This is a genomic window from Butyricicoccus sp. AM27-36 (assembly GCF_003480945.1).
Taxonomy (GTDB): Bacteria; Bacillota; Clostridia; order Oscillospirales; family Butyricicoccaceae; genus Agathobaculum; species Agathobaculum butyriciproducens.
In genome coordinates, this window is sequence record NZ_QUJR01000003.1 from 171,316 (window position 1) to 273,151 (window position 101,836).

A 101,836-nucleotide genomic window follows, 5' to 3' on the forward strand; every position below is an offset into this window, starting at 1 on the left:
TGAATTTGACAAAGGAGTTGGAAGTATGAAAAGAATAGGTACAGCATTGACTATCGTGTTCATCATCGCTGGATTTGCAATTTCCTTTTTTATTGGACACTATGTGAGCGACAAGTCACATACAGAAAGTCGAGCAGCACAATTTGATAAATATATTTCTCGTGCGATTGATACAATCAAAGATAAAGGTCTGTCCATTGATGGCGCCCCAGAAGCGATAGCCAGCAATATTTGGGTGGCACACGAATTTTGTGATAGCCCTGAAATTTCCGCAGAACTCAGCAATCTGTGGAATACCATTGTATATGAAAAAGATGTGCTTCTCGGTCAAGAAGATGTGTTGACTGCTCAACTGAAAGATATTTTGGAAAAATGTCAATAGTCTTTGCAAATTTTCTATTTATCATTCACTCATCGGGTCAACTTGTCCCGAACTTTTACAACTAAATACCCGCCGCCCACACAGCGGCACATCGAGCAGGAAATCTGAAAAAAGGTCTCCTGCTTTTTTTCTGCCCAAAATGAGGTGGTAAAACGCCACCCCATCCACCAATTAGCGAAAGGAGGAACACGAAATGCCCTGTCCACACAACGAAATCACGATTGTGCAGCGCAGCCAGCGGCAGTCTGCTGTTGCCGCCGCTGCTTACCAGAGCGGCGAAAAGCTGTTCTGTGAATACGACCAGCAAGTGAAGCACTACCCGGAAAAGCGTGGTATCGTCCACAATGAAATCCTGCTCCCGGCAAATGCCCCACAGGAATATGCAGACCGCAATACCTTGTGGAACGCCGCCGAAGCGGTGGAAAAACAATGGAACTCCCAGCTTGCAAGGCGGTGGGTGCTTACCATCCCCAGAGAGATACCGCCCGACCAGTATGCTGTCCTTGTCCGGGAGTTTTGCCAGAAGCAGTTTGTTTCCAAAGGCATGATTGCTGACTTTGCCATCCATGACCCTCATCCGCCGGGACACAATCCCCACGCCCATGTCCTGCTGACTATGAGGGCAATGGACGAACATGGGAAATGGCTTCCCAAGAGCCGCAAGGTTTATGACCTTGACGAGAATGGGGAACGGATAAAGCTGCCATCTGGCAGGTGGAAAAGCCACAAGGAGGATACGGTGGACTGGAACGACCAGAAATATTGTGAAATCTGGCGGCATGAATGGGAGGTCATCCAGAACCGCTATCTGGAAGCCAATGACCGCCCGGAGCGTGTGGACTTGCGTTCCTATGCCAGACAGGGGCTTGATATAGTCCCTACTGTCCATGAGGGAGCTGCTGTCCGGCAGATGGAAAAGCGGGGTATCCAGACGAATATCGGAAACCTGAACCGGGAAATCAGAGCTGCCAACAATCTGATGAAGTCCATCCGGCAGCTTATCCAAAACCTCAAAGGCTGGATTACCGAGCTGGGCGAAAAACGGAAAGAGCTGCTTGCACAAAAGGCGGCGGAGGAAGCAACACTTCTTCCCAATCTGCTGATGAAGTACATGGAGATACGAAAGGAAGAACGGAAGGACTGGACGAGGGCTGGACAGAACCGGGGGACTTCACAGGACTTAAAGGCAGTCAGCGAAGCCCTGTCCTATCTCCGGCAAAAGGGGCTTTCCACTGTGGAGGACTTAGAAGCATTTCTGGAATCTTCCGGGAAATCAGCCGCAGATTACCGCAATCAGATGAAGCCAAAGGAAGCCCGAAGCAAAGTGATTGACGGGATTCTTGCCAGCCGGACAGACTGCAAGGAATGTAAGCCTGTCTATGAGAAGTACCAGAAGATATTTTTCAAGAAAACAAAGGAAGCGTTCAAGCAGGAACACCTGGAGGTTGCCCGGTATGAGAAAGCCGCCGCCTACCTTGCCAAGCACCCGGACGATAAGGATAAAACGAAAAAGGAGCTGCAACAGGAGCAGGAAACGCTTCTCAGCGAAATCGCAGACCTGAAAGTACCGCTGACCGAGGTACAGGAGGACTTGAAGAAACTGCGGGACATCCGCTACTGGGTACGGAAAGCCACACCCGGCACAGAGGAAAGCAAAGAGCCGCCCAAGAAGCAGCCTATCAAAGAAGTCTTGCTGGATAAGGCAGACGAGAAAAAAGCACAAAGAACTGCCCCGGTGCAGACAAAACACAAACAACAGGATATGGAACTTTAACAGGCACTTGCCATTTTCAGATTGAGAATGTCAGGTGCTTTTCTTTTTTTCAAGGAGGGATAGATTTGAATGTATTTGAAGCTGTGAAGCAGTCCGTCACAACAAGACAGGCTGCGGAGCATTATGGAATCCGTGTAGGCCGGAACGGGATGGCTTGCTGCCCGTTCCATAACGATAAAACCCCAAGCATGAAGCTGGATCGGCGTTACCACTGCTTCGGCTGCGGTGCGGATGGGGATGTGATTGATTTTGCCGCCGCCCTGTATGGGCTGGGAAAGAAAGAAGCTGCCGTACAGCTGGCACAGGACTTCGGGCTTTCCTATGAGGACTGGAAACCGCCGGGGAAGGTAAAAAAGCCCAAGCCCCGGCAGAAATCCCCGGAGGAACAGTTTCAGGAAGCAAAAAACCGTTGCTTCCGTATTCTTACTGATTATCTTCACTTGCTTATGGCATGGAGAACGGACTACGCCCCGCACTCCCCGGAGGAAGCCTTTCATCCCCGGTTTGTGGAAGCCTTACAGAAGCAAGACCAAGTGGAATATCTGCTGGATGTGCTGCTGTTCGGGGAGACAGAGGAAAAAGCGGCTTTGATTACGGACTACGGAAAGGATGTGATACAGCTTGAACAGCGAATGGCAGAGCTTGCAGCCGCAGACGCAGCAGGAACTAAAAAACACCATGAACGCCATGCAGCCGCCCCAGAGCATTGAGGAAATCAAGGCGGGGCTGGAAACCACCGAGAAAGGCGGTGTCCGTCAGAGCATCCGGAACTGCCTGACCGTATTCCAGCGTGACCCTCTGCTTTCCGGGGCTATCGCATACAACATTCTAACTGACCGCAAGGACATCATAAAGCCCATCGGCTTCCACAGAGAAAGCACCGCCCTGAACGATACGGACATGAAGTATCTGCTTCTCTATCTGGAAGAAACCTACGGGCTTACCAATGAGAAAAAGATTGATAACGCCATCGGGATTGTGGCGAATGAAAACAAGTACCATCCCATCCGGGACTACCTAAGTGCCCTTGTGTGGGACGGGACAGAACGAATCCGTTTCTGTCTGCGGCACTTTCTGGGGGCTGACGCAGACGATTACACCTATGAAGCGTTGAAGCTGTTCCTGCTGGGTGCAATCTCACGAGCCTTTCAGCCGGGGTGTAAGTTTGAAATCATGCTCTGTCTGGTAGGCGGTCAGGGGGCTGGCAAGTCCACCTTCTTCCGTCTGCTGGCAGTCCGGGACGAGTGGTTCTCCGATGATTTGCGAAAGCTGGACGATGACAATGTGTATCGCAAGCTGCAAGGTCACTGGATTATCGAAATGTCGGAAATGATGGCAACCGCAAACGCCAAGAGCATTGAGGAAATCAAGTCATTTTTAAGCCGGCAGAAAGAGGTTTACAAGATACCCTATGAAACCCACCCGGCAGACCGCCCCCGTCAGTGCGTGTTTGGCGGCACTTCCAATGCCCTTGACTTCCTGCCCCTTGACCGTTCCGGCAACCGCCGCTTTATCCCCGTCATGGTGTACCCGGAGCAAGCCGAGGTTCACATTTTGGAGGACGAAGCTGCTTCCAGAGCCTATATTGAGCAGATGTGGGCGGAAGCGATGGAGATTTACCGAAGCGGCAGGTTCAAGCTGGCTTTCAGCCCCGCCATGCAGCGGTATCTCAAAGAACACCAGCGGGATTTTATGCCGGAGGACACCAAAGCCGGGATGATACAGGCGTATCTTGATAAGTACACCGGGAGCATGGTCTGTTCCAAGCAGCTCTACAAGGAAGCCTTAAACCATGCCTTTGACGAGCCGAAGCAATGGGAAATCCGGGAAATCAACGAGATTATGAACCAGTGCATTGACCGCTGGCGGTACTTCCCGAACCCAAGAATGTTTTTAGAATATGGCAGACAAAAGGGCTGGGAGCGTGAAAACCCGGCAACGGACTCCGGCAATCCGTCTGAAAAAACAATGGACGGTTTTGTGGAGGTCACAGAACAGATGGAGCTTCCATTCTGAAAATGACAGCCCGTTGCACCCCCTGTTGCTATCCCGTTGCCGAGCCGGTTGCCGGGGAAAAACCCTTATTTCCGGGCTTTTCTCCCTTATAACAACCAAAACAACAGAAAAATAAAAGAAAAGTATAAATAGTAACCATCGCCAGATTGAGATTGTTTGCAAGGTCTTTTGAAGCCCGTTGCCGGACTTCGTTGCCGACACCCTCTGTCTGGCTATTTTCATGTATGGAGGATAACTGCCTATGGCAAAAAACAAAACAGAGATTCATGTGACTACTGTGTTTGACGGGGAGCTTGACGCAACCGATGTGTTCGTCAGCCTGATTTCCCAGAAATACGGTAAGACAAATACGAAAGAATATCTTGCTAAAAAGAAAGATATGAAGTATAATGAAGATGAGGTTCAAAAGAGCCAGATACCGTCTGGATTGTGTGGGTAAATGGCTATGATGAACGAAATGGAATACAGAACAATCGGAAAGGCACTTGCCGGGAGCTATCGTGCAGCGGTCTATTGCAGGCTGTCAAAGGACGATGACCTGCAAGGCGAAAGTGCCAGTATCGCAAACCAGCGTGATATGCTGGAAAAATACTGCGAAAAGCAGGGATGGGAGGTTGTGGCGGTCTATCAGGACGATGGCTTCACAGGTCTTAATATGGAGCGTCCTGATTTACAGAGAATGTTGAGAGCCATTGAGCGCAGGCAGATCAACCTTGTCATCACGAAAGACCTCAGCCGTCTGGGGCGTAACTATCTGCAAACCGGGCATTTGATTGAGGACTTTTTCCCAAGAAACGGTGTCCGCTATATCGCCATGAATGACGGTATCGACACCCTGCGGGATAACAACGATATTGCCCCGTTCAAGAATATCCTGAACGAGATGTACAGCAAGGATATTTCCAAGAAAGTCCATTCCTCTTATCTTCTGAAAGCGCAGAAAGGACAGTTTACCGGGTGTCTTGCCCCGTTTGGGTATCGGAAAGACCCGGAGGACAAAAACCATCTGCTCATTGACGAGGAAACCGCCCCGATTGTGCGGCTGATTTTCGGATATGCCCTAAACGGTCATGGTCCGAACTATATCCGCAGACGGCTGGAGGAAGAAAAAATCCCCTGCCCCACATGGTGGAACCGGGAACGGGGGCTTCGCAATACCCGCACCAAATGGGAAAAGAAAGACCCGGAAAACGGGCGGTATATGTGGGACTTCTCAGTTATCAAAGACCTTTTGATGAATCCCGTCTACACCGGGGCGATTGCTTCCCAGAAAAAGGACTACCGTTTCAAAATCGGCACGATTGGGGAAAAGAAGCCGGAGGACTGGATTGTGGTGGAGGGACAGCATGAACCGCTGATTGACCGCATGAGCTTTGACATTGTGCAGAACAAGCTGAAATCCCGCCAGCGTCCGGGGCAGACCAATGAAATCAGCCTGTTTGCCGGACTGATAAAATGCGGTGAGTGTGGGAAGTCACTGACGATACGCTACACAAACGCAAAACATCCCCAGCAGATTTACTCCTGCAAAACCTACAATGCCTTTGGAAAGAACCACTGCACCCAGCACCGAATTGATTATGACACCCTTTACAGCCATGTGCTGCGGAAAATCCGGGAATGTGCCAGAGCCGCCCTGATGGACGGGGAAGCGGTTGCCGACCGCTTGACCAATACCTGTGAAGCCGAGCAGCGGGAACAGCGGGAAGCAATGGAACGCTCCCTCACAAGGGACGAGGAACGGATTGAGGTTCTGGACAAAATGGTAATGCGGCTTTATGAGGATATGATTGCAGGGCGTATCAGTGAACAGAATTTCAACACCATGCTGGAAAAGACACAGACCGAGCAAGCGGAGCTTAAAGCAAAAGTGTCCGAGGGCAGAAAGCGGCTGTCCGATGAAGTCCAGCTTGCCAATGACGCAAAACAATGGGTGGAAGCCATTCAGGAATACGCCAATATCACAGAGCTGGACGCAGCCACCCTCAACCGCTTAATCAAAGAAATCGTCGTGCATGAGCGCATTGACGAAGATAAAACAAGACACATTTCTATCGAAATTCATTTTAATCTCAAACCCATCCCAGAGGTGGAACAGGTCACTGCCTGACCTGTCCCGCCGGGACGGTTCTCTTAAAAACACCATATAGATTTTTTGTACGCCGCCGCCCGCCATCGAGCAGAGTTTTACACCTAGTTGGGGATAAAACAGTTGATGGCTGGCGGCGGTGTCGCCCTCATCGGCATCACTCTTGTACCTCTGCTCTCCGGCCTGTTCGGTTGATCGTCCGGCGGTGATCGCTTATGGGCGGCATACTCGACAAACTCGATGAATGGCTCCGAGGGCTGCTCATCGAGGGAATCACGGGAAACCTGTCGGGCATGTTCGATACGGTCAATACCAAAGTAGGCGAGATCGCCGGTGAAGTGGGACAGACGCCGCTGGCATGGAACAGCGGCGTCTTTTCTATGATCCGAAACCTCTCTGAAACGGTGATCGTTCCAATCGCCGGGGTTATCCTGACATTCGTAATGTGTTATGAGCTGATCCAGCTTGTGACAGAGAAAAATAATCTGCACGATGTAGACACCTGGATGTTCTTCAAGTGGATTTTCAAGACCTTCTGTGCCGTTCTCATTGTGACGAACACATGGAATATCGTCATGGGTATCTTCGATGTCGGGCAAAGCGTTGTGAACAGCAGCGCAGGCGTCATCATCGGGAATACCTCCATTGATATCAGCAGCGTCATCACGGATATGGAGGCGCAGCTTGAAGCCCTGGGTACGGGAGAACTGTTCGGGCTGTGGTTCCAGTCCCTTTTCGTGGGGCTTACCATGAATGCCCTTTCCATCTGTATCATGCTTGTCATCTATGGTCGCATGATTGAGGTGTATTTGACGACTTCCGTTGGACCGATCCCGCTTGCCACTATGACGAACCGGGATTGGAGCCATACAGGACAGAACTACTTGAAATCCCTGTTTGCATTGGCGTTCCAGGCATTTCTAATCATGGTGTGCGTGGGAATCTACTCTGTTTTGGTACAGAGTATCGCCACGGACGGAAATATCTCAGGCGCGATATGGGCCTGCATGGGCTACACGGTCCTGCTGTGCTTCGCCTTGTTCAAGACCGGCAGCCTCTCTAAGAGCCTGTTCGGAGCGCATTAAGGAGGCTTGATAAATTGGCGTATGTAACCATTCCAAAGGATTTGACGAAAGTAAAATCCAAAGTGCTGTTTGGGCTTACCAAACGGCAGCTTATATGTTTCGGAGCGGCGGCACTCATCGGAGTACCGCTTTTCTTTTTGCTCAGACGCACGGCCAGCAACAGTGCCGCCGCGTTCTGCATGATTATCGTCATGCTCCCGTTCTTTCTGCTTGCCATGTATGAGCGGCATGGTCAACCCCTGGAGGTGGTGGCCGGACAGGTCATCCGCTGTATGTTCCTGCGGACGAAAGAGCGGCCTTACCAGACAAACAATTTCTACGCAGCCCTGGAGCGGCAGGCCCAGGCGGAAAAGGAGGTGAAAGCCATTGTTCAGAAAGCGAAAGCCAGAGCCGCAGGCACGGCAGGCGGCAAAACCCACGGTAAAGCTAACCGCTGCGGAAAAGCGTGAGATCAGCCGTATTCTGGAAACCGCCAGAGGCGACGGCAAGGTACATTCCGCACAGGACACTTTACCGTTCCGCCAGATGTACCCGGACGGCCTGTGCAAGCTGGATGACCACACCTGGTCGAAGTGTATCGAGTTCGAGGATGTGAATTATCAGCTTGCAAAGCCTGACGACCAGACGGCGATCTTTGAAGCCCTCTGCGATATGTATAACGCCCATGACGCTTCTATCGGGATGCAGCTCTCCCTTGTGAGCCGCCGCATGAACCGGGAGGATTTTGTGAAGCGTATCGAGATCGCGGCGCAGGGAGATCACTTCGACCATATCCGTGAGCTTTACACGCAGATGCTCCGCAAGCAGCTTGAACGGGGCAACAACGGTCTTATCAAAACAAAGTATCTGACCCTCACCATCGAGGCACGGGACAGCAAAACCGCACGGGCACGATTTTCCCGGATTGTCATGGACGCCCTTAACCATTTCAAGGTCATGGGTGCTTTGGCAAAGGAGCTTGGCGGCAAGGAGTGGCTGGAAATGCTCCACGGCATCCTGCACCCGGACGGGGAACGGTTTGCCTTTGAATGGAGCTGGCTTGCCCCTTCCGGCCTGTCGGTCCAGGATTTTATTGCACCTTCTTCTTTCCGCTTCGGTGAAGCAAGGAAGTTCACGATGGCGGATAAATTCTGTGCCGTGTCCTTTCTGCAGATCAGCGCACCGGAAATGGATGACCGTATGCTCACCGAACTGCTGGATACGGACAGCGGGCTGCTTGTCAGCCTCCATATCCGCAGCATGGACCAGAACGAGGCAATCAAAACGGTCAAGCGAAAGATCACCGACATTGACAGTATGAAGATTGACGCGCAGAAAAAGGCTGTGCGTGAGGGTTTCGATATGGATATCATCCCCACCGACCTTGCCACCTACGCAGGCGAGGCAAAGAACATCCTCCGTGATCTGCAAAGCCGGAATGAGCGAATGTTTTTGATGACCTTTCTGGTGGTGAATTTTTCGGACAGCAAGCAAAAACTGGAGAATGACCTTCTCCGTGCGGCAAGCGTGGCGCAGAAATATAACTGCTCCCTGGTTCGGCTGGACTTCCAGCAGGAGGACGGCTTCGTATCGGCTCTGCCCCTGGGTGTCAACCGCATTAAGATACAGCGCGGACTTACCACTTCGGCGGTGGCGGTGTTCGTTCCCTTCACCACACAGGAGATTTTCCACGGCGGCGAAGCTCTCTACTACGGGCTTAATGCTACTTCCGGCAACATGATCCTTGCTGACCGCAAAAAGCTGAAAACGCCCAACGGCATGATCTTAGGCACACCCGGCAGCGGCAAGAGCTTTTCCGCAAAGCGCTCTATCGTGGGTGTGTTCCTGAACACAAAGGACGATATCCTGATCTGCGACCCGGAGGCGGAATATTTTCCGCTGGTGAACCGTCTGGAAGGACAGGTCATCAAAATCTCTCCAACCAGCACGCAGTATGTGAACCCTATGGATATCAACCTCAATTACAGCGAGGATGATAACCCGCTGGCGCTGAAATCTGACTTTATCTTGTCGTTCTGTGAACTGGCGGCAGGCGGCCGGAACGGTCTGGAGCCAGTGGAAAAAACGGTCATTGACCGTGCCGTGCGGATCGTGTACCGCCCCTATATCGCAGACCCCCGCCCGGAGAATATGCCGCTGCTGGAAGATTTGTATGACGAGATCAAGCGGCAGCCGGAGCCGGAGGCGCAGCGGATCGCGGCGGCACTGGAACTGTATGTGCATGGCAGTTTGAATGTTTTTAACCACCGTACCAATGTGGATATCAACAACCGCATTGTCTGCTTCGATATCAAGGAGCTGGGAAAGCAGCTCAAAAGCCTGGGTATGCTGGTGATCCAGGATCAGGTATGGAACCGTGTTTCCCAAAACCGGGATCAGGGCAAATCCACCTGGTACTTCGTGGACGAGTTCCACCTTCTGCTGCGTGGCGAGGTTGGTTCCTGGAGCGTGGAGATTTGGAAACGCTTTCGCAAATGGGGCGGTATCCCCACCGGGATCACCCAGAACATCAAGGACCTTCTTGCCTCCCCGGAGATCGAGAACATTTTTGAAAACAGCGACTTCATCTATCTTCTCAATCAGGCCAGCGGGGATCGGAAAATCCTCTGTGAACGACTGAATATCTCCACCCAGCAAGCGGCACATATCAGCAACGCAGGCCCCGGCGAGGGGTTGATCTTCTTCGGCAATGTGATCTTGCCATTTGTGGATCACTTTCCGCAGGATAATGAGCTTTACAGCATTATGACGACAAAACTTGGTGAAACCGGGAAAGGAGGCACGGCGCATGAATGATGAAAAATATGTGATCGGCAGCGGAAGTTTTCGGCTTCTGATCGGTGATTTGTATGATCTCTATTGTTATCATTTCAGTTTGACCCGCAGACTGGCGGAGGCTGCGGACGAAAAGGCACTTTTGAAAATCCAGAAAAGCGTGTCCGGCTATGAGCGCAGGATGAAACGCCTTTGCAGGCGCTGGGGGCTACCCACGGATGATACACCCTGGGCCTACGATACAATGGAGAAATCCATCCGGGAGCGGATGCTCCATGAATAACCTGACCCATGTGAGCCTGTTTTCCGGCATTGGCGGTCTGGACCTGGCAGCGGAGGCTGCCGGGTTTGAAACCGTCTGCCAGTGTGAGTGGGCGGATTTTCCGCACTCCGTCCTCTCCGCACGATGGCCGGATGTTCCCAGGTTCCGGGATATCACTACTTTCACGAAGGAGGCGTTTTTTGAAAAAACAGGACTTGAAACAGTTACCGTTATCTCAGGCGGCTTTCCCTGTCAGCCCTTCTCCACCGCAGGAAAACGGAAGGGCTTTGCGGATGAACGCTACCTGTGGCCGGAAATGTGCCGCGTTATTACCGAGCTGCGGCCCCGTTGGGTGCTTGGGGAAAATGTTGCTGGCTTCATCAATATGGGGCTCGACAAAACGATCTTTGACCTGGCAAAAGCGGGATACGCTGTTCTCCCATTCGTATTTCCGGCTTGCGGTGTCGGCGCATGGCATGAGCGCCAGCGAACTTTTATCGTCGCGGCTGATGTTTCCCACACCCCTTGCCTCCGACAACAACACCGCCAGGGACGCGGCAAGCCTGGATGTGTTCCTGTCGGACAATGGGATATTCCGCAAGAGGAACCGAAACGGGGCGATCTGGAGCCTCAGCCTGTCGGCGGCGGTATTCTATCTGACCCCGGTGGCGTCGGACGGTTTCCGCTCAACCTTGAAGCCATCAGCCTTCGATCCGGCGAAGAAGGACGGGAACCTGTCGGCGCAGATCATCTCTCAGGAACAGCCGGTGTCCGAAACGGCAGCACTGAACCCGGATTGGGTGGAATGGCTCATGGGCTTCCCGAAAGGATGGACGGACGTATCCTCTGGGCCGTCGAGCCCGAAGGAATCCCCCGCATGACCGAGCGCATGGATGACAGGGCGCTGCGGCTGAAAACTTTGGGAAATGCGGTCTGCCCGCCCCAGGCCTATCCCATTTTCCGCTATATCGCCATGATCGAAAATGGCACCTGCGGTAACTTCTGCCCCTATGGAAAGGAAGGTGACTGCCTATGAGGGAACTGAAAGCGACCGATAAGATCACGCAGAAAATGACCCGTGACGGCGCGGTATCGGAAAACCTTGCCACAGGCGAGGTGGAACATATCAGCAGCCGGGAGCCGGAAACGGAGCTGTCCGCTTCTTCGGAAGAATCCGCTGGCGCTGCGGCTGACCTTGCCCTGCGTGCGGCGGAACGCCATGAGAGGAAAGCCGCACGAAAAGCGGAAAAGGCTGATACCCAGGCAGTGCGGGATGGTTCTGCCGCAAGGCAGCACCCGTCCTCCCGTCTGCAATTCACCGAGGAAGAATATGCCGATCCCGCACTTGGGAAGTACATCGACCGTTCCGACCGTGCGGCGGACCGGCTGGACGCGGCGAAGGCCGCTATCCCCAAAAAGAAAGTTCTCCGTACCGAGCGTGTTTTTGACGAGACAGCCGGAAAAGGCAAGATGCAGCTTCACTTTGAAGAAGTGGAGAAACGCCCCAACGGACGCCTGCGGCACAATCCACTTTCCCGACCGGTCCATGAGATCGCCCACGCCGCCCATGCGAAGGTGCATGAGGTGGAACAGGAAAATGTGGGTGTAGAGGCCGGACACAAAGGCGAGGTGTTGACAGAGCGTGGGATTGCCTACGGAAAAGGTAAAGTCCGTGCCGCCGTTCACCATCACCGCACAAAGCCCTGGCGTGACGCGGCGAAGGCAGAGCAGGCTCCTTTTAAGGCAAACGCCGACTACCTTTACCAAAAGGCACTGCATGATGATCCTGCATTGGCAGCTTCTAACCCGGTATCCCGCTTTCTGCAGAAACAGCGGATCAAGCGGAACTATGCAAAGGAGCTGCGACAGGCAGAGAAAACCGCAAAGAACACAGCGGCCACGGCGAAAAGTGCGGCGCAGAAAGCAAAGAACGCCTTCAAGGAAACATTCCTCTACATCAAGCACCATAGCCGGACGGTGCTGCTGGTGATCGGCATTGGCGCCTGTGTTGCTCTGCTGTTTGGCGGGGTATCTTCCTGTTCCATGATGGCGGGCTCCGGCGTGGGCGGTGTATTCACTTCTTCTTATCTCTCTGAGGATGCGGATATGCTGGCTGCGGAGGCGGCCTACTGCGAATTGGAGCAGGAGCTTCAATATGAGCTGGAGCACTATGAGGCTCTGCACCCCGGATATGACGAATACCGTTTTGACCTGGACGAGATCAAGCATGACCCCTATGTGCTGATTTCCATTCTCACGGCGTTCCATGAAGGGGTGTTTACCATCGACGAGGTTCAGGCGGAGCTGCAAATGCTCTTTGAAAAACAGTACATCCTGACGCAGACCGTGGAAGTGGAAGTGCGCTATCGGACGGAAACACGGACAGACAGCGAGGGAAATGACTATGACGTGGAAGTACCGTATAACTACTATATCTGCAATGTGAAGCTGGAAAACTTCGATCTTTCCCATGTGCCGGTCTACATCATGGACGAAGAAACACTTTCCTTGTATGCGGTCTATATGGCAACGCTGGGAAACCGGGAAGATTTGTTCCCCGGCTCCGGCTATGTAGACAAGTACACCAAACCACCCACCACCTATGATATTCCGCCTTCCGCACTGGAAGATGAAACCTTTGCAGCGCTCATTACCGAGGCGGAGAAGTACATCGGCTATCCTTATGTCTGGGGTGGCAGCAATCCAAACACTTCTTTTGATTGCAGCGGTTTCGTGTCCTGGGTGCTGACAGAAAGCGGCGTCTGCAATACGGGCAGGCTGGGAGCCCAGGGGCTCTACAATATTTCCACCCCGGTATCCTCTGCCAACGCAAGACCCGGCGACCTGATCTTTTTCGTCGGTACTTACGATACGCCGGGCGTCTCCCATGTGGGTATCTATGTGGGCGGTGGAAAAATGCTACACTGCGGCGACCCCATCCAGTATGCGGATATCAACACAAGCTACTGGCAATCCCACTTTTACGCTTTTGGGCGACCGCCCTACAACTAAAAAACGATATGGAGGTAATTTGATTTATGGCAACGACACAGAAGATCCGCAACGATATTGCGAAAACCAAAGAAAAGATCGCGGAACAGCAGAAACGCCTTCGTGCGCTGGAGGCCCAGCTTGCGGAGGAAGAAAATCTGGAAATCGTCCGCATGGTGAAAGCCGTGAAAATGGACAACAAGGAGCTGACCGCCTTCCTGAAAGCCTATGCCAGCGGTATGATCTCTCTGCCGGAAGGCATGCTGCAGGAGGGCAACACCGAGAATGAGGAAACGGAGGGATACGAGGATGAAGCATAACTTTATGACAAAAATGGTATCGGCTCTTTTGGCGGTGGTGCTCAGCACTGCCGCTTTTTCTGTCACCGCCTTTGCCAGCGGCGGTGAGGAAAGCACGGAGTCCATGGCTGAACAGGAAACGGCCGGTGATGTTTCTGATCTGCTTTCCACTCTGGCAGGCAGCCAGGTCACGGTATCCGTCACCGATGATGGTATCCAGTTCAGTTCCGGCGAAAATGACCCCGGGCAGACCGGTACTGTCACCACGGGCGGCGGCAATTTGAATGTCCGCACGGGTGCGGGAATGGACTACACCGCCTTCACCCAGCTTCCAAACGGAACGACCGTGAAGGTGATCGGCACGGACGGAGACTGGCTGAAGGTCATCCTGCCGGAGAAAGTCGGCTATGTCTATTCCGGCTACATGACGGTAAGTGACGGCGAGGCTGGTTCCGGGGAAGGTCCTTTCTCTCTGGATGCGGAAACTCTGGAAAATCTGCTGGGTATGCTGGGCGGCGGTTTGAATGGCGGTGCCGCCCTGACGCCGGATGGGAACCTGTCACTGATTGACGATATCGGCAGCCCTGCCACCAGTGGCAAGCAGTTTATTACAGTAGAAACGAAGAACGGCAATGTGTTCTATCTCATTATCGACCGTGACGACGAGGGCGAGGAAACCGTGCATTTTCTGAACCAGGTGGATGAAGCCGACCTCATGGCACTTACGGAGGATGGGGAAAAGGCGGAAACACCTATTGTCTGCACCTGTACGGAAAAGTGCCAGGCCGGAGCGGTCAATACCGCTTGCCCGGTCTGCGTAAAGAACCTTAGTGAATGTGTTGGCGCGGAACAGAAAGCTGCGGAGCCCACCGAGCCGGAGAATCCGGAACCCGAAAAGAAAAGCAATGCCGGGGCGATCCTGGCGGTGCTGTTGATCCTTGCAGCCGGAGGCGGCGCGGCGGTCTATTTCCTGGTGCTGAAACCGAAACAGGGTAAGAAAGTCCCTTCTGACCTGGATGATTTCGACCTGGAGGATGAAGAAGAATATCTGACCGAGGACGAGGAAATGGAGGAAAAGAATGAGTAAACTGATTATCGCAGAAAAACCGAGCGTGGCAAAATCTATCGCGTCGGCTCTGGGTGCTTCATCCAGAGCCGACGGCTTTTATGAGGGCAACGGCCTTCTCGTATCCTGGTGCGTGGGACACTTGGTATCCCCGATGGATGCGGCGGGCTATGACGAGCGTTTCAAGAAATGGCGCTATGATGATCTTCCCATTCTGCCGGAGCCTTTCCGCTATGTGTTGGCGCCGGGCAAGGAGGACGCTTTTGAAAATCTCTCCGCCCTGATGGACCGCCCCGATGTGGATACCATCGTCAATGCCTGTGATGCCGGGCGTGAAGGGGAACTGATCTTCCGTCTGGTGTATGAAATGACCGGCTGCCGCAAGCCGGTCCTTCGCCTCTGGATTTCTTCGATGGAGGACAGCGCTATCCGAGAGGGCTTTTCTGACCTGCGCCCCGGCGCCGATTATGAAGCCCTGTATCAATCTGCCCTCTGCCGCCAGAAAGCGGATTGGCTGGTGGGGATCAATGCCACGCGCCTTTTCTCCGTTCTCTATCACCGCACCTTGAATGTGGGCCGTGTTCAGACATCCACACTGGCAATGCTGGCGGAGCGTGACGCGAAGATCACGCTGTTTCACAAGGAAAAATATCATCTGCTGCGCTTGGTGCTGGATGGGGCCGAGGCGGTGTCGGAGAAATTCACCGATCTGGCAGAGGCGGAACAGGCAGCGGCTATGTGCAAGGGTGCGGCCGTCACCTGTACCTCTGTCACGAAGGAGCAGAAGAAGGAACAGCCGCCGAAGCTCTATGACCTTACCACCTTGCAGCGTGAGGCAAACCGCCTGTTTGGATACACAGCGAAGCAGACCCTTGACTACGCACAAAGCCTCTACGAAAAGAAGCTGCTGACCTATCCCCGTACGGACAGCCGGTATCTGACCTCCGACATGGCAGAAACGGCCTCCTGCGTGATCCACCTGGCGGCAAAGCTGCCGCCCTTTGATGGCTGCTCCAACTTCTTCCCGTTGGTAGAGGCCATGATCTCCGACAAGGATGTATCTGACCACCACGCCATTATCCCCACGATGGAGGTTGAGAAAGCAGATATCAAGGGTCTGCCTCTGGGCGAGCGCAATTTGTTCCTCCTTGTCTGCTGCAAGCTGCTGTGTGCATCGGCGGAGCCGTATGTGTATGAGGCAGTCACGGTAACTTTCGGCTGCGGCGGCTATTCCTTCACTGCAAAGGGCAAGTGCATCCTCTCCGAAGGCTGGCGGGAAATCGACCGCATTTTCCGTGCCTCCCTGAAAGAAAAGCCTGTGGATGGGGACGGCGGCACGCTCCCGGACTTCACCGAAGGGCAGACTTTTGATGGTGCGGAGGTTGCTGTTACCGAGCATTTCACCCAGCCGCCGAAGCCCTACACCGAAGATACCCTCCTGTCCGCTATGGAGAACACAGGCAAGGATGATATTCCCGATGAAGCGGAGCGAAAAGGCCTTGGCACGCCTGCGACCAGGGCGGCAATCATCGAAAAGCTGGTGGCAGCCGGATTTGTGGAACGCAAGGGCAAGAGCCTGATCCCCACAAAAGCCGGTATCAACCTTGTCACGGTCCTGCCGGAGCCGCTGACCTCTCCCATGCTGACCGCAGAATGGGAACAGAAATTGACGGAGATCGCAAAGGGCGGCGCTGACCCGGATACCTTCATGGACGGTATCCGCACAATGATCCGGGAGATTGTATCCACCTATTCCTGCATTTCCGAGGATGGCAAAAAGCTGTTTGCCCCGGAGAAGGAAGTGATCGGCACCTGCCCCCGCTGCGGCCAGCCGGTCTATGAGGGCAAGAAAAACTTTGCTTGTTCGGATCGGTCCTGTGGTTTTGTTCTCTGGAAAAATGACCGCTTCTGGACGAGCCGCAAAAAGGAACTGACAAAGAAGATGGCGGCGGACCTTCTGAAAAAGGGCCGTACCAATGTCAAGGGGATGTGGTCTAAAAAGAAAGAATCGACCTATGACGCTGCGGTGATCCTGGATGACACAGGCGGCAAGTATATCAATTTCAAGCTGGAATTTCCGAAAAGAAAGGTTGGTGCTGATGGCAGAAAATAAGGCTTTGGAACATTTACCCGAAGTGAGGGCGGCGGTGGCTGCCCTCTCCCCGGAGGACCGGGAGCTGCTGGCGGCGGTGCAGGCATCGCCCTTCAAGCTGACAGCGCCGGAGCAGTTCAAGGAGTTTGCGGCCAACATCGACTATTTCGTATTTGAGCCCAATATCCGTGATCTGAACGATCTTGGCTGGCGGTATCTGGCACAGCACATGGATATGCTGCTGCCCCCGGAGCTTCTGAGTGCAATCGACCCCGTTCCTTTTGGCAAGTATGCCATGCAGGAGGAACAGGGTTATTTTACGGAACACGGATATATTTCTCTCTCCGGCGACGAGTGGAACCATGAACACCCTGCGGAGCCGGAGAAAAAGCCCTCCATCCGGGAACGGCTGGAACAGGGCAAGAAGGAATGTGCGGAGAAAAACAAGGCGCAGCCCCATAAGGAAAAGTCTGCGCCGGAACTGTAAGGAGGTGCTGATATGCCATATTACGATCACAACAAGGATTATCCCTTTGCCGCCTTTATCACCAATCTTGGGAAGTACAATGAGGGCGAGCTTGTGGGCGAGTGGGTGAAGTTTCCCACCACCGCCGAAGAATTGAAGGAAGTGTTTAAGCGGATCGGGATCGGCCAGAGGGATGACTTCGGCCAGCCCTATGAGGAATGGTTCATCACGGACTATGACTGCTATGTGGACGGCCTTTACAGTAAGCTGGGCGAATACGAAAATCTGGACGAGCTGAATTATCTGGCATCGAAGCTGGATGAAATGAGCGAAAGCGAATACGCACAGTTTCAGGCCGGTATGGAAATGGGCGACCATTGCGGCAGCCTGCAGGAGATCATCAACCTCACCGAGAATCTGGATTGCTATGAGGTTTACCCCGATATCCATGACTATGACGATCTGGGCCGCTATTACATCGAAGAACTGGACGTTATGCAGGTGCCAGAGCATTTGCAGAATTACATCGACTATGAGGCCTACGGCCGGGACGTTGCGTTGGAGGAAAACGGCACCTTCACGGATCAGGGCTATGTGCGTGATACGGGTGACAGTTTCCATGAGTATTACGACGGTGAGCGCGGCAGTATCCCCGACGAGTACCGGGTGATGACCTTTCAGGATGATCTTCCCGAAGAAGAAAAATCCGAGTGGGCTATGGATATTGCCTTTGACATGGACGAGTTTTTCCGTCAGAACGATCCGCAGTATGCGGCGGAGCACCCGGAGGCACACGCCGCAAAGGAAGAACTTTACGAAAATCTGATGGCCGGACGCATTTCCGCTTTGGATGAAAAGCTGGCGGCGCTGGGACAGACGCAGGAAGACTATCTTCCTTCGGAGATTGAAAAATTCAAGGATGCCACGGGCTATGAGGAATTTCTTGATTTTGATCCGGCGGAGGTCAAGGCCGCTCTGGATGACCCGGAGAAGTCCCATGCGGATGAAATGCTGTCCGCTGCGGAGAAGGTTGCCTCGGAAAAGATGACTGTGCTTGTAGTGGAACCTATGAAGGAACCCTATGTGAAGGAGATCGACCCCGACCTTCATTCCCTGCAGGCAGAGGTTGGCGGTGATATTGGGGCAACCTATCCCTATTCTGACCCGGTGGCGCTGGTCTGCAATGATGAAGGAAAGCTCATCGGGCTTGATCTGAACCGTGGGCTGCGGGATGAAAATGGAGAAATTTATGATATCGTAGCAGGGACTTTTTTGGTGGTTGGACTTGGTGAGGAAGATTTTGCCTCCCTGTCCCCGGAACTGATTCAGAAATACACGGAACAGTTCAAAACGCCGGAACGATTTATGCAGATCAATGGCAATATCGTTGTTCTTCCTGTCCCAGCAGAGAAGCAAGACCTCGCTTATCTGCCAGACCGTTTTGAAACTGGCGAGCGTGTGCAGACACCGAGGGGCAGCTTTCAGGTGACGGCTATGAGCCGGGAACAGATGGAGGCGGCCGGTTACGGTGTCCACCATATTTCCGATGATGGAAAGTATCTTATCATGGGAAATGGTACACGGGCCTTTGCCGTGGCAGCGGAGCAGCCGGAGAAGGACAATCCTCTCCGCACCGCTGAAATGACGCTGGAGGATGACTACGGCATGATCGACGGCGTTATCAACAACGGCAGACGCGGCGAAGAATTGGAAAAAGCCCAGGAGTATGCAGAGCGGACAACGCCGGAGAAGCCTTCCATCCGTGAGAGGTTGGAGGACGCAAAACGGGAGTGTGCCGAGCACAAGCCCCCGGAGGGCAAGAAGCCCGGCCGTGATGTGCCGGAGCATGACTGCCTATGAGTCGAAGCAAGAAATGGCGGCTGGAATGGGCGTTCTTCCTGGGTGAGAACGGCAGGCGGCAGTATAACCATATCTGTAAAAAATGTGTTCACGGCTGCAAGCAGAGTTTCCGGGCGTGTCTGGTCGCTTGTCCGCATTACAGTTCCAAACGATCTAAAATTTGTGAGGATAAGGGTAGAAAAACCGCAGAATAATTCCCTGTATCCGTACTTTCAAAGAGAGCCTTTATGATTTCTCATGTGTCGGTCTGCTTGCTGGCACATAGAGAAAATGGCTCGATTCCAAACACTTTCTGATACACAAAACGGGAGTACAGCTTTTCGGTTCATCCGATTGGCTGTACTCCCGCTTTTTCTTTTTGCTATCATCAAATTACTTTAACACGGTTCTGTTGTTTGAACAGGGGTACAAATTGTACCTCCGTTGAAAAGGAATTTCCATAGTATTTTCTCATTAGGATTGGATAGGAAAGGATGGATAGCCGCCGCAGTAGGCGTTGTGGGAATGTGCGTAAACTGCTAGGATTGTGAGGCTGTGGGAAAGCTGTTTGCAGACCTGTGGGAAAAGGCTTGTCTTTTTCCATCAGGTTGTGAATGGCTTTTCCATCGGCACGAGCGGCAGTTTTCCATATTTCCATAACGCAAAAAATCATCCAACGATCAGCCGGTACACCGTCAGCGGCACATACCATACCGCCACAATCAACCGCCATGCCAGAACGAAACCGCCTATCACGCCGCCGATAATAAAGTTCAATGCAAACAGGGCGATCCCTCCACCCAGGGAGCCGCCGCCCGGCACGATCCAGAGGCACATCCGATGGAGGCCAAACGGCAGCCCGCAGAGTATCCAGAGCCATACATAGTCAAGCTCTCCGTTCTTCATGCAGGCGGATTTGAAAATACAATACAGGATCAGCGCCACGATTACGGGCAGTACACTTTTGAAGAAAAATGCTTTGATTGCTTCGCTTCTTGTCATCGGTAAAACCTCCTTCCGCAGTTCCATTATACAGGATGCCGGGAGCTGCGCCCAGTGTCTTTCAGAGAAAATTATTCCAGCTCATGCCGCCGCTGTTGTTCCTGTTCCTTTGGAACGGCCAGCAGCGCATCCACATTCTGCTTGATGGTATCGTATTCCTGGGCTTCGGTTCTTGCGGTTTTGTACTCCGTAAGGAGCCGTTCCTTTTCTGCGTTGAGATTAGCAAGCTCCGTTTTCATGCTTTCCGTTGTCGGCAGCGGCACAGCCCCCAGCCGTTTCAATTCTCTGGCGGCTGCTTCAAAAAGGATGATCTCGCTCTCATGCCCCCGCAGAAACTTTTCTTTGTCATTTGATTTGCGGTATCGGTCATAGAGCGGTTTTAGCTGACGGTAAGTTCCGGCGTGCTTCATCACAAGGGCAAGTTCGGTGCTTCTGCTTTCTACCCGCTTGATCTCTGCATGAGCGGTATCCCTGCGTGCGGATATTGCGGTCAATTTGCTTTCCAGTTCTCCATAACTGCTTATCCCGTGTTCGGTCAGGAAATTCATGGTCTTGGCGGCCTGTTTCAGATTGTTCAGCTTCGCCCAATGGGTGAAACCTGCACTCTGCTGCGCCTTGATGTTGTTCTGAATATCAATGAACAGGCTGATCTTTCCGTCCTGCTGTTTCGGCTGGCGGGAAGGTCTGGCGTGTCTGGCGATCCGGGCAGCAAGGGCTTCTTCGGTGTAGTCCGCACCCAGGGTTTTCAGACGGGTGAATCGTTCCTGATCTGGCGCTCTGGCGGAGATATACTTGCCGCGCTTGATCTCATAACCTTCCCTCTGCAGGCGGCGAAGCAGTTCTTCCAGGTTGGAACAGGCTGGCAGGAGCCGGTCGATGGCCGCTTTCAGCTTTGCCTTATAGCTGGTGCCGTTCTGCGCAGCCTGATGTTCAATATAGCTCTTGCCCTTGTCCTGTCCGGGGATGATGACAGACAGACCGTGTTCCTTGCAAAGCCGGTCGGAAGTGCGGCGGATATAGTGATAACTCCGCTTGTTGGAATGATAGTGCTTGTGATCCGCAAAGCTGACCGCATTGAAAATCAGGTGGTTATGAACATGATCTTTGTCTATATGGGTAGTAAGTACAAATTCATACTTGCCGCCCAGGATTTCTTTTGCAAGCTCCATGCCGATCTCATGGGCCTGTTCCGGCGTAACCTCCCCAGGCTGAAAGGCTTGGATCAGGTGACGGCCCAGGTTCGTTCCCTTGTCGATGGCATGGCGGCGGGTCCAGGAAAATTCGATATCCGCAGTTTCGGCGGCACAGCCATAGGAAGAAACAAGCAGCTTTCCGTCCGTCTTTTCCGGGTTACAGATATAGTCAATGGCGGCTTTCAGCGTTGACTTGATAGGATGTGTCTTTGTAACTGCCATATCTCATCCAGCCTTTCCCGTATCTCGTCCATGTCGGCCTGATACGCAGGACCTCCGGCGTTGATCCGCTTGGCAATCTGGTTGATATTCCGACCAATGGCGGAAAGCTCTTTGGTAAATGCCTTGATATCTGCGGTGTCCGTATAGATGATATATCCGTCAATCGCCATCTTGCGGAGGTAAGCGCCATATCTGCGTGTGGGTAACTGGCTCATTTTTTCGTCTATGAGCCGTTTTTCGTCCTCCGTGACATAGAATTTTATTTGAATATTTCGCTTTCGGTTTGCCATGCGCCGCCTCCGTTCCTCATAAGGGTTTGGGACTATCCCAACAAGCAATTTTGAATTTTCGGGTAAGGGACCTGAAAATCTCAAAATTCGCAAGCGGGTACTCGCTTGCTGTGCTTGCTATCGTATCTTATCCCTACTTATAAAGCGTTTCGGAAACCTCAAAATGCCCGCAAAATAAGAAAAACAGAGGATGTTCAGACACCCTCCGTTTCTTCATTCGGCTTTTCAATTTTTAAGGCCCCGTCAATGGCACCTTCCACGATAGGCAAATACTGTTCCGGGCAGAGCTTTAACTTCTGTCCGACCCGCTGGCGCAGCTCGCTTTCCTCTCGCATGACCTCTGGATTGAAATATCTCTCCATTGGCAGACCGCAGATTTTTACAAGCTGTATGATGACCGGCAGGCTGGGGATCGTGCCCTCGTTTTCAATGTTGGCAAGATACCTGGTATCAATGTTCACCTTTTCGGCTAAATCTTTTCGTGCAAGGTTCTTCGCCTTCCGTGCTTCTTTTACATCTGCACCGAAGGTTTCAAAGCCAGGGCAGTCTTTAACTTTTGCCATTCAACATCACCCACATACATTCTATATTTCATAGTTTGCACATGGAATGATTTGATATGTACCACACATACATTTTATAATTCTTTGTTATGTCCTGCCCTCCTTAACTGACTACCAAATATGAAGTATTATATACTTAGTTTCAACTAACTCAAAAAAGAGGGCACACAATGACAAATCAATACATGACGAAGCTGTACCACGATCTGCTCTCCAACTCTCCGCAGACAGTGACAATAGATATTCCGGCTGATATGGGAACAGGCCAGATTTCACAGGTTGTTACAAAGCAAGGTGCTGTTGTATCCGACTGGAAAATGAACTATTTTTCAGATATGAATGTGCAGGGTGTAAGCTGCGAAGATTATATTCAACCTTTATTTTGCTTCAATGCGGCTTCATCGGATGCTTTCAGGCAAGGATTAAGGATAGAGAATCAACACGCATACTTCAAAATTCAAAAAATATCTATGGACTGCGGCCATGAAAAGATGCTATACTAACCGTGGTTTGCCTATGCTAACCCCAGGAGGAAATACAAATGAGCGAACAGCAATTTACAGACTTTTTTGACCCGGAAATTCAAAAAATTGTCAGCGAAGATGGCTGCTCCATTTACAGAATGAAAAATGTAACTGGAGAGGGTGTTATCACTCGCTATGAAATTCTTCCGGGTATTGAATTATTCTATAATGATTTTCACATGAGCAATGGACAGAATCAAAACAAGCTTCCGCACTCTGATGTACTTGAAATCAATCATTGCCGGGAGGGACGTTTTGAATGCGAATTTGCTAATGGAGATTATCAGTATGTCGGTGCTGGCGATCTTGCAATTAACCGCCTGACAAACGAAACTACATCAACTTACTTTCCGTTGTCGCATTATCACGGCATTTCTATTACCATTGATCTGCCTACGGCAGATCAAACTATGAAGCGGATAGAAAGTGTGATTGGAGGTCTGAATATAGATGTCTTTTCGATTGCAGATAAGTTTTGCAAGAATGATACCTGCATTGTATTAAGAACTCAAAGCGAAATTGAACATATTTTTTCGGAACTTTATCGGGTGGAGCCTCGGATGATCGCTTACTATTTAAAAGTGAAAGTGTTGGAATTGCTGATGTTTCTGAATCAGGTTTCGCTTCAGGATTACCAGGAAGAACGAAGATATTTTGCAAGAAATCAAGTACAAACAATAAAGAAAATGCAGGAATATATGACAGCTGATCTTCGCAACCATTATACTTTGCAGGAGTTATCAGAAAAATTTGAAATTCCTCTTACCTCAATGAAGGTTTGCTTCAAGGGCGTTTATGGGTGTTCTATTTATGCTTATATGAAATCCTATCGTATGCAGGCTGCCACGATCTTGCTTCGGGATACTTCTGACAGCATAACAGAAATTGCGGCTAAAATGGGATACGATAATCCAAGTAAATTTTCCGAAGTATTCAAAAAGGAATTTGGAGAACTGCCTTCCGAGTTCCGAAAAAAGTTGTCCAAATAGAGGATGTTTGGTCTTTTTAGAGTGGCGGCAAAATACCAGATACAATATACTATCATCTGTACTAGCAGATGATTTAAGAGCGTCGTGCAGACGCTCTTTTTTTTGAATAGAGGTTAGACTGTTCTAACCCGCGAAGGAGTCGGTATTATGAAACGGGATATGAGAAAATATATCCTACGGAAACTGGTTGAGCTGATATTTACTTTATTGTTTGTAACTCTACTGTCTTTCTTGCTGATGAGACTGTCATCCGTTGATCCAGCCACAGCTTATGCAAAGAGGATGATTGGAAACCCCACAGCGGAACAGATTGAAAAGATTCGGATTCAGTTGGGGTTTGATAAACCATTGCTTGTCCAGTATGGCCGTTGGGTATGGGACTTACTGCATTTTGATTTAGGCGTTTCTTTGGCAAATGGACATGATGTTTGGACGGATATTGCCACAGCCTTTCCGAAAACGCTTGGAATTGTAGCTCTGGCATCTATCTTTCAGGTTGTTTTCATTGTAATCGTTAGTTGTATTGCCTTTTTACTTCCCTGGAAACTTCCGAAAAAGGCAGTCAGGCTTTTGTGCATTTTGGGTGTGTCCATACCCTCTTTCTATTTGGCAACCGTTTATCTGGATTATTTTGCTGTTCAAAAGTCCTTAATTTCTGTGGCAGGAAATACAACCCTACTCAGCTACATATCTCCGGCAATCTGCATTGGCGTATTCGGGGCTTCTTTCTATACGCCGCTTCTGATGGATGCTCTGGAGCATGAAAGCAACGAGGATTACGCATTTTATGCCCGTTGCCGTGGGCTTTCGGAAAAAAGGCTTTTGCTGTGCCATTTTTTTCCGCGGGCAGCGATGGGTTTAGTTCCAAACTTTTTACAAAGCATTGGTTTGGCACTGGCTAACGCAACGGTGATTGAATCCATTTTTTCAATTCCGGGATTTGGTTATCTGATTGTAAACCATGTGCTTGATCGCGATACTCCCATGATACACGCCGAGGTGTTTTTTCTGGCGCTGGCGATTGCTCTTTGCAACATTGCCGCTGACTTGGTGCAGTGGGCAATCGGGCGTAAAAAGGGGGTGGCGTAAATGAAAACGAAGCGTTTTCGGAAATGGTGTGCGATTTTCATTCCAACCCTTGTGATTATTTTCTTTTTTGCCGGATTTTTATTTGCACCCAACGATCCAATGAAATCAAACTTGTTGGAGAGATATGCTGATCCCAGCGCAGAATATCCGTTTGGTACGGATGCTTTAGGGCGCTGCATTCTGTCACGGATTCTTTATGGTGGCTGGACAACGCTGGGGATTGTATTAGGAGGCTCTCTTATTGTTTTTCTGCTTGGCACTGTTATCGGAATGGTGACAAGCCGGGCCGTTATGAAAGAAAATGCACTTATTGATGGCCTGATTAACGCTGTTACAGCCATCCCCCCGATTGCGTATTTAATTGTGTTTATTGGGGCCTGGGGCAGCGGAGCGAAAACTACTCTTGTCGCGCTCACTGTGTCTTACATTTTGAGATACATAAAATTGGTTCGTACCCGTACCGACATGGAAATGGGAAAAGCCTATGTCATGTGTGCAATCGCTTCCGGCGCTTCAAAGCTCAGAATCATGCTGATTCATATTTTCCCGAATTTGATTGCCGAAATGATTCGCTTTCTGTGCCTTTCCTGTGCGGATATGATTCTGGCTATTACCGGATTTTCCTTTATTGGATTAGGGCTTGGTGATAATGTAGTAGATTGGGGAAGTATGATTTTAGACGCAAGGGGTGCTTTGGTTCTTCACCCGACCATGATTCTCTATCCAATAGGGGCGGTAATTTTATCGACACTCTGCTTTAACGTCATTGGCAGGCAGTTGACAACGAAGGAGGCAGAGTGATGTTAAAAATTGAACAGTTAGATGTCAAGGAACGGTCAGGCCGCTACCTTCTGAAAGACATATCTATGGAAATTCCTGCAGGCCGTGTGATTGGACTTACAGGTAAAAGCGGCTCTGGAAAAACAACTTTGCTGCGGAGCATTTTGGGAATGCTTCACACAAGCTGTCATATTGATGCCGGGAAAATTTTGTTGGACGATATAGATTTATCACATCTTTCCCGCAAGTCACATCGTGAGCTTTGTGGGAAGAAGCTTGGATTTATCCCCCAGAACCCTATGACGGCTTTTGACAGCCGATTAAAAATCGGTTATCAGATGCGGGAAACCTTTGTCAATCGTTTGCATTTGAATACAAGTGAAGCAACTGACCTGGCGAAAGAGAAACTGGTTTCCGTAAATCTAAAAGACACGGATCGGATTTTGGGTGCGTATCCGTCTGAACTATCAGGCGGAATGCTACAACGAGTAGCTGCGGCAATCTTATTGGGAATGTCGCCGGATTATGTTTTAGCCGATGAACCAACCGCTGCATTGGATGAAGAAAACAGGGATTTATTGCTTCTCATCATGCAGGAGCAAATGAAGGACAAAGGCATATTATTTGTATCCCATGATGTGGCCGCACTTAAAAACTTATGTCAGAACGTTTATGTTCTGGGAGCCGGAAAAATTATTGAGCATGGAACGATGGATAAACTCTTGTCAAGTCCGCAGACAGACTGGATGAAACAATTTTCCGCGTTGAGCCATAGGGAAAGTCGGGGTGAATGGAAATGGGAGAAATTGTAATCCAGAATGTAAATCAGGTATATCATAATGTGAACCAGGGAGATTTTAATGCGCTTTCGGACATCAACCTCCACCTTTGTAAAGGTGAAAGTCTTGCTATTGAGGGAGAAAGCGGATCGGGAAAAAGCACGCTGGCAAGACTTCTGATCGGCATTGAGAAACCAACTTCTGGCAAAATATTACTGGATGGTGAAGATATAACCTGTTGGAATTATCGAACATGGAAACGGCACCGTAAAAAAATACAGGCTGTTTTTCAGGATTCTTCCGGCACTTTAAATCCTGCCAGGTCTGCATACGCAAATGTAGAAGAAGCACTGGTGAACTTAACTGATAAGAAAAGAGCCGAAAGAAAAAAACATATTTTAGATTTGATGGATGCCGTACACATGGATTATGGGCTTTTGGAAACGCCTGTCCGTCAGCTTTCGGGCGGCGAACAGAGGCGGCTCTCTTTGCTTCGGGCGATTGCCGTGGAACCTGATTACTTAATCATGGATGAAGTAACCAGCGGGCTTGACCTGATTTCGGCAGACGCCGTACTTACTTTAGTAGAGAACTTTGTGAAGCTATCCGACAGCTCCTGCATTTTCATTACGCATAGCAGAAAGGATGCAATGCGTATTGCGAATCGGATTATCATCATGCAGGAGGGACGGATCGCCGAGCAAGGTTATCTAATAGATCAATTATCAAACCAGAAAGGACAAGGATAACATGAAACAGATTTACAAGAAACTTCTCGCCGCTGCATTGGGCGTGAGTATGCTTCTGTCCATGGTTGGCTGCGGTCAGAGCGATACCTCCGAGCAGACGCAAGCGGCTAATGAAAACGAAGCGAAGGTGCTGACAATCGTCACAGCAAAGGAACTGGACAGCCTTACGACACTGACCATGAACAAGGAGAATAATATCGCCTGCGGCCTGGTCTATGAGACTTTGGTTGCCTACGAGGACGGGGAAATTGTTCCCAAACTGGCCGAGGAATGGGGATGGGATGAGACAAATACTGTCCTTACCTTTAAGCTCCGTCAGGATGTTGCTTTTACAGATGGAGCCGCTTTTAATGCGGAAAGCGTAAAGGAAATTCTGGACTTTGACCGTTCCAACCCTAATTTTAGCGGTATCAAGGGCATTTACAACATTGAAAGCGTAGAGGTTGTTGACGAATACACGGTGGCCGTTCATTATGCTGCCCCTTGCTTCTCTTATATCAATGACTTCTGCTTCCAGAATGTTGCTGGTATGATGTCCCCGAATGTGTTTGAAGCTGAAAACTTCCAGACATTCACAGATGTTGTCGGCACTGGTCCATACATCCGCGAAGAAATGATTTCCGGTGACTGCACCCGTTTTGTCAGAAATGAAAACTATTGGGGCGAAGCTCCTTACTATGATGAAGTTGTCATAAAGTATATCCCGGAGGCATCTTCCAGACTTCAGGCATTACAGACTGGTGAGGTTGACCTGATTTACGGTGCTGACCTTCTCAGCTATGATGACTATAATCAGGCTCTTTCTCTGGATGGGATCGAGGGCGCAATCAATGATGGAAATACCCTGACCCGGAACCTGGTTCTGAATGCGTCCAGCGAAATTTTGAGCGATCTTAAGGTTCGCCAGGCGATTGCATACGCTGTCAATAAGGAAGAAATCACCAAGGGCCTGACCTATGGATACGAAACTCCGGCCACCAGCCTGTTTGCACCCGGAGCGCCCTACACAGACATTACTTATAACAGCACATGGAGCTATGATCTGGATAAAGCAAATGCACTTCTGGATGAAGCTGGATGGGTGATGAATGAAAGCACTGGTATCCGTGAAAAAGATGGACAGCAGCTTTCCCTGAATTACACCTATTGGACTGATCTTTCTCTTGCACAGGACATGGCTCTTGCAATTAAGACCCAGCTTGCAGAGGTTGGTATTGACGTAACCACTACCGGCCAGGATCAGATGACCTGGTGGACCGAAGGCGTTGCAGGAAATTATGACATTACAACATGGAATACAGAAGGGTCTTATACTGAACCGCACAAGTTCCTGCAGGAATCCCTCGGTGCTGATCCTCATGCTATTTCCTTGCAGGCACTTGAGGATTTCCAGAGCTATTCGGATGCGGTAAATGCGTTCTCCACCTCTGCTGATCCCGAAGTGGTTCAGAGTGCGATTGCTACTGCACTGAATGTTTCCAACGACAATGTGATTGACCTTCCGATCTCCTATTCTAAGGATCTGGTTGTATATAATTCCTCCAAAATCGCCGGATATACTTTCTCCAGCGTGCCACAGTTCTTTGAGATCGATAACGTACAGCCTGCGGAATAAATATAATCCAATGTCTAAATGGAGGGTTTAACGCCCTATCAGAGTGGCAGAAAATAGCCGAATAGATATAATAGAGGTTGGTTAGAAGCGTTTAACCAACCTCTATTTTTATGAAAAGGAGCGTATGTGAAATGGACAAGAAAGATAATCCCATGTCCAGACTGATGGAACTTGCCGCTCCATATAAGGGTGAATATGTTCTTTCAGTGATTTTGGCAATCCTGGGTGTTGCCGCCGGATTGCTGCCGTTTTTTGCAGTTTCAAAAATTGTGATTCTCTTGATGGATGGAGAGACATCTGTGTCCGTCTATATGGAGTGGTGTCTGATTGCGGGAATTGGTTTCCTTGGGAAAGTATGCTTTGCAAATTTCTCTACTTTAGTTTCCCATACGGCCACTTTCGCAACTCTGGCGGAGATCCGCCTGAAACTAGCAGATAAACTTACCAGGGTTCCGATGGGCTATATGATTAACACCCCATCGGGAGAATTAAAAAATGTCTTGGTAGATCGTGTGGAGGGAATGGAAACGACCCTTGCGCATTTAGTACCGGAGCTGACAGCGAATCTCTGTATTCCGATTTGTATTCTGATTTACCTACTGTTTTTGGATTGGAGAATGGCGCTGGCTGCATTGATTACCCTGCCGATTGGTATGTTGTGCTATAAGGGAATGGCAAATGGATATGAAGAAAAATTCCAGGGTCTTATTATGCGCGTGCGTAAAATGACCAGCACTGTGGTTGAGTATATCGGCGGAATAGAAGTCATTAAGGCGTTTAATCAGTCTGCTAATTCTTACCAGAAATATTCAGATGCCGTTGAAGATAATGCGGCCTATGCTGTGAACTGGATGAAAAGCGTGCAGCTTTACAAATCCATGCTTGTTACAATCTGGCCCAGTGTGTTAGTGTGTGTTCTTCCTATTGGCTGTGTCCTGTACCGGAACGGGAGCCTGAGCGTTCCGGCATTTGTTACCTGTATCGTGCTGTCATTGGGTATTATCACACCAATTTTAAATGCCATGAACTTTACGGACAGCATTTCTCAAATGAAATCAGTAGTCGGGGAATTGTGCGCCGTATTGGATGAAAAAGAACTGGATCGCCCGGAAATGCCGGTGTCTATTCATTCTTCCAATATTGTGTTAGAAAACGTCAGCTTTTCGTATGAAAGCGAAAAGCCGTTGCTAAAAAATATCAACCTTTCTATTCCAGAAAACAGCATTACCGCTTTTGTCGGTCCCAGTGGCGGCGGCAAGTCTACCATTACGAAGCTGATTGCGGGATTTTGGGATGTAACAAACGGAACTGTCAAGTTAGACGGAACAGATATTCGCAAAATTCCGTTGTCACAGCTTATGGATAACATCGCTTATATTTCACAGGACAACTATCTTTTTGACGAAACTGTTTTAGAAAATATCCGTATGGGAAAACCATCCGCAACGGATGAAGAAGTATATCAGGCTGCCAGAGATTGTGGCTGCTATGATTTCATTCTGAATCTGGAAAATGGATTCCATACAGTTGTCGGAGGTGCAGGAGGTCACTTGTCGGGCGGTGAGCGCCAGAGAATTGCGATTGCCCGCGCTGTACTGAAAAATGCGCCGATTGTTATTCTTGACGAGGCAACCGCTTACATTGACGCCGAGAATGAAGCCTTAATTCAAGAGGCAATGGCAAAAGTGATTGCCGGGAAAACCGTTCTGATGATTGCGCACCGTCTTTCTACGATTACCGATGCAGATAAAATTGTTGTCATAAAAGATGGGCAGATTATTGACGAAGGAACACATGAAAACTTATTGACTTCCTGTACGCTCTATCAGGAAATGTGGAAAGCGCACATGGACACAAAAGATGTGGCGTAGGAGGTGCGAAGATGATAAAGACATTAAGCAAGATTTATCAGTTTTCAGGGAAAATGCAGGGGACAATGAAAAAAGCTATCCTTTTTTCTGTCCTGCACTCCCTTTTTGATATGATGTCCTTTGGAGCATTAGCCATGGTTTTTTCGGGTTTAACAGACGGTTTTACTACGTCTATGATCTGGATGATATTTGGAATCACCCTGGCAAGTATGCTGCTTAAAATTTATTGCAGCTACATTTCAGATTTCGGCAAGGTGCAAATTGGATATTTTATGTGCGCGGAGAAACGGATTCATATTGGAGATCGCATGAAATATATGCCGATGGGGTATTTCAACGATCACAATTTGGGGAATTTGACTTCTGTCGTCACTACGACTATGGGCGATATTGAAAATAATGCGTCCATGGTGCTAACCAACATATTAGGCGGCTATATCCATGCAGCGATTATTACTATTGTTATGCTCTGTATCGACTGGCGGATCGGACTGACGATTTTGTGCGGGATTCTGCTTTTTACATGGTGCATCGGCCGGTTACAGAAAAAATCGGAAACGGTTTCGCCACAAAGACAGCAGGCCCAGGAGGCCCTCGTTTCTAATGTGCTGGAATACGTTCAAGGGATGCTGATTGTAAAATCCTTTAATCTCGGTCAAAATTCCAATAGCAAAATGAGACAGGCAATTCTGGACAGCAAGGATAAAAATCTGAAATTAGAGCGTACATTCGTCCCTTACAATATGCTGCAACAAATCATTCTCTACGGAACAAGTATTCTTGTTATAGCGGAGGGACTGTACTTTTACCTGAATGGAACAATGGCGCTTTCCATTTGTCTGCTGATGACAGTAGCATCCTTTATGCTCTTTGGTCAGCTTCAGTCAGCCGGAAATACTTCCGCACTCCTGCGGTTACTGGATGTTTCGATTGACAAAGTAAACGAAATTGACAAAACTCCCGTCATGGACGAACATGGTAAACCCGTAAAGCCTGAAAATTACAATATTGTTTTTGATGATGTTTCTTTTTCTTATGGCGAACACCAGGTTCTGGATCATGTGAGCCTGACTATACCCGAAAGAACCGTAACGGCTATCGTCGGTCCGTCCGGTGCCGGAAAAAGTACGCTTTGTAACCTGATCGCCCGGTTTTGGGATGTTGACGATGGAAAAATTACAATCGGCGGTATAGATGTTCGAGATTACACACTGGACAGTCTGCTCACCAATATCAGTGAGGTATTCCAGAAGGTATATCTTTTTGCTGATACCATAGAAAATAATATCAAATTCGGCAATCCAGCGGCTTCCCATAACGAAGTTGTAAAAGCAGCTCAAAAGGCGTGCTGCCATGATTTTATTATGAGTCTGCCTGATGGCTACGACACCGTTATTGGTGAGGGAGGCGCTACATTGTCCGGCGGTGAAAAACAACGGATTTCGATTGCCAGAGCAATCTTGAAAGACGCTCCTATCATCATTTTAGACGAAGCTACATCAAGTGTTGATCCAGAGAATGAAAATCTTCTGATGGGCGCTATTTCAGAGCTGACGAAGAATAAAACGGTTATTATGATAGCTCATCGGCTAAAAACAGTCAGAAACGCAGATCAAATTTTCGTGTTGTCTGGTGGTCACATTGTTCAGACAGGCAAACATGAGGATTTGATAAGGCAGCCTGGTATTTATGCAGATTTCATTGGTATTCGCAAGAAAGCGATTGGATGGAAACTAAAATAGCCGTGGGAAGGAGGAGGCAATGAAACTATATGCGTCAGGCGAGGATTACTTAGAGGCCGTGTTGGTTCTTCAAAGGAAACAGGGCGTGGTTCGCTCCGTTGATCTTGCCCGGCACATGGGCTTTAGCAAACCGAGCATCAGCCATGCGGTGGGCGGTTTGAAGAACGGTGGTTTTCTGATCGTGGATGACGATGGATTTCTCCATCTGACCGCCATAGGTCAGGAGGTTGCCGAGAAAATCTATGAGCGGCACCGATTTTTTATGGAGCAGCTTGTGGCCGCTGGCGTTGATCTTGAAACGGCAGAACAGGAGGCTTGCCGGATCGAACACGCCATCAGTGATACATCTTTCCGAAAGCTGAAGGAGAAAGTACAAGGAACCGATTAGCGCACATCGGCTCCGCTCTGCATAATAAGTTATCTGCCCCGTCCGGGGAAAGAAAAAAACCGTTGACTGGGGCAGATAATTTCGTGCGCTATTTTAAGGTTTGAACTCAATCGGCGGTTTTGAAGGACAATTTCAGAGCCGCCGTTTCTTTGCGTTTACACAAACTAATGACGACTTGCAGGGACACGGTAGCCGCTTGGAGGTTAATTTGCCGTGTCTCTTTTGCTTTTTCAAAGCTCCCATGATCTACATCAATTAAAAAAAGCATTGCCCCTCCATCGGAGCCGTCCGGCTTTGGATATGAACTATACCATGTAAGCAATCTTCTTTATAAAACATTTCTGCGCCCTGCAGGTCCGTTGCGACTTGCTGGGCGCTTTTTGCTGTTTTCCGAGGACAATCCCGCCTCGAAAAAATTTTTTAAGAAATTTTCAAAAAGGAGGCTTTTAGCGGGTAGCGAGCGGCTTTGCGTTCGCCTTGTTAGCGGAAAGGGAGAAACCCACCTCATTCCCCCAGGAAAGGGGGTGAAAAGATGGATATGATCCCCCGCAATGACTATGGCGAGCGGTGCCAGTTCGATGCTTACTGCAAGCTGGTACTGTACCATGAGGCAATCGACTACCTTCGGGAAATGCAGAGGCGCCGTGACAGGGAACTGTCATTCAGCGACCTTCCGCAGATGGAGATGGACAAGCTCTGCGTTGTAGATCATTACCCCAGTGACAGATTTACATTCTCGTCCCATGGGTATGACCTGCATATTGAAAACGAGCTTGTGGCTGATGCCTTCGCCGGTTTGTCTGTTCAGGAGCAGAGTATTTTGATCCTGCATTTTGTTCTGGACCTGCCGGATCAGGAGGTTGGCCGCCTTGTTGGAATGTCTCGCAGCGCCGTTCAGCGGCGAAGGGCAAAATCATTGACCGAGCTGCGGATCAAGTTGGCCGCACTCATGCCGAAGGGAGGTTGAAGGTATGAAGAAACCCACTTACAAGGGCAAGGAGCTTCTTCCTCTTTCGGTGATTGCCGCCGCCCGTGACGGGGACTCTCAGGCTGTGGATCAGGTACTCCGGTATTATGAGGGCTATATCAATAAGCTCTGCACGCGGACGCTTTACGATCCTGACGGTCAGCCCCATGTTCGGGTGGACGAGTACATGAAGCGCCGATTGGAGATCAAGCTCATTCATTCCATTGTCAGCATGAGCTGACAAGCCCGGTCTGAAAGCGGAAACAGCTTACCCTTTCCCTGTTTCTCTCTTTCGTGGCCGAAGGCAGCACCTTGACAAAGAAAGCCCGTTGGGAGGCCAACGCCGCAGTATAAGGCAAACGGATACATTCCTGTTTGTGCCGAGCCATACGGCCGGTGCGCCATGACCTCGTTTCAAGTCCGCAGGACGGGACCACTGTAATGGGCGAGCGAACAGCACCAGACCGCAAAGCAAGCGTGGCAGCTTGCGGGCGATGACACACGGGCAGGGTCAAAGATACTCGCGCATTGAACGCCCACAAAGCATTGTGCGCCGCACCCATCAGCATGGGCCGGGGTTAGACTCCCGTGGAGCTGTGCCAGCAGCCGTCCGTAAGCCTACTTTTCTTTTTTGAAAGTTTATGGATAGATCGTAAACTTTTCAATTAGCAGCAGACAAACACGGAGCAGCACGGTAAAATAATAGTGGAAGTTATATTACCCACACATATTCGTGCTGTTCCTTTTCATAACTGAAAGGGGGTTCTCATGTCTCAAACATGGAACGGCACGAAAAAAGAAACCCCTGAAAGAAGGACATATACGGTTGACGATATTGCTCAAATTTTGGGTATCGGAAGAACTTCCGCATATATCCTTGTAAAAGAAGGGCACTTCAAAATCGTGCGAATTGGTAACGCCATACGCATTTCCAAGCGGTCATTTGACGAGTGGCTTGACTCCCTCGACCTGTGATCCAAGAAAGGAAGAACGATATGGCATCTATAATCAAGCGAAAGAAAAACTATTCCGTTGTTTACAACTATGTGGATGAAAACGGAGAAGCCAAACAGAAGTGGGAAACCTGGCATACCCACAAAGAGGCCTTGAAGCGCAAGGCGGAAATCGAAAATCAGCAGCACACGGGAACTTTTCTCCCTCCAAGCAATCAGACGATCACCGAGTTCCTTTATGACTTCGTATCTCTTTACGGAGAAAAGAAATGGGGCGTGTCTATGTATGACAGCCAAACGGCTCTGATTGCAAACTATATCAATCCAATCATCGGCGATATGGAGGTACAGGCGGTTACTCCCCGTGCGGTTGACGGTTATATCCAGACCTTGCAGAAAACCAAGTCGGTATCTACCAAGACCCGAAAGGCCGTTACCACCTATGTCAGCGACAAGACCATTGAAAAAATCATCAAGCTCCTGCGGTGTGCGTTTAAGCAGGCAGTACGATGGGAAATCATTGCAAGAAATCCCTTTGACAATGTGATCCTCCCGAAAACGGAGTATGCGAAACGGGATATCTGGACAGCGGATATGATCCGTCTTGCCCTGGACAAATGCACGGACAGCAAGCTCTATGTAGCAATGAATCTGTCTTTTGCCTGCTCTCTGCGTATGGGTGAAATCCTGGGGCTGACCTGGGAGAACGTCCATATTTCCGATGAAGATATTGCGGCGGATAATGCCTATGTCTACATCGACAAGGAGCTGACACGGGCTTCCAAACGGGCGATTGAAACGCTGGGTGAGAAGGATATCTATTACATCTTCACTCCGCTCATGCCGAACACCAGCACAAGAATTATTCTGAAAAAGCCGAAAACCGATTCCAGTATCCGTAAGGTGTGGCTGCCGAAAACGCTTGCCTACATCCTGCGGGAATGGAAGAAGTCCCAGGACGAGCTGAAAGGCTTCCTGGGCGACGAGTATCAGGACTTCGATCTGGTGGTGGCACTTCCCAATGGACGGCCCTGCGAGGATCGGATCATCCTCAAAGAGTTTGCAAAGCTCCGTGAGGACGCAGGGCTGCCGAAGGTGGTCTTTCATTCTCTCCGTCATTCCAGTACCACCTACAAGCTGAAACTGAACCACGGCGATCTGAAAGCCACCCAGGGCGATACAGGCCATGCCGAGATCGACATGATAACCAGTATCTATGCTCACATTCTGGACGAGGATAGAAAGGTCAATGCTCAGAAATTCGAGACTGCCTTCTATGCCAAGCCTGATCTCCGCAATGTCCGTCCGCCGGAGGAACCGGCAAAATCGGAACCTGCGACCCTGGACCTTGAAAGCCTTGTGGAGCAGCTTCAGAAGTCGCCGGAGCTGGCGAGTGCGCTCGCAGCCCTGATAGCGGCGCAAGCCCCGGCAAAGTGATCCGAAAAATCGAATTAGCAAAACGCAGAATTTTCTTAGCAAATTTCTGAAAAGCGTTCGAGTCCAATTAGCAAATATACATCATGCGGCGTATAAAAATCTCCCGGTAACAGAAGCGAAATTACCGGGAGAAGGAGGAACAAAAAAACGCTGCAAACCCCGAAAAAGGCTTGCAGCGGTGCTTTCTGGCGTCCCAGAGAGGATTTGAACCTCCGACCCCACGCTTAGGAGGCGTGTGCTCTATCCAGCTGAGCTACTGAGACATTTTTAAGATTTATGCAATTTTCATTGCTCGAAGGAATCGAACAATCTGCCGCTTAGGAGGCGAACCCTCTATCCAACTGAGGTACTGAGACAAATGAAAAAAATATGAAGTTTTCACAGGAAAAAGAACAAGAAGCATCCGATAATTAGGAGGCGTGTGCTCTATCCAACTGAGCTACTGAGACATAAAAAACAAAAGTTTTTGCGAGCGGCTCCTTCGCGCAGAGTCGCAACACGCGATATATCTATCTTACTGCATTGGAGCGAAAAAGTCAATTCCGAATGCGGTGAAAAAAGTAAAGTGCAGCTGTGCAAAATTAGAAAATCATAATCTTGCAAGCGGGTGCAGAAAGTGATATGATACAATTATATATATGGGGTTAATGAGGGGAATCACGACACCCATTTATTTCCCGAAGGAGGGGGCATACTTGTGAAACAAATGCACATCACCGAAACGGTGCTGCGTGACGCGCAGCAGTCGCTGATTGCGACGCGAATGCCGTTTGAGGATTTCGAGGGCATTCTCGATGAGATGGATCGGGCCGGCTATCACTCGATTGAGTGCTGGGGCGGTGCGACCTTCGATTCTTGCCTGCGCTATCTGCATGAGGACCCGTGGGAGCGTCTGCGCAAGATCAAATCTCACATGAAGAACACCAAGCTGCAGATGCTGCTGCGCGGTCAGAACCTGCTCGGCTATCATCACTATTCGGATGATACCGTGCGCCGTTTTGTCCGCAAGTGCATCGAGAACGGCATGGATATCATCCGTATTTTCGATGCGCTGAACGATCTGCGCAACATCGAGACCGCTGTGGACGAATGCCTCAAGGCAGGCGGCCATGCACAGGGCTGTATCTGTTACACACTGAGTCCGATCCACAATCTGGAGATGTTCGTTTCGCTCGGCAGGCAGATCGAAGCCATGGGCTGCAACTCGCTGTGCATTAAGGATATGGCGGGCATCATGTCTCCGCAGGAGTGCTATGACCTGGTTACCGCACTCAAGCAGAACATCAAAATCCCGGTTTATGTGCATACACACGCGACCACCGGTCTGGGTTATATGACTTATCTGAAGGCAGCGGAAGCCGGTGCGGACGGCATCGACTGTGCGACCTCGTGCATGTCGGGCGGCACCAGCCAGCCGGCAACCGAGTCCATGGTCTACGCGCTCCAGCAGATGGGCTATGACTGCGGCGTGGATTCCAAAACGTTGCATGAGATCAACGAATTTTTCGTGCCGGTCAAGGACAAGTTCGCGGCGAGCGGTATGTTCGACCCGTATGTCCTGTCCACCAAGACCGATGCGCTCGTGTACCAGATCCCGGGCGGCATGCTGTCCAACCTGGTAGCACAGCTGAAGGCACAGAACGCAATCGACCGTCTCGACGAGGTACTCGCCGAAACGCCGCGCGTGCGTGCCGATATGGGCTATCCGCCGCTGGTAACGCCGCTTTCGCAGATGGTCGGCGTACAGGCAACGGTCAACGTTCTCCTCGGCGGCCGCTATAAGTCGATCGGCAAGGAAATCAAGAGCTACATCCGCGGCGAATATGGCAAGGCACCGGGCGAAGTCAATCCCGAGCTCGCCAAGCAGGTGCTCGGTGACGAGCAGCCGATGACCGGCCGCTTTGCCGATACGCTTGAGCCGGAATTTCCGGCTGCACGCGAGCATCTCGGCACGCATGCCCGCAGTGAAGAGGACGTCCTGTCCTATATCGCATTCCCGCAGCAGGCAGAGCAGTTCTTTGAGCGTCGGGAACAGACCTTCACCGCAAGCTATTCGTTCAAGGAGGTTAAGTGAGCATGGTACACGATCCGATCAGCGTACTGGACGCGCTCATGATCGCCCTGTCCGGTATCGTTATTGTATTTTTGATGCTGGCACTTCTCTGGGGTGTCATCGCTGTTATTTCCCGTGTGATGGGCGCGCTCGAAAAGCACACTGTGCATCCGGCTTCGGTCAGTGCAGCGGCTCCGGCGGCTGCGGCTCCGGCAGCAGCACCGGCACCTGCTCCGGCTCCGCAGGTCAAGCTGGAAGGCGTCAGCGAGGTGGAGGCGGCCTGCGTTATGGCTATCGTCAGCCACGAAACGGGCATTCCGCTCGATCAGCTTGTATTTAAGTCCATCAAGGCGGTTTAAGGGGAGAAAAGAAACATGAAATATCAGGTATCGCTTAACGGCAAGCAGTTTGAAGTAGAAGTAGAAAAGGGGTCGGTAAGCGCAGTTCCGACCGGCGCGGCTCCTGCACCGGCACCGGCTGCAGCAGCGCCGGCACCCGCGGCAGCGCCGGCTCCGGCGGCAGCACCCGCACCCGCAGCAGCGCCTGCAGGCGGCGAGACCGTCGCAGCGCCCATGCCGGGCACCATTCTGGATATCCGATGCACGGCAGGTCAGGCCGTTAAGGGCGGCGATGTGCTGTTTATTCTCGAGGCCATGAAGATGGAGAATGAGATCTGCGCACCGCATGACGGTACGGTCGGCACTGTCTGCGTACAGAAGGGCGCTTCCGTACAGACCGGCGCAGCACTCTGCACGATGTAACGGGAGGCGCGTACTATGCAATTTTCGTTTTTCGGTGCATTAGGCAGCATTCTGGCAAGCTCGGGCTTCGCGTCCTTTCTGGAGGACCCGCGCAGCCTGATCATGATCATCATTGCATGCGTGCTGCTGTACATGGGTATCGGCAAGAAGTTTGAGCCGCTGCTGCTCGTTCCGATCGCATTCGGCATGCTGCTGGCCAATCTGCCGCTGACCGGTTTGCTCAATGCACCGGTTGATGGTTCAAGTCCCGGTATGCTGTGGGTGTTCTATCAGGGCGTCCAGCATGCGATTTATCCGTCCATCATCTTCCTCGGTATCGGTGCCATGACCGACTTCGGCCCGCTGATCGCACGTCCGTCCTCGCTGCTGCTGGGTGCAGCGGCACAGCTCGGCATCTTTTCTGCATTCCTGCTCGCGCTTGTGCTCGGCTTCCCGGGCGCAGTAGCGGCAGCCATCGCCATCATCGGCGGTGCGGACGGTCCGACCTCCATTCTGGTCGCTTCCCGTCTGGCGCCGGATTACCTGCCCGCCATCGCTATTGCGGCGTACTCGTATATGGCGCTCATACCGCTTATCCAGCCGCCGATCATGCGCCTGCTGACCACCAAGAAGGAGCGCGAGGTCAAGATGGAGCAGCTGCGTCAGGTCTCCAAGACCGAGAAGATCGTATTCCCGATCGCAGTTGCCATCATCGTTATCCTGCTGATTCCGGATACCGCTCCGCTGATCGGCATGCTCATGCTGGGCAACCTGCTGCGTGAGTGCGGCGTAACCGACCGCCTGAGCGACACCGCGCAGAACGCGCTTTGCAACATCGTCACCATCTTCCTCGGTCTGTCGGTAGGCTGCAAGGCGATTGCGTCCACCTTCCTGACCTGGGAGACCATCAAGATCATCATCCTCGGCCTGATCGCGTTCACGTTCTCGACCGTCGGCGGCCTGCTGTTCGGCAAGGTTATGTATAAGCTGACCGGCGGCAAGGTAAACCCGCTGATCGGCTCGGCCGGTGTATCTGCCGTTCCGATGGCAGCCCGTGTTTCGCAGGTTGAGGGCCAGAAGGCCAATCCGGCAAACTTCCTGCTCATGCACGCGATGGGCCCGAACGTAGCCGGTGTCATCGGCTCCGCTGTTGCCGCAGGCTTTGTCCTCAAGGTATTCGGCGCGTAAGTACAAAGCAAAAGAACCCGAATTTTCGGGTTCTTTTTTTGTGCTCTTTTGATTGAGAAGAATTGAAAATCAATTTGTAACGGTATGCACACGATATCCCGCAGGGAGCACATTGTGCTCTCACGCAAAGGTAAAACATCACGCTAATGCTCCATCTTCCATTTTCCATTCTCAATTTTTTATGCTTTCTTGACAATTTATGTCGCCCTGTTTTATAATAAATGTAAGAAATGAACGGGTGGTCCTTATTGTGCAGGTACTAAAAGACGAACTTCGACACAAAATTCTGCTCGAATCCGAGCATTTATTCCTGCAGCGCGGGTACGATCGCACCTCACTGCAGATGATCGCGGACAAGGTAAATATCAGCAAGAGCAACCTCTACCACTACTTCAAAAACAAGGAGGAGCTGTTCTACGAGCTGACCGACAGCGCTGCAGACGGCCTGAAGCGCATGATCCTGCGCTTCCGCAGCATGCGGTTTGACCTGAACATGGACGCGCAGGAATTCCGCATGCTGCTCACCGAGGAGGTACTCTCACTGCTGCTGGCGGAGAAATACGGCCTTCTTCTTATCATGGAGCAGGCCAACGGCACCCGATATGAAAACCTGCGGCCGGTAATGATTGAACTGATTGCGTCCAAGATCGTGTCCATGCTGGCCGACGAGGAGAACAGCCCGATGATGGCGCAGATCATGGCACGCAATCTGGTGGACGGGACGGTACATATCCTCAAGAACCGCGTTCGCCCGAGCGAGGTCCGTGCCGGACTGAATCAGCTGATTACCTATCACACCCAGGGAATGCACGCGCTGCAGTAAGCAGCGCGTGAGGCTGTCGAAAAACTCCGTTTTTCGAGCAGCCTCTCGATTGAAACCACGCTTTCAATCGAATCTTGACGAAAAGCCGCGCCCTGCGGTAGCTTCCAATAAGACAGCATGAGAACATTACTGGCATAGGGGAGCTGCCGTACAGGAGTGCGACAAGAAAAATTGGCGATACTTGGTTTTCACAACCAGGTATCGCCTTTTTCTATCTTTAGCAGAATGTTTGAAGCTATTATTGGAGGTATATAAGATGCAGGAACTGAACTATATTCGTTGTGGTGATTACTATATTCCCGATATTCGCTTACCGGAGGAAAACAGACCTATCGGTCGGTGGGGACGTATGCATAGAGATTATATCAAGGAGCATAACCCTGTCCGCTTCAATGATCTGTGCCTTAGCGGTGAACTGTGGACGTATCTGGCGGATTTGAATGAGCAGGCACAGAATCGCCTTGAACTTATCATTAAGCAAATGAAAGCCGCTGAGGACGTAACAGAGGGTATGAAAAAGACTGACCAGATGGCATGGGTCGGAGCTATGAACAGCATCCGCAACCGAGCAGAGGAAATTATCCTTCGTGAGATGATCTATGAGGAGAAGGCGATATGAGAATCCTTGAAGAATTTTGGTACGGCAATATTGAGCCTACAGAGTACGACACTTCCTCTAAGGAGTACAAGAAGCTGTTGGAACTGATTTGCCGAAATGAAGAAAAGCTCAAAGCAACCATGACAGACGAGCAAAAGGAGTTGTTTGAAAAATATACCGATTGCGTGCGGGAGTATCAAACCATCACGGATTGTTTGATCTTCCAAAACAGTTTTAAGCTGGGTGCAAGAATGATGTTAGAAGTCATGGAAGAATAATTGAATATCCAATGTTGGGGCTTGTGCCTGATTGAGCACAAGCCCCTTTCATCTTCTATACAACCTGTGACGAAGTTGCTTCTGTAACATCTGTCCATGTTGGACAGATGTTCTTAACTATGAAATACTTCTATGCTATAATGGGTAAACACAAACATCAAAAAGTATGATATAATTAAACAAATAGGAACTTAAGGTCACCACGGAGAGGTAATTTACATGGATAAGGTAACTTCATATATCAAAGAGTGCGAAACCGAATTTATGCAACTGTTAGGACTAACTTCTTTTCCAATTTATGAAATTGCGTATAAGGATATTTCTCTGTCGGTTTCTGATGAACAAGGCTACGACTCACTGGGATCGGCTCATTATGATTACAAGACTGGAAAACACACTTTAACTGTGTGGTCTAATATTCACACTTTAGGTGAAGTCGGAAAGCAGACGATTTTTCATGAATTTACTCATATACTCGACGATGAAACTTACGTAAACAAAGATCCCGAAAAGTATATTGCTAATCATGGATATACGGAATATCATGCTGCTCAAATTGGTTTCTTGAAAGTTTTGGGTGTAAAGAGTATCAAGCAAAACATTTCGTTTTCAATGAGTGATTTTATTGATACTGAGTCGGGATATATGAGTATTCAGGATTATGTTGATGCACCATTGTTGCTTGCAAACGAATTGATTGGCCATGCGAACTTTCCAACTGAATTTAAGGTGCTTAAAGACACTATGGGAGTAATCTTTAATTACTTTGGTAGACGTTCAATCTGTAAAATGTATTCTAAAGATTATCAAGACAATGCAGATACTTCTACAATCGAAAAACCACTTACTCACGCAATGTGCAGCTTCTTAAAAACGTATCTGATTGGTGTACTTACTAATCAGCAAATTGCCGTACTTGGAAAATTCTATAAAGACATGTTTTTGGCATTGGTAAATAGATACCATGTATAGCTCTTAAATATATGTTACGGAAATTCTGCCCAGCTTGGGCAGAATTTTTATTGTCGTATAATTTTACTCCAACCAATTGAATTATTCACGATTTCGTGATATAATAATTGATAATATTAAGGAGGGTTTCGCTATGGCTGTAACATACAAAAAGCTATTTCACTTGCTGATTGACAAGGGTATGACTAATGCCGAGCTGATGGAGAAGGCGGGATTTAGTGCAAATATCATTACTCGTCTTAAACGTGATGAGTATGTCTCAATAGAAAGTATAGAAAAAATCTGCAAAGCACTACAATGCGGAGTGGACGATATTTTAGAGTTCGTCAACAAGGAGGAGCAGCATGAAAATTAACGACTATAACGCAACATTAGATGAAAAAATGTCTGAGTTTGATATGTGGGTAACTCCTTCACTTGGAGAAATAAGAGATACTCCGCAATTCAGAGTTAATCTTGAGCAATTAAAAAAGGGCTTTGACTATATGGCCGATATTACCGAAAATTTTGCAGATGTATCACATTGCTCATCGTCTGCCTTAGCGGTAAACGTACTGAGTTATCTATCAGGTGAAAATGATGATACGGCCAAGGACATTCTTGATAGTATATGTAACGTTCTTTTACTGGCTACTGGAAAAACCGATAACAACCTAAAGTGCCAGTTCCCTCTTATGCTTAAAAATCAAATTGGAATAAGTACTTATCCTCAAAAAATAAGTGGAGGAAGATGGCGAGACAAAGCTATTCCTCGAGCTTTTTCCATGACAGATGTTACTAAAATTATAGTACAACTTGCTGGTAAAGATGATTATAGAATAGTATTTGTTGAAAGCTATTTCCATTTGATTGTATCGGATGAAGATTACGCAAAGCAGCTCTGGAGCCTCGGAAATGCCTATGTATCACAAAAGGAATTGGGCAATGCAGATGCTCTTATAAGCTCGATAGTAATCTTTCAGTCCAGAGGATCTATCACTGCTACACAAGGGCATATTCCAGAAACTATATTGAGAAAGTATATGACTGACTGGGGCTTGAATGCAGGAACAGACTTTAATACACAAGATGTTGAGGTCGGTGAAATCTTGGGTGATTTGCCTGTAGACAATAAAATTAAGAAGAGAAAGTATGATTTTATTGTTCCTTTCCAGTCAAGAAGATTGGGCGCAAAAGTCTTTATACAGAGCCAATTTTATGCTGGCGATTCCGGAAGTGTATCGCACAAAGTTGTAGATCAAACCGACAGCACCAGAGAAGTAACGTTGCAAAAATATCCGGACGCTGTATTTGTAGAGTATCTGGATGGTGCTGGCTATTTTTCCTCGCTGAATGGGGATTTGCGTAAAATGTTGGCGAAACCGACAACAAAGGATTTTATTCAAATTCGTACAGCACCACTCAAGTTGCGCAGGGCATTACAAGGGATTTTGTTCCTCACACCGCTTGAGATTGAACACGCTGTGATCAGAACATCTGGAAAAGAGAATGAGATTTATCAGCTTTTAAGAGATGAAGGATACACTGATGAAGAAATCAGTCGAGCATTCTCACTTTCCGTAAGCGAGGGGAATATTGTAGCCTATGGTGAACACAAGTATGCAATTAGTCCCAGTCGTATAGAAATTGTTCGCAAATATTGCTTGTTGGATGTTATTGCAAATTATGGAGCGCCTATTTCAATAGGGAATGAATCCGGATGTTTATTGGTTGCAGGGTTTGAAACCTCTTGGGGCTTACCGCAAAACGAGGCAATCAGAATAGCGCAGGAAGTTTTCCCAGGATTAGGTGAACTTTGGTCTAATGTCCAAGATGCTTTTGATGACGTTCAGTGGCTGATTAGCAGAGGGTTTGTCATTACAAAATAAAAGGAGATCATTCATGACAATATCAGAAAAAATCAAACACGCACTTGAGGTTGATGGGGTTGCCATTCTCCCTCCAATGGATGTGTTTGAATCTATTGCAATATTAAAAGAAGCAAATATCTACGTTAACTGTGCTATGCTTGACCCTTGGTACAACAAAGGGTTTGGTGGCGAGTTGCCTACAAGCGAATATGATGACTTTATCACAAGATTACTAAACCAAACTGGTGAAATAAGCGATTTGATGTATTTATGGGGTTTCCCTGAAATTATTGGTCCGTATGTTAGATATGCACCAAGCGGATTTTATATGGCTGCATGGTTGACATGGTATTACAAAAATTGCCCATCAGTTATCAGAGGATGGAGATCGAGTCAAAATGCTTGCTTGCAGTTCATGCGTAAGGGACATAAATTACATCCTGAACATTTCTTGAGCGATGAGCAGAAAGAAAAATTTGAATCTGGAAAAATGCGTTTCGTACCTGGGCCGCCGAGCGTAATCGAAGCTCCTCTAATTATTGGGTTTGTTGGCAAAAAGGAAAGAACCGGCCATCCTTCGCAAAAGCCCGAAATTGTATTTGACAAACTTCTTTTGATGGCCAACCAAAAAGGAGATATTGTATTTGATCCCATGGCAGGCTCAGGAACAACTGCTGCTTGCGCCAAGAAGCATGGAATGAAAAGCATTGTCTGTGATATGAACGAGGATTATATTCAGATGATCGAAAAAAGAATGGGTGTTAGCAGAATTGAGCTTTGATTTGAAGTTTGCTCTCCATTCAAGTGAAAGTACACATGATATTTGCAGCAGTTAAGAAAATCGCAAGGAGAAAGAATTATGGACAATACAAACTTTTTGAAAATAGTATATTTTGACGAAGCGTTTGTTGCAGATTTCATGCAGATCATTGCAGGTGGCGAACTCAAGAAGACGACAGAGTTTATCACTGAAGTCAACTCTGGAATTGAGGGAACTGCGGGCATAGAGGGCGGCGTAGGAACCGAAAAGAATGCTTTATCCAAGATATTCACTTTTCTAAGTGGTGCGACAATCAATGCAGAAGCGAGTGTAAATACAAATCTTTCAAGAAAGTCTGATAGGATCGCTAAAAACATTCTTGAAAACACTCTGCTTGCAGATTTTATTGCCCTACTCGATGCAGACCAGCGCAGACCAAAGAATAAGCGTTGTGGCGGAATTAAAGTATTCCCTAAAGTGATTGTCAGACCGGAAGTAAATTCTTTTTCATATATTATGCTGATAGCTCCTTTTCTAAGTATGATCGATGGTGAGCTACCGTTCAAAACCAGTGATGGCGATGCGATGAAAATTGACATAACCAAAATAGAGGAAGCCATTGAAAAAGGGCGTGGCTATTATGAATTTGTGGCTACCGTTGATGGTAAGGATGTCATTTTGAGATTTAATCGTAGCGCTTTCAGAAACAGCTATACAATGTCTGATTTGCCTAAGATGCGACTTACATACTATGCGATTCATGTGGGACAAATTGAGAAGTCTGATTTGCAAGTACAAAAGGAGTTTGAGTTTGGAACCACAAAAGCATCTAAACGTGTAGACTATGCTTCTGCATCTGAAGGCGGTTCTGTAGCTACCGAAATTGATGTATACGATGTTGTGTTAGCTGGGGTCTTGGAGGGCTAATGGATAGAATAGAGATATATTGGGGAGCGGACAAAGATTTTGAAGAAGCAACCGAAAAACTGGAAGATGTGCACTTCTTAGTGGACGTTGTCAATCATATCAATAAAACTGACCTAAAGATCGAAGGTGTAGGCGGGCAAAAAGATCCTCCTATGGAAGTAGAGAATCTTCTGGTTCACACGGACGATTATGGCGGCGTGAGAGAGTGGGCGCTTCTTGGCTTTTCTAACAATGTTCTGCGCAACCTAAAAGTCAATGTTAAAAATCTATGGCTTGCAACGGTGTACAAAGGGAACATAATAAAAAACTTAATAATGGACTGCCAATCTTACACAAAGTACCGCCCAAACGAGACTACGGGCGGTATTTTTGTATCATGGCGGAGAAAGGAGGAACTTCCCACGGGGGCTTGACTGAAAAGTTGAGCCCCTTTTTTCATGCCAAAAAACAGGAGGTAAATGCTTATGGCAGATGATAAAACCACAAAAACGCCGGAACAGCCGGTAACGGATAGCGGGCCGGGCAAGGAAACGCCTCCCGCTCCCCCAAAAGAGCCAGAGAAGGTTTCCGTTTCCCCGGAGCCGGAAAAAAAGACGGAACCAGAGGTAAAGAACCCACAGGTTTCTGTCTATAACTTCGCTGAAATTATGAAGGAAAAGAAAGTCGAGGAACGGGCGGCAGCTCCCGGCGTGGAAAAGCCTGACCCGGCAAAAGCGGAGAAACCGGAAAAGCAGCCGGAGGCTCCGAAAAAAGCAGAGGAAAAACCCAAAGAGCCGGAACAGCCGAAGCGCCGGGGCCGTCCCCCGAAAGCAAATAAGGACAAGGACGCAGCCCCGAAGTCCAAAGCTCCCGCACAGAAACCGGAAAAGGCGGTCAAAAAGGAACCGGAGAAAAAAACGGCTCCAACGATACAGGCCGCTCCCGCTCCGAAAGAATCCGAAAAGCCAAAGGATGCTCCACGCCGGGGCAAGGAGCAGATCGTCTATATCAAGCTGAACGAGCTCCACGCCTTCAAGAACCATCCCTTTGAAGTCCGAGACGATGAAGAAATGCGGGCTATGGTGTCCAGCGTCAAGGACAAGGGCGTTACCCAGCCTGCTATCGTCCGTCCCCGTGAGGATGGCGGCTATGAGATCGTGTCCGGCCACCGCCGCCAGAAGGCCAGCGAGCTTGCCGGATATGCGGATATGCCCTGTATTGTTCGCAATCTGACGGACGATGAAGCCATCACGCAGATGGTCGAGGACAATCTCAACCAGCGTGAAGAAATCCTTCCCAGTGAGCGGGCCAAAGCCTTGAAAATGCAGCTTGAGGCCATCAAGCACCAGGGCTCCCGCACTTCGGGCCAGATTGACCCGAAGGACGCAGGAAAACGCTCCAACGAAATTGTAGCCGAGCGCAATAAGATGGCGGTCAAGCAGGTGCAGCGGTATATCCGGCTCAATGAGCTGGTTCCCGACCTGATGAAGCTGATGGATGAAAAAAAGCTGGGCTTTACTACGGCGGTGGAGCTTTCCTATATCGGCAAGAAGAACCAGAACTATATCGCCGTCGCCATTGACAGCCAGCAGTCCTCGCCTTCACAGGCGCAGGCAAAGCGTATGCGTGAGCTGGACGAAAAGAAGCTGCTCAACGGGGATGTGATCGACGGCATTATGATGGAGGACAAAAAGGAGGTAGACAAAGTGATTTTGACAGGTGCGGAACTGAGCAAGTATTTCGGCAAGGAAACTACGCCGAGGGAAATGAAGGACCAGATCATCAAGCTGCTGGACGACTGGAAGGGTCAGCAGAAGGAACATGAAAAGCCGGAGAAGAAAACCGAACAGGAAAAGTAAGCCCAAACTTCGGGTCAGCATGGCCCGAGGATTGCGGGGCTCTGCCCCGCGCCCCGAAGCTCTGGAGATATAAATTATTCCCCGTCGCCAGTTATTCCGTAGCATAGCCGGGAAAATCAGTCAAGGGCAGCGCCGCCGCAGGCGGTGCCAGAGGCACCCTTGACGGATTTCTCCCGGTTATGCTTTTTCCCGGTCAAGCGACGGGGATATAAATTCTCCAGAGCCGTTCCCCTTCCCGGGGGAAGGGGCGGAGGGGTTGGGCGAACTCTTGCTTTTCCCTAAACCAAAACAGAAATGGAGGCTCAACCAATGAAACGACCTTTAGCATACCTGACCGCCGCATGGAGCGGCGAGCCGGATGTTGATATGGAGCTGGCGGCCCACTACTGCCGTCTTGCTTATGAGGCGGGCTTTTCCCCGATCTGCCCGCTCTTGTATCTGCCGCTGTTTTTGAATGACAGCGTTCCCGAGGAACACAAGGCCGGGATTGATATGCGCCGGGATATGCTGCGGCGCTCCCACACCCTGATTGTCTGCGGCAGCGCTGTGGACGAGGATGTAAAAAATGATATTGCGGTTGCCGGGCGGCTGGGCATTGCGGCGACCACACTGGAAGGGGTGCTTGCCGTGAAGGGACACGGCACCCCGGGCCATGCCGGACATTAAGCTGGGAAGCCTTTTCGACGGGATTGGCGTGTTCCCTCTGGCTGCTTCCCGGTGCGGTATCCGTCCGGTATGGGCCAGTGAGATTGAAAAAGCGCCCATCTCCATAACCAAAAGGCACTTTCCCGACATGGTGCATTTGGGGGATATTACGAAGGTGGACGGCGGGAAAATCCCACCTGTCCATATAATTACCTTCGGTTCCCCCTGTCAGAACCTTTCTCTGATCGGCAACCGCTCCGGCCTTGCCGGGGCAAAATCAAGCCTGTTCTATCAGGCGTTTCGTATCATACAGGAAATGAGGGATGCTACTGATAACCTATATCCAGCTATCGCTGTTTGGGAAAACGTCATGGGAGCGTTTTCTACAAATGACCGGATGGACTTTAGAGCCGTCTTATCCGCCTTCTCGGACACCGAAGTTCCAATGCCTCCTTCGGGAAGATGGGGAAACGCCGGAATGGTGCGAGGGGGAACGCCTGATGTGTGCTGGCGGCTCATGGACGCCCAGTATTGGGCAGGCTCCCGAAGGCTGGCACGAAGGCAGCGGATTTTCGTCGTGGCGGATTTTGGAGGCAGACGTGCCGCAGACATACTATTTAAGCCCCGTCCAATGCTCCCACTTCCTCCGCCTTGCGGAGAGGGCGGGTGGGCCGCCGCCGAAGGAGATCGAACAGCTTCTTTTGAAACAGGGCGGCAGATACCAGTCATCCACCCCTTTCAGTGCTTCCGTATGCGGGGAGCGGCAAAAAGGCAGGAAGAAACGGCCTTCCGAAACAGCTTCGGATTACCAACTGACCCTTTTCCCACTCTTTTAGCCAGTGATGTAACGCCCTTTGCCTTCTGGTATGAGGGCGACCCGAAGGGCGGCTGTATCCGTTTTCTGACGGAAACGGAAAGCGAACGGCTGATGGGGCTGCCAGAGGGCTGGACAAAGTACGGGGCGGACGGCGTGGAGATCCGGTCTCTGCAACGCTACAAGGCACTGGGAAACGCGATTGCCCTCCCTTGCGCCGATTACATTATGGCCGGGATTTATGAGGTGCTGGCTGACCGGGCCGGAAAGGAGGAATGAGCCCATGTTTGAAGCCTATATAACCAATACAGCCCTATACCCCTTAATGGGGATCGAGGTAGGGACAACGGTACATTTCCCCATGACGACACAGGAGTTGCAGGCCGCCCTTGCCAAAATCGGGATAGACGGGAAACGGTACAGCGAAGTGTTCTTTACCAGCTTTGACAGTGATGTGCTGGGGCTCTACGATTATCTCTACGAATGTGAGAACATCGACGAGCTGAACGAGCTGGGCCATGCCCTGCTGGAAGTACGGGATAAGGGCGGACTGGAAACCTTTGAAGCCGCTCTTGTCTTGGGAAACCACACAAGGAGCGTGAAGGATTTGATAAACCTGACGCAGAACCTTGACCTTTACCGCTTTTACCCGGATATTTCCGATGATGAAGGGCTGGGCCGTCTTTACGCCGACGAGCTTGGGACTATCGACATACCGGAGCACATTCAGAACTACTTCGATTATGAGGCATACGGGCGGGATGTGCGTATCAACGAGGGCGGCGTATTCGCTCCCGGTGGGTATGTGTCGGCAGTCCCGGAGGGCTTCAAGGAGTATTACCACGGGCCGCAGGACATTCCGCCGGAACACCGGATATTTGCCTATCCTGAAAAGGCCGAGCCTGTCCACTCCATTCTCGCTACACTCAAACGGTTTCAAGAAGCCCCACCCGCTCCGAAAAAGGACAAGGCGGGGCCTTCCCATGAAGAACGGTAAGACTTCGGGCCAGCATGGCCCGAAGCATGAAGGAGGTGCATACCATCAACTATTACCCTATCAATGAAGGAGCCGCCCGCCGGGCAAAAGAAATGAACAGCTTTTCCGACTACAAGGAAGGGAGCGCAACGGCGGAATACCGGGCAATGGTGGACAAGGCCGCCGCCATAGCGGAAAAGCAGAAATCCCGGGTGGACCCCATGTACCATGAGAAGATCGACCATCTGTTAGACACCTACGCCCGCAAGCTGGCCGAAAACATGAACCAAGGCTTTGCCATTGACGCGAGGGTTCCCTCTATGATGATCGCCGGGCCTTCCAATTTCCCGGTGGGAAAGAAGGAAAAACAGAACCGGGCGCGGGACAGCAACATGGAGGAATGGCGGCATATTCAAGGGCTGCTGGATAAGATACGCAGCACCGGCATGGGCGGGATCAGCGCCGATGACCCGGCAGCGATTGAAAAGCTCCAGAAGAAGCTGGACGGGCTGGAACGCTCCCAGCTCATTATGAAGGAGGTCAACGCCTATTACCGCAAGCATGGCAAGCTGGACGGCTGTGCGCTGCTGTCGCCGGACCAGATCGAAAAGCTGAAAGCAAGCATGGCGTCAAGTTGGCGAAGCGACCCGAGGCCCTTTGAAAGTTACCAGCTAACCAACAACAATGCGGAGATCCGCCGGGTAAAGGCCCGTATCGAACAGCTTTCCAAACAGGCACAGCAGGAATTTTCCGGCTGGGAGTTCGATGGGGGTCGTGTGGAAATGAACCGGGAGGACAACCGCTTGCAGGTGTTCTTTGACGGAAAGCCTGACGCGGACACCCGGGCCGAGCTGAAAAGCAGCGGCTTTCGTTGGGCTCCCAGCGTGGGCGCATGGCAGAGGCAGCTCACAGACAACGCCATCCGGGCGACTGACCGTCTGGAATGTATCAAGCCGCTGTCCGGCGAAAAGCCCTCCCGGCTTCAAAAGAAGCCCTCTATCTTGCAGACCATGCGGGAACAGGGCGAAAAAGTCCAGACGGAGCCGGAAAAGAAAGCTCCGTCCGGCAGAGATGCCGAGCGGTAAGCCTCGGGCCACATTGGCCCGAGGTTTTCTGTTCCCCGAGATTGTACGGGGGCCTCCCGGATAGCGGGAACCCCGACGGAAAGGAGGTTTTATGCAGGAAGAAGTAAACCAAAAAACGGTTGCCCTTTCAATCAGGACAACGAAGCTCACGGGAAAAGTGCTGGCTGCCGCTCTTGGCAAGGTGGTTCGGGCGCTGCAAAAGCACCACCAGAAGGCGCTGACCCCGCAGGGACGCCAGAGCGTGAAAAAGCTGATGAACCACTATGGCGGCAAAAGTGCCATGCCCTATGTGGGAGCTCCAAAGGATTTTGACCGGATCGCAAAGGAGTTCCATGTGGACTACGCTTTCCATAAAGTGAGCCCCGGCCATTACCTGCTGTTCTTCAAAGCCAATCAGGCGGACGCCATCACAGCGGCCTTCCAGAAGTACAGTGCAAAGGTGCTGAATAAAGAGCAGGACAAGGCTTCCATCCTCGGCCAGCTTCGGAAATTCACGGAGCAGATCAGGACACAGGCAAAGGAAAAGCAGCGGACCAGAGAGGCGGTGAAGGACGGACGTTGAGTGACAAGATTAGAAAATATGTGCTCCCCAACCTGCCGTACCTCTTTGTGTTCTGGTTTTTCTCCAAAATCGGGACGGCCTACCGGATCGCCCCCGGCACAGACTTCGGGACAAAGCTCATGGGGATGCTCGATACCTTCCCCAAAGCCTTTGAAACCTACTGGCCGGGGCTTGGCGGTATTGACCTGCTGGTGGGCCTTGCCGGTGCGGCTGGGGTGTATCTGCTGATACAGTCAAAGATCAGGCAGGCGAAAAAATTCCGCCGGGATGCGGAATACGGCACCGCCCGCTTTGGAACAAAGGAGGATATAAAGCCGTTTGTTGACCCTAAATTTCAGAACAATGTCATTCTGACCGGGACGGAGTTCCTTACCATGAACACCCGTCCGAAGATACCTGCCAATGCCCGGAATCTAAACGCCTGTGTCATCGGCTCGTCCGGCTCGGGAAAGACAAGGTTCTGGTTGACCCCGCAGCTCCTTCAAGCCCATTCCTCGTATGTGGTGGTAGACCCGAAGGGCGGCACCCTCGACCAGTGCGGGCGGTTTCTGCAACGGGAGAAATACAGGGTGCGGGTGTTCAACAGTATCGACTTTTCAAAATCCATGCACTACAATCCGCTGGCCTATATCAAGACGGAAAGCGATGTTTTGAAATTTGTTACTGCTCTGATCGCCAACACCAAAGGCGACGGCAAGGAGGGCGACGAGTTCTGGACCAAAGCCGAAACCCTCTTGTACTGCGCCCTTGTGGCCTACATCGTCTTTGAGGGGCCGGAGGAAGAACGCAACATGAATACGCTGGTGGAAATGATAAACAGCATGGAAGTCCGGGAGGATGACGAAACCTTCAAAAATGCGGTGGACTATATGTTTGACGGGCTGGAACGCCGCAGCCCCCAGCACTTCGCCGTGAGGCAGTATAAGAAATACAAGCTCGCCAGCGGCAAGACAGCCAAAAGCATTTTGATTTCCTGCGGTGCAAGACTGGCTCCCTTTGATATTCCCCAACTTCGGGAGATCATGTCTTATGACGAACTGGAGCTGGATAAGCTGGGGGATGAAAAATCAGCGCTGTTCTTTCTTATCAGCGACACGGACACCACCTACAACTTTTTGGTTGCCCTCGCTTTTTCGCAGATGTTCAACCTTCTGTGTGAACGGGCTGATAACACCTATGGCGGGCGTCTGCCCTACCATGTGCGGGTGCTGTGGGACGAGGCAGCCAACACCGGACAGGTGCCGGGGCTGGAAAAGATCGTGGCCGTCATCCGCTCCCGTGAGATCAGCCTGACGCTTTTTTATCAGGCAATGAGCCAGTGCAAGGCATTGTACAAAGACCATTCCGAAACCATCATGGGCAACATGGACAGTATCGTATTCCTCGGAGGCCGGGAGGCTTCCACCCTAAAGGATATTTCGGAAAACTGGCTGGGCAAGGCCACCATCTCTATGCAGACCGAGGGCCGAAGCCGTGGACAGTCTGAAAGTTACAGCCAGAATATGCAGCGGCTTGGCCGGGAGCTGATGACCACCAGCGAGATCACCACCATGCCCGGGGATAAATGTATCTTGCAGCTTCGGGGGCTCCCGCCCTTCCTGTCCCCGAAGTATGACTTGAAAAAGCACCCGAATTACAAGTACACAGCCGAATTTGATAAAAAGAAAAACGCCTTCCGCTTGGAAAGCCTGTTCCGCCACCGGCCATTGAGACTAAAGCCGGAGGACGAATACACGGTGTACGAAGTGGACGGCTCCGACACGGACGAAGAAGCTGACCTGTTGAATTTCGATGATCTGGACAGCGACGAGTTTGTGTAACTTCGGGCCATGTTGACCCGAAGCGCCGCCGATGTGGGCGGCTTTTTTTGTACCCAAAATCATCAAACAAACAAAATGGAGGAACGTATATGGAATTTTTCAATCAGGCAATCGACATTCTTAAAATTCTGGTCATGGCTCTTGGCGCTGGTCTGGCGGTATGGGGCGTCATCAACCTTCTGGAAGGTTACGGGTCGGACAACCCTGCGGCAAAAAGCCAGGGCATTAAGCAGCTCATGGCTGGCGGCGGTGTCGTTCTGATCGGCCTTCAGCTTATCCCTCTGCTGTCCGGGCTGTTCAGCTAAATGTCACCCGTTGTCCCTTTTTCCAGAAAAGGAGCTGATGTATGGACTTTATCATCGACGCAATCGTTGAATGGCTGAAAGGTCTGCTCGTCGATGGTATCATGGGAAATCTGGACGGCCTTTTCGATAACGTCAATCAGAGCGTTGGCGAAATCGCCACACAGGTAGGCACGACCCCGGCGGACTGGAACGCCGGGGTCTTTTCCATGATACGACAGATCTCCGAAACTGCCATTCTGCCAATCGCCGGGGTCATCCTCACTTTTGTTATGACCTATGAACTGATACAGATGCTCATAGAACGCAACAACCTCCATGAAGTTGACACATGGATGTTCTTTAAGTGGGTGTTCAAAACCTTTGTGGCTGTGATGATCCTGACGAATACCTTCAATATCGTGCTGGCGGTCTTTGATGTGAGCCAGCATGTGATCCAGCAGTCAGCGGGCATTATCCAGAACGGGACAGAAATCACGCCGGATGTGCTGGACAGTCTGCGGACAGAGCTTGAGGCGATGGAGTTAGGCCCTCTGTTCGGACTCTGGCTCCAGTCCTTCCTGATCCAGCTTACCATGATTGCCTTAAACATCGTGATTTTCGTCATCGTATATGGCCGTATGATTGAAATTTATTTACTCACAAGTTTAGCGCCTATCCCGTTTGCCACAGTCCCCAACAGGGAAACCGGACACATGGGGCAGAACTATTTCCGCTCCCTCTTTGCGGTGGGCTTTCAAGGCCTATTGATCTTAGTCTGTGTCGCCATCTATGCGGTGCTGATCCAGAGTATCGCCACCGACGGCGACCCCATCGGGGCGATCTGGGGCTGCGTGGGATATACGGTGCTGCTGTGTTTTACCTTATTCAAAACAGGCAGTCTTGCAAAATCCATCTTCGGCTGCCATTAAGAGACTTCGGGCCATGACGACCCGAAGCGGAAAGGAGAAATCCATGCAGGAAAAAACAGCGGGCGGAACACCAGCCGCCCCTATAAAGCTGGATGTAAGCGTGCGGGTCATCGAACCTGTGAAAAACCTCATGGGCTTTGCCAGCGTGAAATTCAATGACTGCTTTGTGGTGGAAAATCTGAAAATCGTACAGGGCAGCAAGGGGCTCTTTCTTGGGATGCCCAGCCAGCCAGACGGCAAAGGCGGCTACCGGGATATGGCCTACCCTGTCACAAAGGAGTTCCGGGAACAGCTCAATACCGCTGTTCTGCAAGCCTATGAGGCAAAGCTGGAACAGATGGCGGAGCGCGGCTCTGTGGGGCGTGCGTCCATCAGCGACCAGCTCAAAGCTGGAAAAGCGGCTGCCGAACAGGCAAAGGCAGAACGGCCTCCGAAGGAAAAGCCCAGCCGCAGCGCAGAGCGTTGACCTCGGGCCATGCTGGCCCGAAGCAGAAAGGAGGCGAAACCCATGCCACGCAAACGGATGGGCTATGACGCGGCCTGCTATTACGACGGAAAACTGCTGGGGCGCTGTACCAAAGCGGACAGCGACGCCTATACCCTGTTGATGAACGCCTGCGGCGGGGAGGCCGCCCGTGTCCTTCGGGAATATGCCTATTTTTCCCCGGAGCTGAAGGCCATCTTGGAAAAGGCGGCTCTCATGCAGGCGGACCGGAGCCGGACGGGCGGGATGTTCCATGCGCCGAAAAGTTCCCCGTGGGGCGAGGTGCAGAGCTATGAAACCCTCTGTCCAGGGGTGTTTCTGGTATCTACCGCCAGCCACGGCGGAACGATGGTGGCAAACGAGGTAGCCGCCGTCCTCTCCCCAGCGGCCAAAAAATGCGGCTTCAAGGACAAGGGCTATATTTGCTATGAGGAGGACGCACAGGAAAGCGTAGTGCTCCGGGAGCTGCTGGACAAAAAGCTGTGGAAAATCCCTGACCGCATTAAGGACAAAGGACAGTTTGAAGAAAAACTCAATCAGTCCATCCGGCAGTATCACCCCGAATACTGGCGGGCAAGGCAGAGCGGACGAGAGGCCGCCGAAGCTGCCCGCAGCACAGCCCCGGCCAAAGAGGCCGCAAGATAACCTCGGGCCATGCTGGCCCGAAGCAGTAAAGGAGGTGTACCAAAATGGCCTATGTGCCAGTACCAAAAGACCTTTCCAAAATCAAGACAAAGCTGGCCTTCAACCTAACGAAGCGCCAGCTTGTTTGTTTTTCCAGCGCAGCGGCGGTGGGCCTCCCGGCTTACCTGTTTTCCCGTGGCAGTATCGGGAACAGTGCCGCCATGTTCCTGATGATCGGCCTCATGCTCCCGTTCTTCTTTCTGGCTATGTATGAACGAGACGGTCTGCCGCTGGAAAAAGTGCTGAAAAACATCATCCGCACCCGGTTCCTCTATCCCCGTGTGCGGCCTTACAAAACCGAAAACTTCTATGCGCTGCTTAGCGCCAGAAAGGAGGCGCAGCCGATTGCGAAACAGCAGAAGGGCCGGAAAGCCCGCAGGCAGAAAGCCTGAAAAGCGGGGCCTTACCGGCCTGTTCACGAAAGGAAAGAACATTCCCACCACCGCCCAGCAGACCCTCCCTTACCGGGAAATGTACCGGGACGGGGTGTGCCGGGTAGCGGACCGCTATTACACCAAAACCATTGAATACGAGGACATCAACTACCAGCTCGCACAGTCCGAAGATCAGGCAGCCATCTTTGACGGGTGGAGCGCCTGCCTCAACTACTTTGACAGCAGCCTTCCGTTCCAGCTTTCCTTCCTCAACCACCGGAGCCGCCCGGGCAGCCGGTACAGCGTGAACATCCCCATGCAGGACGATGATTACAACAGCGTCCGGTGTGAGTATGTGGAAATGCTGGAAAACCAGATCGCCAAAAGCAACAACGGCATTGTCCGCACAAAGCTCCTGACCTTCGGCGTGAACGTGGACGACCTTCCCACCGCCAGGGCAAGGCTGGAACGTGTAGAGGCGGACATTTGCGGGAACTTCAAAAAGCTGGGCGTCAAGTGCCGTTCCCTTTCGGGGCTGGAACGGCTGGAGCTTCTTCACGGGCAACTCCACCCCGGCAGCGGCTCCCCCTTCCGGTTTTCATGGGATATGATCCCCAAAACCGGGCTTTCCACCAAAGACTTTATCGCCCCGGACAGCTTCGATTTCCGTTTCAGCCGACTGTTCCGGGTGGGGACGACCTGGGGCGCTGCCTCTTACTTGCAGATTTTGGCCTCGGAGCTCTCGGACAAGCTGCTGGCGGAGCTTTTGGAAATGGATGCGGAAATGACCATTACCCTCCATATCCAGACCGTCGATCAGGCCGCCGCCGTAAAATCCATCAAGGCCAAAGTCTCCGACATTGACAAGATGAAAGTGGAGGAACAAAAAAAGGCAGCCCGGTCAGGGTACGACATGGACATACTCCCGCCTGACCTTGTAACGTACAGCAACGACGCAAAGACCCTCTTGGAAGATTTACAGAGCCGGAATGAAAGAATGTTCCTTCTGACCTTCCTTGTGGTAAACATGGCCCCGACCCGCCGGGAGCTGGACAACGACCTGTTCACGGTGTCCGGTATCGTCCAGAAATACAACTGCACCTTGAAGCGGCTGGACTTCCAGCAGGAGGGCGGTTTTCTTTCCAGCCTTCCGCTGGGCCATAACGGCATTGAGATCAAGCGCGGCATGACCACCAGCTCCACGGCCATTTTCGTTCCATTTATGACGCAGGAGCTCCGCATGGATGGCGAAGCCGTCTATTACGGGCTCAACGCCCTTTCCCATAACGTCATCATGGCAAACCGGAAAAAGCTCAAAAACCCCAACGGCCTGTTCCTCGGTGTGCCGGGCTCCGGTAAATCCTTCGCCGCAAAGCGGGAGCTTGTGAACGTGTTCCTTGCCACAAAAGACCGCATTATCGTGGTGGACCCGATGGGCGAATACTCGCCCCTTATCAGGCGGCTGGGCGGACAGGTCATCGAGATCGCACCGGACAGCCCCCACCACATCAATCCGATGGACATTGATTTGAGCTTTGACGAGGAAAACCCGATGGCACTGAAAGCCGACTTTATCCTGTCGCTGATGGAGCTGATTGTCGGCGGCAAGGACGGCTTGCAGCCGGTGGAGCGTACCGTCATTGACCGCTGTGTGCGCCAGATGTACCGGGAACACTTGCAGGACCCGGAAACAAGCAAAATGCCGACCCTCCAAACCCTGTATGACCTGCTCTGTTCCCAGCCGGAGGGCGAGGCGGTGCGGCTGGCGACGGCCCTTGAAATTTATGTGTCGGGCTCCCTTAACGTGTTCAACCATGAAACCAATGTGGACTTAAACCGCCGTCTGGTATGCCTTGACTTAAAAAAGCTGGGGGCCGGGCTTCGGACGATTGCCATGCTCATTATGCAGGACTTGGTAAACTCGCAGGTGTCCATGAATTTCCTCCGCGGTATCGCCACATGGTGTTACTTTGACGAATTTCATGTGCTGCTCCGTGACCGTCTGACGGCAAGCTATTGTGTGGCGATCTGGAAAATGCTGCGAAAAAAAGGGTGCGTTCCGAGTGCTTTAACGCAGAATGTAAAGGATTTTCTGGCAAGCCCGGAGATCGAGAACATCTTTGAAAACTCGGACTTCCTTGTGCTGCTCTCGCAGGCACAGGGGGACCGGCAGATTTTAGCCAAACAGCTTGGGATCAGCCCCCACCAGCTTTCCTATGTGACCCATACCAATTCCGGCGAAGGGCTGCTGTTCTTCGGGAATACCACCATCCCGTTTGTTGACCGCTTCCCGCAGAATACCGAACTGTACGCCATTATGACCACCCGCCCGGAGGACAAAAAACAGGAAATGAACCGGGCGTAACACACTTCGGGCCATGATGGCCCGAGGTTTGGAAAGGAGGGATACATTATCGGAAAGAAACCGGACAAACGGAATTTTCAAAGGCCGGGGCCGACGGAGGATACCGGGGACAATCGCCCCGGACCGGCAGAACGGGAAGGACCTTCCCCCGCACCGTCCCGACGTCTGCGGTTTGAGGACGAGGATGCCGGGCAGGACAGTCCTTCGGGCCATGATGGCCCGAAGTCCAAAAGCGGCAAGTTTCAAGAGGACAGCCGCAAAAGCCGTCCCTCTGACCGCATGAGGCAGGAGGATGAAGCGAGCAGGCCGCAGGATACCGGCAGGGCACAGGAGCCGGAGGGCTCCGCCGAGAAGGCCGGGAGTAAAAAGGACAAGTACCAGAAGGCGCAGGCCAAAGCGGAGCGCGCCGGGGAAAAGCTGGGAAAGGCCCGGGAGAAGCTGGATAAGGTCGAGGCGAAACGGGCGGCGCAGAAGCCGCCGGGGCTTGCGAAGAAAGCTGTCCGGGGAGCCCGTACAGAAGCATGGTTCTATGTCCACAACAAGATCCACGAAGTTGAGCATGAAAATGTGGGTGTGGAAGGAGCCCATAAATCCGAGCTGGCCGCAGAGGCCGGAGCCCGGAAACTGACCCGCTATGCCAAACGCCGCTGGCGGGAACACCCAGCCCGGAAGGTGGCAAAGTGGGAACGGAAGGACATAAAAGCCCGGGCCAATGTGGATTTTCAAAAGATGGCCTCCGAGCACCCGGAACTTGCCAGCAATCCGCTTTCCCGTGTGCAGCAGAAATGGAAACTGAAACGCCGGTATTCCAAAGAAGCAAAGGCGGCTGCAAAACAGGGCGCAAAGGCCGCAAAGAAAACCGCTGCCGCTTCGGGAACTGCGACCCGTCGGGCGGCGCAGTTTGTGACCCGTCATCCCGTGGCGGTGCTGGTCCTGCTCCTGCTGTTGCTGCTCTGTTTTCTTGTGTCGGCGGTAAGCTCCATCTTTCCCACGCTTGGCAGCGGCCTTGCCAATGCGTTATCCGGCACCTCCTACGCCTCGGAGGATATGGACCTGCTGGGCGTGGACGAGGACTACACGGCACTGGAAAACGAGCTGGCGCAGACGGTAGCGAACATCGAAAGCACCCATCCCGGCTATGACGAGTACCGCTATTCCGTGGACGAGATCGGCCATAACCCCTATGAGCTGGCATCCTATCTCTCGGCAAAGTACCATGTGTATTTCCGGGAACAGGTGCAGGACGAACTGCGGGAGATCTTCGAGGCACAGTATGAGCTGACCTTGACGGAGGAAGTCGAGATACGCTACCGCACCGAAACCAGCACCGACCCGGAGACCGGGGAAACCACCACCGAGGAAGTCCCCTATGAGTATTACATTCTCAATGTGACCCTCACAAACAAGACGCTGCCTGCCGTGATCCTGCCGAGGCTTAACGAACAGCAGCGGGAAATCTACACCGTTATGCAGCAGCTCAAAGGCAACAAACCCTATCTGTGGGAAGGGATTTACAACGGTGGCGAAGATACCGGCCCCAGCTATGAGATACCCGGCGAGGCGCTGGATGACCCGGCTTTTGCGGCGCTCATGGAAGAAGCCACAAAGTACATCGGCTGGCCCTATGTGTGGGGCGGCTCCAGCCCGTCCACCTCCTTTGACTGTTCGGGCTTTGTCTGCTGGGTGTACACGGCCAGCGGCGTCCACAACCTGCCCCGTACCACGGCGCAGGGCATTTACAACCAGTGTGCTATCATTTCTCCCTCCGAGGCAAAGCCCGGCGACATTATCTTTTTCACGGGAACCTATGACAGCCCCGGCCCTGTATCCCATGTGGGGATTTATGTGGGCGACGGGATGATGCTCCATTGTGGTTCGCCCATCCAATACGCAAACATCAATTCAAGCTACTGGCAGACACATTTCTATGCCTTCGGGCGTTTGTGAGCCAGAGGAAAGGAGTCCTTGCATGAACAAAATCGACAAGCTCGATAAGGAACTGGAAAAAGCCCGGGAGAAGGCCGCCGAATGGCAGGCCAAAATCCGGGAGCTGGAAAAGCAGAAACAGGAGGAAGAAAACAGCCAGATCGTGCAGGCGGTGCGCTCCCTTAAACTGACGCCCGCCCAGCTTATGGCTTTTCTGAATGACCCCAAAAATAGCCTTACCGCTTCGGGCCATACTGACCCGAAGCCGGAGGCACCCGAAAAGGAGGACACGGCCCATGAAGAAAACTAAATTTCGCAGGCTGGCGGCAATGGCTGCCAGCCTTTTGTGTTGCCTGATCTTTACAGTCCCGGCTTATGCACAGAGCAGCGAGCCGCAGCCGGAGACAGCTCCCTCCCCGGCAGAAACCGAAGCAGAGCCGGAAACCCAGAACCCCTTTACCCCGGACGGGACGGGAACCGTGGTGGACAACGCCACCGACGAGGATGGAAAGGAGTTCTACACCATCATCACAGCAGACGAGAGCGTGTTTTATCTGGTGATCGACAAACAGAAAACCAGCGAGAACGTCTATTTCCTCAATACCGTTACCACAGACGACCTTCTGCCTCTTGCCGAACAGGGTAAGGAACCGCCCAAAGAAGTGACCCCGGAGCCAGAGCCAAAGCCCACCGAACCGGTGGAGGAAGTACCGGAACCCGAGCCGGAGAAAAAGGACAGCCCCCTTCTCTCTCTGCTCCTGATCGGTGCGGTGGTGCTGGCCGGCGGTGGAATTGGTTACTATTTCAAGATTTACAAGCCGAAGCATGAAGCCCCGGATTTGGAAGATGATTACTGCGAATATGAGGACGGGGAGCTGGAGGAGATCGCAGAGGAACCCGAGGACGAAGATACCCCGCCATGGGAGGAAGATACGGAGGAATGAGAATGAATTTTACAAGCAGCCCTTTTGAACGAATGATGAAGGAAGTACCGCACCCCGGCTGGGACAATGACGACCCTTGTAAGGGATGCCGTTACTACAAGGAGTGCAAAGGAAAGAAAAAACAGTGCCGGAAGAAGTTCCGGGCGCTGATCGTGGAGCCCCGCCCTTCGGGCCATCGTGGCCCGAAGTCATAAATGGACGCCCGGGAGCTAACCCGTGACGAGAAGAAGAAAATCCGTTCTCTTGTCATGGGGATGTGTGCCAACTATGACCGGGAAAGCGGCCTGTGCCTTCCTCTTGACTGTGCCTGCTATATGCTGCACAAGTGCTGGACAGGGGCGTACTGCCGTTACTTCCGTGAGGCTGTCCTGCCCCTTAACCCGGAGCTTCAAGCGTCGCTGACAACGGAAGGCATCTCCCCGGAGCTGCGGGCCTGTGCGGTCTGCGGAAAGGCGTTTTTGCCCGAGGGGCGTCAAGCCTACTGCTCCGACGCCTGCAAGACCGAAGGGAACCGCCGGAAAAGCCGGGAACGCATGAGGAAAATGCGGGAGAAAAGGCCGGGCGGCTGTTACGATTTGCCGCCTCCAAAGGCTTGACATTCCGGGCTTTTTTGAGGGTGTTTCCGGGGTGGGAATATCTTATTACATTCCTCCCCGGTCTGCCCTCTTATTTCGTAACATCCAGCACTTCGGGTCATGTTGGCCCGAGGCACAGAAAGGAGGAATCTCTTGGAGACAGTACAAGGATATGTGATTTTGAAAGCTGCCACCTTTGAAACCGGACACGGCTTTGCGCTGGGGCATAATCCGGGAGCGCCGAGCCCCTTTGTGACCTGGCAGTTTACCGAGGGGGAAAACGGCCATCGGGATTACTACTGGGGCCGCTATGGAACCAGTCAGGCGTGGGCGCAGAGGGACTTTGACCGCCGGGTGGACGACTATCAGCAGTTTTACCATGCGGCGGTCAAGCATACCGAGCTGGGACCGGAGGGCGTTTACCGCTATTATTCCACCCAGCGGCCCGTGGACATAGGAACTTACCCGAAGCCGCCGGATAACCAGCCTCTTTCCATCGTCAACTACGATGATGACAGGCGGCGTCCTGTGGCAGACGGCAGGCTGATGGCATGGGGCGAACTGACCTACGCAAAGCCGCTGACCGAAAAGCAGATGGAGGATTATGAGCTGAAACCAGCACCGGGCAATCCTGACCGGGTGCGCCCATCCATTACTGCCCGGCTCAAAGATGAAACCAGAGGGCAGGAACCCCCGAAGGAACCCGGCCAGAAGCGAAACCATAAAAACCATGAGGAACGATAAAGGAGGATCGCCATGCACGAAAAAGACAACTATCTGAAAACCGCCGAGCTCTCCACAGAGCAGAACTGCAACATGATCGACGGCGTACCCAACAACACGCCCATCCCGCCCACGCCCCCGGAGTTGGACGCAAAACCGCTGGATAAGGTAAAGGAGCCCAAAGAACGCCGGAAAGGCCGGGAGCTGGAACGCTGATGGAGAACCGCAAGCGGAATGTCCATCTGCACGTCATGGTAACACCGGACGAGCTGGCGGCCATCCATGAGCGGATGGCCGAGGCGGGCATTTCCAACGCCGGGGCTTATGTACGGAAAATGGCTCTGAACGGGTATATCCTGCACATCGACCTTACGCCCGTAAAAGAGCTGATCTCTCTGCAACGGCGCTGTTCCAACAATCTCAATCAGGTCGCCGTACACGCACACACCTATGGCGTGTACCCGGAGGAAATCGACGGATTGAAGCGGGACTATGAAAAGCTGTGGGGCGAGGTGTCAAAGGTGCTGCGGGAGCTTTCCGAGCTGGTGGCAAAGTAAGACGAGGGCGGCAGGCTTCCGTTGTGGGGCTTGCCGCCCTGCTCTTTTTTTACCACTTCGGGCCAGTATGACCCAAAAGTTTGGGACAGGATTTACTAATCTTTCGCAACATTTATGTCCCCGGGCAAGCATGATAAAATAGAGATAGAAAGAATAAAGGAGGTTTTGATGATGAAGATACTGCTGAAAATATTGGTTGCTCCCTTTGCTTTGGCGTTGTCCCTTCTGGCGGCTCTGCTGGTGTTCCTATTTGATATTTGTGCCGTCCTGCTGACGATTGCCTCTGTGATCCTGGCGGTGCTGGGTGTCGCTCTCTTTTTCACGCCGACGCCCATAGGCGGGATTGTATTTCTGTTTCTTGCCTTCCTTCTTTCGCCGTATGGACTGCAAGCGGCGGCGGGCTCCCTTCTTTGGGCGCTGGACGGAGGCAAATCCGCTCTGTACCGGTTTCTGGCAAGTTAAGCAGCCTCGGGCCATACTGGCCCGAAGTCGGGGCGGTCTGAATGGGCCGCCCCTTTCTCATGGAAAGGAGGAATGATTTTTGGCTACCACAACTTTGTTACAGCGCCATGCGGGCGAAGGCGAAACGATTGCTGAGGCTATCCGGGATTGTCTGGACTATGGCAAGGACCCGGAGAAAACAGAAAGCGGAAAGTATATCTCCGCTTATGAATGTGATCCGGCCACCGTGGCGGACGAGTTCCTTTTGGCAAAGGCCAGCTATGCCGCTATGACGGGCCGGGAACAGAAGAAAGAAAATAATGTGCTGTGCTATCAGATACGACAATCCTTCTATCCGGGCGAGATCACCCCGAAGGAGGCGAACCGTATCGGCTATGAGCTGGCTATGCGCTGGACAAAGGGGCGGCACGCTTTTATCGTTACCACGCACACCGATAAGCAGCACATCCATTGTCACATTTATTACAACTCCACCACCCTTGACTGCACCCGGAAATTCCGAAATTTTTGGGGCTCCAGCTTCGCCCTTCGGCGGCTCTCTGACAGGCTGTGCCTTGAAAACGGGCTGTCCATCGTGGAGAACCCGAAGCCCCGGAGCAAGAGCAAGTATCGGAACTATGGGGAGTGGCAGAAAGACCGGAAAGGACCGCTTTCCTATCAGGACCGACTGCGCCTTGCTATTGATACTGCGCTGGCGGAACGCCCCGCTGATCTGGACGAATTTCTCAATTTGATGAAGCGGGCCGGGTATGAGGTCAAGACGGTTCGGGGCGGCGGTATCAGCTTCCGGCTGACCGGGCAGGGACAGGAACGCTTCACCCGTCTGCGTGCCTCCACGCTGGGGGACGGCTACGACTTGCAAGATGTTCTGTCCGCCATTGAGGGCAAAGAAAAACGCACCGGGCGCTCGGAGCGGAAAATCAGTCTGGCGGTGGATATTCAAGCAAAGCTGGCTGCCGGTAAGGGGCCGGGATATGAACGCTGGGCGAAGGTATTTAACATTAAGCAGATGGCTGCTGCCCTTGCTTATATACAGGACAATGGCCTGACCGATTATGAGCAGTTGGCACAGAAAGCCACCGAGGCAGCAGACCGTTTTCATGCCATTTCCGAGCAGATCAAGCAGACGGAACAGGCCATGAAAACCAATGCCGGGCTAAAGGCCGCAACGGTTCAGTATGCCAAAACCCGTCCAGTCTTTGAGCAGTATAAGGCGACGAAGTACAGCCGGAAATTCCTTGCGGAGCATGAGGCCGACCTTGAACTGTACCGGGCTGCACAAACGGAAATGCGCTCTCTGCTGGGCGGGGCGAAGCTCCCCAAAATGGATGTGCTGAAGGAAGAAGGCCGTAAGCTCACAGCAAAGAAAAAACAGCTCTATGGAGAATACCAGAAGGCACGACGGGATATGCAGGAGATCGTCACAATCAAGGCGAACATTGACACTCTGATGGGCTACACCGAGCCGGGAAGAAAGCAGGAAAAGGAGCGTTAAGGTTATGAAAATAAGGAGCAAAGCGACGCTGACACTTCGGGCCATGTTGGCCCGAAGATACGGGTTTGGGGCGAGCCCCAACAAGCCGCCTTTGTGCCACTTGTGGCCACAGAGGCATTGCTTGCCACTTAGCGGCAGCCCCTAAAATGGCGCAAAAAAACAGAGGCCCTTATTCTGGAACCTCCGTTTCTCTGGCTTTCTTGAGCCCCTCGGCTGTGGCTTCTATCACGACAAGCTCTTTTTCGTTCATGGAGTTTAGGAGCACATCAATATGCTTTCTGCAAGGGCTTTCCTGTTCGCCTCCGTCCGTATGAATAAACTGGTCAACCGAAATGTCAAACATGGTAATGAGCTTTACAAAAAGGTTGAAACTCGGATACTGTCCTTTGTTCTCGATATTCATAATGGTACGGGAGTCACGGTCTACCAATTCCGCAACATAGGCTTGCGTCCAGCCCTTTTCTTCTCTGGCCCGTTTGAGAGCCGCCCCGAGGCCGTGAAAGTCAAACCTTCTTTCATTTTGGTTCATTCTCATATCACCCTATATCATTGTACATTTCGGGTTGGATTATGAGAATGTAATGAAATTTTACATAAAGTAGTATTTCATTTCATCAATGTGCAGCCTCCAACTTGTACTATTCGAGGTAAAGAACTATAATGTATTCTGTGGAGGCGCGAAATGGACTATATGACATTGAAAGGGGCCGCCGAAAAGTGGGGCGTGACACCTCGTAGGGCAAATTATTATTGTGCTGGTGGACGTATCCCCGGTGCTGTGAAAATGGCTGGTGTTTGGCTGATCCCTAAAGCTGCGGAAAAGCCGATTGATGGCCGGACAAAACAAGGGAGGTTGCTGAAACATGAATAGTGTTTTGATTATAGACGATGACAAGAAACTTTGTGCCTTGATGAAAAAATGTGTGGAACAAGAAAATTTATCTGCGGTAGTAGCACATGGCGGCTTAGAGGGTCTGAGGCTACTGGAAAAAAACAAGGATACCTGTTCACTAATTATTCTGGATGTGATGATGCCAGATATGAACGGGTTTCAAGTATTGCAGAAAATCCGAGAGAAAAACAATGTGCCGGTGCTGATGCTGACCGCCAAAAGCGACGAAGAAGATAAGGTTTCTGGTCTGCGGCTGGGAGCGGACGATTATCTGACAAAGCCGTTTGGAATTAACGAACTAATGGCTCGTGTCAATTCTCTAATCCGGCGCTATACCACCTTAAACCCTGTGACCGGAAACGAAGCCGCCACCATGCTTCTGAAAGATATGGTAATTGATAAAATCAACCGAACCGTAACGGTTCAAAATCTCCCGGTAGACTTGACCGGCAAAGAGTTTGATTTGCTTCTATTTTTGGCGTCCAACAAGGGTCGGGTCTTTACTAAAAAACAACTTTATACGCAGGTGTGGACAGAAGAATATGATTTTGACGACAATAACCTCATGGCATTTATCAGTAAACTGCGAAAAAAAATCGAGCCAAATCCAGAACAACCTTTTTATATTCAGACTGTCCGCGGTGTAGGGTATCGCTTTAACAAGGAGGCATGAGCATGGAAATTAACCTTTATCTATTGTTGTCCTTATTGATTGCTTTGCTGGTAATCAGCTATCTTTTGGGAAAACTTCACCGCGTCCGTGGTCAGCTTTTTCTTATTAGGGATGCCCTAAACGATATAAAAGCCGGGAATTTGAACCGCCGTGTATTGGCGCGGGAAAGCGACCTGACAAAACAAATCTGTTATGATATTAACGAGATTGCCATGAGCAGCCAATCTCGGCTTATACAGCAAAAGCAATCCGAACAGGCTTATAAACGGCTTATGACAAGCCTTTCCCATGATGTAAAAACCCCTCTTGCTTCTCTGGTTGGATATTTGGAGGCTGTGGAAAGCAAGATGGTAACAGGAGCTGAGAAGGAAGAATACATTCGGGTGGCTATGGAAAAAGCCTACCACCTGAAAGATTTTGTGACCGCCCTGTTTGAATGGGTGAAGCTGGATGCCGGGGAACAGATTTTTCATTTTGAGGTCTGCGACCTGAATGAGCTTTCCCGTGACATCATGGCTGATTGGGTGCCGCTGCTGGAAAACCACGATCTTAGCTATGAAATTGAGATACCCGAAACAGAATACATGACACGTGTTGACTCTACCGCCTACACTCGTATTCTCAATAATTTACTGCAAAATATCCTGACGCACAGTGATGCAAGCAAAGTTTTCCTGACCGTGACTGAAACTGAGCAGCAAGCAAAAATCGTTGTTGCTGATAACGGCAACGGGATTGCCGCCTCTGATCTCCCGCATATCTTTGAACGGATGTATCAATGCGATCACTCCCGTTCTGCCAAAGGGAACGGGCTGGGCCTTTCGATTGCCAAAGAGTTAGTCAGTATTCATAAAGGAACGATTACAGCCGCTAGTGTTCCCGGAAACGGAACAACCTTTATCATCATACTTCCGAAAGCTCTGTGATCCCACGGAGCTTTTTTTGAAAAAATTTTATCTCGGCAAGGTTATGGCAAGGTTTGCGTTTTATAATTGGAACCATGAAAGGAGGAAACCGTATGACGATTATTACAACTGAAATCCAGAAATGGAAACGGAATAAAATTGTCTGGTGCATTTTGGCTCTAACACTTCTGCTTGGAGCGTTTGCGATTGAAAGGGCTTGCAGCATTTCAAGGAGCAGTCCCTTTATGGATAGTTTTGGCGACCTTTACACACTGGCCTTTAAGAATCTGTCCAGCCTGTTTCTGCCGATTGTGCTGGGAATGTTTGCAACGACACTGTTTTTCGATGAACACAAAAATGACACGATGAAAGAACTGCTTATCATCCCTATTACAAAAGCACAGCTATACTTTTCAAAAGTCGCTGTGGTTATTCTGATGTCCGTAGGACTGTGCCTGATTACTTTTCTTTTGTGTGTTGTCGGTGGGCTGATTGCCGGAGGCTTTCCCGATCTGAACGCCCAAACACTGATGGACGCTGGTCTTTTGTATCTGGCAGGTGGTATTCTGATTCCCATAGCCATGCTTCCGATTGTGTTTCTTTCCACGCTGTCAAAGGGATATATCCTGCCCATTGGCGCAACGCTGCTTTATCTGATTCCCGTAGTCATTGCCCCGGCTTATCTTACGGGAATACACCCGCTGGCAAGCGTGATGGGGATTTATCCCCATATTTCCGAAGCGGCCGCAGCTATGGTAGAAAGCCTGATGCAAGGCGTTTTATTCAATACTTCGCCGCTTGTTTGTGTCGGTTCGCTGCTCTTGATCGGTGCTACATTTGCCGCCGCATCCGTAGTGGCTCTAAAAAAGCAATCTTACTGAAAGGAAAGACCTATGAAACGATTGAGTTGTTTATTACTCGGTATTCTGCTTGTTTTTTCTCTTTGTGCCTGCCAGCAGGCCGCTCCATCTTCCGGCGAGGCTCCCGACCAACAGGCCATTACGGAAGAAGCAACCGAATACTTTAACCAAATGATGGATGGAGATTTTGAAACTTTCTTCAATGCGTTGCCGCAGGGCGTACAGGACAATATTTCTGCGGAGACGATACAGGAAACATGGGAAGAAGAAGTCGATAAGCTGGGCGGGCTGCCGGAGAACACTTCCCCGGATGTGTCCTGCTATGTGCCGGAACACTCTGACCAAATCCGTGTTGAATTTGTCATTCCTTGTGACAAAGGCAATTTCAAAGTATTCATCAACTATTTCCCGGATGGCAGCCTTTACAACTATGTTATCTGGAAGAACGAAACAAAATGAGAAAGCGAGGCATTTTTATGAGTGATCTTGTGATTGAAACCAAAAAGCTGACAAAGATTTACGGGGAACAAACTGCCGTTAATTCTGTGAATCTTCATGTAAAACCGGGCCGGATTTATGGACTTTTAGGACGCAACGGAGCCGGTAAAACCACAATTATGAAAATGATTTTGGGCCTTACACCAATCACTTCCGGCGAAGTAGATGTGTTCGGACAGAACATCAAAGGCCATGAGAAACGCATTTATCCCCGTATTGGAGCCATCATCGAAACTCCCGGTTTTTATCCGAATCTGACCGGCACAGAAAACCTTGAAATTTTTGCGAAGTTACGAGGGACACCCCAGCCCAATGCTGTCAAGAACGCGCTGGAAGTTGTGGGATTGCCCTACAAGGACAAAAAGCTGTTCAGTAAGTATTCCCTCGGCATGAAGCAGCGCCTCGGTATTGCCAACGCTATTCTGCATGACCCGGAGCTTTTGATTTTGGACGAGCCGACCAATGGACTTGACCCTATCGGTATAGCCGAAGTGAGGAACTTTATTAAGAATTTAAGTGTGGAGCGTGGCAAAACCATCCTAATTTCCAGCCATATACTTTCCGAAATTTCACTGTTGGCAGATGACATAGGCATTATCGACCACGGGGTTCTGCTGGAAGAAAGTAGCATGGAAGAATTAGAAAAGAAAAATCGGAAATACATCCAGCTTCAAGTGTCGGATATTCCAAAAGCCTCTTTAATTTTGGAAAGGCAATTCCATGTGACCGATTATGCGGTGCAGGACGAACACAACCTGCGGCTTTATGACACCGCACTGGATATGGCGGCAATCAACAAGGCCCTTGTGGTGCAGGATGTAGCTGTTATCAGCTCCCAAATCTGCAATGATACCCTTGAGGATTATTTCAAACAGATCACAGGGGGAGAGGGAATTGCTTAAACTGATACAAGTTGAATTTCTAAAACTGCGCCGGAGAAAGTTTATCTGGCTCATGCTGCTGGCGGCGCTCTTTATGCCACTGGCTGCCGTATTTTACTTTTCAAGTGTCAAAGGAACCGGTGTGGACCCCATTATGTTTTACAAATGGACAGCGTTCAGCTATACCCCGTGGATCATCCTACCGGTAGTGCTGGGGATGTTGTGTACCATGCTGATGTATAACGAAAACCAGTATGATATGCTCAAACAGCTTTGGATTGTACCGGTCAATAAAATGGCATACTTTTTCAGCAAGTTTGCTGTGGTGCTGGTGTATTCCATTTGCTTTATGCTAGTTACCGCAACGGCGTCCATTCTGACCGGCATACTATCCGGTTATATTCCCTTTGACAGTGAAAGTGTCCTTTATCTTTTGCGGAAGTGTATGGAAATTTCTCTGTTGACCGCCTTTGCGGTGTTACCAGTACTGGCGGTTGCCGCAGCGCAAAAGGGCTATATTCTCCCTGTTTGCCTGACGCTGATTTATACATTCCTCGGCTTTATCCTCTTGATGGTGAATATGTACCTACATCCGCTGTCCAGTATGACCGCTATTGTTATGTATGATATTCCGGGTGTTGTATTCGATCAGCCATTAAATATTCCAGCCGCATTTCTGTGTATTGGTGTATGGGCTGCTGCTTCGGCTGTATTGGCGAATGTGGCTTTGGTTCGGAGAAAGTGAGGTGCAAAAAATGATGAAAGATTTGCTTTGGGCGGAGAGCCAGAAACTCCACCGTTCCAAAATACTCTGGATTGCTGGGTTTGCAACAGTCATGGTAGGGTTGATCGTCTTTGCACAGGGACAGTTTACATTCTATGACCGCCGATATATTGACGGGGCTGGATGGTTTATGACAGCGGCCCAATCCCTTGCTACCTTTTATGTTCTGCCTGCTGTAATTGCCCTATTGGGAAGTTATATGATTTGCCGGGAGGAACAGGAGGATACCTTAAAATCTCTGCGGCTCATTCCCGTAGATGAAGTGAAACTGACACTTGCCAAAATGATACTTGCCTTTGTGTTCAGCGTTCTGATTTACCTTTTACTTTTTGCAATTACCTTTCTTGTCGAGGCAGTTTTGCATTTAGAAGCACTTTCCGTTGGCCTTGTGTTAGAAAATCTGAAAATATATTTTCTGGATGGGGTAGGCGTATTCTTTGCAATTTCGCCTATTATCGCTCTGGTAGCGCGGATGAAAAAGGGGTATTGGCTGGCTCTGGTATTTGCAGAAATTTATTCGTTTGCTGGATTATTTGCGAGTATGTCCCAGCAGTTAAAGACGGTATATCCCATGACAGCCGTTTTCAATATCTCTGGTTATTATAATGCAAATATGTTTCAGGTTTTAATCGGTGTTGTAATTCTGATGGTTTGTGTGATTTTGTCATTGTTAATTTTGAAAGGATTGAACCGCAAGACTAAATAAATGCAATATATCTAATGATCTGCCGGACGACGGCAAAAGAAAAAAAGCCGTCGTAAAGCAGACACATTTTCACGCGCCTATGAAGCGGCGGCTTTGATTTTCAGAGCCGCCGTTTCTTTTCGTCTATCCTAAACCAACGACGACCTAACACCGTGTAAATCCACGGCGGCATATAGGAGGATTGCCGCCGTGTCTATTTTTGTCTTTTTTCACAGTACCCATGATCTGCACCAGCTAAAAAAAGCGTAGCTCCCCCTCCGGGTTATTCCGGCTATGTATGCGAAATTTGTTGGAACCTTAACTATCATGTCATTTCATGCGTCCGTGTGGCTTCATGCCGCCCGGGCGCTTTTGTGTTCTTATGGGGCTGCTTCGGGTCATGTTGGCCCGAAGTCATTCCCCGGTGCCGCTCCCCGCCGCCTTCGTTTCGGTCACTCGTCAACCAACAACCGAAACGGAGGTCAATATGGCTATTATCAATTTGCGGGACTATTACCCATTCTATACATCGGATTGCTTCATGGAAGTATCGGAAGAAGTTGCAGAAATGTTCAAAGAGTTTGATCGTAAAGAGGCTGCTTATCGGCTGCGTACATACCGCCACAAAGCCTACTATTCCCTTGATCGGGATGACGGGCTGGAGCATGAGGCTGTCTTTGTCGCTTTATCTCCCCATGAACTGTATGAGCGGAAAGTGACCATGCAGGAACTTCACGCAGCGATTACCAGTCTGCCAGACAAACAGGCAAAACGGATTTACGCCCATTTCATTCTCGGCATGACCAAACAGGACATTGCCCGGGCAGAGGGCGTCCATGAAAAAGTAGTTCGTGTCGCAATCGAGCGAGGTCTGCGTCGCTTAGAAAAAATTTTGAAAAATTCTTTGTAAGGCGTACCGATTTAGGTCGGAAAATGAAATGGTTTATGAGAGGCAAAACACTTCGGGTCACAATGGCCCGAGGTTCAGACAAGCCTCATGCAGATTGAAAATTGAATAAAAAGACACCCGGATACGAAGGGGAACGCGCTGTGTGACAGACCCGCCATGACCTCAGATTTCAGAGAATACAGTCTTTGTAAAACTGAGCGAGCGAACAGGTCCATGCCATAGGTGGGGCAAGGCTGGCTCCACCGGAACAGGCGCAGAACCCGGATACTTGCGTTTAGTCACAGTCCGAGCGTTGAAGCGGCCTTGCAAGCCGTGAGCCGTCGCAGGCAATGAGAACGCCTTGCCATCAGAATGGGGAGAGTTGAAATACTATGGGGCATGAAGCCTATGCCCGTCCGGTGTGTCTGAAATGAAGTGAAAACCTATGGGGAGCCCCCGGCAATGCTGTCTGATGATAGGCCAACCGATCCGGCGTGGCTCCCCATCTTTTCAAAAAAGGAGCACTTTATGGGAAATGCGTTTGGAATGATCCCCGGCTTGGAACCGGACGAATGGAGCAATGACGCCTGCCGTGGTTATGTCATTATGGCAATGGAGGACTGCGGATTTTCAAAGAAAGATATACGGCATGTTGTGGGGCAGCTTTATGAAGTATTTGACCTCAACAGCGTGGAGGACGCCAAAGAAAAGTACCATTCCAGTCCTTACTGACCTCGGGTCACATCGACCCGAAGTGGAGAAAGCTCAAAGGGCGGCACCTGCTGGGTGCCGTCTTTTGACATTTCCCCACGGGACAAGTGGGAAAGGCAGGCATATACACGCACTTTCACAAAGGAGGTTTTCAATGACGCAAGCTGTCACTTATGAACGAGAAACAAAGTCTGTCGCATTTCAAGGGAAGATCATTGTGCTGGAAAGCCTCACGCCGGTACTTCCCCCGAAGGAGAAAGCACAGCGCAAAAAAGAAATTGAGCGTTGTCTTTATGAGGTGTTCCGCAAATATGGAGACAGATTTCCCTAATCATTCGCAACATTGTTGTCCGGGGCTGCTGATGGTATAATATAGTTGTAAGGTTGGTAGCTCCATTCCAACAAGGAAAGGAGCCCAATATGGAATTTATCAGAGAAGATTGTATTTACGCAAGACAGTCAGTAGACCGCAAGGACAGTATCAGCATTGAAAGTCAGATCGACTTTTGCAAGTATGAATTGAAAGGTGGGAGCTGCCGGGTATTCAAGGACAAAGGCTATTCCGGTAAAAATACGGACAGGCCGGAGTTTCAAAAGCTGCTGGGCGAGATCCGCAAGGGAAAGGTCAGGCGGGTCATCGTGTATAAACTGGACCGTATAAGCCGCTCTATTCTGGACTTTGCAACGATGATGGAGCTGTTTCAAGAGTATGATGTGGAGTTTGTATCATCCACAGAAAAGTTTGATACTTCGACCCCGATGGGCCGGGCCATGCTGAATATCTGCATTGTATTCGCCCAGCTTGAACGTGAGACAATTCAGAAGCGTGTCACAGACGCCTACTATTCACGGTGCCTAAAAGGCTTTCACATGAGCGGACAGGCACCATACGGTTATCAGTTAGAGCCTACTGTGGTAGAGGGTATCCGCACAAAGAAAATGGTTGCCGACCCCGTAGCCGCCGACCATGTTCGGCTGATGTTTGAAATGTACGCTGAACCGGAAACCTCCTTCGGAGATATTACCCGATACTTCGAGGAACATGACATAAAAATTTATGGCAAATCCATGTTCCGTACATTTCTTTCCCAGCTTTTAAGAAACCCCGTTTACGCACAGGCCGATTTGGAGCTGTACGAATTTTTCAAGAGCCAGGGCGCAGCGATTGTCAATGACGCTTCCGACTTTGCCGGAACAAACGGCTGCTATCTCTATCAGGGGCGGGATGTGAAGGAGGACAAGGACAGGTGCTTAAAAGACCAGATACTTGTTATCGCTCCCCACGAAGCACTCATTTCCTCTGACACATGGCTTAAATGCCGGAAAAAACTTATGGCAAATACCACCTTCCAGCAGGGACGGAAACCGAAGAACACTTGGCTGGCCGGAAAAATCAAATGCGGGCATTGTGGGTATGCTCTGAAAGCCACCCATGTACCAAACAGCACTGGATATTTCCGCTGTACCAAACGGACGGAAAACAAAGGCTGTCCGGGCTGCGGGAAAATCCGCAAAGAAGAATTTGAGCAATTCATTTTCTCGGCCATGCAGGAGAAATTCAAAGACTTTCAGATACTCCACGGCAGAGAGGAAAAAGTCAATCCGAAACTGACCGCCTATCAAGTGGAGCTGGCACAGGTGGAGGCAGAAATTGAAAAGCTGCTGGATATGCTGACCGGAGCCAATGCGACCTTGCTTGCCTACGCCAACAAAAAAATTGAAGAACTGGACACCCGACGCCAGACCATTTCAAAGGCAATCGCCGAATTGAGCGTTGAAACCATATCTCCCCAGCAGATAAAGAAGTTATCCTATTATCTCGACAACTGGGACAGCATAGATTTTGACGACAAAAGAAAAGCCGCCGATGGTTTGATCTCTACGATCAAGGCCACCAGCGACCGTGTTCAGATAGAGTGGAAAATCTGACATTTCCGCTCTATCGCCCCTCATTTCTATTTTATCTTGTTTGTACCCCTTGTACACCGATGTTTTGCAACCCTCCGATAAAAATTTATGAGGATATTGTAAAGAACTACGATAAAGACATAATCACAGAGCATAGGACTCTATATCCTGGAATCAGCGTAGAGGACATGCGCAAGATGTCTGAAGGGTTTAACGAGGCTGTAATAGGACAACCCCATGTAATGAAGCAATCTTTGGCTTCAATTTATGCTTTGCGAAATAGCGAACGTAAAAGGCCAGTTACGCTTCTGTTTTTGGGTGATTCTGGTATCGGGAAAACGGAGACAGCAAAATATATTAGTTCCTGTTTAGGCACGGATATGGTTAGGATCCAGTTTTCGATGCAGCAGACTAACAGTGCTTATCAGTACATTTTTGGTGCCGACCATGGTGAGGATAGCTTGGCTCGTGAATTGATTAGACGCAATTCTAATGTTATTCTGCTGGACGAATTTGATAAGGTATCTCCTTCGTTCTACAATGCGTTTTACCAAATGTTCGATGAAGGTACGTTTGTCGATGCAAACTATTCTGTGGATGTTTCCAAGTGCATTATTATTTGCACTACGAATTACAGGACTGAAGAAGAAGCGGAAAAATATCTGGGGACGCCAATCTATTCGAGATTTTCTAAAGTTGTTATTTTTAATCCGATTAGCGTAGATGATAAATTGAAAATTGCGAGAAAATGTTATGCAGGGTTAATGGCACAGGTAGATGCCGAGGATAAAGCACTTATCGAAAACAATTCAGTGTTATCGTTGTTTGAAAGGGTTATTAAAGAAGGTGCCTATCCCAATATGCGTATGTTAAAGAACGACATAGAAGATGCAATAAACTTTGAAATCTTGAAGGCAAGAGGAATTATTCAATAACAATCAGCTGAGCAGTGAGTAACTGCTCAGCTGATACTGTGATTACAAAACAACTCCTATCCAACTTATTGAAACCAATTTTCCATTTTTCTGTTCTTATATAATTTACATTTGCAACATTGACAGGAAGTAGTCCATTCTTGTATAATAATGCCGTCGAAAATATATCCACCCATACATAACAACTGAATATAAATGTTCGACCATATTGAGACATAATTAGTCGGTTCATCCGACACGGTATCGGTACACCGGAAGTGCCGAACTGCTCCACTAAGCCTTTGGTTCTGTTGGCAGGAGCTGTACGAAGCAGAACCCGACTTTGATTTTTCAGAGCCGATTACATAGAACATCACTTTGAAGCGAGAGCGATGCTCCCGCCGATTTCTGATGTTTTGTGTAATCGGCTCTTTTTGTTTTGTCATTTTTCCAAAACACGATTCAGCGCCAAATGCGTGAACTTGAAAAATCAGTGAAAACGAAAAGGCCGGGTAGCGTAGAGCAAGATTCTACCATGGGTCCAAATTTCGCCTATCGCTCATTTTGCCCTTCATGGAATCTTGTTGGGGAGTGCCTTCCCCCAAACCCTGCATCTGTTCTGCTTTGGCAGAAGCAACGGCATCCGCCGATCACCATTTTCACAAATGAAGGAGGAACCGAATGACCAAAACTTACAACACACCGAAACGTACACACATCGTAAAAACCCGTCTGGACGATGAAGAACACGCCGACCTTCTCCGTCGCTTGGAGATTTACGACATGAATCAATCGGAGTTTATCCGTGAAGCGATTTCTGGCGCAACCATCAAACCGACCATCTTGGCAACTCTGGTCAGCGACGATCTGCTCGCAGCCATTGGTAAACTGACCGCTGAATACGGCAGGATCGGTAACAACTTAAATCAGATTGCCCGACACCTCAACGAATGGCGAAGTCCCTATCCCGCTATGGCGAAAGAACTGCAAGATGCTGCCGCTGATCTTGCCACGCTGAAATTTGAAGTGATGAAAAAGGTAGGTGATGCTGTTGGCAACGTTCAAGCATATAAGCTCTAAAAATGCCAACTACTCTGCTGCTGAATCCTATCTCACTTTTGAGCATGACGAGTTTACCATGAAGCCCACCCTGGACGAAAACGGCAGACTTATCCCAAGACAGAATTACCGCATTTCTACATTGAACTGCGGTGACGAAGATTTTGCGATTGCCTGTTTGAGAGCCAACCTCCGCTATGGCAAAAATCAAAAACGGGAAGATGTCAAAAGTCATCACTATATCATCAGCTTTGATCCCAAGGATGTTCCCGATCACGGGTTGACCGTAGATCTGGCACAGAGTCTTGGAGAGAAATTCTGCAAGAAACACTTTCCCGGTCATCAAGCCATCGTCTGTACACACCCCGACGGGCACAACGGCAGCGGCAATGTTCATGTACACATCGTTATCAATTCTCTGCGAATTATGGAAGTTCCATTCATGCCGTATATGGATAGACCGTGCGACACCCAACCGGGCATGAAGCACCGATGCACCAACGCAGCTATGGAATACTTCCGTTCCGAGGTCATGGAGATGTGCCACGATGCAGGTCTGTATCAGATTGATCTGCTGAATGGAAGTAAGACAAGAGTGACCGAGCGTGAGTATTGGGCGAAGAAGAAAGGACAACTTGCACTGGATGAAGAAAACGCTGTCCTTGTCGAACAAGGCTTGCCGGTCAAACAGACAAAGTTTGAAACCGACAAGGACAAGCTCCGTGAAGAAATCCGCATGGCACTCTCCGATGCTGTCAGCTTTGAGGACTTTGCAGAAAAACTTCTCCGCCGTGGCATCACCGTCAAGGAAAGCCGAGGGAGATTGTCCTACCTCACACCAGACCGCACAAAGCCTATCACGGCACGAAAGCTGGGCGACGATTTTGATAAAGCTACTGTGCTCGCCGTCTTTGACAGAAATGCAAAACAGGTCAGAACGAAAACGCCTCCCATTCATTCTGCACCGACCATGCAAGATTTTATCAAACAGCAAAACTCTGTAAGCCGTATGGTGGATATGGATGTCGCCAAGGAAAAAGGTAAGGGTTATGAGCATTGGGCAAAGAAACACAATCTCAAAAACGCAAGCCGAGCCTATCTGTTGTACAAGGAAATGGGATTTGATTCTCCCGAAGCATTGGCTGCTGCTTGCGATGTCGCCCATGAGAAGCTGAGTGATATTCGCACAGAGATGAAATCTGTGGAAGCCGCAATCGCAGAAAAGAAAGAGTTCCGTAATTATGTGCTGAACTATCACAAGACTCGATATGTAATCGACGAACTGAAAGCCTGCAAGAATGAAAAAGCTCGTCAGAAATATCGTGACGAGCATGACAGCGACTTCATCATTCTGCACGCTGCCAAACGCTACTTTGATTCCAAAGGCTTGAAGAAGCTACCGAGCCACAAGGCGTTGCAGACGGAAGTGGAGCAGCTTATCAAAGAGAAAAACGAGCTTTACAACCAGTACCAGACCGCTAAGGAAGAAACACAGCGTCTTGATGCCATTCGTCATAATTTGGAGCAGACCCTTGGCAGAAAGATTGAACACAAGAAGGAACAGAAAAGATAATTCTTTCCCTTCGATTCCATTCCTATCTGGTGAGTGGACGTTTTGTCCACTCACCACGAGCAAAGCAAAGAAAGGATTTTTATATGAACAAAAATAAGAAGGCAATTGACATGACACCCGAAGAACTGAACGAGTGGCTGGCATCCTTGCCCGCACCGCAGGATGATGCACTTTGTACGCACTTCTCCGATCCCGATCCCTATTTCAAAATGGAGCATACATCCCGTGAGCAGAGCGAGAACCGCTTGTTTAACAAGGATGGGCATCTTACCGTTCGTAATTACTGTGCGGCAGAGTTGCCGAAGATCACCATGACCATCCGCTCCGGTCAGACTACTTACCGTTTCAGCGGAAGTTACGACGGTACAAGAAGTCTTTCCAGTAAGTTACTCGACCACATGGCAAAAGAAAATTTAAAATGCTCAAAAAATATTCTAATGAAAGGGTGGATTTATTCACGAATGTGTGATATGATATATACAAGCAATCCTGTATTGGCAGACTGCCCGCCGATTAAGGAGGAACAAGATATGAATAGGCAGTCTGACAAAATTACTGCTATCTACTGTAGATTGAGTCGTGATGATGAACTCACAGGAGAGAGCAACAGCATTGTCAATCAAAAGGCGATTCTCAAGAAATACGCAAAAGAACAAGGTTTACGAAACATCCAGTTTTTCGTGGACGATGGTTACTCCGGTGCTAACTTCAACCGCCCAGATTGGAACCGCATGATTGAACTGGTAAAGGACGACAAGATCGGCGTTATCATTGCAAAGGATATGAGCCGTATCGGAAGAAACTATCTGGAAGTCGGTCTTTACACGGAAATGCTTTTTCCAGAACATGATGTCCGTTTCATCGCCGTAAACAGCGGTGTGGACAGCGCCAATCAGCAGGACAACGATTTTACTCCGTTCTTGAATATCATCAATGAGTTCTATGTCAAGGACAGCAGTAAAAAAGTCAAAGCGGTTATGAAGCAGAAAGGTGAATCTGGTGAGTATTTGACTACTAACCCGCCCTACGGCTACATGAAAGACCCCGACAATCCAAAGAGACATTGGATTGTGGATGATGAAGCCGCAGCCGTTGTCCGTCAGATCTTCGCTTGGTGCATGGAGGGCTTCGGTCCCTCTCAGATCGCCAAGAAGCTGAAAGAGGCAAAAGTGGATTGTCCGACAGTTCATTGGATGAAGATGGGACGAAATGCTCCTGCAAAGACACCTGATAACCCTTACGATTGGGCACCACGCACCATCACCGGCATACTGGAAAAGCGGGAATACCTTGGTCATATGGTTAACTTCAAAACCCGCAAGCAATCGTACAAGAGCAAAAAGAAACTCGAAAACCCTCCCGATCAATGGAAGATTTTCGAGAATACCCATGAAGCCATTATTGACGAAGAAACCTTCGCTCGTGTGCAGGAACTTCGCAAGAACAAACGCAGACCCGCCAGAACAGGCAAGACCAATATGTTCTCCGGTCTCGTTCGCTGTGCCGATTGTGGTGAGAAATTGTACTACTGCACCAGCAACAGTTTTGAAACCAGACAAGATCACTTCGTGTGCTCCACTTCTCGTAAAAAGGGCAAGGAGGTCTGCGACACTCACTTCATCCGAGCCGTGGTGCTGGAAGAAGGTACACTCCAACACATGAGGTTGGTGATACGGTGTGTTGCCGATTATGAAGATACGTTCCGCAGAGCGTTGGGTGCAAAGAGAAGCGAGGAAGCAAAGAAAGAACTTTCTGCCAAGAAGCGAATCCTGCAGAAATCCGAAAACCGTCTGGCTGAATTGGACAGATTGTTCAAGCGTATTTATGAGGACATGGTCAACGGGAAACTGTCCGAAGCTCGTTTTCAGATGTTAGCTGATGATTATGAGCAGGAGCAGGCAGACCTGAGAGTCAAGATTGAAATGCTTGAAAACGAAATACAGAATCAAGAAGATCAAGCGGAGAATGTTGATAGGTTTATTCGACAGGCAAAAAAATACCTGTACTTGGAGAAGCTGACCCCCACAATTCTGAACGATATGGTCAATGCCGTATATGTTCATGCACCGGACAAGTCCAGCGGACACCGAGTGCAGGATGTGACGATCAGCTACAACTATATCGGCATACTCCCCGCCAATTTACTCTATGACGTTATGAACGGAAAAGCGGCATGATTACTCATGCCGCTTCCCGAAAACATTATTATACTGTTTTATTGGACCGCTCCTTGCGGGCACAATTTTTCGTCCCTTGTATAATTCCCGAGGTACACGCCCCCGGGAATTATGAATTTGCTTCGCAAATTCTATTTTATGCGTGCTACCGCACGAAGCGTAAAAATTAAAATAATACTTTTTTGACAGACTGACGCGTTGCAGTAAGCAGCGCGTTTTCTTTTGCCCTCAAACGGATACAAATGCGTTCTAACCGTCCCCGAACCAACATACACTGTCACAGATGAAACCTCATCAGGCAGGAGGGAAACAGCGGTGAAGGGCTTACCGGAGGAGCGCACGATCCGTCTGGCGCAGTACATGATCGAGCAGAAGGCCACCGTGCGGCAGACTGCGGCACGGTTCGGAATATCCAAGTCAACCGTACATAAGGATATCACAACGCGCCTGCAAAAGCTGAATACCGAGCTGTATGAGCGCGTACAGACCGTTCTGCAGGTGAACAAGCAGGAGCGGCACATACGCGGCGGCAGAGCAACACAGGCGAAATACCGCGCCGAAGCGGCGCAGCGACGCGGTGAAAAATAAAAAAACCGACTTTCCAAGCGGAAAGTCGGCAAACAGAAGCAGCGTGACAGTGTTGCTATGTAAAGGCTTAAAGCAGACCGAGCTCATGTGCGCAATCGCTGCAGACATTCTTACCTTTGAAGTGGATAATGTCCTTTGCGTTACCGCAGAATACGCAGGACGGCTCGTACTTCTTGAGGACGATATGATCGCCGTCAACGTAGATTTCCAGAGCGTCCTTTACTTCGATGCCCATAGTGCGGCGCAGCTCAATCGGGAGCACGATGCGACCAAGTTCATCAACCTTACGAACAATACCGGTGGATTTCATTTTCAACACACTCCATTTCTTTATCATAAAAAATGTATTACCAAATCCCACTCACTTGGGATGTTGGACGGAAGGGGGGAACACGATATGCTGTCCGTTATCTGGACGGTGTTCCTTTGTATGGCGCTGCTATGCGGTGCGGTCACGGGCAGGCTGGCAGAGGTTACGGCAGCGGTACCCACAGGGGCTTCGGAAGCGATCACGCTGGCGATCAGTATCACCGGGCTGATGTGCTTCTGGAGCGGTGTGATGGAGCTGCTGCAGGCTTCCGGACTGGCAGAGCGGCTGTCCCGTCTGATGGCACCTGTTCTGCGTCCCTTGTTCGGAAGCGCATCGCAGGATAAACAGGCGATGGAAGCAGTAAGCGCCAATGTAACGGCAAATTTGCTGGGGTTATCCAACGCGGCAACGCCGTTGGGATTGCGTGCGTCAGAGCGGCTGTATGTTCTTGCAGGGCGGAGCGGAGCGCCGGATACCGTGCTGACGCTGATCGTGCTGAACGCAACCTCAATTCAGCTGATTCCGTCTACGGTGGCGGCGGTTCGTGCGGCTTGCGGAGCACATGCGCCATTTGATATTATGCTGCCGGTGTGGGGAGCTTCTGCGGCTTCCGTTGCGGCGGTGCTGCTCAGCAGTAAACTGCTGCGTCCATTTTTTCCGGATGGGGAATAGCGGGACAGGTAAGTGCGCCTTACAAGTAGTATTATCACACATGAAAAGCAAGAAATTTGTCGAACAAACAAACAATCATCAAAAAATTTCCAAGCGAGGGAAATAATACAAGGAGGGAGATGGTTGCAGATTTTGCAGAACGCGCTTATTCCGGCACTTTTGGCAGGAATCAGCCTGTATGCGCTGTGCAAAGGCGTGGACGTATTTCCAACTTTTCTGCGCGGTGCAGCCGTCGGTTTGAAAACCGCGGTGCAGATACTGCCTGTTATGGTCGGGATGCTGACAGTCGTGTTCATGCTGCGCGCCTCAGGTGCCGTTGATATTGCGGCAAGCGTGCTCGCGCCCGCACTGCGTATACTGGGCATACCGAAAGAATGCACAGCCCTGACCCTGCTGAAGCCGATCAGCGGAGGAGGAGGACTGGCAATGGGCAGTGAAATTATACGACGCTGCGGACCGGACAGCTATGCCGGACGCGTGGCCGCAGTGATGTTGGGAGCCTCGGAAACCAGTCTGTACACGATCAGCGTGTACAGCGGGCACCTTGGTTTGAACCGAACCAGATATGCTGTTCTCGCGGCATTGTGCGGTGATCTGGCAGCATTTACCGCCTCTGCGGTACTGGTTAGATTATATTTCCCATACAGTTAATATTATATCGTGTATGTTAAAAAATTACCATAGCTTATGTCAAAAATTAGCGAATTAAATAAACATTACTTGCAATATTTGTGCAATGTGTGAAAAAATTTACAGACTGAGAATATAAAAAAGCATCTATGCCGAAGCACAGATGCTTTTTATATTGTAAAGCGATTACTTCTTCACGATCTCCTTGCCGAAAGGACCATCATAGTCGAAGAAGCCCTTGCCGGTTTTAACGCCCAGCCAGCCGGCACGAACCATCTGACGCATCAGCGGATGCGGACGGTACTTCGGGTCGCCGGTCTCGCGGTACAGCGTCTCCATGATTGCGAGGTTTACGTCGTGGCCAACAAGGTCAGCGGTGTGCAGCGGGCCGGACTTCATGCCTGCGCCAAGCTGCATGGCAACGTCGACATCAGCAGGGGAAGCGATGCCGTCAGCAACGATACCCATTGCCTCGTTCATCATCGGGATCAGGATGCGGTTTACAACGAAACCGGGACCTTCCTTAACGGCAACCGGGGTCTTGCCCAGGGATGCCATCAGGTCAAATGCGGTCTGGAAGGTTTCGTCAGAAGTCTGGATCGCGCGGGTAACCTCAACCAGCTTCATGATCTGAGCCGGGTTGAAGAAGTGGCAGCCGATGAACTTATCCGAACGGTGCGGGATGCAGGCAGCCATCTCGGTGATGGACAGACCGGAAGTGTTGGAAGCGAAGATGGTGTGAGCGGGGCAGATCTTGTCCAGATCCTCCAGCAGGTCCTTCTTCAGATCCATGCGCTCCAGAATAACTTCCATGATGAAGTCAGCATCGGCAGCGTCCTTGCGGTCAACCGAGGTCTTGAGGGAAGCGAGCAGCTCGTCCTTGCGCTCTGCGGTCATCTTGCCCTTGCTTACGAGAAACTCGTAATCGTGTGTGATAACGGTCTTGCCGCGCTCGGTGAACTCCGGCTTGATGTCGATCATGGTAACGTCATGACCTGCGTTCAGAAATACCTCAGTGATGCGTGCGCCCATGTTGCCAGCGCCGAATACACAAACTTTCATGCTAAATTAACCTCTCTCTCACTCTTTGCGGATGGATGAACAGGTATTGCGAATATTGACTAGTCAAAACCGCACAATCTGGTTTTGAATTGTGCGGTCCGACTGTCTCAATGCTTACTTATTCTTGAATTCCTTAGCCGGCTTGTCGCGGTTCTTGTCCAGGAAGTAAGCCATGCCGTACTTCTGATCCTCGGTAGCGAAGCACTGTGCGAAGCAGTTGCCCTCGAACTTCAGAGCGGAGTTCAGGTCGGTCTGCATGCCAACGTTTACAGCTTCCTTAACCAGAGAAACAGCGATCGGAGCCTGAGCAGCGATCTCCTCAGCCAGCTTTACAGCCTCGTCAAGCAGGTTCTCCAGCGGATATACGTAGTTAACCAGGCCCATGTCCAGAGCGTCCTGAGCGGTGTAGTTAGCGCGAGCGGTGTACAGCATTTCCTTAGCCTTGCCTGCGCCTACGAAGCGAGCCAGACGCTGGGTGCCGCCGCAGCCCGGGGTGATGCCCAGACCAACTTCAGGCTGACCGAAGGAAGCGTTCTCGGAAGCGAGACGGATGTCGCAGGACATAGCCAGCTCGCAGCCGCCGCCGAGGCAGAAGCCGTTGATGGCAGCAATAACCGGACGCTTGAAGTTCTCGATCTTCCAGCAAACGCGGTTGGACTCGTTGCCGAACAGCTTGCCTTCTGCACAGGTCTTGGTAGCCATCTCGGAGATGTCAGCGCCTGCAACGAAGGAGTTAACGGTCTTGCCCTTCTTGTTAACGGTGGAAGAACCGGTCAGAACTACTGCATAAACGTCATCCAGATCCTTAGCCAGCTCGTCGAATGCCTCTTCCAGCTGTGCGTACATGTCGGTGGACAGAGCGTTCATAGCCTTCATGTGCTCGATCTTAACGATCGCAACATGACCCTTTTTTTCGATTACTACGTCAGTCATTTTTAAGACTTCCTTTCAGAATATGTGCTATGAGCGTAAAACGCTCAAGGCTGACCTCTATTCGGAGGCCATCAAACATCCAAAGGATGTTTGCAGTCAAAATAGAACAGAAGCGAGCTTCTGTTCGTAAAAACCCGCGACATGCGCGTGGGTTTTTACACCCCGACCCAGCCGCCCTGGGCGGCGTCGTTCGGGTATCCAAAATCAGTTTCTACGGAACTGATTTTGGTATATAGGGGGCTTTTGAAGCCCCCTATAGCAAGACTTACTTGCAGAGCTCGTCGCGCTCAACGATGATAGCTTCGCCCATACCGCCGCCGATGCACATGGTAGCCAGACCGATGGTCAGGTCGCGCTTGATCATTTCGTGAATCAGGGTGGTGGTGATGCGGCAGCCGGCTGCACCGATCGGGTGACCCAGAGCGATTGCGCCGCCGTTTACGTTAACCTTGTCCATATCAAAGCCAAGCTCACGGTTAACAGCAGCAGCCTGTGCAGCAAATGCCTCGTTGGACTCGATCAGGTCGAGGTCAGCAACGGTCAGACCTGCGCGGGACAGAGCCTGACGGGTGGACTCGATCGGACCTACGCCCATGATGGACGGATCACAGCCTACAGAGCCCCAGGCACGAACCTTAGCCAGCGGCTTGAGACCGTTTGCCTTAACGAACTCCTCGGAAGCGATGATCATTGCAGCGCCTGCATCGTTGATGCCGGAAGCGTTGCCTGCGGTTACGGTGCCGTCCTTCTTGAATGCCGGGCGCAGCTTGCCGAGGATCTCCAGAGTGGTGTTCGGCTTTACATGCTCGTCGGTATCAAAGATAACGGTTTCCTTCTTCTTCTTAACTTCGATCGGAACGATCTCGTCCTTGAAGCGGCCGTTAGCGATGGCAGCAGCTGCCTTCTGCTGGGAAGCGAGAGCGATCTCGTCCTGCATCTCGCGGGTGATGCCGTACTTTTCAGCTACGTTTTCTGCAGTGATGCCCATGTGGTACTGGTTGAATACATCAAATACGCCGTCGTATACCATCATGTCGACCAGCTTCTTGTCGCCCATGCGAGCACCCCAACGGGTATCGCGGGAGATGTACGGAGCACCAGACATAGACTCGCAGCCGCCTACCAGCATCATCTTGTTCTCGCCGGAACGGATGATCTGGGTGCCGAGGGAGATGGCACGCATGGAGGAAGCGCAAACCTTGTTCAGGGTCATAGCCGGGGTGGTGATCGGCAGACCGGACTTCAGGCAAACCTGACGTGCTACGTTCTGGCCTACGCCGCCCTGCAGTACCTGACCGAACAGAACCTCGTCGATTGCTTCCTTGTCAACGCCTGCACGCTCGATAGCTGCCTTTGCAGCAGCGGTGCCAAGCTCGGAGGAGTGTACATCGCGGAGGGTGCCGCCGTAAGTGCCGATTGCGGTACGGGCAGCGGAACAGATGTAAACGTTCATTTAGCTGTTTCTCCTTTTCTACTGATGCGGCGAAAAAACTATGCCGCCGCATGGTGATGGAAACTCGATTTTTGAGTTCGTTAATATTTTATCAAACTATTCTGCAGAATGCAAGGGGAATTGGTCGATTCTGTAAAATTATATGAAAAGTCCAGTTCCCGTTTGCGTAATCTGCACAAATAGAATTGATTAGTCGTTAGCCAGACCCATCAGCTCGTCACGGAAGATGCGAGCGTCCATGGTCTTGATCTCGTCAGCCATCTTCGGAACGAAGTCCATCTGGTCGAGGATCTGGGTCTGCAGGTCGATGCCCGGAGCGATCTCGGTCAGGGTAACGCCTTCCGGACGCAGCTCGAATACGCAGCGCTCGGTGATGTACAGAACCGGCTGATGTACCTCGTTAGCGTAATCGCCGGAGAAGGTGATGTGCTCAACCTGCTTAACGAACTTCTTCTTAGCGCCTTCCTGGGTGATAACGAGCTTGCCGTCCTTGCACTCAGTCTTGAGGCCCTTTGCAGTGAAGGTGCCGCAGTAAACAACCTTCTTGGCGTTCTGGGTGATGTCGATGAAGCCGCCTGCACCTGCCAGACGGGTGCCGAACTTGGATACGTTCAGGTCGCCGTTCGGAGCAGTCTCAGCCAGGCCGAGGAATGCAACGTCAAGGCCGCCGCCCTGATAGAAGTCGAACTGTACGTTGTGCGGGATGATGCACTGTGCGTTAGCAGCAGCGCCGAACTGGGTGCCGCCGTACGGTACACCTGCGATGGAGCCTGCCTCAACGGTCAGGGTCATCTTGTCGGAGATGCCTTCTTCAGCAGCTACGTTAGCGATCTTCTCCGGTGCGCCGGTGCCGAGGTTTACGATAGCGTCCTGCGGCAGCTCCATAGCAGCGCGGCGGGCGATGATCTTCTTAGCGTCCATCGGGATCGGCGGGATAGCGTCAACCGGGATGCGGAACTCGCCGGTCAGCGCGCCGTCGTACGGCATGCCGAGGCACTGCATGTTCTCCTCCTCGGTGCCGACTACAACAGAGTCAACATAGATGCCCGGGATAGCAACCAGCTTCGGGTCCAGAGAACCGCCCTGAACGATCTTCTCAACCTGAACGATTACCTTGCCGCCGGAGTTCTTGCAGGCCTGAGCCATAGCAGTTACGTCCAGAGGACCGATCTCACGATGTACGGTGCAGTTGCCGTACTCATCGCAGTAGGAAGCACGCAGGAATACAACGTTGATCGGGAAGCCCTTGTACAGCAGGCGCTCCTGACCCTCGATGTTAACGATCTTTACCAGATCTTCCTTGGTAACGTCGTTCAGCTTGCCGCCGCCGTTGCGCGGGTCAGCGAAGGTCTTCAGGCCAACGTGAGTGATGGTGCCGATGTTGTGAGCAGCGATATCGCGGTACATGTGCGAGATAACGCCCTGCGGCAGGTTGTAAGCCTCGATCTTGTTGTTCAGAGCCAGCTCGCCGAGCTTCGGAGCACGGTCCCAGTGGCCGCCGATAACGCGCTTAACCATGCCTTCATGGCCGTAATGGTCACCGCCGGTGCCATCGCGGTGGCCCTGACCGGCTGCAAAGAACAGGGTCAGGTTCTGCGGGTGGCCGGTCTCAAGAAAACGCTTCTCGAGAGCCTTGGACAGGGTCTCCGGGCAAGCACAGGATACGAAACCGCCGGTAGCAATGGTATCGCCGTCCTGAACCTTCAGAGCAGCTTCCTCCGCGGTGATGATGCTTACTTTCTTCATGTTTATCAATCCTCCTGATAATAGTGCGACCGGTTTTACAGTGGTCACGCCTGCGACGTGAAAGACCTGATTCTATCTATCGCCTGCGGAATCTCATCCGCCGCGGCAACAACAACACGGTGCGCGGCTTCGATCTCCTCATAGAGATACGGACAGCCGGTGCAGCCGCGCAGGATCAGCAGTACGTCATATGGAACACCGTCCTCCGGATAGGAGAATGAGGCGGTATCCAGAAGGGCAGCGCAAATCGCCTTGTAGGCATCGCCGCGCTCATAGCGCGGATTGCAGCCGCCGCAGAATTTTACTGTGCAGCGAAGCAAGGCGCACAACCCCTTTCTATGTAGCATTTCCGAATGTTACCATAGGGAAACAATGGGTAATAACACAAACACAGGCACTCACGGGTGCTCCATGAGTGCCTATAGTTTGCTCAGAGATTACTTGATGCGAGCAATCTTCTTTGCCAGTTCCTTCTTCATTTCAAGGTTGGACTGACGGGCAATCATGATGCGCTGAGCCTGCGGCGAGCCTGCACCGTGCATGGACTCCGGCAGATAGCCGACAGCTGCAGTACCCATGGTCATGTTCTCGATCAGGCGCAGCAGACGCATACGGTCCTCAGTCGGAACGGAAGCAACGCCCTTGAGGTACTTCTCGATGTACGGCTTGAGCTCCGGGTTGCGGTAATCAGCCTCGGACGGCTGGGTTACCATCAGGCCGCCTGCCAGATCCTGTGCCAGACGAGCGATCTCGTACGGGAAGCGGGTAACGTTCTGCTTGCAGACGTTAGCCAGCAGCAGGTCGATCAGATAGTTGCCTGCCTTGGTCTTGGTGCCCTGAGAGGAGCAAGCGATACCGCAGCAGTACAGGGTCTCGTTCAGGTGGGTCATCTCGATCAGCTTGTCCTTAACGTGGGAAGCCTTGGAGGAGCCAGCCATATCGCCAGCCAGAGCGGTAGCGCCGATCAGAACGTCGCCTACGCCGACCTTGCAGCCGCCGTAAGACTGACGGTGATAGCCTGCGAAACGCTCTACGATCATGCCGGCAAACTTAACTTCGCCGTTGAGGAAGATGCGGTCGTTCGGAACGAATACGCGGTCGAAGATAACGAGAACTTCGTGGCCGCCGTATACCTTGTTGCCAACGTCGATGTCGTTGTACTCTTCCATCTTGCGGGTGTCGCAGGACTGACGGCCGTAGATCAGGGTGATGCCCTTGGAATCGGTCGGAACTGCGAAGGAGATCGCGTAGTCCTCGTCGCCCTCGCGCATGGAGATGGTCGGCATTACCAGAACCTCGTGAGAGTTTACGAAGCCGGTCTGGTGAGCCTTAGCGCCGGTAACGTATACGCCGTCAGCGGTGCGCTCTACAACGTGCAGGAACAGATCCGGATCAGCCTGCTTGGACGGAGCGAGGGAACGGTCGCCCTTAACGTCGGTCATAGCGCCGTCAACTGCGAGGTCCTCATCCTGTACGCGGGTCAGGAACTTGAGGAAGTTCTCGTGGTACTTGGTGCCGCAAGCCTCGTCGATCTCGTAGGTGGAGGAGAATACAGCGTTCATAGCGTCCATGCCTACGCAGCGCTGGAAGCAGGCTGCAGTCTTCTGACCGAGCAGACGCTGCATCTTAACCTTCTTGATCAGGTCGTCGGTGGACTGATGCATGTGGGTGAAGCGGTTGATCTTCTTGCCGGAGATGTGGGAGGTAGCAGTCATCAGATCCTGATACTGCGGGTCCTCAGCCAGCTCGTAGGTAGCGGCGAAGGAGTTAAGGGAAGGACGGATAACCGGGTCGTCAACCGGGTTCTCTACCTTCTTGCCGAACATATACAGGTTGAGGTTCAGCTTGCGCAGGGACTCAATGTACTGGTCTTTGGTCATCATAAGTGATCAAGTATCCTTTCTCATTACAATTTGGTGCACATAACATGAATAAAGAAAACAGGGCGGGGAGACGGGACTCCCCGCCCTATTCAGGCGTTACATACGGAAATTAGAAGCACTCTTTGTATACGCGCTCGCTGAGCTCGATGCTCCACGGACGGTAAGAGTTGGTGATCAGACGCTGCTGGTTTGCATCAACAGACAGTGCAAATGCCTTAACGTCCTCTTCCTTGAAGCCGTACTCATGCAGCGGCTTCAGGTGCAGAACCTTCTCCAGGGTTACGTTCAGGGTGCGCAGAGCGTCTTCCTTGGTGCAGCCCAGGCAACGAGCAACGATTTCCTTGAACTTGCCCAGCTCGCCAGCCGGCTCGTACTCGTCGTACATCTCGAGGATCTTGCCGAACAGAGCGTAGTTGGACTCGCCGTGCGGAACATGGTAGGTGCCGCCGAGCGGGAAGGACATGCCGTGTACGGTTGCACAGCCAGCCTTCAGGAATGCGATGCCTGCGAACAGGGAAGCATGAACGAACTCGCCGAGGTAATCCATACGAGCGTCCGGGCCTTCCAGAGCGATGCGGCGGAAGCCCTCGAGGATCATCTCCATAGCCTTAACGGAGAACATCTCGGAGGTAACGGTCTTGCGGTGCGGGGACAGGAAAGACTCGGTAGCGTGGATCAGAGCATCGATAGCGGATGCTGCGAACGGCTTGTACGGCAGGGTCTTAAGCAGATCCGGAACCAGGCAAACCTTGTTCGGGATGATGTCGTCGGAAACCAGGCCGAGCTTGGTATCGCCGCCGGTCAGTTTGCCGTCCTTCTCGTCCTTAACGATAGCAACAGAAATGTTGGTAACCTCAGAACCGGTACCGCAGGTGGTCGGGATAGCGATAACTTCCTTCTCATGTACAACAGGCTCGCGCTTGAAGTACAGCTCATGTACGGAGGTCGGGCGCTTGCAGCCGAGCAGCTTGCAAAGGTCCATGATAGCACCGCCGCCTACTGCGATTACGCGGTCGTAGGAATCGTACGGAATAGCCTCGTACATGGTCTCGATCATAGCCTCGGAAGGCTCGCCTGCACCGAACTTCTCCTGGAATACGAACTTGCTCTTGAGGCCAAGCTCTTCCATGAAGGGCTTGTAGATGAATTCGTTGGTCAGAACGACGTCGCGCTCGCCCAGCTTGAACTCCTCAGCGAAAGCACCAAAGGTGTCAAACTTGTAAATAGTCGGGGCAATGACGATCTCTCTCTTGTCCTTCATCAGGGAGGCGCTGAAAGCATCCATAGCCATAGTAGAAACATCTCCAATCAAAAATTTTATAAAAGGCCGTGCGGCTTTTTATTACATGATTTTACAGGGTGGTTTTTTCCTGTGTTCTTATTGTAGCAAATTTGCGCCAAAACTTCAACACAAACAAACAATAATTTCATCAAAAATTGACCAACTAAACCTGTACAAAAAGACAATAAAAAGTCCCGCAATCTTATTACGGGACTATTTTAACGTATTTATTGTGATTTGTAAATGGGGTAATGGTGAAAAGTACCGAAAAGTTTTTGTATAAATTTCCGTTCTTTAGCTGTTTTGCGAAAAACGGCTCAAAAATGCGCGGGTTCGCTCGTTATGCGTATTTTCAAATACCTCTGTCGGCGTGCCCTCCTCAACGATGGTGCCGCCGTCCATGAACACGACATGATCGGCCACATCGCGGGCAAACGCCATCTCGTGGGTGACGATGATCATGGTGGTGTGCTGGTCCGCCAGTGAGCGGATAACGCGCAGCACCTCACCGGTCAGCTCGGGGTCGAGCGCCGAGGTCGGCTCGTCGAAGCACAGGATATCCGGCTTGAGCGCGAGCGCACGCGCAATGGCAACGCGCTGCTGCTGACCGCCGGACAGCTGGTGCGGATAGTGGCTCATGCGGCCCTCGAGGCTCATCATCTCGAGCAGCTCGATGGCGCGGTGCTCGATCTGCTCGTGAATCTCGCGTTTTTTCTGTTTGTAGTCCGAGCGTTCCTTGGCCTGCAGCAGGGGAGCGAGCATGACGTTCTCGAGTGCGGTGTACTGCGGGAACAGATTGAACGACTGGAACACCATGCCGAAGTGCAGACGGTTCTTGCGGATCTGCGCATCGCTCTTGGCGGCATGGTCGGCAGCGTCGAGCAGTGTCTCGCCGTTTACGATGATCTTACCCTCATTCGGGGTTTCGAGAAAATTCAGGCAGCGCAGCAGGGTGGTCTTGCCCGAGCCGGACGAGCCGATGATGGCAAGCGCCTTGCCGCGCTCTAATGTAAAACTGATGTCTTTGAGCACCTTGGTAGAGCCGAAGTTCTTATAAAGGTGCTGTACCTCCAGAATAGGCATAACGGCTCCTCCTTATTTAAAGTAATCCATTTTCTTTTCAATCCAGCCGAACAGCAGGGTCAGAATGCCGCTGAACAGCAGGTAGAATACGGCGGTGTAGAACAGCGGCCAGATAATGCCAGGGTTCTTGACGAACTTTTCGCCTGCCCACAGCACCTCGTACACCGCGATGGTACGCGCCAGTGCGGTATCTTTAACAAGGTTGATAAACTCGTTGCCCATCGGCGGGATAACGCGCTTGATGACCTGCAGCAGCGTTACCTTGAAGAAGATCTGGCTCTTGGTCATGCCGAGCACCTGACCGGCCTCATACTGGCCGCTCGGGATGCCCTGAATGCCGCCGCGGAAGATCTCCGAGAAGTAGCAGGCGTAGTTGATGACAAAGGACAGCAGAGCAGCGCTGAAGCGCGGCAGCTTGATTCCCCACACCAGAGCAGGGCCATAGTAGATAATGATGATCTGGAGCATAAGCGGCGTGCCGCGGACGATCCAGACGATGATTTTGATGAGTGCGCGCAGCGGTGTAATGCGGCTCATCGAGCCGAAGCTGATAAGCAGGCCGAGCGGCAGAGCGAATACCAGCGTCAGGCAGAAAAGCTGTACGGTGGTAACAAAGCCGCCCATCAGGCTGAGTGTTACATTGGCAAACATGTCGTTTCCTCTTTACCTCTTTTTTACTTTATTTCTTTTGACACATAAGGCAGAAGACGGTAGTCCGCCTTCTGCCTTATATTAACTGGGGAATGGGAGATTAAGCCTCCGGATCTACGATTGCTTCCTGTACGCCGTACTTCTGAGCGAAGGAAAGAACAATGCCGTCCTTGTAGGCGCCCTTATAGAAATCGTTGAATGCTTCGGTCAGGTCAGAGCCCTTGCGGAAGCCTACAACGTAGTTCTCGTCCTCCTCGCCGTTGGCCTCGTTGAGGTTTACGGTGTAGGTCAGGTTCGGGTAGCTGGTGCCCTCGCCGATCATAGCGCCTGCCATCAGCAGGTCGATCACGCAGGCATCAGAGGTGCCTGCGGCAACCTCCATCAGTGCGTCAGCCTGAGACTGAACTGCGGTTGCATTCAGACCGGCAGCCTGTGCAGCAGCCTCACCGGCGGAGCCGGACTCAACAGCGAAGGTCATATCCTTGATGGATTCGATGTCCTTGGCAGCGTCAGCCTTGTCGGACGGAACAACAACAACCTGTGCGTTGGTTGCATACGGGTCGGAGCAGTTCATGGAGGTCTTGACCTCATCGGTCAGGGTCATGCCGTTCCAAACAGCGTCAACGCCCTTGGAGTCCAGCTCCATGATCTTGTTGTCCCAGTTGATCTCGATGAACTCAGCTTTTACGCCCAGGCTCTCAGCGAAAGCCTTTGCCATGTCCGCGTCAAAGCCGACCCACTCGTCCGAGCCGTCTTCCTTATAATCCATCGGCGCGAAATCCGTGATGCCGATAACCAGCTTGCCGTTGCTCTTTACATAATCCATATCGCTCTCAGCGGAAGCCGAGGTGTCAGCCGCATCGGCACTCGAGTCGTCGGTCTTGGCAGCAGAGCCGCCGCAGCCGGACAGCATGGATACGCTCATTGCGCCTGCCATCAGCAGTGCGAGAAGTTTCTTCGTCTTCATTTTTAGAAAACCTCCTGTAATTCGGTTCATATCTTGTTTACTATTATAACACTTTAGCGCAGAAAATCAACCCCTGATTTTCATGCAGATTTTCAGCATTTTTGAAGGGTAATCGGGCGGTATTTTGTGCAAAATCTAAAATAACAGGGTGAAATATATGGAAAAGAGGACGGGGAGCGGTTGGGACGGATTCTCACTCTTTTTTGCGAACCTGTGTTGACCTGTACCCAAAAAAAGATTATAATCATAAGTAAGCATGATTGTTAAAGAATAAACAATGAAGAACAAGTAAGACGGAGGGAATCAGCGTGGATTATACTGCACTGTATCAGCAGAAGCTGACAACGGCGGATGAAGCCGTTAAGGTTGTTAAATCGGGTGACTGGGTAGACTACGGCTGGTGTACGGGTACGCCTGTTGCACTGGACAAGGCACTTGCTGCCCGCATGGGCGAGCTGGAGGACGTAAACTTCCGCGGCGGCGTACTCATGCGCCGACCGGCGGTATTCGATATTCCGAATGCAGCCGACAAGATCACCTGGAACTCGTGGCACATGTCCGGCATTGAGCGCAAGGCATGCATGGAGGGCTTCGGCTTTTACAGCGCACTGCGCTATTCTGAGATGCCGCGCTGGTACCGCGAGAACGTCCGTCATGTCAATGTAGCCATGATTCAGGTGGCGCCGATGGACGCACACGGCTGGTTCAGCTTCGGTCCGCAGGCTTCGCACCTGAAAGCCATCTGCGATGTATCCGATGTTATCATCGTTGAGGTCAACAAGTATATGCCGCGCTGCCTTGGCGGCTTTGAGGACGGCATTCACATTTCGCAGGTGGATATGATCGTTGAGAGCGACACCGAAATGCCGCAGATGGGCGCAGGCGGCGAGCCGACCGAGGTTGATAAGGCGGTTGCAAAGCTGATCGTGGAGGAAATCCCGAACGGCGCCTGCCTGCAGCTGGGCATCGGCGGCATGCCGAATACCGTAGGCTCGATGATCGCGGAGTCTGACCTGAAGGACCTCGGCGTTCATACTGAAATGTACGTTGACGCATTCGTTGACATCTCCCGTGCAGGCAAGATCAACGGCTCGAAGAAGGCCATCGACCGCGGCCGTCAGGTGTTCGCGTTCGGCGCAGGCACCCAGAAGCTGTACGATTTTGTAAATGATAATCCGGAGTGCATGTCCGCACCGGTATCCTATACCAACGATGCGCGCACCATTGCACAGATCGACAATTTCATTTCCATCAACAATATCGTGGATGTGGATCTGTTCGGTCAGATGAACGCAGAAAGTGCCGGTATCAAGCAGATTTCCGGTGCAGGCGGCCAGCTGGACTTCGTTCTGGGCGCGTATCTGTCTAAGGGCGGCAAGAGCTTCATCTGCTGCTCGTCCACCTTTAAGAAGAAGGACGGCACGCTCGAGAGCCGAATTCGTCCGACGCTCGAGAACGGCTCGGTCGTTACCGATGCCCGTCCGTGCGCGCACTGGTTTGTCACCGAGTACGGCAAGGTGAACCTCAAGGGTCTGACTGCATGGCAGCGCGCAGAGGCTCTGATCTCGGTTGCGCATCCGGATTTCCGCGAGCAGCTGATTCAGGAAGCGGAGAAGATGCGTATCTGGAAGCGCTCTAATAAGAGATAAAATGCTGTCGCGGAACTCCAGTTCCGCACGGTGTTTGCTACTGTTTATAAGAAAACGCTCTGTGAAAACAGAGCGTTTTTTCTTATCTAATTAAAGAGAGATACGCAGAATAAACTGCTGATTCCTGACCGAAAAGCTGTATACACCGCCGTATCGCTCGACGATGCTGCAAATGCTGTGCACGCCGATGCCGTGTCCAGCGCGGTTGGAGACCGGCACGCCGTGGCTGAACTGCACCGGCTGCGTGCAGTCGTTGACAACCTGCAGGAAGAACTTTCCGGCTTTTTCGTATGTCTGCACCTCAATGTGTCCGGGAATGCCGTCCGCGCGCTCGCTGCATGCGTGAATCGCATTCTCAAGCGCGTTGGAGAGCAGCACGCACAGGTCGCTCTCGGCAAGCGGCAGCTGATTGGGCAGCACGGCATGCACCGCAAGCGGGATGCCCTGCGCCTTGGCGCGGTCGGCAAACGATGAGAGAATCAGGTTTGCGGCCTCGTTTTCGCAGTAAACGGTCACGCGGCTGGCTTCGATTTCCTCGCTGATGGAGTGAATGTACTGCAGTGCCTGCTCATACTGCTCATTCTCGATGCAGGCGGTGATGTACTGCAGATGATGCCGCAGATCATGCCGGTAGGCGCGGGTTTTCTGCTGAGAGATACGCAGTGCTTCAATCTCACGGACGGCCTGATGCACCTGCAGGTCAAGATTGCTTTTCAGCTCCTCCAAATGCAGCCGTGCGTGCTGCTCTATGGAAATGTGAATCAGGAACAGCAGGTACGCCGCACTGCACACGAACGGCATGAACTCCACGACTACGGCCGAACCGGAGAACAGCAGGTCGGTGTAAACGCGGGTGGCATAGTCAAACGCATAGTACACCGCGGGCACAATGCCGAACTGACACTGCACCGCCCGCGAATACTGCGACACCGACCGGATGGCAGGTGCGGTCTTGAGCAGCAGAATGAGCAGCGGCACGGTGACGATCATTTCCACAGCGTACTGCATGGTGTCTCCGCCGGAGAAGATGGCGACCGCGATCAGCGCCAGCCAGCGCCGCAGCTGACAGCACAGGTACGCCGTCAGCACGGAAATCACCGGCCACAGGCGTTCATGACTGAGCGAGCACAGCGCAAGCACAAGCGGCAGGTGGGTGTGCAGCGGATACAGATAGCGTCCGAAGCCCGGGTCCACACCGAGGTAGGCGATGCCGGACAGGCAGAAGATCATCAGCGTGTACAGCAGCATGCGCTTTTTCGCCTTGGGCGTCCAGTGGATATTGCAGAATGCCGCAGAGAGCGCGATGCCGAACAGCGTAACGGCAACGGAGTTGCAAAGGTCAACAGCGAGTGCGATCATGTCAGGAACACCTGCTCTTTCTGAAAGGCGTGTTCAAGGTACGCATCCTTGATGTCGTTGTAGCGTCCGCGCGGAATGGGCAGCTCGGCACGGCTGGACATGACAAGCGTTTTCGGCGTGATCGTCTGGATATGCTCTAAATTTACAAGGTAGGAGCGGTGAATACGCAGAAAATTCCTGTGTTCGGCAAGGCTTTCGCACAGGCTGTCCATGCTGCCGGCGGCCTCGAGCACGGTGCCGTCAGTCTTGTGCAGCAGCAGGGAACGGCGGATGACCTCGCAGTATTCCAGCTTGTCCAGTTCAACGCGCGTGATGCCGGTTCTGCAGCGCAGAATCAGGCTGGCGCTGCTCTCGCGCGAGCAGGCGGCAATGACCGAATCCATCAGCCGGAAGAAGCTCTCTGGCCAGATCGGCTTGAGCTGATAGAAATACGCGCCCACCGTATACGACTGCACGGCAAACTCTGCGGATGAGGTGAGAAAGATGATCTTCACGTTGGAGTCATACTGACGGATCTCACGGGCGGCTTCGATGCCGTTTTCGCCGGGCATGAGCACATCGAGCAGCAGAATGTCAAAGCGTGCGCCCTTTTCAATGGACGCCAGCAGCTCGAACGGGCTTTGGAAGGCTGTCGGGGCGATATCGGCGTTGTGTTCCGCACGGTAGCTGCCGAGCAGCTCGTGCAGTTCATCGAGCACGCTGGGATCGTCGTCGCAGAAGCCAATCTGGATCATGGTTCTCATTTCCTTTCTTTTTATACAGGGAACAGATCATTTGTAATCGCGGCGGGTCTTGTCCGGTTCCCAGCCGTCGAGCGGGTAGCGCTGCATGGCACCGAAAATGCGCTCGCGCACACCGGGCATGGTCTTTTCGAGACTTTTCAGCAAATCCTTGATCTCCTGCCGCTTGGTGTTGCCGTCCGCCGGACACGGATTGTGCACGATCGGCAGCTCGTGCCGTTTGGCGAACGAGCGCACATAATGCTCCGGCACATACAGCAGCGGACGAATGAGCGTGATGTCGGCGCGGTCGAGGTAGGTTACCGGCGAAAAGCACGAAATGCGGCCCTCATAGAATAAGGAAAGCATGTAGGTCTCGACTACATCGTCAAAGTGATGGCCGAGCGCAACCTTGCTGCAGCCTGCCTTGCGGGCGGCATCGTGCAGAGCGCCGCGGCGCAGCTTGGCACAGAGCGAGCAGGGGTTTTCCTCGTGGCGGATATCAAACACAATAGGGCCGATCTGGGTGGGGACGCGGATGTACTCGACGCCCAGTTGGTCGCACAGCGTCTGCACAGGGGAGAAGTCCATCTCATCATAGCCCATCTCCAATGTAATAGCCACGACTGTAAAATGGTGCGGATAAAAGCGGCTCAGCTGGCTGAGCGCCACGAGCAGCGCGAGCGAGTCCTTGCCGCCGGAAACGCCGACCGCAATCCTGTCGTCCTCATCTATCATATGGTAATGGTCCACCGCACGGCGGACATAGGAAAGCATTTTCTGCATAACAGTCTCCTTTTTGATCGTACATATTAAAATTTATCAGAAAACGTCAAAAATCGCAAATGCAAAAAATGAAATGCAAAGTGAGTATTCGGGAGTATGAGAGAGATTAAAAGAGAAAACAAGAGAATGTATTGGATTGCAGATATTTTTTTAAAATTTCGCTTGACTTGCGCAAAATGATGTGTTTTAATAAATATGCTCGTTTCGAGCGATCAATCAGTTGTCAAAGTATTTTTGATATATATAAACGGAGGAAAAAACCATGTCTACTTTTATGGCTAAGGCAGAAAATGTCGAGCGTAAGTGGTATGTACTGGACGCAGCTGGCAAGCCGCTGGGCCGTACTGCTGCAACCGCTGCAATGCTGCTTCGCGGCAAGCACAAGACCACGTTCACTCCCCATGTTGACTGCGGCGATTTCGTAATCATCGTCAACGCTGACAAGGCGGTTCTGACCGGTAAGAAGCTCACCCAGAAGTACTATCGTCATCACACCGGCTGGGTCGGCGGTCTGAAGGAAGTTCAGTACAAGACCCTGATGGCTGAGAAGCCGGAGTTCGCTATGCAGCTCGCAGTTAAGGGCATGCTGCCGAAGAATTCCATCGGCCGTCAGTCCGCTACCCGTCTGAAGGTATTTGCTGGCGAGAACCACAATCATCAGGCTCAGAAGCCCGAGAACTGGGAAAAGTAAGGGAGGATTAACTGATGTATACACCTAAGAAGGCATATTTCTATGGCACCGGCAGAAGAAAGTCCTCTGTTGCCCGCGTTCGTCTTTTCCCGGGCGGCACCGGTGAGATCAAGATCAACAACCGCACCATCGATAACTACTTCGGTCTTGAGACCCTGAAGATGGTTTGCCGTCAGCCGTTCGAAGTAACCGGCACCGAGGGCAAGTTCGACGTAGAGTGCACCGTAACCGGCGGCGGCTTCACCGGCCAGGCTGGCGCAATCCGTCACGGCATCGCTCGTGCTCTGCTGCAGGCTGATTCCGACCAGTACCGCGCAGCTCTGAAGGCTGCCGGCTTCCTGACCCGCGATCCGCGTATGAAGGAACGTAAGAAATACGGTCTCAAAGCAGCTCGTCGCGCTCCGCAGTTCAGCAAGCGATAATCGACTGCTCAGACAATATCAAAATGGTTCAAAAAGCCCGGAAAATCAAGGTTTTCCGGGCTTTTGCTATATCTAAACGGGCTGATATGGTTTGACCAAATTTGGCAAAACGAGAGCCGATTTCATCCAATTTTTAGTGGTCCGCAAGTGGTTAACTGGCCAAAAAGAGGGCGAAAAGAGGGGGAAGTGGTTCCCAAAGTGGTTAACCGAGAGCCGATTTTTGGGGTGCTTTTCAGCCCTCCTTTCCCTCGTTTTTTGGCTGTGGCAGTTTGGCATAGTTTGAGCTAATTTGAATAATTGAATATGAATTTGATGTAGCACACAGTATAAATGCTGGGTGCTTTTTTCATTTCAGGAACTCGTATTCCGGCGATAGAAAGAGCCGTCACTTCACTGTTAATTTTGAAGTGGCGGCTTTTTCTATTTCCAGAAACAACAGCAACAATCAGAAATGAGGTGAAGTCAATGAACACGCAAATCATCGCCATTGCCAACCAGAAAGGGCGCTATGTGCCAGTGGCACATGTTCAGCGCCGACCGGAGCGGGAGCGGAGAAGCGTTGGCAAGACAACGACCTGTGCCAACTTGGGAATCGGGCTGGCACAGGCTGGGAAGAAAGTCCTGCTGATCGACGGAGATCCGCAAGGGAGTCTGACGATTAGCTTGGGCAATCCACAGCCTGACAAGCTGCCCTTTACGCTGTCGGACGCTATGGGGCGTATCCTGATGGATGAGCCGCTTCGTCCCGGCGAGGGTATCCTGCACCACCCAGAGGGTGTAGACCTGATGCCTGCGGACATCCAGTTATCCGGTATGGAGGTATCCCTGGTAAACGCCATGAGCCGTGAGACTATCTTGCGGCAATATCTGGACACGCTGAAGGGGCAATACTCCCATATCCTCATCGACTGCCAGCCCTCCCTGGGTATGCTCACAGTCAATGCGCTGGCCGCTGCGAACAGGATCATCATTCCCGTTCAGGCGGAGTATCTGCCCGCCAAAGGGCTGGAACAGCTGCTCTCCACGGTAAACAAGGTAAAGCGGCAGATCAACCCCAAGCTCCAGATAGACGGTATCCTGCTGACGATGGTGGACAGCCGAACCAACTTTGCCAAAGAGATCTCCGCGCTCCTGCGTGAGACCTATGGCAGCAAGATCAAAGTATTCGGCACAGAGATCCCCCACTCTGTCCGGGAAAAGGAAATTAGCGCAGAGGGAAAAAGTATTTTCGCCCATGACCCTGGCGGCAAAGTGGCAGAGGGGTATCGAAATCTGACGAAGGAGGTGTTGAAACTTGAAAAGCAGCGCGAAAAAAATAGAGCTGGCCTCGGTAGATGATCTATTCTCCACCGAAGAAGGCCGTCAAGATGCAAAGCTGGAAAAGATTCAGGAGATTCCGCTGTCTGAGCTGCATCCCTTTAGGAACCACCCATTCAAAGTCAAGGATGATGAATCCATGATGGAAACTGCGGACAGTATCCGGCAGTATGGTGTGCTGGTTCCGGCGATTGCAAGACCTGA

The 101,836-nt window shown here is 51.0% G+C and carries 110 protein-coding genes, 1 tRNA gene and 4 pseudogenes; 93 read left to right on the forward strand and 22 right to left on the reverse strand.

All coding sequences use genetic code 11. From position 1 onward, the window contains the following. Nucleotides 1–25: 25 nt before the first annotated feature. The 4 genes from DW724_RS05995 (at nt 26) to DW724_RS06010 (ending at nt 4,172) form a co-directional block, all read left to right on the forward strand. Nucleotides 26–382 carry a hypothetical protein gene (locus DW724_RS05995; RefSeq protein ID WP_117541235.1) on the forward strand — a complete coding sequence of 119 codons (357 nt, stop codon included), beginning with the start codon at nt 26–28 and terminating at the stop codon, nt 380–382. Between the two features lie 193 nt (nt 383–575). Continuing rightward, entirely contained in the window at nt 576–2,156 is a 1,581-nt protein-coding gene (gene mobQ, locus DW724_RS06000; RefSeq protein WP_118760963.1) for a MobQ family relaxase, read from the forward strand. A gap of 65 nt (nt 2,157–2,221) precedes the next feature. Then, the gene (locus tag DW724_RS06005) at nt 2,222–2,866 is read left to right on the forward strand and encodes a CHC2 zinc finger domain-containing protein (RefSeq protein WP_109258349.1); all 645 of its coding nucleotides are present in this window, start codon (nt 2,222–2,224) and stop codon (nt 2,864–2,866) included. Further along, nucleotides 2,835–4,172, forward strand: a complete 1,338-nt coding sequence (locus DW724_RS06010; protein ID WP_109258350.1) for a virulence-associated E family protein — start codon at nt 2,835–2,837, stop codon at nt 4,170–4,172. Before DW724_RS06005 ends, DW724_RS06010 begins: the two co-directional genes overlap by 32 nt. A gap of 28 nt (nt 4,173–4,200) precedes the next feature. On the opposite strand, the gene DW724_RS16305 is transcribed toward DW724_RS06010, so the two are convergent. Then, a complete protein-coding gene (locus tag DW724_RS16305; RefSeq protein WP_021682886.1) occupies nt 4,201–4,440 on the reverse strand; it encodes a hypothetical protein in 240 nt (79 codons plus the stop codon). Here DW724_RS16305 and DW724_RS06020 point away from each other — a divergent pair. From DW724_RS06020 to DW724_RS06085, 15 genes and pseudogenes are all read left to right on the forward strand, one after another. Continuing rightward, complete coding sequence (locus DW724_RS06020) at nt 4,414–4,611, forward strand: hypothetical protein (protein WP_054328110.1); 198 nt, start codon at nt 4,414–4,416, stop codon at nt 4,609–4,611. The two genes, DW724_RS16305 and DW724_RS06020, sit on opposite strands and share 27 nt — an antisense overlap. Next, entirely contained in the window at nt 4,612–6,282 is a 1,671-nt protein-coding gene (locus DW724_RS06025) for a recombinase family protein (RefSeq protein ID WP_118760964.1), read from the forward strand. 90 nt (nt 6,283–6,372) lie between these two features. Next, nucleotides 6,373–6,456, forward strand: a pseudogene (locus DW724_RS06030) (Maff2 family mobile element protein); the annotation flags it as partial. 20 nt (nt 6,457–6,476) lie between these two features. Further along, nucleotides 6,477–7,346, forward strand: a complete 870-nt coding sequence (locus DW724_RS06035) for a VirB6/TrbL-like conjugal transfer protein, CD1112 family (protein ID WP_021739912.1) — start codon at nt 6,477–6,479, stop codon at nt 7,344–7,346. 14 nt (nt 7,347–7,360) lie between these two features. After that, nucleotides 7,361–7,795: a PrgI family protein gene (locus DW724_RS15970; RefSeq protein ID WP_117907933.1), complete on the forward strand. Its 435-nt coding sequence runs from the start codon at nt 7,361–7,363 to the stop codon at nt 7,793–7,795. Continuing rightward, nucleotides 7,713–10,142, forward strand: a complete 2,430-nt coding sequence (locus DW724_RS06045; RefSeq protein WP_442861255.1) for a VirB4-like conjugal transfer ATPase, CD1110 family — start codon at nt 7,713–7,715, stop codon at nt 10,140–10,142. Before DW724_RS15970 ends, DW724_RS06045 begins: the two co-directional genes overlap by 83 nt. Next, nucleotides 10,135–10,404, forward strand: coding sequence for a hypothetical protein (locus DW724_RS06050; protein WP_118199935.1), 270 nt, complete (start codon nt 10,135–10,137; stop codon nt 10,402–10,404). Before DW724_RS06045 ends, DW724_RS06050 begins: the two co-directional genes overlap by 8 nt. After that, complete coding sequence (locus tag DW724_RS06055; RefSeq protein ID WP_118760965.1) at nt 10,397–11,419, forward strand: DNA cytosine methyltransferase; 1,023 nt, start codon at nt 10,397–10,399, stop codon at nt 11,417–11,419. The genes DW724_RS06050 and DW724_RS06055 overlap by 8 nt, the downstream gene beginning before the upstream one ends. Beyond that, a complete protein-coding gene (locus tag DW724_RS06060) occupies nt 11,416–13,395 on the forward strand; it encodes a C40 family peptidase (RefSeq protein ID WP_118760966.1) in 1,980 nt (659 codons plus the stop codon). Before DW724_RS06055 ends, DW724_RS06060 begins: the two co-directional genes overlap by 4 nt. Before the next feature lie 26 nt (nt 13,396–13,421). After that, complete coding sequence (locus DW724_RS06065; RefSeq protein WP_005541834.1) at nt 13,422–13,694, forward strand: DUF4315 family protein; 273 nt, start codon at nt 13,422–13,424, stop codon at nt 13,692–13,694. Between the two features lie 103 nt (nt 13,695–13,797). Beyond that, nucleotides 13,798–14,088: pseudogene (locus DW724_RS16390) on the forward strand (SH3 domain-containing protein); the annotation flags it as partial. Nucleotides 14,089–14,211: 123 nt separating this feature from the next. Beyond that, nucleotides 14,212–14,760 (forward strand): annotated as a pseudogene (locus DW724_RS16395) (DUF4366 domain-containing protein); the annotation flags it as partial. Then, nucleotides 14,753–16,852, forward strand: coding sequence for a type IA DNA topoisomerase (locus tag DW724_RS06075; protein WP_118760968.1), 2,100 nt, complete (start codon nt 14,753–14,755; stop codon nt 16,850–16,852). The pseudogene DW724_RS16395 and the gene DW724_RS06075, both read left to right, overlap by 8 nt. Continuing rightward, a complete protein-coding gene (locus tag DW724_RS06080; RefSeq protein ID WP_118760969.1) occupies nt 16,839–17,318 on the forward strand; it encodes a hypothetical protein in 480 nt (159 codons plus the stop codon). The genes DW724_RS06075 and DW724_RS06080 overlap by 14 nt, the downstream gene beginning before the upstream one ends. A gap of 12 nt (nt 17,319–17,330) precedes the next feature. Next, on the forward strand, nt 17,331–19,157 hold the full coding sequence (locus DW724_RS06085) for an antirestriction protein ArdA (protein ID WP_118760970.1): 1,827 nt from the start codon (nt 17,331–17,333) through the stop codon (nt 19,155–19,157). Between the two features lie 648 nt (nt 19,158–19,805). On the opposite strand, the gene DW724_RS06095 is transcribed toward DW724_RS06085, so the two are convergent. The 4 genes from DW724_RS06095 to DW724_RS06110 all read right to left on the reverse strand — a co-directional run bounded on the left by DW724_RS06095 (nt 19,806) and on the right by DW724_RS06110 (nt 22,406). After that, a complete protein-coding gene (locus tag DW724_RS06095) occupies nt 19,806–20,138 on the reverse strand; it encodes a DUF6050 family protein (RefSeq protein WP_117513598.1) in 333 nt (110 codons plus the stop codon). A gap of 71 nt (nt 20,139–20,209) precedes the next feature. Beyond that, on the reverse strand, nt 20,210–21,553 hold the full coding sequence (locus tag DW724_RS06100) for a relaxase/mobilization nuclease domain-containing protein (protein WP_118760971.1): 1,344 nt from the start codon (nt 21,551–21,553) through the stop codon (nt 20,210–20,212). After that, nucleotides 21,514–21,843, reverse strand: a complete 330-nt coding sequence (locus DW724_RS06105) for a MobC family plasmid mobilization relaxosome protein (protein ID WP_021632164.1) — start codon at nt 21,841–21,843, stop codon at nt 21,514–21,516. Before DW724_RS06105 ends, DW724_RS06100 begins: the two co-directional genes overlap by 40 nt. A 194-nt stretch (nt 21,844–22,037) precedes the next feature. Next, nucleotides 22,038–22,406, reverse strand: coding sequence for a helix-turn-helix transcriptional regulator (locus DW724_RS06110; RefSeq protein ID WP_021738115.1), 369 nt, complete (start codon nt 22,404–22,406; stop codon nt 22,038–22,040). Between the two features lie 170 nt (nt 22,407–22,576). On the opposite strand from DW724_RS06110, the gene DW724_RS06115 reads away from it, so the two are divergent. The 10 genes from DW724_RS06115 (at nt 22,577) to DW724_RS06160 (ending at nt 32,932) form a co-directional block, all read left to right on the forward strand. Then, nucleotides 22,577–22,909, forward strand: coding sequence for a hypothetical protein (locus DW724_RS06115; RefSeq protein WP_442861256.1), 333 nt, complete (start codon nt 22,577–22,579; stop codon nt 22,907–22,909). 38 nt (nt 22,910–22,947) lie between these two features. Next, nucleotides 22,948–23,919 (forward strand): helix-turn-helix domain-containing protein, encoded by a 972-nt coding sequence (locus tag DW724_RS06120; RefSeq protein WP_118760972.1) that lies wholly within the window; start codon nt 22,948–22,950, stop codon nt 23,917–23,919. Between the two features lie 147 nt (nt 23,920–24,066). Then, nucleotides 24,067–25,008 carry an ABC transporter permease gene (locus DW724_RS06125; protein ID WP_005344243.1) on the forward strand — a complete coding sequence of 314 codons (942 nt, stop codon included), beginning with the start codon at nt 24,067–24,069 and terminating at the stop codon, nt 25,006–25,008. Then, on the forward strand, nt 25,009–25,809 hold the full coding sequence (locus DW724_RS06130; RefSeq protein WP_097772885.1) for an ABC transporter permease: 801 nt from the start codon (nt 25,009–25,011) through the stop codon (nt 25,807–25,809). Then, the gene (locus DW724_RS06135; RefSeq protein ID WP_118760973.1) at nt 25,809–26,600 is read left to right on the forward strand and encodes an ATP-binding cassette domain-containing protein; all 792 of its coding nucleotides are present in this window, start codon (nt 25,809–25,811) and stop codon (nt 26,598–26,600) included. Before DW724_RS06130 ends, DW724_RS06135 begins: the two co-directional genes overlap by 1 nt. Beyond that, the gene (locus DW724_RS06140) at nt 26,585–27,316 is read left to right on the forward strand and encodes an ATP-binding cassette domain-containing protein (RefSeq protein ID WP_243105697.1); all 732 of its coding nucleotides are present in this window, start codon (nt 26,585–26,587) and stop codon (nt 27,314–27,316) included. Before DW724_RS06135 ends, DW724_RS06140 begins: the two co-directional genes overlap by 16 nt. A 1-nt stretch (nt 27,317) precedes the next feature. After that, on the forward strand, nt 27,318–28,931 hold the full coding sequence (locus tag DW724_RS06145) for a nickel ABC transporter substrate-binding protein (protein WP_202183511.1): 1,614 nt from the start codon (nt 27,318–27,320) through the stop codon (nt 28,929–28,931). A gap of 131 nt (nt 28,932–29,062) precedes the next feature. Beyond that, nucleotides 29,063–30,802, forward strand: a complete 1,740-nt coding sequence (locus tag DW724_RS06150) for an ABC transporter ATP-binding protein (protein ID WP_118760975.1) — start codon at nt 29,063–29,065, stop codon at nt 30,800–30,802. Between the two features lie 11 nt (nt 30,803–30,813). Further along, nucleotides 30,814–32,544: an ABC transporter ATP-binding protein gene (locus DW724_RS06155; RefSeq protein WP_118760976.1), complete on the forward strand. Its 1,731-nt coding sequence runs from the start codon at nt 30,814–30,816 to the stop codon at nt 32,542–32,544. A 19-nt stretch (nt 32,545–32,563) separates the two neighbouring features. Further along, nucleotides 32,564–32,932: a metal-dependent transcriptional regulator gene (locus DW724_RS06160; RefSeq protein WP_118760977.1), complete on the forward strand. Its 369-nt coding sequence runs from the start codon at nt 32,564–32,566 to the stop codon at nt 32,930–32,932. Between the two features lie 106 nt (nt 32,933–33,038). Here DW724_RS06160 and DW724_RS15780 read toward each other — a convergent pair whose 3' ends face one another. Next, nucleotides 33,039–33,200, reverse strand: coding sequence for a hypothetical protein (locus tag DW724_RS15780; protein WP_015529866.1), 162 nt, complete (start codon nt 33,198–33,200; stop codon nt 33,039–33,041). A gap of 264 nt (nt 33,201–33,464) precedes the next feature. On the opposite strand from DW724_RS15780, the gene DW724_RS06165 reads away from it, so the two are divergent. From DW724_RS06165 to DW724_RS06180, 4 genes are all read left to right on the forward strand, one after another. Beyond that, complete coding sequence (locus DW724_RS06165) at nt 33,465–33,899, forward strand: sigma-70 family RNA polymerase sigma factor (protein WP_005541445.1); 435 nt, start codon at nt 33,465–33,467, stop codon at nt 33,897–33,899. 4 nt (nt 33,900–33,903) lie between these two features. Then, nucleotides 33,904–34,140: a helix-turn-helix domain-containing protein gene (locus DW724_RS06170; protein ID WP_118760978.1), complete on the forward strand. Its 237-nt coding sequence runs from the start codon at nt 33,904–33,906 to the stop codon at nt 34,138–34,140. Nucleotides 34,141–34,667: 527 nt separating this feature from the next. Next, a complete protein-coding gene (locus DW724_RS06175) occupies nt 34,668–34,874 on the forward strand; it encodes a helix-turn-helix domain-containing protein (RefSeq protein ID WP_005541444.1) in 207 nt (68 codons plus the stop codon). A gap of 20 nt (nt 34,875–34,894) precedes the next feature. Next, on the forward strand, nt 34,895–36,289 hold the full coding sequence (locus DW724_RS06180; RefSeq protein ID WP_202183512.1) for a site-specific integrase: 1,395 nt from the start codon (nt 34,895–34,897) through the stop codon (nt 36,287–36,289). Between the two features lie 186 nt (nt 36,290–36,475). On the opposite strand, the gene DW724_RS06185 is transcribed toward DW724_RS06180, so the two are convergent. Then, nucleotides 36,476–36,552, reverse strand: a tRNA-Arg gene (locus DW724_RS06185). Nucleotides 36,553–36,995: 443 nt separating this feature from the next. Here DW724_RS06185 and DW724_RS06190 point away from each other — a divergent pair. The 36 genes from DW724_RS06190 (at nt 36,996) to DW724_RS06370 (ending at nt 66,020) form a co-directional block, all read left to right on the forward strand. Continuing rightward, nucleotides 36,996–38,363 carry a pyruvate carboxylase subunit B gene (locus tag DW724_RS06190; protein ID WP_243105701.1) on the forward strand — a complete coding sequence of 456 codons (1,368 nt, stop codon included), beginning with the start codon at nt 36,996–36,998 and terminating at the stop codon, nt 38,361–38,363. A 2-nt stretch (nt 38,364–38,365) separates the two neighbouring features. Next, complete coding sequence (locus tag DW724_RS15785) at nt 38,366–38,701, forward strand: OadG family protein (protein ID WP_202183513.1); 336 nt, start codon at nt 38,366–38,368, stop codon at nt 38,699–38,701. A 15-nt stretch (nt 38,702–38,716) separates the two neighbouring features. Beyond that, nucleotides 38,717–39,103, forward strand: coding sequence for a biotin/lipoyl-containing protein (locus DW724_RS06200; protein WP_110437380.1), 387 nt, complete (start codon nt 38,717–38,719; stop codon nt 39,101–39,103). 15 nt (nt 39,104–39,118) lie between these two features. After that, the gene (locus tag DW724_RS06205; RefSeq protein WP_118760980.1) at nt 39,119–40,270 is read left to right on the forward strand and encodes a sodium ion-translocating decarboxylase subunit beta; all 1,152 of its coding nucleotides are present in this window, start codon (nt 39,119–39,121) and stop codon (nt 40,268–40,270) included. Between the two features lie 250 nt (nt 40,271–40,520). Further along, nucleotides 40,521–41,093 carry a TetR/AcrR family transcriptional regulator gene (locus tag DW724_RS06210; protein ID WP_158574625.1) on the forward strand — a complete coding sequence of 191 codons (573 nt, stop codon included), beginning with the start codon at nt 40,521–40,523 and terminating at the stop codon, nt 41,091–41,093. 256 nt (nt 41,094–41,349) lie between these two features. Continuing rightward, the gene (locus DW724_RS06215) at nt 41,350–41,712 is read left to right on the forward strand and encodes a TnpV protein (RefSeq protein WP_118760981.1); all 363 of its coding nucleotides are present in this window, start codon (nt 41,350–41,352) and stop codon (nt 41,710–41,712) included. Next, entirely contained in the window at nt 41,709–41,969 is a 261-nt protein-coding gene (locus tag DW724_RS06220; protein WP_118760982.1) for a DUF6809 family protein, read from the forward strand. The genes DW724_RS06215 and DW724_RS06220 overlap by 4 nt, the downstream gene beginning before the upstream one ends. 219 nt (nt 41,970–42,188) lie before the next feature. Next, nucleotides 42,189–42,941 (forward strand): hypothetical protein, encoded by a 753-nt coding sequence (locus DW724_RS06225; protein ID WP_118760983.1) that lies wholly within the window; start codon nt 42,189–42,191, stop codon nt 42,939–42,941. A gap of 133 nt (nt 42,942–43,074) precedes the next feature. Further along, nucleotides 43,075–43,296 (forward strand): helix-turn-helix domain-containing protein, encoded by a 222-nt coding sequence (locus DW724_RS06230; protein ID WP_022241056.1) that lies wholly within the window; start codon nt 43,075–43,077, stop codon nt 43,294–43,296. Then, a complete protein-coding gene (locus tag DW724_RS06235; RefSeq protein WP_022241055.1) occupies nt 43,286–44,809 on the forward strand; it encodes a hypothetical protein in 1,524 nt (507 codons plus the stop codon). The genes DW724_RS06230 and DW724_RS06235 overlap by 11 nt, the downstream gene beginning before the upstream one ends. A gap of 13 nt (nt 44,810–44,822) precedes the next feature. Continuing rightward, nucleotides 44,823–45,572 carry a site-specific DNA-methyltransferase gene (locus tag DW724_RS06240; RefSeq protein ID WP_022241054.1) on the forward strand — a complete coding sequence of 250 codons (750 nt, stop codon included), beginning with the start codon at nt 44,823–44,825 and terminating at the stop codon, nt 45,570–45,572. A 78-nt stretch (nt 45,573–45,650) separates the two neighbouring features. Continuing rightward, on the forward strand, nt 45,651–46,478 hold the full coding sequence (locus DW724_RS06245) for a DUF6414 family protein (protein ID WP_022241053.1): 828 nt from the start codon (nt 45,651–45,653) through the stop codon (nt 46,476–46,478). After that, nucleotides 46,478–46,891, forward strand: coding sequence for a hypothetical protein (locus DW724_RS15570; RefSeq protein ID WP_158580227.1), 414 nt, complete (start codon nt 46,478–46,480; stop codon nt 46,889–46,891). Before DW724_RS06245 ends, DW724_RS15570 begins: the two co-directional genes overlap by 1 nt. Before the next feature lie 45 nt (nt 46,892–46,936). After that, nucleotides 46,937–48,316 (forward strand): ParB/RepB/Spo0J family partition protein, encoded by a 1,380-nt coding sequence (locus tag DW724_RS06255; RefSeq protein WP_118760984.1) that lies wholly within the window; start codon nt 46,937–46,939, stop codon nt 48,314–48,316. 309 nt (nt 48,317–48,625) lie between these two features. Further along, complete coding sequence (locus tag DW724_RS06260) at nt 48,626–48,982, forward strand: DUF7768 domain-containing protein (protein ID WP_003500157.1); 357 nt, start codon at nt 48,626–48,628, stop codon at nt 48,980–48,982. Beyond that, nucleotides 48,969–50,054, forward strand: coding sequence for a DNA cytosine methyltransferase (locus tag DW724_RS06265; protein ID WP_118760985.1), 1,086 nt, complete (start codon nt 48,969–48,971; stop codon nt 50,052–50,054). Before DW724_RS06260 ends, DW724_RS06265 begins: the two co-directional genes overlap by 14 nt. Nucleotides 50,055–50,058: 4 nt before the next feature. After that, on the forward strand, nt 50,059–50,772 hold the full coding sequence (locus tag DW724_RS06270) for an antirestriction protein ArdA (RefSeq protein WP_003500154.1): 714 nt from the start codon (nt 50,059–50,061) through the stop codon (nt 50,770–50,772). Nucleotides 50,773–50,798: 26 nt separating this feature from the next. Further along, a complete protein-coding gene (locus tag DW724_RS06275) occupies nt 50,799–51,836 on the forward strand; it encodes a hypothetical protein (protein WP_243105698.1) in 1,038 nt (345 codons plus the stop codon). Nucleotides 51,837–51,927: 91 nt separating this feature from the next. After that, complete coding sequence (locus tag DW724_RS06280) at nt 51,928–52,398, forward strand: PcfB family protein (protein WP_025543433.1); 471 nt, start codon at nt 51,928–51,930, stop codon at nt 52,396–52,398. Beyond that, the gene (locus tag DW724_RS06285; RefSeq protein WP_021425361.1) at nt 52,395–54,218 is read left to right on the forward strand and encodes a VirD4-like conjugal transfer protein, CD1115 family; all 1,824 of its coding nucleotides are present in this window, start codon (nt 52,395–52,397) and stop codon (nt 54,216–54,218) included. The genes DW724_RS06280 and DW724_RS06285 overlap by 4 nt, the downstream gene beginning before the upstream one ends. Before the next feature lie 89 nt (nt 54,219–54,307). Beyond that, nucleotides 54,308–54,523 carry a Maff2 family mobile element protein gene (locus DW724_RS06290; RefSeq protein WP_016306504.1) on the forward strand — a complete coding sequence of 72 codons (216 nt, stop codon included), beginning with the start codon at nt 54,308–54,310 and terminating at the stop codon, nt 54,521–54,523. 41 nt (nt 54,524–54,564) lie between these two features. Beyond that, the gene (locus tag DW724_RS06295; RefSeq protein WP_005927637.1) at nt 54,565–55,431 is read left to right on the forward strand and encodes a VirB6/TrbL-like conjugal transfer protein, CD1112 family; all 867 of its coding nucleotides are present in this window, start codon (nt 54,565–54,567) and stop codon (nt 55,429–55,431) included. Between the two features lie 43 nt (nt 55,432–55,474). Then, complete coding sequence (locus DW724_RS06300) at nt 55,475–55,897, forward strand: SpoVG family protein (protein ID WP_117613993.1); 423 nt, start codon at nt 55,475–55,477, stop codon at nt 55,895–55,897. A 42-nt stretch (nt 55,898–55,939) separates the two neighbouring features. Beyond that, nucleotides 55,940–56,560 (forward strand): DUF7007 domain-containing protein, encoded by a 621-nt coding sequence (locus DW724_RS06305; RefSeq protein ID WP_442861257.1) that lies wholly within the window; start codon nt 55,940–55,942, stop codon nt 56,558–56,560. A gap of 44 nt (nt 56,561–56,604) precedes the next feature. Beyond that, nucleotides 56,605–56,991 carry a PrgI family protein gene (locus DW724_RS06310; RefSeq protein ID WP_003500106.1) on the forward strand — a complete coding sequence of 129 codons (387 nt, stop codon included), beginning with the start codon at nt 56,605–56,607 and terminating at the stop codon, nt 56,989–56,991. Then, nucleotides 56,909–59,338 carry a VirB4-like conjugal transfer ATPase, CD1110 family gene (locus DW724_RS06315; protein ID WP_442861258.1) on the forward strand — a complete coding sequence of 810 codons (2,430 nt, stop codon included), beginning with the start codon at nt 56,909–56,911 and terminating at the stop codon, nt 59,336–59,338. The genes DW724_RS06310 and DW724_RS06315 overlap by 83 nt, the downstream gene beginning before the upstream one ends. A gap of 279 nt (nt 59,339–59,617) precedes the next feature. Then, nucleotides 59,618–61,285, forward strand: a complete 1,668-nt coding sequence (locus tag DW724_RS06325; protein WP_118760988.1) for a C40 family peptidase — start codon at nt 59,618–59,620, stop codon at nt 61,283–61,285. Nucleotides 61,286–61,307: 22 nt separating this feature from the next. Further along, nucleotides 61,308–61,574: a DUF4315 family protein gene (locus DW724_RS06330; RefSeq protein ID WP_005927622.1), complete on the forward strand. Its 267-nt coding sequence runs from the start codon at nt 61,308–61,310 to the stop codon at nt 61,572–61,574. Further along, a complete protein-coding gene (locus DW724_RS06335; protein WP_118760989.1) occupies nt 61,561–62,208 on the forward strand; it encodes a DUF4366 domain-containing protein in 648 nt (215 codons plus the stop codon). Before DW724_RS06330 ends, DW724_RS06335 begins: the two co-directional genes overlap by 14 nt. A 2-nt stretch (nt 62,209–62,210) precedes the next feature. Continuing rightward, nucleotides 62,211–62,402 (forward strand): hypothetical protein, encoded by a 192-nt coding sequence (locus tag DW724_RS06340; protein ID WP_003500082.1) that lies wholly within the window; start codon nt 62,211–62,213, stop codon nt 62,400–62,402. Further along, the gene (locus tag DW724_RS06345; RefSeq protein ID WP_118760990.1) at nt 62,403–62,804 is read left to right on the forward strand and encodes a cysteine-rich VLP protein; all 402 of its coding nucleotides are present in this window, start codon (nt 62,403–62,405) and stop codon (nt 62,802–62,804) included. A 99-nt stretch (nt 62,805–62,903) separates the two neighbouring features. Further along, nucleotides 62,904–63,527, forward strand: a complete 624-nt coding sequence (locus DW724_RS06350; RefSeq protein WP_005927609.1) for a hypothetical protein — start codon at nt 62,904–62,906, stop codon at nt 63,525–63,527. A gap of 12 nt (nt 63,528–63,539) precedes the next feature. After that, a complete protein-coding gene (locus DW724_RS06355) occupies nt 63,540–63,722 on the forward strand; it encodes a DUF4316 domain-containing protein (RefSeq protein WP_003500078.1) in 183 nt (60 codons plus the stop codon). Then, complete coding sequence (locus tag DW724_RS06360; RefSeq protein WP_005927607.1) at nt 63,722–64,063, forward strand: plasmid mobilization protein; 342 nt, start codon at nt 63,722–63,724, stop codon at nt 64,061–64,063. The genes DW724_RS06355 and DW724_RS06360 overlap by 1 nt, the downstream gene beginning before the upstream one ends. A gap of 168 nt (nt 64,064–64,231) precedes the next feature. Next, complete coding sequence (locus DW724_RS06365; protein WP_243105699.1) at nt 64,232–64,525, forward strand: CD1845 family protein; 294 nt, start codon at nt 64,232–64,234, stop codon at nt 64,523–64,525. 79 nt (nt 64,526–64,604) lie between these two features. Then, nucleotides 64,605–66,020, forward strand: coding sequence for a relaxase/mobilization nuclease domain-containing protein (locus tag DW724_RS06370; protein WP_118760991.1), 1,416 nt, complete (start codon nt 64,605–64,607; stop codon nt 66,018–66,020). A gap of 169 nt (nt 66,021–66,189) precedes the next feature. On the opposite strand, the gene DW724_RS06375 is transcribed toward DW724_RS06370, so the two are convergent. Beyond that, nucleotides 66,190–66,555 carry a helix-turn-helix transcriptional regulator gene (locus tag DW724_RS06375; protein WP_202183514.1) on the reverse strand — a complete coding sequence of 122 codons (366 nt, stop codon included), beginning with the start codon at nt 66,553–66,555 and terminating at the stop codon, nt 66,190–66,192. A gap of 147 nt (nt 66,556–66,702) precedes the next feature. Between DW724_RS06375 and DW724_RS06380 the strand changes: the two genes are divergently transcribed. The 17 genes from DW724_RS06380 to spoIIID all read left to right on the forward strand — a co-directional run bounded on the left by DW724_RS06380 (nt 66,703) and on the right by spoIIID (nt 82,017). After that, the gene (locus DW724_RS06380) at nt 66,703–66,891 is read left to right on the forward strand and encodes a hypothetical protein (RefSeq protein ID WP_005945178.1); all 189 of its coding nucleotides are present in this window, start codon (nt 66,703–66,705) and stop codon (nt 66,889–66,891) included. After that, nucleotides 66,884–67,585 carry a response regulator transcription factor gene (locus DW724_RS06385; RefSeq protein ID WP_005945175.1) on the forward strand — a complete coding sequence of 234 codons (702 nt, stop codon included), beginning with the start codon at nt 66,884–66,886 and terminating at the stop codon, nt 67,583–67,585. Before DW724_RS06380 ends, DW724_RS06385 begins: the two co-directional genes overlap by 8 nt. 2 nt (nt 67,586–67,587) lie before the next feature. Next, entirely contained in the window at nt 67,588–68,511 is a 924-nt protein-coding gene (locus DW724_RS06390; protein WP_118760993.1) for a sensor histidine kinase, read from the forward strand. 92 nt (nt 68,512–68,603) lie between these two features. Next, entirely contained in the window at nt 68,604–69,371 is a 768-nt protein-coding gene (locus DW724_RS06395; RefSeq protein ID WP_005945168.1) for an ABC transporter permease, read from the forward strand. Between the two features lie 12 nt (nt 69,372–69,383). Further along, on the forward strand, nt 69,384–69,809 hold the full coding sequence (locus tag DW724_RS06400) for a DUF3887 domain-containing protein (RefSeq protein WP_085808135.1): 426 nt from the start codon (nt 69,384–69,386) through the stop codon (nt 69,807–69,809). A 17-nt stretch (nt 69,810–69,826) separates the two neighbouring features. Next, nucleotides 69,827–70,750: an ABC transporter ATP-binding protein gene (locus DW724_RS06405; protein WP_118526926.1), complete on the forward strand. Its 924-nt coding sequence runs from the start codon at nt 69,827–69,829 to the stop codon at nt 70,748–70,750. Continuing rightward, nucleotides 70,743–71,474: an ABC transporter permease gene (locus tag DW724_RS06410; RefSeq protein ID WP_005945158.1), complete on the forward strand. Its 732-nt coding sequence runs from the start codon at nt 70,743–70,745 to the stop codon at nt 71,472–71,474. Before DW724_RS06405 ends, DW724_RS06410 begins: the two co-directional genes overlap by 8 nt. 13 nt (nt 71,475–71,487) lie before the next feature. Beyond that, nucleotides 71,488–72,219, forward strand: coding sequence for an ABC transporter permease (locus tag DW724_RS06415; protein WP_179148991.1), 732 nt, complete (start codon nt 71,488–71,490; stop codon nt 72,217–72,219). A gap of 466 nt (nt 72,220–72,685) precedes the next feature. Next, a complete protein-coding gene (locus DW724_RS06420) occupies nt 72,686–73,108 on the forward strand; it encodes an RNA polymerase sigma factor (RefSeq protein ID WP_172679366.1) in 423 nt (140 codons plus the stop codon). 441 nt (nt 73,109–73,549) lie between these two features. Continuing rightward, the gene (locus DW724_RS06425; RefSeq protein WP_118760994.1) at nt 73,550–73,819 is read left to right on the forward strand and encodes a hypothetical protein; all 270 of its coding nucleotides are present in this window, start codon (nt 73,550–73,552) and stop codon (nt 73,817–73,819) included. 133 nt (nt 73,820–73,952) lie between these two features. Next, a complete protein-coding gene (locus DW724_RS15790) occupies nt 73,953–74,129 on the forward strand; it encodes a hypothetical protein (protein WP_165483719.1) in 177 nt (58 codons plus the stop codon). Nucleotides 74,130–74,218: 89 nt separating this feature from the next. Beyond that, nucleotides 74,219–75,727 (forward strand): recombinase family protein, encoded by a 1,509-nt coding sequence (locus tag DW724_RS06430; protein WP_118760995.1) that lies wholly within the window; start codon nt 74,219–74,221, stop codon nt 75,725–75,727. Between the two features lie 176 nt (nt 75,728–75,903). Continuing rightward, entirely contained in the window at nt 75,904–76,641 is a 738-nt protein-coding gene (locus tag DW724_RS06435) for an AAA family ATPase (RefSeq protein ID WP_158580228.1), read from the forward strand. A gap of 660 nt (nt 76,642–77,301) precedes the next feature. Continuing rightward, nucleotides 77,302–77,700, forward strand: a complete 399-nt coding sequence (locus DW724_RS06440; RefSeq protein WP_022241051.1) for a plasmid mobilization protein — start codon at nt 77,302–77,304, stop codon at nt 77,698–77,700. Continuing rightward, nucleotides 77,672–79,252: a relaxase/mobilization nuclease domain-containing protein gene (locus DW724_RS06445; protein WP_118761011.1), complete on the forward strand. Its 1,581-nt coding sequence runs from the start codon at nt 77,672–77,674 to the stop codon at nt 79,250–79,252. The genes DW724_RS06440 and DW724_RS06445 overlap by 29 nt, the downstream gene beginning before the upstream one ends. A gap of 83 nt (nt 79,253–79,335) precedes the next feature. Next, nucleotides 79,336–81,429: a recombinase family protein gene (locus tag DW724_RS06450; RefSeq protein ID WP_243105700.1), complete on the forward strand. Its 2,094-nt coding sequence runs from the start codon at nt 79,336–79,338 to the stop codon at nt 81,427–81,429. A 315-nt stretch (nt 81,430–81,744) separates the two neighbouring features. Continuing rightward, nucleotides 81,745–82,017 (forward strand): sporulation transcriptional regulator SpoIIID, encoded by a 273-nt coding sequence (gene spoIIID, locus DW724_RS06455; protein ID WP_117492171.1) that lies wholly within the window; start codon nt 81,745–81,747, stop codon nt 82,015–82,017. 67 nt (nt 82,018–82,084) lie between these two features. On the opposite strand, the gene DW724_RS06460 is transcribed toward spoIIID, so the two are convergent. Beyond that, nucleotides 82,085–82,327, reverse strand: a complete 243-nt coding sequence (locus DW724_RS06460) for an AbrB/MazE/SpoVT family DNA-binding domain-containing protein (RefSeq protein ID WP_110437393.1) — start codon at nt 82,325–82,327, stop codon at nt 82,085–82,087. Nucleotides 82,328–82,414: 87 nt separating this feature from the next. Here DW724_RS06460 and DW724_RS06465 point away from each other — a divergent pair, with 87 nt between their 5' ends. After that, the gene (locus DW724_RS06465) at nt 82,415–82,999 is read left to right on the forward strand and encodes a nucleoside recognition domain-containing protein (RefSeq protein ID WP_118481063.1); all 585 of its coding nucleotides are present in this window, start codon (nt 82,415–82,417) and stop codon (nt 82,997–82,999) included. Between the two features lie 123 nt (nt 83,000–83,122). Then, on the forward strand, nt 83,123–83,650 hold the full coding sequence (locus DW724_RS06470; RefSeq protein WP_330426316.1) for a spore maturation protein: 528 nt from the start codon (nt 83,123–83,125) through the stop codon (nt 83,648–83,650). Nucleotides 83,651–83,815: 165 nt separating this feature from the next. On the opposite strand, the gene DW724_RS06475 is transcribed toward DW724_RS06470, so the two are convergent. The 10 genes from DW724_RS06475 to DW724_RS06520 form a co-directional block, all read right to left on the reverse strand. Next, nucleotides 83,816–84,691 carry a 3-hydroxyacyl-CoA dehydrogenase family protein gene (locus tag DW724_RS06475; RefSeq protein WP_117492169.1) on the reverse strand — a complete coding sequence of 292 codons (876 nt, stop codon included), beginning with the start codon at nt 84,689–84,691 and terminating at the stop codon, nt 83,816–83,818. Nucleotides 84,692–84,805: 114 nt separating this feature from the next. Continuing rightward, a complete protein-coding gene (locus tag DW724_RS06480; protein ID WP_118286159.1) occupies nt 84,806–85,624 on the reverse strand; it encodes an enoyl-CoA hydratase-related protein in 819 nt (272 codons plus the stop codon). A gap of 265 nt (nt 85,625–85,889) precedes the next feature. After that, nucleotides 85,890–87,077 carry an acetyl-CoA C-acetyltransferase gene (locus tag DW724_RS06485; RefSeq protein ID WP_118760997.1) on the reverse strand — a complete coding sequence of 396 codons (1,188 nt, stop codon included), beginning with the start codon at nt 87,075–87,077 and terminating at the stop codon, nt 85,890–85,892. A gap of 189 nt (nt 87,078–87,266) precedes the next feature. After that, entirely contained in the window at nt 87,267–88,823 is a 1,557-nt protein-coding gene (locus DW724_RS06490; RefSeq protein WP_118760998.1) for an acyl CoA:acetate/3-ketoacid CoA transferase, read from the reverse strand. Nucleotides 88,824–88,867: 44 nt separating this feature from the next. Further along, on the reverse strand, nt 88,868–89,143 hold the full coding sequence (locus DW724_RS06495) for a hypothetical protein (RefSeq protein ID WP_118730201.1): 276 nt from the start codon (nt 89,141–89,143) through the stop codon (nt 88,868–88,870). Between the two features lie 117 nt (nt 89,144–89,260). Further along, a complete protein-coding gene (locus DW724_RS06500) occupies nt 89,261–90,706 on the reverse strand; it encodes a 4-hydroxyphenylacetate 3-hydroxylase family protein (protein ID WP_118481065.1) in 1,446 nt (481 codons plus the stop codon). Nucleotides 90,707–90,815: 109 nt separating this feature from the next. Continuing rightward, nucleotides 90,816–91,997 (reverse strand): 4-hydroxybutyrate dehydrogenase, encoded by a 1,182-nt coding sequence (locus tag DW724_RS06505; protein WP_227600691.1) that lies wholly within the window; start codon nt 91,995–91,997, stop codon nt 90,816–90,818. Between the two features lie 285 nt (nt 91,998–92,282). Beyond that, nucleotides 92,283–93,071, reverse strand: a complete 789-nt coding sequence (locus tag DW724_RS06510; protein WP_118760999.1) for an amino acid ABC transporter ATP-binding protein — start codon at nt 93,069–93,071, stop codon at nt 92,283–92,285. Nucleotides 93,072–93,083: 12 nt separating this feature from the next. Then, complete coding sequence (locus DW724_RS06515; protein ID WP_110437402.1) at nt 93,084–93,722, reverse strand: amino acid ABC transporter permease; 639 nt, start codon at nt 93,720–93,722, stop codon at nt 93,084–93,086. A gap of 100 nt (nt 93,723–93,822) precedes the next feature. Further along, nucleotides 93,823–94,689 (reverse strand): transporter substrate-binding domain-containing protein, encoded by an 867-nt coding sequence (locus DW724_RS06520; RefSeq protein WP_118761000.1) that lies wholly within the window; start codon nt 94,687–94,689, stop codon nt 93,823–93,825. A gap of 308 nt (nt 94,690–94,997) precedes the next feature. Here DW724_RS06520 and DW724_RS06525 point away from each other — a divergent pair, with 308 nt between their 5' ends. After that, nucleotides 94,998–96,338: a butyryl-CoA:acetate CoA-transferase gene (locus DW724_RS06525; RefSeq protein ID WP_110437404.1), complete on the forward strand. Its 1,341-nt coding sequence runs from the start codon at nt 94,998–95,000 to the stop codon at nt 96,336–96,338. A gap of 90 nt (nt 96,339–96,428) precedes the next feature. Here the strand turns inward: DW724_RS06525 and DW724_RS06530 are convergent, their stop codons facing one another. From DW724_RS06530 to DW724_RS06540, 3 genes are read right to left on the reverse strand one after another with little or no spacing between them, the layout of a single operon-like run. Then, nucleotides 96,429–97,697 (reverse strand): sensor histidine kinase, encoded by a 1,269-nt coding sequence (locus DW724_RS06530; RefSeq protein ID WP_118761001.1) that lies wholly within the window; start codon nt 97,695–97,697, stop codon nt 96,429–96,431. Continuing rightward, the gene (locus DW724_RS06535; RefSeq protein WP_117492061.1) at nt 97,694–98,431 is read right to left on the reverse strand and encodes a LytR/AlgR family response regulator transcription factor; all 738 of its coding nucleotides are present in this window, start codon (nt 98,429–98,431) and stop codon (nt 97,694–97,696) included. The genes DW724_RS06530 and DW724_RS06535 overlap by 4 nt, the downstream gene beginning before the upstream one ends. Nucleotides 98,432–98,467: 36 nt before the next feature. Next, nucleotides 98,468–99,202 (reverse strand): tRNA lysidine(34) synthetase, encoded by a 735-nt coding sequence (locus DW724_RS06540; RefSeq protein WP_118761002.1) that lies wholly within the window; start codon nt 99,200–99,202, stop codon nt 98,468–98,470. Between the two features lie 262 nt (nt 99,203–99,464). On the opposite strand from DW724_RS06540, the gene rplM reads away from it, so the two are divergent. From rplM to DW724_RS06570, 4 genes and pseudogenes are all read left to right on the forward strand, one after another. Further along, nucleotides 99,465–99,893, forward strand: coding sequence for a 50S ribosomal protein L13 (rplM, locus tag DW724_RS06545; RefSeq protein ID WP_116704844.1), 429 nt, complete (start codon nt 99,465–99,467; stop codon nt 99,891–99,893). Nucleotides 99,894–99,907: 14 nt separating this feature from the next. After that, the gene (gene rpsI / locus DW724_RS06550; RefSeq protein WP_110437409.1) at nt 99,908–100,315 is read left to right on the forward strand and encodes a 30S ribosomal protein S9; all 408 of its coding nucleotides are present in this window, start codon (nt 99,908–99,910) and stop codon (nt 100,313–100,315) included. A 465-nt stretch (nt 100,316–100,780) separates the two neighbouring features. Beyond that, on the forward strand, nt 100,781–101,653 hold the full coding sequence (locus DW724_RS06565) for a ParA family protein (RefSeq protein ID WP_118761003.1): 873 nt from the start codon (nt 100,781–100,783) through the stop codon (nt 101,651–101,653). Next, nucleotides 101,610–101,836, forward strand: a pseudogene (locus tag DW724_RS06570) (ParB/RepB/Spo0J family partition protein); the annotation flags it as partial. The gene DW724_RS06565 and the pseudogene DW724_RS06570, both read left to right, overlap by 44 nt.

What these genes read in the sequence shown, in the direction of transcription:
- DW724_RS06515 (WP_110437402.1), bottom strand. Translation starts at nt 93,722, where the DNA reads ATGTTTGCCAATGTAACACTCAGCCTGATGGGCGGCTTTGTTACCACC.
- DW724_RS06265 (WP_118760985.1), top strand. Translation starts at nt 48,969, where the DNA reads ATGCCGGACATTAAGCTGGGAAGCCTTTTCGACGGGATTGGCGTGTTC.
- DW724_RS06200 (WP_110437380.1), top strand. Translation starts at nt 38,717, where the DNA reads ATGAAATATCAGGTATCGCTTAACGGCAAGCAGTTTGAAGTAGAAGTA.
- DW724_RS15785 (WP_202183513.1), top strand. Translation starts at nt 38,366, where the DNA reads ATGGTACACGATCCGATCAGCGTACTGGACGCGCTCATGATCGCCCTG.
- DW724_RS06075 (WP_118760968.1), top strand. Translation starts at nt 14,753, where the DNA reads ATGAGTAAACTGATTATCGCAGAAAAACCGAGCGTGGCAAAATCTATC.
- DW724_RS06450 (WP_243105700.1), top strand. Translation starts at nt 79,336, where the DNA reads ATGAACAAAAATAAGAAGGCAATTGACATGACACCCGAAGAACTGAAC.
- DW724_RS06205 (WP_118760980.1), top strand. Translation starts at nt 39,119, where the DNA reads ATGCAATTTTCGTTTTTCGGTGCATTAGGCAGCATTCTGGCAAGCTCG.
- DW724_RS06240 (WP_022241054.1), top strand. Translation starts at nt 44,823, where the DNA reads ATGACAATATCAGAAAAAATCAAACACGCACTTGAGGTTGATGGGGTT.
- DW724_RS06140 (WP_243105697.1), top strand. Translation starts at nt 26,585, where the DNA reads ATGGGAGAAATTGTAATCCAGAATGTAAATCAGGTATATCATAATGTG.
- DW724_RS06065 (WP_005541834.1), top strand. Translation starts at nt 13,422, where the DNA reads ATGGCAACGACACAGAAGATCCGCAACGATATTGCGAAAACCAAAGAA.
- DW724_RS06310 (WP_003500106.1), top strand. Translation starts at nt 56,605, where the DNA reads ATGGCCTATGTGCCAGTACCAAAAGACCTTTCCAAAATCAAGACAAAG.
- DW724_RS06565 (WP_118761003.1), top strand. Translation starts at nt 100,781, where the DNA reads ATGAACACGCAAATCATCGCCATTGCCAACCAGAAAGGGCGCTATGTG.
- DW724_RS06135 (WP_118760973.1), top strand. Translation starts at nt 25,809, where the DNA reads ATGTTAAAAATTGAACAGTTAGATGTCAAGGAACGGTCAGGCCGCTAC.
- DW724_RS06430 (WP_118760995.1), top strand. Translation starts at nt 74,219, where the DNA reads ATGGAATTTATCAGAGAAGATTGTATTTACGCAAGACAGTCAGTAGAC.
- DW724_RS06245 (WP_022241053.1), top strand. Translation starts at nt 45,651, where the DNA reads ATGGACAATACAAACTTTTTGAAAATAGTATATTTTGACGAAGCGTTT.
- DW724_RS06120 (WP_118760972.1), top strand. Translation starts at nt 22,948, where the DNA reads ATGAGCGAACAGCAATTTACAGACTTTTTTGACCCGGAAATTCAAAAA.
- DW724_RS06395 (WP_005945168.1), top strand. Translation starts at nt 68,604, where the DNA reads ATGACGATTATTACAACTGAAATCCAGAAATGGAAACGGAATAAAATT.
- DW724_RS06350 (WP_005927609.1), top strand. Translation starts at nt 62,904, where the DNA reads ATGTTGGCCCGAGGCACAGAAAGGAGGAATCTCTTGGAGACAGTACAA.
- DW724_RS06465 (WP_118481063.1), top strand. Translation starts at nt 82,415, where the DNA reads ATGCTGTCCGTTATCTGGACGGTGTTCCTTTGTATGGCGCTGCTATGC.
- DW724_RS06255 (WP_118760984.1), top strand. Translation starts at nt 46,937, where the DNA reads ATGCTTATGGCAGATGATAAAACCACAAAAACGCCGGAACAGCCGGTA.
- DW724_RS06095 (WP_117513598.1), bottom strand. Translation starts at nt 20,138, where the DNA reads ATGACAAGAAGCGAAGCAATCAAAGCATTTTTCTTCAAAAGTGTACTG.
- DW724_RS06290 (WP_016306504.1), top strand. Translation starts at nt 54,308, where the DNA reads ATGGAATTTTTCAATCAGGCAATCGACATTCTTAAAATTCTGGTCATG.
- DW724_RS06300 (WP_117613993.1), top strand. Translation starts at nt 55,475, where the DNA reads ATGCAGGAAAAAACAGCGGGCGGAACACCAGCCGCCCCTATAAAGCTG.
- rpsI (WP_110437409.1), top strand. Translation starts at nt 99,908, where the DNA reads ATGTATACACCTAAGAAGGCATATTTCTATGGCACCGGCAGAAGAAAG.
- DW724_RS06475 (WP_117492169.1), bottom strand. Translation starts at nt 84,691, where the DNA reads ATGAAAGTTTGTGTATTCGGCGCTGGCAACATGGGCGCACGCATCACT.
- DW724_RS06115 (WP_442861256.1), top strand. Translation starts at nt 22,577, where the DNA reads ATGACAAATCAATACATGACGAAGCTGTACCACGATCTGCTCTCCAAC.
- DW724_RS06365 (WP_243105699.1), top strand. Translation starts at nt 64,232, where the DNA reads ATGATGAAGATACTGCTGAAAATATTGGTTGCTCCCTTTGCTTTGGCG.
- DW724_RS06165 (WP_005541445.1), top strand. Translation starts at nt 33,465, where the DNA reads ATGGATATGATCCCCCGCAATGACTATGGCGAGCGGTGCCAGTTCGAT.
- DW724_RS06490 (WP_118760998.1), bottom strand. Translation starts at nt 88,823, where the DNA reads ATGAAGAAAGTAAGCATCATCACCGCGGAGGAAGCTGCTCTGAAGGTT.
- DW724_RS06175 (WP_005541444.1), top strand. Translation starts at nt 34,668, where the DNA reads ATGTCTCAAACATGGAACGGCACGAAAAAAGAAACCCCTGAAAGAAGG.
- DW724_RS06190 (WP_243105701.1), top strand. Translation starts at nt 36,996, where the DNA reads ATGCACATCACCGAAACGGTGCTGCGTGACGCGCAGCAGTCGCTGATT.
- DW724_RS06170 (WP_118760978.1), top strand. Translation starts at nt 33,904, where the DNA reads ATGAAGAAACCCACTTACAAGGGCAAGGAGCTTCTTCCTCTTTCGGTG.
- DW724_RS06180 (WP_202183512.1), top strand. Translation starts at nt 34,895, where the DNA reads ATGGCATCTATAATCAAGCGAAAGAAAAACTATTCCGTTGTTTACAAC.
- DW724_RS06155 (WP_118760976.1), top strand. Translation starts at nt 30,814, where the DNA reads ATGATAAAGACATTAAGCAAGATTTATCAGTTTTCAGGGAAAATGCAG.
- DW724_RS06035 (WP_021739912.1), top strand. Translation starts at nt 6,477, where the DNA reads ATGGGCGGCATACTCGACAAACTCGATGAATGGCTCCGAGGGCTGCTC.
- DW724_RS06520 (WP_118761000.1), bottom strand. Translation starts at nt 94,689, where the DNA reads ATGAAGACGAAGAAACTTCTCGCACTGCTGATGGCAGGCGCAATGAGC.
- DW724_RS06145 (WP_202183511.1), top strand. Translation starts at nt 27,318, where the DNA reads ATGAAACAGATTTACAAGAAACTTCTCGCCGCTGCATTGGGCGTGAGT.
- DW724_RS06235 (WP_022241055.1), top strand. Translation starts at nt 43,286, where the DNA reads ATGAAAATTAACGACTATAACGCAACATTAGATGAAAAAATGTCTGAG.
- DW724_RS06505 (WP_227600691.1), bottom strand. Translation starts at nt 91,997, where the DNA reads ATGGCTATGGATGCTTTCAGCGCCTCCCTGATGAAGGACAAGAGAGAG.
- DW724_RS16305 (WP_021682886.1), bottom strand. Translation starts at nt 4,440, where the DNA reads ATGAATCTCTGTTTTGTTTTTTGCCATAGGCAGTTATCCTCCATACAT.
- DW724_RS06130 (WP_097772885.1), top strand. Translation starts at nt 25,009, where the DNA reads ATGAAAACGAAGCGTTTTCGGAAATGGTGTGCGATTTTCATTCCAACC.
- DW724_RS06125 (WP_005344243.1), top strand. Translation starts at nt 24,067, where the DNA reads ATGAAACGGGATATGAGAAAATATATCCTACGGAAACTGGTTGAGCTG.
- DW724_RS06260 (WP_003500157.1), top strand. Translation starts at nt 48,626, where the DNA reads ATGAAACGACCTTTAGCATACCTGACCGCCGCATGGAGCGGCGAGCCG.
- DW724_RS06335 (WP_118760989.1), top strand. Translation starts at nt 61,561, where the DNA reads ATGAAGAAAACTAAATTTCGCAGGCTGGCGGCAATGGCTGCCAGCCTT.
- DW724_RS06100 (WP_118760971.1), bottom strand. Translation starts at nt 21,553, where the DNA reads ATGGCAGTTACAAAGACACATCCTATCAAGTCAACGCTGAAAGCCGCC.
- DW724_RS06275 (WP_243105698.1), top strand. Translation starts at nt 50,799, where the DNA reads ATGAAGGAGGTGCATACCATCAACTATTACCCTATCAATGAAGGAGCC.
- DW724_RS06460 (WP_110437393.1), bottom strand. Translation starts at nt 82,327, where the DNA reads ATGAAATCCACCGGTATTGTTCGTAAGGTTGATGAACTTGGTCGCATC.
- DW724_RS06360 (WP_005927607.1), top strand. Translation starts at nt 63,722, where the DNA reads ATGGAGAACCGCAAGCGGAATGTCCATCTGCACGTCATGGTAACACCG.
- DW724_RS06325 (WP_118760988.1), top strand. Translation starts at nt 59,618, where the DNA reads ATGAGGCAGGAGGATGAAGCGAGCAGGCCGCAGGATACCGGCAGGGCA.
- DW724_RS06085 (WP_118760970.1), top strand. Translation starts at nt 17,331, where the DNA reads ATGCCATATTACGATCACAACAAGGATTATCCCTTTGCCGCCTTTATC.
- DW724_RS15780 (WP_015529866.1), bottom strand. Translation starts at nt 33,200, where the DNA reads ATGCTTTTTTTAATTGATGTAGATCATGGGAGCTTTGAAAAAGCAAAA.
- DW724_RS06540 (WP_118761002.1), bottom strand. Translation starts at nt 99,202, where the DNA reads ATGCAGAAAATGCTTTCCTATGTCCGCCGTGCGGTGGACCATTACCAT.
- DW724_RS06225 (WP_118760983.1), top strand. Translation starts at nt 42,189, where the DNA reads ATGGATAAGGTAACTTCATATATCAAAGAGTGCGAAACCGAATTTATG.
- DW724_RS06355 (WP_003500078.1), top strand. Translation starts at nt 63,540, where the DNA reads ATGCACGAAAAAGACAACTATCTGAAAACCGCCGAGCTCTCCACAGAG.
- DW724_RS06340 (WP_003500082.1), top strand. Translation starts at nt 62,211, where the DNA reads ATGAATTTTACAAGCAGCCCTTTTGAACGAATGATGAAGGAAGTACCG.
- DW724_RS06230 (WP_022241056.1), top strand. Translation starts at nt 43,075, where the DNA reads ATGGCTGTAACATACAAAAAGCTATTTCACTTGCTGATTGACAAGGGT.
- DW724_RS06485 (WP_118760997.1), bottom strand. Translation starts at nt 87,077, where the DNA reads ATGAACGTTTACATCTGTTCCGCTGCCCGTACCGCAATCGGCACTTAC.
- DW724_RS06150 (WP_118760975.1), top strand. Translation starts at nt 29,063, where the DNA reads ATGGACAAGAAAGATAATCCCATGTCCAGACTGATGGAACTTGCCGCT.
- DW724_RS06330 (WP_005927622.1), top strand. Translation starts at nt 61,308, where the DNA reads ATGAACAAAATCGACAAGCTCGATAAGGAACTGGAAAAAGCCCGGGAG.
- DW724_RS06105 (WP_021632164.1), bottom strand. Translation starts at nt 21,843, where the DNA reads ATGGCAAACCGAAAGCGAAATATTCAAATAAAATTCTATGTCACGGAG.
- DW724_RS06440 (WP_022241051.1), top strand. Translation starts at nt 77,302, where the DNA reads ATGACCAAAACTTACAACACACCGAAACGTACACACATCGTAAAAACC.
- DW724_RS06055 (WP_118760965.1), top strand. Translation starts at nt 10,397, where the DNA reads ATGAATAACCTGACCCATGTGAGCCTGTTTTCCGGCATTGGCGGTCTG.
- DW724_RS06110 (WP_021738115.1), bottom strand. Translation starts at nt 22,406, where the DNA reads ATGGCAAAAGTTAAAGACTGCCCTGGCTTTGAAACCTTCGGTGCAGAT.
- DW724_RS15790 (WP_165483719.1), top strand. Translation starts at nt 73,953, where the DNA reads ATGACGCAAGCTGTCACTTATGAACGAGAAACAAAGTCTGTCGCATTT.
- DW724_RS06500 (WP_118481065.1), bottom strand. Translation starts at nt 90,706, where the DNA reads ATGATGACCAAAGACCAGTACATTGAGTCCCTGCGCAAGCTGAACCTC.
- DW724_RS06305 (WP_442861257.1), top strand. Translation starts at nt 55,940, where the DNA reads ATGCCACGCAAACGGATGGGCTATGACGCGGCCTGCTATTACGACGGA.
- DW724_RS06380 (WP_005945178.1), top strand. Translation starts at nt 66,703, where the DNA reads ATGGACTATATGACATTGAAAGGGGCCGCCGAAAAGTGGGGCGTGACA.
- DW724_RS06295 (WP_005927637.1), top strand. Translation starts at nt 54,565, where the DNA reads ATGGACTTTATCATCGACGCAATCGTTGAATGGCTGAAAGGTCTGCTC.
- DW724_RS06425 (WP_118760994.1), top strand. Translation starts at nt 73,550, where the DNA reads ATGCTGTCTGATGATAGGCCAACCGATCCGGCGTGGCTCCCCATCTTT.
- DW724_RS06220 (WP_118760982.1), top strand. Translation starts at nt 41,709, where the DNA reads ATGAGAATCCTTGAAGAATTTTGGTACGGCAATATTGAGCCTACAGAG.
- DW724_RS06215 (WP_118760981.1), top strand. Translation starts at nt 41,350, where the DNA reads ATGCAGGAACTGAACTATATTCGTTGTGGTGATTACTATATTCCCGAT.
- DW724_RS06385 (WP_005945175.1), top strand. Translation starts at nt 66,884, where the DNA reads ATGAATAGTGTTTTGATTATAGACGATGACAAGAAACTTTGTGCCTTG.
- DW724_RS06435 (WP_158580228.1), top strand. Translation starts at nt 75,904, where the DNA reads ATGTCTGAAGGGTTTAACGAGGCTGTAATAGGACAACCCCATGTAATG.
- DW724_RS06480 (WP_118286159.1), bottom strand. Translation starts at nt 85,624, where the DNA reads ATGACTGACGTAGTAATCGAAAAAAAGGGTCATGTTGCGATCGTTAAG.
- DW724_RS06375 (WP_202183514.1), bottom strand. Translation starts at nt 66,555, where the DNA reads ATGAGAATGAACCAAAATGAAAGAAGGTTTGACTTTCACGGCCTCGGG.
- DW724_RS06160 (WP_118760977.1), top strand. Translation starts at nt 32,564, where the DNA reads ATGAAACTATATGCGTCAGGCGAGGATTACTTAGAGGCCGTGTTGGTT.
- mobQ (WP_118760963.1), top strand. Translation starts at nt 576, where the DNA reads ATGCCCTGTCCACACAACGAAATCACGATTGTGCAGCGCAGCCAGCGG.
- DW724_RS06025 (WP_118760964.1), top strand. Translation starts at nt 4,612, where the DNA reads ATGGCTATGATGAACGAAATGGAATACAGAACAATCGGAAAGGCACTT.
- DW724_RS06080 (WP_118760969.1), top strand. Translation starts at nt 16,839, where the DNA reads ATGGCAGAAAATAAGGCTTTGGAACATTTACCCGAAGTGAGGGCGGCG.
- DW724_RS06390 (WP_118760993.1), top strand. Translation starts at nt 67,588, where the DNA reads ATGGAAATTAACCTTTATCTATTGTTGTCCTTATTGATTGCTTTGCTG.
- DW724_RS06530 (WP_118761001.1), bottom strand. Translation starts at nt 97,697, where the DNA reads ATGATCGCACTCGCTGTTGACCTTTGCAACTCCGTTGCCGTTACGCTG.
- DW724_RS06405 (WP_118526926.1), top strand. Translation starts at nt 69,827, where the DNA reads ATGAGTGATCTTGTGATTGAAACCAAAAAGCTGACAAAGATTTACGGG.
- DW724_RS06345 (WP_118760990.1), top strand. Translation starts at nt 62,403, where the DNA reads ATGGACGCCCGGGAGCTAACCCGTGACGAGAAGAAGAAAATCCGTTCT.
- DW724_RS06415 (WP_179148991.1), top strand. Translation starts at nt 71,488, where the DNA reads ATGAAAGATTTGCTTTGGGCGGAGAGCCAGAAACTCCACCGTTCCAAA.
- DW724_RS06050 (WP_118199935.1), top strand. Translation starts at nt 10,135, where the DNA reads ATGAATGATGAAAAATATGTGATCGGCAGCGGAAGTTTTCGGCTTCTG.
- DW724_RS06315 (WP_442861258.1), top strand. Translation starts at nt 56,909, where the DNA reads ATGCGCTGCTTAGCGCCAGAAAGGAGGCGCAGCCGATTGCGAAACAGC.
- DW724_RS05995 (WP_117541235.1), top strand. Translation starts at nt 26, where the DNA reads ATGAAAAGAATAGGTACAGCATTGACTATCGTGTTCATCATCGCTGGA.
- DW724_RS06400 (WP_085808135.1), top strand. Translation starts at nt 69,384, where the DNA reads ATGAAACGATTGAGTTGTTTATTACTCGGTATTCTGCTTGTTTTTTCT.
- DW724_RS06535 (WP_117492061.1), bottom strand. Translation starts at nt 98,431, where the DNA reads ATGATCCAGATTGGCTTCTGCGACGACGATCCCAGCGTGCTCGATGAA.
- DW724_RS06020 (WP_054328110.1), top strand. Translation starts at nt 4,414, where the DNA reads ATGGCAAAAAACAAAACAGAGATTCATGTGACTACTGTGTTTGACGGG.
- DW724_RS06270 (WP_003500154.1), top strand. Translation starts at nt 50,059, where the DNA reads ATGTTTGAAGCCTATATAACCAATACAGCCCTATACCCCTTAATGGGG.
- DW724_RS06010 (WP_109258350.1), top strand. Translation starts at nt 2,835, where the DNA reads ATGAACGCCATGCAGCCGCCCCAGAGCATTGAGGAAATCAAGGCGGGG.
- DW724_RS06060 (WP_118760966.1), top strand. Translation starts at nt 11,416, where the DNA reads ATGAGGGAACTGAAAGCGACCGATAAGATCACGCAGAAAATGACCCGT.
- DW724_RS06280 (WP_025543433.1), top strand. Translation starts at nt 51,928, where the DNA reads ATGCAGGAAGAAGTAAACCAAAAAACGGTTGCCCTTTCAATCAGGACA.
- DW724_RS06510 (WP_118760999.1), bottom strand. Translation starts at nt 93,071, where the DNA reads ATGCCTATTCTGGAGGTACAGCACCTTTATAAGAACTTCGGCTCTACC.
- DW724_RS06420 (WP_172679366.1), top strand. Translation starts at nt 72,686, where the DNA reads ATGGCTATTATCAATTTGCGGGACTATTACCCATTCTATACATCGGAT.
- rplM (WP_116704844.1), top strand. Translation starts at nt 99,465, where the DNA reads ATGTCTACTTTTATGGCTAAGGCAGAAAATGTCGAGCGTAAGTGGTAT.
- DW724_RS15570 (WP_158580227.1), top strand. Translation starts at nt 46,478, where the DNA reads ATGGATAGAATAGAGATATATTGGGGAGCGGACAAAGATTTTGAAGAA.